Source organism: Streptomyces sp. RPA4-2, assembly GCF_012273515.2.
Lineage (GTDB): Bacteria > Actinomycetota > Actinomycetes > Streptomycetales > Streptomycetaceae > Streptomyces > Streptomyces kaempferi.
In genome coordinates this window covers 4470251-4583230 of sequence record NZ_CP050975.2, presented here as the reverse complement: position 1 = coordinate 4583230, position 112980 = coordinate 4470251, and the positions used below count along the sequence as shown (strand labels likewise).

Here is a 112980-nt window from a genome sequence, read left to right as displayed (position 1 = left end):
ACTGGTAGGGCGATTCCCCTTGATGAGATCCGGCTGGAGCTACGGATCAGAAGCTGCCCGTGCCCCATCCGCGCGACAACACGGCCCCCTGACCGTCTCGTCCGGTCAGGGGGCCGTGTTGTTGCGCGGTGGGTGTGGGATGTGAACCCAGGGTCGCTCGCGCAGGACCGCCTTCAAGACCTGTCTGTCGTTGGCGGGCCGGATCTGGCGTCCGGCTGATCCGGCAGGTTACGACTTCACGAGCGAGCCGCAGGTCCGGGGCCTCTTGCGTTTCCGCGCTGTACAGCAGCGAAGTGCAGCAACGGTGTTGGCCCGTACCGCCCTTGGCGTCAGAGGGTTTGCCGATCGCCGCGCGACATCCTGAACCACGTTCCACGGAGTCTGGGCCGACGGCAGACGGGATGGGACAGGCGTGGGGAGTCGGCGGACGCCGGCATGTCGGTGACCTGGAGCAGCTCCGGTCCAAGCCCTGCACCGAACTCGATCCGCACATCGCGGACTACATTCGCCAGATGACCACCGAGGAGCGAATGAGCTGCGCGTTCTGTATGGAAACCACCGACGTCGGCCTCTCCGGTGATGGCGTCACACTGACGATCACGCGGGCCGGGGAACAGAGCACACAGTTCGTCTGGGCCCACCTGAGCTGCCTGGACGAGCGACTTCACAGACACATCACCCGAGGCCCATGGCTCGACGACTAGAAGCGTGCCCCTCACTTGCCCGATCGATGGGCCGGCTGCGCATCGCCGTGTGCCCGGCCTTTCGCGGCGCAGTCGGCCGTAATGGCGTCGGTCGGGGGACGGGTCCGCCCGGCTGCTGGGTGATGGTCAGCCGGTTGGGTGGTGCGGGGGTCAGGCGCGGGTGCCTGCGGGAAGGTCGCCCATCTTGTTCACGACGGCGCGGGAGAGGACCGCGCTGGTGCCGGTGAGCATGCCTGCCTTGCCCATCGGGGTGTCCTTGATGAGGTAGCTGCGCTCTCCGAGGAACAGGTGGGTGTTGCGGTCGAAGATGTACTCGGTGCGCTCGCCGTTGGAGACGTGGGCGATGGCTTCGCCGTGGCGGCCGGCCGCGTCGGTGGCGTCCTTGACGAGGACGACGCCGGGGATCTTCGCGGCGGCCCGCCAGATGGCGGAAGCCACGTCTCCGGGGACGATCGACTCGGACACCGTCTCGCCGACCCAGTTGAACGCGGCCGCGTCCTTGCCGGGGGCCTCGCCACGGGTGGCGGAGTAGATCTGCTTCAGCAGCGCGTCGGGGTTCGTGGACAGCGAGGCGATCTGGGGGACGGTGCCCGGCCTCGGGGGCTGGGACGCTTCGTCGGGGTTGACCACGCCGGCGCCGCTGTTGTGGATCGTGATGTTCTCGCCGCCCTCGTGGATGAGGCCGTCCTTGGAGGGGTCGGCAGCAAGCCACACCTCGCGCTGGTGGACGGCGTCGAGCTTGGCGGGACCGCCGATGGTGCGCTGTTTGATCTGGTGGGTGAAGCCGACCTTGCTCTTGACGTAGATGAACTGGTGGGCGCCCACGGACGGGGTCTTCTGCTTGCTCGCCGCGTCCGCGACCTGGCTCAGGAAAGCCGTGGCGCCGTGGGCCGAGGCGGGCTGCACCGTGATGACCGATGCCATGGCCACGCTGTCGTCGTCGGGGGTCGAGCCGGCGCCGGTGACGTTGACGGCGACGGCCGCGGCGACGGCCAGGGCCGCGACCGGCGCGGCGATCAGGCTCCAGCGCGGCATACCGCGCTTCGCGGCGGGAGACGGCTGCGCCTGCGCGCCGATCTGGGTGACTTCCTGCATCAGATATTCCTCGAGACGTTGAGACCGGGCGGGAGAGAGACCAGGTGTGCCGGGGCGCGGCAGCAGGTGGGACAGCTCCTGGCGCTCGACCTCTTCACCATTCTTCGGAGCGTTCATCGAGCTTTCTCCTGTATCGACCGGACCGCGGGTGTGCGGTCGCCCTGTATCTGTCGGAAGTCCGCAGGGGGTTCCACTCTTTTTTTCGCGCGTCGTAGTTCTTGCTCCGTCAGTTTGAGCAGACGGGTACGTGCTCGCGACAGCCGGGAGCGCACGGTGCCGACCGGGATGCCGAGTGCTTCGGATGCCGCGGTGTAGCTGAGGTCGGACCAGACGCACAGCATGAAGACGTCGCGGTCACCGCGGCGCAGCTTGGTCACCGCTGCTCTGGCCGCCGCGAGTCTTTCACCGTCGTCGATGCGTTCAGCGACCTCGTCGGAGAAATCCGGCACGGTGTCCGGTGCGGGGAAGCGAGCCAGGGTCAGTTGGTGTTTGCGCGCTGAACGTCCGCGGTTGCGCAGGACGTTGGTGGCGATGCCGTAGACCCAGGGGCGGACACTCTCGTCCCCCTCCTCCAGTCGCTCCCGCAGACGCCACACTTCCAGAAACGTCAGTGACACCGCGTCCTCGGCCGCCGACCAGTCGCCCGTGGCTCTGTAGGCGTGCGCGTAGATCGCCTGGCCCAGTTCCTGGAAAAGCTGGCGGAAGGCTTCTGGATCGCCGGCTCGCAGACGAGCTCGCATGGATTGCTTCACACAGGTACCTGTCAGGTGTACCGGGGCAGTTCCCGTGAGGTAGGTCACTCGGGCGGGGCCGCGGCTGGAGTGGGAGAGGCTGGTGACTACAGGGTGGCGATGCTGTCCTGCACCGACTTGCCGCAAGCCACCCCTTCGGCATGCGTGTTGGCGAAATCCGGGTCCACGTAGACGTGGATCCTCTTGATGAGTTCACCCTCGAACTACTGAACACGACAAGACGGTGGCCGAGCGGGCGCGGGCGGTCGTCGAGGCGCTGCGCGTGCTGCTGGAGGACGACATCGCGGCCTGCCAGCGCAACGGCGACCTCGCCGCGGACGCGGACCCCGGAAAGCTGGCCGCGCTGGTGCTCGCCGTACTGCGCGGCATCGAAGCGCTGGGTAAAGCCGGAGCGGACGAGGAGAGGCTGGCGGACATAGCCCGCACCGCCCTCGCCGTACTGCCCCGCCCCACGGACTGACGGTCCTGCGGATCAGCAGGCTGCGGGTTCGCATCCTGCCGAGTGCACACAGGTGAGAGGCTCCGGAGGGATCCGGGGCCTCTCGCGTTTCCGGGCCGTACGGATATTTCCGGGCCGTACGGACAGGGGTGTCCGAGACGCGGCTCGTCAGATCTCGACGGCCTGGTAGGTCTCGGTGTAGCTGTCGCCGTCGGCTCCGTAGTAGACGCACTGTCGCGCATCGAGGTCGACGTCGTACCGGACGACGCCGGCCTCCCAGCAGCCCTGGACGAACTCGGGAAACGTGCTGTCGCCTGCCTGGTCGACACGGAGTGCGGTGAGGAGCGCCCGGCGGTCGAACGGCGTGACGTCGACCATGCCGGCGACCAGGGGTTCGCTCTGGACGGCGACGGGTCCGGCGTCGGTGAGGTACAGCATGGTGTTCGACGGCACGGCCATCCGGCAGCGGGTGACCCCGGCCTGCCGCAGGGCTTCCGCGAGATACGGGAACCCGCCCTCCTTGGGGCGGATGGCGGCGGCGCGGTCCAAGGCGGCCCGCAGGCGGTCGGTCGCGGTGTTCATGGCGTCTCCGGGGAGGGTGATCGGGCAGGCCTTCGCTTCCTATACTGACAGTAGGTTCACAGAGTGACAACATGTTGTCAATTGAGGAGGGTGTGGCATGCCGGACGAGATCGCGTTGCTGGTGGCGGACGTGTTCGAGGCGGCCGGACTCCTGCGCAGGTCAGGTGAGGCGATCGCCGCGACCGAGGGGCAGACGCAAGCCCGCTGGCAACTGCTGAGCGCTGTTTCCGGGAGTTCGCAGACCGTGGCACAGGCGGCCCGCCGCCTCGGCGTCACCCGGCAAGGGGTCCAGCGCGTCGCGAACGATCTCGTTGCTGAGGGCCTCGCCGCCTTCGGGCCCAATCCCGATCACCGCGGTTCGCCGCTCCTGGCCCTCACGCCCGACGGTCGTCGCGTGCTGAACGGGATCACGGCCCGCGCCGACGAGGTCCACCGCACATTCGCCGCCGACATTCCGCCGGGAGAGATCGCCGGTGCCCGTGCGTCCCTGCGCCGTCTCATCGAGCAGGTGCGCCGACACGAAGCCGGCGGCCGAGCGCCGGGTGCGTGACGCCCGGCCTCGGACCCTTCCCGCCCGGAAGGGGTCTCCGGCCCACCTGACGTGCCGGCCCGGTCCGGCCGGCGGGCCTTTGGGGTGGGGCACTTGCGCCGAATCGATCCTTCTGTCGCCTATTGGGTGAACATCATTGATTTCTACGGGAGTTGCATGCTTCCTCGCCTAATTTCCGGCGTGGAGGTGATGCTCGATGTACGAGCAGGACGCGATCGACATCAACGACTTCGTGTTCGCGGCGACCGGGGCGCGGGTGCGGAGGGTGACGTCGGCGGACGGGGAGCACTGGTTTCCGGCGGCGGACGTGGCCAGGGTCCTCGGGTACACGAACACCCGCCAGGCCCTTCTCCGGCATGTCGCGGCAGAGTGCCGGCAGAGTCTGGAGGACCTTGCGCGAAGCGTCCACGGCGCGGACGCCTTGAGCAGGATCGCAGGTCACAGACTCAAGAAGTCGATGACGATGGTGAATCTGCAGGGGCTCGTCAGGCTCGTCAACGGGTGTGCCAAGCCCGAGTGCGAGCCCTTCAAGGCGTGGGCGGCCGAGGCCGTCGTGAGCATCCAGCGCGACGGCTGCCACGCCCTCGAACCGGCCCCCGTGCAACCCGCCTCCGACGGGGGCGTCGCCTACGCCGTGCCTCAGCAGGTCGCCGATGCCCTCGTACGGCTCGAGGGGCGGAACATCCTGGCGGACGAGGCACTCGCGGCGCGGGCGGCGGTGCGTAACGCCCTGGTGACCGAGCGCGACAGATCGGCGGCCGAGGGCAACCGGCCGGCGGCCCGGTGCGAAAGGCCGGCCGCGGAGCCGAACCGGCCGCTGCGGGAGTCCGGCCGTGGCCGGCGTGCCGTGTCCCGGGGCCAGGACGCGCTCGCGCGAAGCCAGGAGGTGATCGGGCGCAGACAGGAGATGATCGCCCGGAGCCAGGACGCGATGGCGGCCGCCCTGGGACGCATGGCCGAGTCGTTGGACCGGATCGCCGGGCGGATGGGGGCGGGGGCCGGGGCGAGAAGCCGCCGGTGATGACTCCGCGGGAGCGGTGCGTACGTGCAGAGGCGTACGCGCAGAGGAGTTCGAGGGTGGGCGTGGGCGGGCCGGGCGCGTTGTCAGTGGCAGCGCCTACGCTCGTGAGTGATGGCACAGACGTGGAGATGTTCGGGTCTGCGGTGGCTTAGGCGGGCGGTCCCGTGCTGGTGTGGGGTGGCGGGCGGGAGAGCGCGCTGACCACGGGGAAGCGTGTCGCCTTCACCGTGGCGGACGGCGGCGGCCGGGCGTGCGTGGGGGCCCGGGGGAACGCGTGCCCCGTGCGGGCGGCCGTCTCGGGGCGCAGTACGGGGGCCCGGTGCGAGGAGTGCGCGCGCCTGGACCGTGCGCACTCCGTGGCCGCCGACACGATGGCCGACGACCCGCGTCCGTACCGCGTGTATCTCGCCTGGTTCGGACCGGGGATGGTGAAGGTCGGCATCACCGGCTCGGCACGCGGCTCGGCGCGACTGCTGGAGCAGGGAGCCCTCTGTTTCAGCTGGCTGGGGGAGGGGCCGTTGATGGCCGCGCGGCGGACCGAGGAGTTGCTGCGGGCCGCGCTCGGGGTGCCGGACCGGATCCGGTACGCCGACAAGCGAAGGGTGCGGTCGGCGCTGCCGGACGCGGCCGAGCGGCTGGAGGAGATCCGGCAACTGCACGCGCGCGTCGCGGAGCTCGACGGCTGGCCCGACTCCCTGGAGCGGGCGCCGTTCCGGGCCGTCGACCACGTGGAGGTGTTCGGGCTCGACGGAGTCCCGGCAGCCGTGGGCGCCGTGAGCGAGCTGACCGGAGGCGGCGCGGTGAGCGGTGAGCTGGTGGCGGCCGCCGGCCCCGATCTGCATCTGGCGACCGCGAGGGGAGTGGTCGTCCTCGACACCCGGCTCATGACCGGGTGGGACCTGGCCGCGGGGGCGAGCGGATTCACCGTACCCGTACGGGAGTTCCGTGAGGCGGAGGACGCCGTGGTGCAGGACGGGCTGTTCTGAGGGGGCGCTCGGCGGCCGGGAGCGTGAGGTCAGGAGTCGGCCTCCTCGGGGTTCTTTGGGGAAAGGGGGTGGACCGGCGGTGACACCTACGACCATGGTGGGCGACATGAGCGATCAACCCCGGACACCCGTCGACGTCCAGCGCGGCGGGGGGTCCGGTCCGCGCACGGCTGACGGGGAGGACGTACGGCGATTCTGGGAGCGGCTCGGTCTCCCGGGCCTCGTCGACGTCCACACCCATTTCATGCCCGAGCGGGTCCTGCGCAAGGTGTGGGACTACTTCGACGGCCTCGGCCCGCTGACCGGCGGCATCGAATGGCCCATCACCTACCGCGGCGACGAGGACGAACGGCTGGCGTTGATCCGGGAGTTCGGCGTACGGGCCTTCACCGCGATGCTCTATCCGCACAAGCCCGGCATGGCGCGATGGCTCAACTCCTGGGCCGTCGACTTCGCCCGCCGCACGCCCGACTGCCTCCACACCGCCACCCTCTTCCCCGAGCCGGACGTCGAGGCGTATGTGCGGGAGGCGGTGGAACAGGGCGCCCGCGTCTTCAAGGCACACGTCCAGGTGGGCGCGTACGACCCGGCCGACCCGCTCCTCGACTCCAGTTGGGGGCTGCTCGCCGAGGCCGGGATCCCCGTGGTGATGCACTGCGGGTCCGGACCGACGCCCGGCAAGTACACCGGGCCCGAGCCGGCCGGCCGGGTCCTCGCCCGGCACCCCCGGCTGCGGCTGATCGTCGCGCACCTGGGGATGCCCGAGTACGAGGAGTTCCTCCGTCTCGCCGAGCGGTACGCGGAGGTGCGGTTCGACACGACGATGGCGTTCACGGACTTCAGCGAGCGGCTCGCGCCGTTCCCACGGGAGGCGTCGGCCCGGCTCGCCGCCCTCGGCGACCGGATCCTGCTCGGGACCGACTTCCCGAACATCCCGTATCCCTACGCCCATCAACTGCACGCCCTGGAACGGCTCGAGCTGGGCGACGACTGGCTGCGGGCGGTCTGCTATGAGAACGGGGCGCGTCTCTTCGGGATCGCTCCCCCGCGCGCGGACGGCGTCGCACCCCCGCCCGGAGGCGCCCCGGGAACCGCCTGATCCTCCCAGGAGTTCGCTGAGAGGCGCCTGTGCGTTTCTCAGAAAAATCACAGGTCTCCGAAAGGATGCTCTCAGCGGCGCCCAGCAAGGTGTCCGCTATGACCACGACCTCGCCCCAGGGGCGTACCGAACTGCTGAGGCCGGACGGGAGCCCCGTCCGAGTCCTGGTGGTGGACGACGAGCTGTCGATCACCGAACTCCTGTCCATGGCCCTTCGTTACGAAGGGTGGCAGATCCGTAGCGCGGGTGACGGACAGGGAGCGGTGCAGAGCGCGCGCGAGTTCCGCCCCGACGCCGTGGTGCTGGACATGATGCTGCCCGACATGGACGGGCTCGCGGTCCTGGGGCGGCTGCGCCGTGAACTGCCGGACGTGCCCGTCCTCTTCCTCACCGCGAAGGACGCCGTCGAGGACCGCATCGCCGGTCTGACGGCCGGCGGTGACGACTACGTCACCAAGCCGTTCAGCCTGGAAGAGGTCGTGGCGAGGCTGCGCGGGCTGATCCGCCGCTCCGGTGCCGCCGACCGGCGCTCCGACTCGACGCTGGTCGTCGGGGATCTCACCCTCGACGAGGACAGCCACGAGGTGTTCCGCGCCGGGGACAGCATCCACCTCACCGCGACCGAGTTCGAACTGCTCCGCTTCCTCATGCGCAACCCCCGGCGCGTGCTCAGCAAGGCGCAGATACTCGACCGCGTGTGGTCCTACGACTTCGGCGGCCAGGCCAACGTCGTCGAGCTGTACATCTCGTATCTGCGCCGCAAGATAGACGCGGGGCGCGAGCCGATGATCCACACCCGGCGCGGAGCCGGTTACCTGATCAAGCCCGCGGTGTCATGAGCGGACGACGACGGCCGCGTGGGCGGGGGCGGGGACGACAGCCACGCACACTGCGGACGCGGCTCGTCGTCTCCGCGGTGACGCTGATCGCGGTGGTGTGCGCGGTGATCGGTACGGTGACGACCCTCGCGCTGCGCTCGCATCTGTACCAGCAGCTGGACGGCACGCTGGGGGAGGTCGCCAAGCGCGCCGCCGGCCTGTTCAAACCGGGGGGCGGGAACCAGGCCGGTGGCACCGGGATACCCCCGAACGCCCGGTCCGACGGCGCCGGCATCGTGTCGACCGACGTCTTCGACTTCCTCACCAGGGGGCCGAACCAGGAGGACACCATCGGCGCCGCCGTGTCGAACGGCGTGATCACCCGGGCGGTCGTCTCCGAGCAGCAGGACACCACCGCCGTCGGCGACGTCCCGGACATGGGCACCAAGGAGCTCGGCGCCGCCCAGAAGGCCGCGCTCGCCACCGTGCCGAGGACGGGCACGCACACCGTGGACGTCCCGGGCCTCGGCGAGTACCGCGTCAAGTACCAGGAAGGCTTCCGGGGTGCCTACTACGTCGCCATCCCCACCAGGACCGTCACCAACACCGTCGACACCCTGATCCTCGTCGAGGTCAGCGTCACCGCCGCCGGTCTCATCGCCGCCGGTATCGCCGGCAGCGTCCTCGTCGGGCTCGCCCTGCGCCCCCTGCGCAAGGTCGCCTCCACCGCCACCCGTGTCTCCGAACTCCCCCTGCACACCGGCGAGGTCACCCTCTACGAGCGGGTCCCGGAGTCGGAGGCCGACCCGCACACCGAGGTCGGCCAGGTCGGCGCCGCGCTCAACCGCATGCTCGACCACATCCACAGCGCCCTGCACGCACGTCAGCAGAGCGAGACGCGCGTGCGGCAGTTCGTCGCGGACGCGAGTCATGAGCTGCGTACACCGCTGGCGTCGATCCGGGGTTATGCCGAGCTGACCAGACGCGGCCGCGAGGAGACCGGGCCCGACACCCGGCACGCCCTCGGCCGGATCGAGTCCGAGGCCGGCCGGATGACCGGGCTGGTGGAGGACCTGCTGCTGCTCGCACGCCTCGACGCCGGACGCCCGCTCCAGTACGACGGCACCGACCTCGTACCGCTCGTCATCGACGCCGTGAGTGACGCACGGGCGGCCGGCCGCGACCACGACTGGCGGCTCGAACTGCCGGAGGAACCCGCGCTGGTCCTCGCGGACGCCGCCCGTCTGCAACAGGTCATGGTCAACCTGTTCGCGAACGCCAGGACGCACACCCCGCCCGGTACGACCGTCACCGCACGCGTGCACCGGCACGGACCGTGGCTGTGCGTGGACGTCCAGGACGACGGACCCGGCATCCCGCCCGGACTGCTGCCGCGCGTCTTCGAACGCTTCGCGCGCGGCGACTCCTCGCGCTCCCGCGCCTCCGGCTCGACCGGTCTCGGGCTCGCCATCGTGCAGGCCGTCGCCTCCGCGCACGGGGGCGCCGTCACCGTCGACAGCGTGCCGGGCAGGACGGTGTTCACCCTGCACCTGCCCGCGCTCGCCGACGACCCGGTCGTGGAAACGACCCCGCGAACCACCGTGGAAACAAAGGCGCAACGGCACTCACAGCCACAGCACAGTGCCACCACATGGGTGCGACAGGGCGTCTGACCAGAGTCGTTCCCATGCGAACCGACTCTTCTCCCGGCGACCTGCCGGCGCGGGAGCACCTCCCGGCCGGGTCCGCCGGTACGCCTGTCCTGGACGTAGTGATCCCCGTCTACAACGAGGAGAAGGACCTCCAGCGGTGTGTGGTGAGACTCCACGAGCATCTCGAGCGCACCTTCCCGTACCCGTTCCGCATCACGGTCGCGGACAACGCGTCGACGGACACCACTCCCCGGGTGGCCGCACGCCTGGAGTCGCGGATACCGGAGGTCCGGTCCCGCCGGCTCGAACAGAAGGGCCGAGGACGCGCGCTGCACACCGTGTGGTCGGCCTCGGACGCCCCGGTCCTCGCCTACATGGACGTCGACCTGTCCACCGATCTCAACGCCCTGCTGCCGCTGGTGGCTCCGCTGATCTCGGGCCACTCCGACCTCGCCATCGGCTCCCGGCTCGCCCGGAGTTCGCGTGTGGTGCGCGGCGCCAAGCGGGAGTTCATCAGCCGCGGCTACAACCTGATCCTGCGCGGCTCGCTGCAGGCCCGCTTCTCGGACGCGCAGTGCGGTTTCAAGGCGATCCGCCGTGATGTCGCGCAGGTGCTGCTGCCGCTGGTCGAGGACACCGGCTGGTTCTTCGACACCGAGATGCTGGTGCTCGCCGAGCGTGCCGGGCTGCGTATCCACGAGGTGCCGGTCGACTGGGTCGACGACCCGGACTCGACGGTGCACCTCGTGCGGACGGCGACCGACGACCTGAAGGGCGTGTGGCGCGTGGGGCGCGCCCTCGGCACCGGATCGCTGCCGCTGGACCGGCTCGCGCGGCCCTTCGGGGACGACCCGCGCGACCGCGACCTGACCGACGTGCCGGGGGGCCTCGCCCGCCAACTGGTCGGATTCTGCGTGGTGGGCGCCCTGTCCACGCTCTTCTACCTGTTGCTCTACAACGGCTTCCGGTCCTTCTCCGGCTCACAGGCCGCCAACGCGCTCGCCCTGCTGGTCTCGGCGGTCGCCAACACCGCCGCCAACCGGCGGCTGACCTTCGGGGTCCGCGGCCGTGGCGGCGCGGTCCGCCATCAGGCGCAGGGCCTGGTCGTCTTCGGTATCGGCCTCGCGCTCACCAGCGGATCGCTCGCCGCTCTGAACGCGGCCACGAGCAGCCCGGCGCACTCCACCGAGCTGTCGGTTCTGATCGCCGCCAATCTGGCGGCGACCGTGCTGCGGTTCCTGCTCTTCCGCGCCTGGGTCTTCCCGGACCGGCGCGACGGCACGAGCGACGGTACGTCGTCCACGGTGGTGGCGTCGCACACCCCGGCCCCGGCCCAGCCCTCGTACGCGACGGCCCCGGCCCGGCAGGGCCCCCGGCATCCACAAGGGTCCCCTCTCCCGGCGGCGACGCGATCCGCGCACGACAGCGCGTACGACAGCGCGTACGGCAACGCCTACGACAACACCCACGACACCGACGAGTTCCGCGCCCGTGACGCCGCGGACCGCACCTGGGGGGACGCCACCATGCAACTGCAGCCGGTGCGCCCGCACGATCACGATCCGAGGGACGCACGATGACCACTCAGCCCGACACGAGCCGTCAGCCCGACATGAGCCGTCAGCCCGACGCGCATCCCTCCGCGGAGCCGGCGCCCGTGCGACGTCCGCCGACCGGCCAGGGCGATACGCCCCAGCGAGAGCCCTCCGCACCCGGCGCCCTTCCCGGGCCCGGTGAACCCCGGCGGCCCTTCCTCCACCGCGTCCGGCGAGGCCGGCCCGAGGACCCGCGCTGGGTGCGCCCCGCCTTCGCCGGACTGCTCGTCGCCACCGCGCTGCTCTACCTCTACGGCCTGAGCGCCTCCGGCTACGCCAACTCCTTCTATTCGGCGGCCGTCCAGGCCGGCAGCCAGAGCTGGAAGGCCTTCTTCTTCGGCTCGCTCGACTCCGCCAACGCCATCACCGTCGACAAGCCCCCGGCCTCGCTGTGGCCGATGGCCCTGTCGGTGCGGATCTTCGGCCTCAGCTCGTGGGCGATCCTCGTCCCCGAGGTGGTCATGGGCGTCGCCACGGTCGGTGTCCTGTACGCGGCCCTGCGCCGCCGGTTCAGCCCGGCGGCCGGTCTGATCGCGGGCGCGGTCTGTGCGCTGACTCCCGTCGCCGCGCTGATGTTCCGGTTCAACAACCCGGACGCGATGCTCGCGCTGCTGATGACCGTCACGGTCTACTGCGTGATCCGCGCTCTGGAGGACGGCCGGACGAAGTGGCTCGTGTGGGCGGGCGTCGCGGTGGGCTTCGCGTTCCTCGCCAAGACGCTCCAGGCGTTCCTGATCCTGCCGCCGCTGGCCGTGCTGTACGCGGTCTGCGCGCCGGTGAGCGTGCGGAAGCGGTTCGCGCAGATCGGCCTCTCGGCGGGCGCGATGCTCGTCGCCGGCGGCTGGTGGGTCGCGATCGTGGAGCTGTGGCCCGCGTCCTCGCGCCCGTACATCGGCGGCTCGCAGAACAACTCGTTCCTGGAGCTGACCTTCGGCTACAACGGTCTCGGCCGCATCAACGGCGACGAGACAGGCAGCGTCGGCGGTGGCGGTGGCGGTGGCGGTGGTGGCACCGGGATGTGGGGCGAGACCGGCTGGAACCGGATGTTCAACTCCGAGATCGGCGGCCAGATCTCGTGGCTCCTGCCGGCGGCCCTGATCCTGCTGGTGGCCGGCCTCGTCCTCACCCGGAAGGCGGGGCGGACCGACCTGACCCGCGGCTCGTTCCTGGCCTGGGGCGGCTCGCTGCTGATGACCATGGCCGTCTTCAGCTACATGGCCGGCATCTTCCACCAGTACTACACGGTGGCCCTGGCGCCCTACATCGCGGCCGTCGTCGGCATGGGCGCGACGGTGCTGTGGGAGGAGCGGGGGAAGGTGTGGGCGTCGCTCACCCTGGCCGGTGCGGTCACCGCGTCCGCGGCCTGGGGGTACGTCCTCCTCAACCGCACCCCCGACTACCTGCCCTGGCTCAAGTGGCTGGTCCTCGTCGGCGGTCTGACGGGCGCGCTCGGCCTGGTCTTCGTGACCCGGCTCGGCCGCCATCTGGCGCTCGTGGCCGCGGGGTTGGGCTTCGTGGCCGCGCTCGCGGGCCCGACGGCGTACACGCTCTCCACGGTGAACACCGGGCACTCCGGCTCCATCGTGACGGCCGGTCCGTCCGGGGCGAGCACGATGGGCGGTCGCGGCGGTCCCGGCGGCGGTATGCGGGGCGGCTTCCCCGGCGGCGGCCGGAACCAGCCGAACGGCAACGGCACCCAGCAGAACGGCAACGGCACCCAGCAGAACGGGCAACAGGGCGGGCAGCAGGGCGGTGGCACGGGCGGACCCCCGACGGGCGGGACCGGTGGCTTCCCCGGCGGGAGCCAGCAGGGCAACGGGAACACCCAGGGCAAGGGCGGTACCCAGGGCCAGAACCGGCAGGGCGGCATGCCCGGCGGTGGCACGGGTGACGGCCGCATGGGCGCAGGCGGCGCCGGCGGTCTGCTGAACGGCGCGAACGTCGGCTCCGCGGCCAGGACGCTGCTGTCGAAGAACGCCGACGACTACACCTGGGCGGCCGCGGCCATCGGCTCCCAGAACTCGGCGAGCTACCAACTGGCCACCGGGAAGCCGGTGATGGCGATCGGCGGCTTCAACGGCACCGATCCGTCCCCGACTCTGGCCCAGTTCAAGAAGTACGTGGCCGACGGCAGGATCCACTACTTCATCTCGGGCGGCGGCATGGGCGGCGGTATGGGTGGCGGCGGCGCCTCGGGCACCGCCTCCGCCTCCTCCCGGATCAGCTCGTGGGTCACGGCCAACTTCAAGAAGGTGACCGTCGGTTCGGCCACCTTCTACGACCTGACGCGGCCGACGAGCTGACGAACCGACCCCGAGGCACTCACCGGGCGGTGGCCCGGAGCGATCGAGCTCCGGGCCACCGCCCGTTCCGTTCCGCGCCTCACCGGCGGCACGGGGATCGGCGGACCGCCGGGCCGCGGCGTTGCTACGGCGTGCGGAGAGGGCAGACTCCGCGAGGGCGGTTTCCGCGCAAAGCGCGCTTAGCATCAGGGAGGACGGACCGGAGCGTTCCGGCCCGCCGTCGCGAGTGACCGCAGTCCCCCGTTCCGAGGAAGGTACGCCATGGTGAGGGCAGCCGGCCGGGCCGAGCGTCCGGCGCGGACCAGTGTCTGGCTGGAGGGAAAGGCCCCCCGGGGCGGTGCGGCACGCGGCGGTGGTCAGCCCTCGGGGCTCGACCGGGACCGGATCACCGAGGTCACGGTACGGCTGCTGGACGCCGAGGGGATGGCGCGGTTCTCCATGCGACGGCTGGCCGCCGAACTGAACGTCACCGCGATGTCCGTGTACTGGTACGTGGACACCAAGGACGACCTGCTCGAACTCGCCCTCGACGCGGTCTTCGGCGAACTGGGGCTGCCCGACGCCGAGTCGGGCGAGGACTGGCGGGACCAGCTGCGGTCCGTGGCCACCGGCTACCGCGCGCTGCTGGTCCGGCACCCCTGGGTGTCACCGCTCATCGGCACGTTCCTGAACATCGGCCCGCACTCCATGGCCTTCTCGCTCTGCGTCCAGAAGGTGGTCCGCAGCACGGGCCTGCCCCCGCACGGCCAGATGGGCGCGCTCTCGGCGGTCTTCCAGTTCGTGTACGGCTTCGGCACCATCGAGGGCCACTTCGTGCAGCGCTGCGCCTCGGCGGGCATGAGCCAGGAGGAGTACTTCCGCCAGGCCATGAGCACGATCAGTGAACAGCCGCAGTTCTCGGCCAACTTCGAGAGCGCCGCGGACCTGATGGAGGCCCGCGGCGGCGACACGGTCGAGGAGATGCGCGAACGGGACTTCACGTTCGCCCTGGAGACACTGATCGCGGGCATCGAGACCATGGTGGCCCGCGGCGCGGACACGCCCTAGTCGTTCTGTCCGAGGCGGACGTCGCCCGCCGCGCACCGGCGACTCCGGGGTGCTCCCCGGCTACTCCTGCGACGCCAGACGCGCCGGGAAACCGCCCGTCGCGACCGGACCCCACTTCTCGGGGGTGATCCGGATGATCGCCTTCCCCTGCTTGAGCATCGCCGCGCGGTACTCGTCCCAGTCCGGGTGCTCGCCCGCGATGTTCCGGTAGTACTCGACGAGCGGTTCGACGGAGTCCGGCGGGTCGATGACCTCGGCGGTGCCGTCGATCTGGACCCACGGCCCGTTCCACTCGTCGCTCAGCACGATCAGGCTGACCCGCTCGTCCCGCTTGGCGTTGCGGGTCTTGGCGCGCTCGGGGTACGTCGAGACGACGACGCGGCCCGCGTCGTCGACCCCGCAGGTCAACGGCGAGCCCTGGGGGCTGCCGTCGGCCCGGCGGGTGAGCAGGATGGCGCGGTGGCGGGGGCGGACGAAGTCGAGCAGTTCGTCGCGGGATACGGAGGTGTTCGTCGCGATGTTCGGTGCCATGGGGGCAGCCTAAGGGCTGTCCCGCGCCCGGGAACGGGGCGCCGCGGGGGGTGTCACCTCACATCTGGGGCAACGCCGCGCCCTGCACCGCCTGCACGTCCAGCTCCACCTTCAGCGTGGTGCCGATCGCGGAGATGCCCGCCTGGACGACCTGGTTGTAGTTCATCGCGAAGTCCTCGCGGTGGAGTTGTGCCGTCGCCCGGAAGGCCGCGCGGGTGCCGCCCCACGGGTCCGCGCCCGTGCCCAGGTAGGCGAGGTCCAGGTCCACCGGGCGTACGACGCCGTGCAGGGTGAGCTCGCCGTGGACGGTCCAGCGGTCGGAGCCGGCCGGGGTCAGGCCGGTGGACCGGTAGGTGATCAGCGGGTACGTCTCGACGTCCAGGAAGTCGGGGGACCTCAGATGGCCGTCACGCATCGCGTTGCCGGTGTCGATGGAGGCCGCCTGGATCACCGCCTCCACCCGGGACTTGGCCACCTCGTCCGGGGCGATCTCGATGGTGGCCGAGAAGGCGGTGAACCTGCCGTGCACGCTGGAGATGCCCAGGTGCTGGGCGACGGCCCCCACCGAGGAGTGGGCGGGATCGACGGTCCACGGGCCGGGCGGCGGCAGCTCGGTGCCGCCCTGCCGGGCGAGGACCACGGTGCCGACCTCGGCACGGCCGCCCGCCGTGACGATCGCGCTGGAGGCGGCGGGCGCGTACCCGACCGCGGTGACGATCACGGTGTACGCGCCGGGCGTCAGCGCACCGGCGTCCCGGACGGCGCCCTCGGCGTCCGCCTCCGCCCGCAGCACCTGTGTCCCGGTCATGTCGGTCACCGTGACGACCGCGTGCGACACGGCCCATCCGTCCCGCGTACGAATCCGTGCGGTCAGTCCCATCCCGTTTCTCCTGCCTGTCTTGCACATGAACCGGCCCGTGGGAGCACGGCCTCCGCTCGGAGCGCGCGTCCCACGGGCCGGGGTTTCCTGTTACTCGCCGGGGTGGGCGAGTTCGATGTCGTGGTCGTCGACACCGCGACCGCCGACGGTCAGCGCGGTGGCCACCGGCGGGTAGCCCGTCGCGATGACCGTGTACTCGCCGCCGTCCAGGTCGGTGAAGGCGTACGCGCCGTCCGTGCCGGTGCGCGCCGTGCCGATCACGTTGCCGGCCGCGTCGACCAGCGTGACCCGCGCGTCCGGCAGCGGGCCGCCGGGCGCCCTGACGACACCCTGGAGCTCGGCGCCGGCGCGGAGTTCGACCTCGACCCGGGTGACCCCGGCGCCGCCGACCTCGACGGGCAGCGCCTGCGGACGGTGTCCCGCCGCGTTCACGGCGACGGTCACCGGTCCGGGCACCAGCTCGGCGAAGGCGAACTCGCCCTGCTCACCGGTGGTCCCGGTGGCCAGCACGTCGCCGCGCACATCGGTCACGATGACCATGGCGTCCTTGACCGGGGTCCCGGTGATGGCGGCCCGCACGAGCCCGCTCAGCCCGCTCGTGCCGCTCAGCAGGATGTCGTACGCCACCGGCTCGCCGTTCACGACGATCGTCGAGGCCTGCGGCTGGAAGCCGTCGGCGGAGGCGATCAGGACGTACGAACCCGTGCCGGGCGCGTCCACCGCGTAGGAGCCGTCGGCCTGTGCGACCGACCGGCCCAGTTGCCGTCCCGCGAGCGAGATCAGCGTGACCGCGGCCCGCGGCACCGGCGCGCTCTCGGCGCCGCGGACGTGACCGCGGACCGGGATCCCGCCGGCGGGCGCCGGGGCGCTCTCCCTCGTCGCCGTGGCGACGGCGGCGAGTCGCTGGGTGCCCTCCGGCGCGGGCTCGGTGTCCGCCGAGGTGTTCGTCAGGGCGTTCGTCGCGGGGACGGCCCGGCCCGGGGCCTCCTGCTCGGCGGCGACGGCGGGAACCCCCGCGTCGGCCTGCGCGGCCTGGGCCGCCTGTGCCAGCGCGCCCGAGGTCCGCAGCGGGACCTCCTTGATGAACAGCATGACGAAGAAGGCGAGCAGTGCCAGCACGGAGGCGATCATGAAGACGTCCGCGATGCCGTGGCCGTACGCGCTCTCCAGGAGGGTGCGCAGCGGGGCGGGCAGGGCGTCCATGTCCGGGATGGTGCCGGTGCCGGAAGAGGCCGCCGCGGCCGCGTACTTGGGGTCGAGGCCGGCCAGGCCGTCCTTGACGTAGTCGGTGATCCGGGTGGACATGATCGCGCCCAGCGCGGAGACGCCGATCGCGCCGCCGAGGGAGCGGAAGAACGTCACCGTGGAGCTGGCGGAGCCGAGGTCGGACGGCGCCACCTGGTTCTGCGTGGACAGCACCAGGTTCTGCATCGTCATACCGATGCCGAGGCCCAGCAGCGCCATGAAGATCGCGACGTGCCAGTAGGTCGTGTCGTAGCGGATGGTGCCCAGCAGACCCAGGCCCGCGGTGATCAGGGCGCCGCCGCTGACCAGCCAGTACTTCCACCGGCCGGTCTTGGTGATGACCTGGCCGGAGACCGTGGAGGCGACGAACAGGCCGCCGATCATCGGGATGGTCATGACGCCCGACATGGTCGGGGACTTGTCACGGGCCAGCTGGAAGTACTGGCTGAAGAAGACCGTGCCGGTGAACATCGCGACGCCCACGAAGAGCGAGGCGAGGGAGGAGAGGGTGATGGTGCGGTTGCGGAACAGCCGCAGCGGGATGATCGGCTCGCTCGCCTTGGACTCGACGAGCACGAAGACCGCGCCGAGAAGGATCGCGCCGCCGACCATCGCGGCGGTCTGCCACGACATCCAGTCGTACTTGTCACCGGCGAAGGTGACCCAGACCAGCAGCAGCGAGACCGCGGCCGAGATGAAGAACGCGCCGCCCCAGTCCACCTTGACTTCCCGCTTCACGACGGGCAGGTGCAGGGTCTTCTGCAGCACGATGAGCGCGATGACCGCGAACGGCACACCGACGTAGAAGCACCAGCGCCAGCCGAGCCACGAGGTGTCGGTGATGACGCCGCCGAGCAGCGGACCGCCGACGGTTGCGACGGCGAAGGTCGCGCCGAGGTAGCCGGAGTAGCGGCCGCGCTCGCGCGGGGAGATCATCGCCGCCATGACGATCTGGGCGAGGGCGGACAGACCGCCGACGCCGATGCCCTGGACCACGCGGCAGGCGATCAGCATGCCGGCGTTCTGCGACAGACCCGCGGCGGCGGATCCGAGGACGTAGATGATCAGGGCTATCTGTACGAGCGCCTTCTTGCTGTACAGGTCGGAGAGCTTGCCCCACAGGGGCGTGGCCGCGGTCATGGAGAGCAGCGCGGCGGTGACGACCCAGGTGTAGGCGGACTGGCCGCCGCCCAGGTCGCCGACGATCTCGGGCAGGGCGTTGGTGACGATCGTCGACGACAGGATCGCGACGAACATGCCGAGGAGCAGCCCGGAGAGCGCCTCCATGATCTGCCGGTGTGTCATCGGAGCGCCGTCGGAGGACCCACCTCCGTGCTTGGCGTGAGCCCGCACACCGGCTGGTGTGGTCGTTGCCATGGGCTTCCTTCTCTAGTGCTTCGTGTGCTTACGCGGGTGTACGGGTGGTGGTCGGTTCTGTTGCGTGAACTGCCTGTACTTCAGGGGGACAGGGGGGCCGCTGGGTGGCGCGGCAGTCGCCGAAGCTCTCGCGCAGCCGGCCCATCAGGTTGCTGAGCAGCCCGACCTCCTGGTCGGACCAGTCGCTGAGCCGGTCGGCGAAGAGCTGCGAGGAGCGCTGGGAGAGCTCGTCGAGCCGCGCGAGCCCGGCGCCGGTGAGACGCAGGATGCGCGAGCGCTTGTCGGCCGGGTCGGGGAGGCGTTCGATCCAGCCCCGGTCGGCGACGTGCGCGACATGGCGGCTGGTCACGGACATGTCCACGGCGAGCAGCTCGGCGAGCTTGCTCATCCGCATGTCGCCGTGGCGGCCCAGCAGCGTCAGCACGGCGGCGGAACCCGCCGGGCAGTCGTGCGGCAGGATCCGCGCCAGCTCCCTCTTCACGGCGCCGATGGCACTGAGCTGACGAGCCAACTCCTCGTACTGCGCCCGCTCGGCCATCGCCCCTCCATTATTCGTTGCTTGGGGCAACCATAAATGCAGTTGGTTGCCGCAGGCAAACGAAGCGGTCCCCGCCGGGATAAAAACATGGCAAAGGCACGTATTGGCAAACGTAAACTTGCTGGTGAGAGGGGTGTCAGACTGAGAGTCCGCTGTGAGGCCCGGTCGCGTCCCGGAGGGGCCCCGCACTTGGGCGGGCCGCGGCTATTCGCTAGGGTCCTGGGCCATGGCAAACACCCAGGGCCCCGAGGGCAACTACGACCCCGCGGGTAGCACCCAGATGTTCCGCGCTTTCGTCGACGAGGGCCCCCAGGCCCGTCAGCAGCAGCAGGTGGCCGCCCCCGCGGGTCCCCGCATCGGCCTCATCATCGGCATCGTCGTCGCCGTGGCGGTCGTGGCCGCCGTGGCATGGCTCGCCCTGTCGTGAGCACGCCCCGCCGGTAGCGGCGGGTCACTTCCACTGGACGGACACGTCCCGCGTCTCGATGTGCATGCCCCACGGCACACGCCACGCGTCGACGCACACCGTCCAGGACTTCCTGGTGCCCACTCCCGGGGCGATCGGCGCGGGCAGGTCCCGCGTCGACCCGATCGTGGCCCAGTCGATCCCGAGCGCGCCGATGATGTGCGTCCCGAGGGTCACCGTGCCCGAACTCACCGCGGTGCCACCGGTGTTGCGGAAGGAGAGGGTCACCTTCTCGCACCAGCGCTGACCGGTGGCCTCCCGCTCGGGTGCGCCCACCTCGACGGCGGCGGGCGCCGGCGTGGACGGTGCCGAGCGCGTCGGCGGGGCAGGCGTCGGCGTACCGCCGGTACTCGCCCGCGCGTGTCCCGGGTCGCCGCCCGCGGAGGACGGCGGCGGAGGTCCGCCGTTCCCGGCGCCACCGCCCGCCCCCTTTCCCGCGAGGCCCGTGGACGGTCCCGGCGGCCCCGGACTCCCGGCGGCCGGAGCCGTCCCGTCACCGGCCGCCCCGGTGCCCTCGCGGGGGTCCTTCCCGGGGTGCGAAGCCCCCTCCCCGGCCAGGGGGGCCAGGGAGACGTCCCCGGTGGGGGCCACGGCTCTCCCGGACCCCCCGGGCACTCCCGCCGCGACATGGCCGCCGCCCCCGCCGCTCCCGCAGGCGGTCAGCACGGCGCCCAGACACACCAAAGCCGTCGAGGCGCCCACCAGGGCGCCTCGACGGCCAGGATCACAAGTCGCTCGACCCGCTCGACGCATCGCGCCAGTGTGACTGACGGGCCGTCAATTATGAAGGCTCGGGAGGTCGTTCTCCCGTGCCGGCTCCTCAGTCGGAGATGAGTCCTTCGCGCAGCTGGGCGAGGGTCCGGGTGAGCAGCCGGGAGACGTGCATCTGGGAGATGCCGACCTCCTCGCCGATCTGCGACTGGGTCATGTTCGCGAAGAAGCGCAGCATGATGATGCGGCGCTCGCGGGGCGGGAGCTTGGCGAGCAGCGGCTTCAGCGACTCGCGGTACTCGACGCCCTCCAGGGCCGTGTCCTCGTAGCCGAGGCGGTCCGCGAGGGAGCCCTCGCCGCCGTCGTCCTCGGGGGCCGGAGAGTCCAGCGAGGACGCCGTGTACGCGTTGCCCACGGCCAGGCCGTCGACCACGTCCTCCTCGGACACGCCCAGTACGGAGGCGAGTTCGGCGACCGTCGGGGAGCGGTCGAGCTTCTGGGAGAGCTCGTCGCTGGCCTTGGTGAGGGCGAGCCGCAGCTCCTGGAGGCGGCGCGGTACCCGGACCGACCACGACGTGTCGCGGAAGAAGCGCTTGATCTCGCCCACGACGGTGGGCATCGCGAACGTCGGGAACTCCACCCCGCGTTCGCAGTCGAAGCGGTCGATCGCCTTGATCAGGCCGATGGTGCCGACCTGGACGATGTCCTCCATCGGCTCGTTGCGGGAGCGGAAGCGGGCCGCCGCGTACCGGACGAGCGGGAGGTTCAGCTCGATGAGTGTGTCCCGTACGTAGCCGCGCTCCGGGCTGTTCTCACCGAGTGCGGCGAGCCGCAGGAACAGGGAGCGGGACAGGGTGCGGGTGTCGATGGCTTCCGAGGTCGGAGCGGCCTGGACGGCCGGAGCGGCCGGGACGGCGTCCGGGGCCGGAAGGGCCGATACGTCGACCGTATCGACGACGTCGACGACGTCGACGCCGACTGCGTGAAGCGCGTCGGGCTCCGAGTCGCTCTTCGTGAGCGTGAGCACCTTCGAGCTGCCCTGGTCTGCGGACATGCCACCCCCTTTGGGTCGCGGACGGTCGCGGCGGACGCTCCCGTCGGAGGAACGCAGCCTCCACCTGAATACCGGTCGGGAGGCCGCGGCAAACGCGCTTCCGGCAGAATGTCACATGTCGGCAACACGCTGTAGTGACATGTCGACATGGAGAGGGTGAATAGGCCCTGGAAAAAGGGGGTCTGACGGCTTTTCACGGCTGAACCGCCGGAAAAGGAACCTCTGAGCGATTCGCTCTTACCGGTTACGCCTCGATCCTGTTTGCGGATCGAAGTCGGGCGAAGCTGCGGGCGAGGAGCCTTGACACATGCATCTGGGAAACACCCAGCTCGGCGCTGATCTGTGACTGCGTCAGATTGCTGTAGTAGCGCAGCAGAAGGATCCGCTGTTCGCGTTCGGGCAGTTGCACGAGCAGGTGGCGTACGAGGTCGCGGTGTTCCACCCCGTCGAGCGCGGGGTCCTCGTAGCCGAGCCGGTCGAGCAGTCCCGGCAGCCCGTCGCCCTCCTGGGCCGCCTCCAGGGAGGTCGCGTGGTACGAGCGCCCGGCCTCGATGCAGGACAGCACCTCCTCCTCGGTGATGCGCAGCCGCTCGGCGATCTCGGCGGTCGTGGGCGTGCGCCCGAAGGCCGTCGTCAGGTCCTCGGTGGCGCTGTTCACCTGCACCCACAGCTCGTGCAGCCGACGGGGTACGTGGACGGTGCGGACGTTGTCGCGGAAGTACCGCTTGATCTCGCCGACGACCGTCGGCATCGCGAAGGTCGGGAACTGCACACCCCGCTCCGGGTCGAAGCGGTCGATCGCGTTGATGAGGCCGATGGTCCCGACCTGGACCACGTCCTCCATGGGCTCGTTGCGGCTGCGGAAGCGGGCGGCGGCGTAGCGGACGAGCGGCAGGTTCGCCTCGATGAGCGCCCCGCGCACGCGGTCGTGCTCCGCGGTGCCCGGCTCCAGCGTCTTGAGGCGGCCGAAGAGCACCTGGGTGAGGGCCCGGGTGTCGGCACCGCGGCGGCGCTCGGGGGCGGCTGCCGGGAACGGGGCCTGCTCCTCCTCAGGAGCGCGCTCCTGCTCCGGGGCCCGGTCCTCGAGCGGTGACGGCTGTTCCAGGACCTGGGCCCGCTCCTGGGGAGGTGCCGGCTGTTCCTGGAGGGGTGCCCGCTCCTGGGGAGGCGCCTGTTCGTGGAGCGGAGCCCGCTCCAGAGGCGCCGTCGGTTCCTGGGGCGGTGCTTGAGGCGCAGTACTGGCCGGCACGGTCAACTCCACCTCTATCATCCGTCAGATCCGTCAACTCATCCGTCAAAAGCGGTCATAGCATCACAAGACATGTGCACTGTGTGCAAGCACCGCATAAAGCCGTGTTGAGCGGGAATTGTGGAGAGTTGGGGGCCCGTGACGCGAAGAAGCCCCCCGCCGGTCGTGGCGGGGGGCTCCGGGGCGCGTGGCTCAGAACGGGTAGTCGGCGATCACCCAGGTCGCGAACTCGCGCCACAGCGCGACGCCCGCCTGATGCGCCGGATGCTCCAAGTACCGCTGCAGGGCGTCCGCGTCGTCGACCGCGGAGTTGATCGCGAAGTCGTACGCGATGGGCCGGTCGGTGATGTTCCAGTCGCATTCCCAGAACCGCAGATCGGGGATCAGGTCGCCGAGCGCGCGGAAGGCGGCCACGCCCTCGACGACCCGCGGGTCGTCGCGCTCGACGCCCTCGTTGAGCTTGAAGAGGACCAGATGGCGGATCACGGGCACTCCCTGGTGGTGCGGCGCGGGTCTCCGCTCAGTTCTTGGCTCCGTCGGCGATCCACGTCATGAAGTCGCCGACGGACCGAGCGGCGGTCGAAATGCCCTCAAACCCTATCTGGACGTAGTCGGCCGCCTTCGCCGGATCCGTGATGATCACGTACAGCGCGAAGACCACGAGCACATAGACGGCGATCTTCTTCGAATTCACCGCCATCGCGGCCTCCCCTGTGACTGCTGCGCCCGGTGGGCCCCCTGTTGCCGGCGGCGAGTGTAACCTTCACGCCCTTTTTATGGACCAACGGCCTGCTGACCGGGGCCTTTTGCCGGTCCCGTACACGGCCGCCCAGGCGCAGGATGGAGCCGAGTCCGGCGGTCGGGAGCCCGCAGGGCCGGGGACGGACCTCACTGCGGGGTCCACGCCACGGGATTCCTCCGAACCCGCGGCGCGGACTTGAGGCCCGCCCCCGCCGGGGCGGCGGCGTGTCCCGCACGTCGCTTCCCCCGGCCCCCAGTGGCGGGATACGCACAAAGGGCCCCGTCTTTCGACGGGGCCCTCATCAAGCGGTAGCGGAGGGATTTGAACCCTCGGTGACTTGCGCCACACTCGCTTTCGAGGTCTGTTCGCGCTGGTCAGAGCGTGATCCGTGGCCGTTCAGCCTCGTTCATTCCTGTACTCCTGCCCGGTGCGTGCACCGCCGTGGACATCTGCGGACGAGGGTGAATGAGACGGAAACTGAGACGGGGCCGCCTCTCGCTGGCCAGGCATTTCAGCCCCCGTGTGGCCCTTGGGAATCCCGGTCGCGTTGCGGCGCTCACCCGTGTCCGGAGTCACCGAGAGCAGGTCGTGAGGCAGCGCGATATCCCCCGCGGGCCGTTGAGCAAGCCATCCCGAACGTCTGTGAGGGGGTGCTTCCGTGCGTACGTGCTCGAAGCCCAGACGCTCGTAGTAGGAGTGCAGGCCCGTGTTTGTTCGCCACGTGTCGATGCGAACCCACGTTCGACCTTCCAAGGCTGCCAGGCGAGACATCCAGTCGATGATTCGGGTGCCGAGATGCCGGCCTGCCGCCTCGCGGGCAACGATCAACTTGTAGAGGTAGAGGGCCGACTCGGGGCGATCAGCGTTTGTCCAGAAATCCCGATCAACGGCACCCCGACTGACTGTCGCCAGCACTTTGTCGTGCTCGCCGACCACAACCCAGGCACGTCCCTCGTCTATGTTGGCGTGCCATTTGGTAATCGCTCGCTCACCAGTCTCGGGGTCGCTCCACTGGTCGGTGCCTTTCGTGCGCAACCATCCCTCTGCCTCTGACCGCAGAGTCATAAGGATGGGTATGTCCTCCGCAGCTGCGGGGCGGAGGTACTCAGTCCGTGCTGACTTCATAGAGGATCTTGTGCCTGTCTCCGGGGAGGATTGTGACCATGCAGCGGAGTGGGCGACTGTCCGCGTCATAGCCGGTTCTGGTGTGCTCTGCGACGGGCGTTGCCGCAGGTAGGGCAAGAAGTTCCGCCTCCCGTCGCGTTGGCATGCGGACTGAGATTTCGTCCCTGTACTTGACCTGCACGAGTCCGACCGAAGCCAAGATGCCGCCCGGTGCAGAGACGTCGCGAGGCTCCATCAGAGGTGTACCGGTCACGAGATCCTGAGGGAAGTACGAGTCGGCGAGGGCGTAGGGCCGATTGTCTATGTACCGGATTCGCTTCCGAGCCACGGCCAAACCCTCTACGGGGAGTTCGAGGCACTCGCGAACGTGCGGCGGGGGCTCCACGATTGACACCGTGATCTCTTGCCGGGGGGCTTTCCCGTCCTCCGCGACCGCGCTTGCCCATTGGTCGCCTGCGGTCCGTCCTTCCACGGCGGTGGCATGACGACTGCGGCTTTCCAGCGTCGTCCAGTTCCACACGACGGGTGGGTAGTCCTCGCGGACGTACTTCCCCTGGCCCTGGCCTGTGACGACCAAGCCTTCCTCGATCAAGAGGCGGACGCCGGCGCGGACCGTCTCACGGCTGTAGCCGTACTCGGTCATCATCTTTGACTCGCTGGGCAGGGCCTCTCCGCCCCTCAGCCCTCCGGACACGATCTGTTCGCGCAGGTCATAGGCGATTTCCTGTGCCTTGGTCATACCGCGTCGCATCGGTGGCATGTCTCCTCTACTCCAGCTCCTCCGTACAAGTTAGACCAGGGGGCTTGACTCTCCAAGCACCTGTCGTGCAACCTCATGGCACGGCACTCCTCCAGACAAGTCGTACGGGGTGTCACGTACGGCTCTTTCGTACAGGTTCGCCGCGTCCGGAGGAAAGCCCTGCAAGGGGTGAGTACGAAGGGAGCGCTCGTTGGTTGAGAACTCAACAGTGTGCCGATCCAGCCGCCTGCACACGGGCGGTCGATGGGTCGACAGGTAAGCCCGCCCCACCTCGTACAAGAGGGCGGGCACGCATCGGTTCTGTCCCGGTGCGCGGTACAGCGCGACCAGCCTTTCCGCAGCTCAATGGCTGCGGCCGGTTGCCTCCCCCGCCCGTCCGGTCCCGTTCGTCGGGTGTCGTACGGGCGGGGTGGCAGGGAGCCGGAAGAGTCCCGGCACGGACGGGAGAGAGCACATGAAGAGGGACCACAGCTTCACCGCGACCGTCACCGACCTGAGCACCGGCAACCGGGAGCAGGTCAGTGACACCGCGCGCTTCGACCACCCGGTGAGCAAGGCGGACGCGACGACCGCGATCCGCAACGAGCTGGCCAGCCAGAACCGGCCGGCCACCGGCATCACCCTCACCGACTGACCTGACCTCACCCCACAACGGCGCGCGGCTCCGGTGTTCCCGCACCGGAGCCGCTTCGGGCCGTACCACCGACTAGGGAGAACACGACCCAATGAACCCCATCGTCACTGTTCAGGAAGCCGTTACCGCGTTCGCCGACTGGAACGAACCCACGGATGCGGAACTGGACGCCATCGAGCAGGAGATGCCGCTGATCCTGGCGGACGTCGACCTGATCGACGCGCAGATCATCGCCATGGACCACACCCCGAACGAGGTCGACACCCGCCGCGTCCGCCGGGCCCTGGCCCGGGTCCTCACCGAGTACCGCGTCATCGCCAACCGCACCACCGACGCAGTCGGCGGCGCGGCATGAACCGGTGGGGCAAGGGCCTGTTAGTCCTCGCTCTGGTGGTCGTGGTCGCCATGGCGTTCCGGGTGTCCTGGAACGCGCTGCGGGACATTGCCACCGCGATCGGCGCGGATGACACGGCCGCGACGCTCTACCCGTTCGTGGTCGACGGCCTGATGGCCCTGGCCCTGGTCGCGACTCTGGTCCTGACTGACCAGGCAAGGACGTTCGCGTTGCGGGTCCTGGGTACCTACACCGCCGCTTCGCTGGTCCTCAACTACGTCCACGGACTCATCCCCAAGCTGCACGGTGCCACGGTCGACTGGGGACGGCTCGCCGACTGGGACCCCGCCAACTACGCCCTCGTCCTGCTAGCCACCTCGCTTCCGGTCGGGTCGATCTACTTCGGCTCCGATCTGGTCGCCAAGGTCCTCCACCACCGCCCCACCCCGACCACGGAGCCGATTCCGGCCCCGGTCGCGAATGCGGAGAAATCTACCGAGACCGTGAGCAAACGGTCTACGGCTGACCTCGCAGAATCGACCCCCGCCCCGGTCGCTACGGCGCCCCTACGGATGCCCGATCCCGTGACCGTTCCGTTCGAGAAGTCGACGCTCCCCCTCAAGCCCGTCCCGACTCCCACCGCCCCGATTCCCACAACGCCAATCGAGCGGCGGTCGGTGGCTGCTGCGGAGTCGACCCGCCCTCGTCGGGCGACCGGTCGGGTCCCCGCAGTCGCTCGATCGAGCCGGCCGAAGCGCACCCCGGATCAACTGCTCGATGAGGCACGGCGCGTCACCGCCGACTGGCCGGACGCGAAGCTCACCGCCGAAGGAATCCGCCTCGCGGTCCACACCTCACCGGTCAACGCCCGGACGCTGCGGGACACCCTGCGCGGCGAGCGGGCCGCTAAGGCGGCCGTCTGATGTCCGCCGCGTGGGGCAAGTGCTTCGACCCGTCCGGTGCCCGCTACGGGATACCGACCTACCCGTGGCGCCTGGCCCCGGACGGACTGGCCACCCGCCGGCAGTTACGGGCCCGCGGTCTACGTCCGGGCGGGCAGGAGATCGCCGCGCAGGTCATGCGCGTCAACCGCCGCCAAGGCGGGGTCCGCGTCTCCTACCTCTACCGGCTCGACCTGGCCAAGCCCGTCCGGCCGATGACGTCGCGGAAGTGGGGCGCGCTCGCGTTGGCGATGCTCGCCCGCCGCACCTGCCCCCGCTGCCGGATCACTTACAGCTACTGCCTGTCGACCCGGTACGGCATCTGTGGTCTGTGCATCACCGCCGAATCTGCTGCCGCGTGACCTGCGGCTTTCCCCTCTCGGAGACTCGTGTGAAGACGACCGTGAGCACGCACAAGATCCCCGGATACGGCTCGACCACGCGCACCGCGAAACGGCTGACGGAACAGGCCGTGCCAGTGGTGAACCGCGCGGTGCCGGGCCGGATGCCGGACGTCGAGGTGATCCTCACCAACGAACGCGGCATGGCCGAAGCGATGGCCGCCGCCGACATCGCCCTCGCCGGCGCCCTGGATCGGCGCACCCTCAGCCGTGCCGAGCGCGACGCCCGCAAGTTGGCCCGCGAGATCCAGGCCCGCGCGATCCCGCGCCCGGACAAGAGCGCGCTGATCATCATCGACGTCGACAAGCACCCCACCCCCGAAGCGTTCGCCGTGACGCTCGTCCACGAACTCACCCACGCCATGCAGTTCAGCCGCAAGGGCGTGTTCGAGCGGGTCGTGGCCAACACCCGAGCCGGGTTCGGCATCGAGCGGCAATCCCGCCGCGACGCCCGCGAACACAACTGGCTCGTCGACCAGGAAGAGGCCGAAGCCTACGGCTACGAGCACCTCGCCAACCGCATCGTCCCCGGCTCCCACGCCTGAACAGGAGACGCTCCACATGACCGAGAACGTCGTCCACCTGCACAAGGACACCAACGAGCCGGCCACCGTCACCACCCTGACCGTGGTCCCCGAACCCGCCCCGCCGGCGCCCCTGCCGTTGTGGGTCCGCTCCGGACGGGCCGTCAAGCACGTCATCACGCACGACCACACGAAGACGACCGCCCGCGCCGCTGCCCGCCACAGCCTGTACGTGGTCGGGGGCGCGCGGATCGTCGGTCGCCGGGCGTGGGACGGCCGCACAGCCGCCCGCTACGAGCGGTACATGCGCACCGCCGAAGCCGCGGGGAACATGGAACTCGCAGCCGAGTGGGAAGAGCGCGGGCAGCGCTACCGCGACGCCCGGCACCGCCGCCGCATGGACCTGCTCACCTCCCCGATCGACGCGGCGAAGGGCATCGCGGCCGGCACCGGCATGGGCATAGGCGGACTGGTCGCCCTCGGCATCGTCATGGCGATTGCGACCAAGGACGTCAGTGACGTCGTCACTCCGCTGATGGCGGCCGTCGACTTCATCAACCTGCTGATCTGGATCGTTCAGGTCGTGTGGGGGCCCGCGATCACGATCGGCCCGTTCCTCGCCCTGCTCGCCCTGTGGGCGGTCGGGAGCAAGCAGCACGCGGCCCCCGCGTGGGCGCTGCCGGCGAACATCAAGAACGGTGAGGGCGAGCCCATCACCCCGTCGATCGTCATCAAGGCACTCCGGGATCTCGGAGTCGCCCCGCTCCGCAACGCCATCAAGGAGATGGGAGACGCCGGCGCGAGCATGCTCGGGCCGATCAGGATCGCCGGATGCGGCGTGGAAGTCGACGTGACGCTCCCGTCCGGGGTGTCCACGATCGAGGTGCAGAACCGGCGCCGGAAGCTTGCCGAGAACCTGACCCGGCACGAGCACGAAGTGTTCATCATGATCCCCGTCGCTGCCCGGACGGTGCGGCTGTGGATCGCGGACTCCGGGGCGCTCGATGAGCCGATCGGCCCGTCTCCGCTGGTCACCGACGAGACGATGACCGCCGACTACGCCAAGGGCCGCGCCCCGTGGGGGCAGGACCTGCGCGGTGACGCGGCGAGCCTGAGCCTGTTTCAGCGCCACCTCCTGATCACGGGTCTGTCCAACCAGGGCAAGACCGCGGCCCTGCGCTCCCTCGCGCTGTGGCTGGCGCTTGACCGGACGGTGGAGTTCTGGGTCGGGGACCTCAAGGGCGTCGGCGACTGGGCCATGTGCGACGGGCTCGCAACGAGGCTGATCCAGGGACCGACCGACGAGCACGTCATCCAGGTCACGGAGATGCTGGAAGACGCGGTGGAAGAGATGAACCGCCGCATCCAGGCACCGCCCGGCACGCAGTTCCCGGCGCTGATCGTGATCGTGGATGAGGCGCAGGTCGCGTTCATGTGCCCGGCCAAGGATGAGGCCAAGCGCCCCTACGGCGGCTCGAAGGCCAACTCCCGGTACTTCATGGCCGTCCGGAAGATCCACAACCAGGGACGGGCCGTCAACGTCCTGATGTGGCAGGGCACCCAGGACCCGACGAACGAGAACCTGCCCAAGCTGGTCCGCGAGGGTGCCCACACCCGCGCCTCCCTCGCCCTGGGCACCGAGTCCCAAGCGCGCATGGCGCTCGGAGACAAGGCAGTCGACGGTGGGGCCGCGCCGAACCTGCTGCGCCCCGGGCTCGACAAGGGCACGGTCGTCGTCGCGTCGGACGGCATCGCCATCCCGGCCGGCCAGTCGTCCATCACGGTCCGCACGCACTACATCAGCACCGAAGACGCAACCGCCATCGCCGACCGCGCCAAGGCACTGCGCGATGGAGTCACCACCCTGACCCTGATCGAGCGCGGTGAGGACCGCGACCCTCTCGCCGACATCGCGAGCGTCCTCGGGGACAAGTCGCGCGTGCGGACCAAGGACGTGCTGGCCCGCCTCGCGGCGCTGAGCACGGACGCTTACGGCGGTTGGTCGTTCATCGACCTCAAGCGCGTCCTGGACGACGCCGGCGCGGAGCCGCACAAGTCCGACGGGGTCATGGTCGTCAGCCGTGACCGCGTCCTGCGCTCGCTCGCCAACCGCGACGACGAGGGTTCCGCTTCCGCCGAAGGATGACAGGGAGCCGACCCCGCCCCGGGCAGGGAGACAGGGAGAACTCCCTGACCCCCTCCCTGACCCGCCTCCCTGCCCCTGAGCTGCACAAATGATCGCTCAGGGAGTCAGGGAGGACCGCAGGTCAGACCCCCGAAACACCCCTCAACAGCGACCCCGCAAGGGGGTGGTCCCGCCTCCCTGCACCGCATCGCGAAGGGATTCCGCATGTACCCCGAACACGCCCCCCACGGCCGGTACGAGACCGCCGTGGACGTCCACCGGCCCACCCCACTCACGCCCGCCGCCGTGATCCCGGCGCCCCTCGTTCCGGTGCAGCCGGGCAGTGTCCCGAGCGTGGCGAGCGTCGTCCTGCCGGACGGGCGAGTCGTCACCGGATACGCCATCAACCCCATACAGCCCGAACCGGTCGTCGCCAAGCCGGCCGTGTCTCGTGCGGCCGTGAACGTCGCGCTCGGGGGCGTCGGGTTCGCCGCGGTGTGCGGCGGGCTGCTGCTCCTGACGACGTTCATCGCCGCACTCACCGCCCTCATCACCCAACTCATCATCCTCGCCGCCGTGATCTTCGGCGGATGGATCGCCGTACAGATCTTCTCCGCCTCCGACTCGAAGGGCGGGACGACGGTCAACATCCACAAGGCCGTGATCAAGCGCAACCGCTTCTACAGCTAGCTACGCCAAGGGCGGCCCCCTCGTCTCGCCAAAGTCGCGGGGCCGCCCTTGTCTCCAGTCCTCAACAGACCTGCGGAGGTCACCCAGCATGACGCAACCGACCGACAGTCGGCGAGAGGCCTTACTCGCCGCAGCTCTAACCGCCGCGGAACGCGGCTGGCACGTCTTCCCCCTGCGCCCCGCCACGAAGCGCCCCGCCCTGCACGGGGAAGCGTCCTGCCCGCGCACCGGTGTGTGCGCGGCGGGCCACCGCAAGTGGGAGCAGCGCGCCACTACCGACCCGGACCGTATCCGGGCCACCTGGTCCCGCGGGCCGTTCAACATCGGTATCGCCACCGGCCCTTCCGGGCTGCTGGTGGTCGACCTCGACGTGCCCAAGGACAACAGCAACAAGGGCGCGCCTGGCGGCGCGGCGACCTTTGGAGCGCTCTGCGAGCGCACCGGCCATGCCGTCCCCGACACCTACCGGACCCGGACCGCAAGCGGCGGCAGCCACCTGTACTTCACCGCGCCGGCGGGGGCGCGACTGACCAACACGGCAGGAACCATCGCCCTGTTGGTCGACACACGCGCATGGGGCGGCTACGTCGTCGCCGCGGGCAGCATCACCCCCACCGGACCCTACGAAGTCGCCAGCGGCCCCGTGGCGACCCCGGTGCCCGCATGGCTACTGAGCATCCTCAAACCGGCCCCCAAGGCCGCACAGGCGCCCTCAGTGGCCGTAGCGGGGCAATCCAACCGATACGCGGATGTAGCACTCGCCAACGAGACGCGGAACGTCGCCGGGGCCCAACACGGCTCGCGCGAGGCTCGGTTGTTCCGGGCGGCGCGAGCCCTGGGACGGTTCGTCGCGTGGGGCGACCTCCCCCGGAACGTGGTGGAACAGGCTCTTCAGGGGGCGGGCGAGGCGACCGGACTGTCCGCGTCCGAGTGCCGCTCCACCCTTCGCAGCGCACTGGACTGGTCCATCGCCCACAACCAGAACAGTCGGCGGACGGCATGAGCACCCGCCGGCATCCGCCTCTGAAGAGCATCATCACCCTGGACGGCCCGCCCGCCGCTCCACAGCCTGTGGACATCGCGGCTGTGGGCGAACCGAAGGGCGCCGCCGAAGGCGTCCCCATTGCTATTCGCCCTGACCCGCACCCGGTCGGCGCGGGTGGCCCGACACCGGACCGCCCCGGTATCCGGATCTTCGCCCCGCCGGTCTACCGCCACGCCAACGACGGTGCCCGCTGGTCGAAGCGGTACGGCGACACCCCCACGGCCGCCTACGCCTGCTCGTGCGGGCTCACCGACACGGCGCGCGGCGCCGACGACGTCGCCGCCCTGATCGCCGATTACGACTACCACCGGGCCAAGGAGTGCACCGGATCACCTGTCGCGCTGACCGAAGGGAGGGCCGCCGCATGACCGACATCATCGACGGGGCCGCGCTGCTCGACGAGGTGGAAGCCTTCCACCGTCGCTTCAACGTCTTCCCCCTCGAAGCCGCCTACGTCGCCGTGGCCTTGTGGGACGCACACGCCCACATGCTCGACGCATTCGACTCCACCCCCCGCCTCGCTTTCCTCTCACCCGAACCCGGGTCGGGGAAGTCGCGGGCGCTGGACGTCGTCGAAACCCTCGTGCCGCGCTCCATGGCCGCAGCAGACGCATCCGCCGCCGCCCTGTTCCGGGCCGTCGCCGGCATCGACGGCGGCCGGCCCACCATCCTGTTCGACGAGATCGACACCGTCTTCGGCCCCAAAGCCGGCGACAACGAGCAACTCCGGGGATTCATCAACGCAGGCCACGCACGTGGACGCGTCATGTACCGGTGCGTCGGGGACGGTTCCAACCAGCAAGTACAGGGCTTTCCCTCGTACTGCGCCGTTGCCGTCGCCGGACTCGGCTCCCTGCCCGACACGATCCTCACCCGCTCGGTCATCATCCGCATGCGACGACGGGCCAGGAACGAGAAGGCAGAGCCCTTCCGCTCGCGCATCCACGTGCGCGAGGGCAACCAGATCCGCGACCGCCTCGCCAAGTGGGCGGAGTCCGTAGAAAAGCGCGTCTCCGGTGCCTTCCCCGCCCTGCCGGACGGAGTCACCGACCGTCCGGCGGACGTCTGGGAACCCCTGCTCGCGGTCGCGGATGCCGCTGGGGGCGACTGGCCAGAGCGAGCACGAATGGCCTGCGTGGCCCTGGTCACCGCCTCGCGTGCCAACGACAAGGGCAGCATCGGCATCCGTCTCCTGACCGACCTGCGCGACCACGTCCTCATCGGCATCGACCGCCTGCCCACCGTCGCCATCCTCGACCGCCTCAACGCCCTCGACGACGCCCCGTGGGCCGACCTCAACGGCAAGCCTCTCGACAACCGGCGTCTGTCCAAAATGCTCAGCGACTACGTCACCGGCGACGGAGACCCGATCGTCTCCCGCAACATCCGTACTGCCGGCGGAGTCCTCAAAGGCTTCTTCGCCAAAGACCTCGAAGACGCCTGGTCCCGGTACTGCCCGCCCCCTGGGGCCGCTACATCCGCTACACCGCTACACCCCAGCTCAGAGCCCCTGAATCTGTAGCGGCAACTCCCGATGTAGCGGCTACGGCCACGCGCCCCGAAACGGCCGTAGCCGCTACATCCAGCCCCTCCGCTACAAAAATCATGCCGCTGACCTGCGATGTAGCGGCGTAGCGGATGTAGCGGACTTCTGAGAGCCCCGGAGCACCCTCCTGCTTTCTGCCTCAAGGAGATCTCTGCATGGACACGGTCCACCTTGACGACGCATTCGATCCAACGCTCGTGCTGCTGACCGTTGAAGAGGCTGCCCGCCGCCTCCGAATCGGCCGAACTCTCTGCTACCGGTTCGTCAGCTCGGGAGAGCTGGAGTCCATCACAGTCGGCCACCTCCGCAGGGTCCCGGCCGATGCCGTACCTGAGTTCGTCACCCGCCGCCGCAAGACGCAGCGCCGCCCCGCCCCTATGACCGCCGCAGCGGCAGCCTGAGGAGTACCCATGGCAGAAGAGAAGAACGACAAGCGCACCCGGCAGCCCAACGGCCGTTCGTCCATCTACCTGGGCAAGGATGGCAAGTGGCACGGCCGCGTCACCGTCGGAATCCGCGACAACGGCAAGCCGGATCGTCGCCATGTCGAACGCAAGACCCGTGCTGAGGTGACGGCGGCTGTCCGCGAACTGGAGAAGCAGCGGGACGGCGGCACCGTTCGGAAGGTCGGGCGAGCCTGGACGGTAGAGACGTGGCTGACCCATTGGGTTGAAAGCATCGCCCCGTTGGCCGTCAACGAGAACACGATGGTGGGATACGGCGTTGCAGTGCGGAAGCACCTGATCCCCGCTCTTGGAGCACACCGTCTGGACAAGCTCGGACCTGAGCACATCGAGCGGTTCTACGGAAAGATGCAGGCCGCTGGTCGCAGGGCCGGAACGATCCATCAGATCCACCGCACCTTTCGGACTGCACTGAATGAGGCGGTACGGCGCGGTCACCTCACGCGCAATCCGGTGCAGCTCGCCAAGGCTCCTCGTCTGAGCGAAGAGGAGATCGAGCCCTACACCGTCACAGAAGTTCAACGACTGCTTCGGACCGCCGACGATCGTCGGAACTCTGCCCGCTGGGCCGTAGCCCTGGCTCTCGGGCTCCGACAGGGGGAAGCTCTCGGCCTGAAGTGGGCTGATGTGGACCTGCGCAATGGGGTGCTGATGGTGCGTCGGAGCCGTCGCCGCCCGCACTACGCCCACGGGTGCGGCGACACATGCGGCAGAAAGGCCGGCTATTGCCCGCAGCGCGAACGGACCAACCCCGAGACGGCGGACACGAAATCGCGTGCGGGCCGACGGGCGGTGGGTCTGCCGGCGCAACTCGTAGACCTGCTGAAGACGCACAGGGCCAAGCAGGATGCCGAACGCGACGCAGCGGGGCAGGACTGGACGGATGAGGGCTGGCTCTTCGCTACGCCAGTTGGGCGGGGCACGCCTCCCCGTACCGACTACGACGACTGGAAGGATCTACTCACGGACGCCAAGGTGCGAGACGGTCGACTGCATGATGCGCGTCACACCGCTGCAACGGTGCTTCTGATTCTCGGAGTCTCCGAACGGGCCGTTATGGGCCTTATGGGTTGGTCTACCACCGCTATGGCCGCGCGGTACCAACACATGGTCGACTCGGTCAGGAATGACGTCGCCCGACGGGTCGACGGTCTTATCTGGGACGCGGATGGAGACGGGCCCGACGACGGAGCCGCTGGAGCGCTCGTATCGACCAGGTAAGCGGATGGGGGCAGGTCTCACGATCTGACCCCATCCGCTCAAGTCACGACCTGGCACTGATCGATGAGTCGCGCCACCGTGCTGAACGTGGCCAACTGCTCCAAAGCCTCCTGCTCTGGCAGGTCGCCAGTTTCGTGGGCGGCAGGGTTTCGGAGCGCGAAGTAAGCGCCTTGGCCGAGCTGTAGAGCGCCCCGCTGCCGTGTCTGCACCCCTGGATCTTTTGGATCACCCGGTATCCGAAGCCGAGGTTTGCCGGGCTCAGGCGCCTTGTCGCTCAGGGCTTCTTGGACCAGCTTGGCATCCGATAGATCACGTCGACCCAGTTTGTTCTGAAGGTGGGCGTTAATCGACGTGGCGGCAGCGTGGACGGCGGCTCGATAGTGGTCGGACTCCCAGAAGGTGTGCGCGGCGTCCCACACCCACGGGTGGAAGCCATCGGCGGGGAGAGACGGAGCGTCTGGCGCCAATCGAGTCTTCCACTCATCCATGTCGGCCAGGATGCCCAGACCGCGCCGGACCTCGGTTTCGCTGATGGCCAGGCCGCCCCATTCGGTCTCCCCAAGCACCCCTGAGTCTGGAATTCGAGGATCGATGCTCCGCAGGATCTTCACCACTGTGGGCTCGGCCTCGTACATTCGATTCTTCGTCCCTGACGTATCACCGTTGACTTGCCGGACACGCCAGTACTCGGTGATGAGGTCAGCGAACGCTTCGAGCCGTTGCTGCATCCAGTCGCGATCCACACGTGGAGCGTAGGGGGCAAAGCGTCCGGACCGTAGGGGTTTTTGGTCGCTCGACCGGCCAACTGAGACGGAAACTGAGACGGAGGATGCACGAAGGGTCCGGCTCAAAGAACCGGACCCTTCGTCTACCTGCGGTAGCGGAGGGATTTGAACCCTCGGTGACTTGCGCCACACTCGCTTTCGAGGCGAGCTCCTTCGGCCGCTCGGACACGCTACCGAGAGAGACCTTACCCCAAGGTGGGCCGTGGTCCGAAATCCGTTTCCCGCACCCACGGGGGTTCAGCGGGAGCGGAAGAATCCGGTGAGGAGACGGCCGCACTCCTCGTCGAGCACACCGCCGATCACCTCGGGCCGGTGGTTGAGCCGGCGGTCGCGTACGAGGTCCCAGACGGAGCCGGCGGCGCCCGCCTTCTCGTCCCGGGCACCGAAGACCACCCGGTCCACCCGGGACTGCACCAGCGCCCCCGCGCACATCGCGCAGGGCTCCAGGGTGACGACGAGCGTGCAGCCGGACAGCCGCCACTCGCCGAGCCGCTGGGCGGCCCCGCGGATCGCGAGCACCTCGGCGTGCGCCGTCGGATCACCCGTGGCCTCACGCTCGTTGTGTCCGGCGGCGAGCACCGTCGTACCGTCCGTGGACAGCACGACGGCGCCGACGGGGACGTCCCCGCCCCGGACGGCCCGGTCGGCCTCGTCCAGGGCGAGCCGCATCGCGGCCCGCCAGCGGTCGCGTACCGGATCTCGTGGAAGGGTCTCTGTTGTGCCGCTCACCCGGGAAACCTAACCCGGGGAACTAGCGGACGGTCTCCAGGACCTCCGCCGCCCCCAGGGCGTCGGCGATCGTGCTGAGCGCGTCGCCTTCGTCCAGGGCGAGCAGTTCCTTCTCGCTCACCCCGAGGTCGGCGAGGATCTCGCGGTCCCCGACGGGGCTGTGCGAGACGGCCTCGTCGGTCACGGTCTCGTCCTCGTCGTCGGAGTCGTGTGCGTCGTCGGGCTCACCGTCCTCGGTGCCGTCCAGGTCGAGGGAGTCCAGGTCGGCGTCGTCGTCGCCCGGATCCCGTCCTAGTAGTTCGTCCGTGAGCAGGATCTCGCCGTACGAGCTGCGGGCGGCGGCTGCCGCATCCGAGACGTAGATACGAGGGTCCTCCTCGCCGTCCACGCGGACGACGCCGAACCACGCGTCCTCCTGCTCGATGAGTACCAGCACCGTGTCCTCCTCCGAGGCTTCACGGGCCAGGTCGGTCAGATCCGACAGGGTCTCCACATCGTCGAGCTCTGTGTCGCTCGCTTCCCACCCGTCTTCGGTGCGCGCGAGCAGTGCGGCGAAGTACACCGTGACTCTCCCACTGGTCATAGGCGTGCCGGTTGGGGGTCCCCCCGGCGGAGGTTGATGGGCGGGGAGTGCTGCTCCGAGACCCCGCCCACTCGGAATCGTGGCAGAAACAGAGCGCTCAGGGGATGTCTTCGGCCTGCTGTGTCTGCCTCTTTTGATCGCTACCAGCGGATCGTACGCGGCCCTTGGCGTCGCGCGTGCATGTCTACGCCCTCACGGCGTGGGCGATCCCCGCGAGCTACCAGCGGAAGGTGCGCATGCGCATGGCGTGGCGCAGGCGGGCGACCTTGGCGCGGCGTGGCTGGACACGGTCGCGCAGTTCGCGCGCCTCGGTGAGTTCACGGAGGAACTGGGCCCGGCGCCGCCTTCGCTGGGCGTCCGTCTCCTGCTCCGGCCGCTGGACCGGCCGCTCCGGCCACCGCGCCGGCGGCTCGGATCGCTCGGGTCGCTCGGGTCGCGCCGGGCGTTTCGGCTGCTTCGGCTGCATGGACTGCTCCGGGGACTTCTCTTCCCGGTCCGGCATACGCACACCACCCCAGGTTCGTCCCTCCCGCCTTCCCTCGGACGGCCGGTTTGATGCCAGCGCGAGCGACACGGGGGCCCGGCTACTGTTGTGGGCATGCGTCTCCACGTCGTCGACCACCCCCTGGTCGCCCATAAGCTCACCACCCTGCGCGACCGGCGCACCGACTCCGCGACCTTCCGGCGGCTCGCCGACGAGCTGGTCACCCTGCTCGCCTACGAGGCCACCAGGGACGTGCGCACCGAGCAGGTCGACATCGTGACCCCGGTGGCCTCCACGACGGGCGTCAAGCTGTCCTATCCGCGCCCGCTGGTCGTGCCGATCCTGCGCGCGGGCCTCGGCATGCTCGACGGCATGGTGCGGCTGCTGCCGACCGCCGAGGTGGGCTTCCTGGGCATGGTGCGCGACGAGGAGACCCTCCAGGCGTCCACGTACGCGACCCGGATGCCGGACGACCTCTCCGGGCGCCAGGTCTACGTCCTGGACCCGATGCTGGCCACCGGCGGCACGCTCGTCGCGGCGATCCAGGAACTGATCAAGCGCGGCGCCGACGACGTCACCGCCGTCGTGCTGCTGGCCGCCCCGGAGGGCGTCGAGGTCCTGGAGCGCGAGCTCGCGGGGACGCCCGTCACCGTCGTCACGGCGTCGGTCGACGAACGTCTGAACGAGAGCGGCTACATCGTGCCCGGCCTGGGCGACGCCGGCGACCGGATGTACGGGGCCGCCGAGTAGGACCGGCCGGTCGGCCGGGCCGCCGCGGCCGCGGTCTGCCGCCGTCCGCCGGTCCGTCCGCCGCCCCGCGCCGGTGCGACGGTGCCCCATGACGCTGCCTCCGCCCGGCACCGGCGGCAAGGGCCCAGGGGCGACCTGGGCCTGCGCACCGCCGCCCGGCCCGTGAAGCCGTCGAAGGTCCCGCGTCCGACGCGGGACCTTCGGTTCGTTTCGGGGTGTGCGGTGTGCGGTGTGCGGTGTGTTCGGGGTGTGCGGTGCCGTCGGCGGCGCGTGTCGCGCCGTCCGGCGGTCAGCAGTTCTTCGGCTCGGTGGAGGAGTCCGGTCTCGGCTCGGCCAGGAGGGCCAGCGCCTTGTCGGCGTCCTCCTTCTTCGTGAGCGACGTGAAGCCGGTGCCGATGATGAGGTCGACCCGGTCCGCCCGCGTCCGGCCGTCGGCCTTCAGCTGGGCGCCGGAGAGCTGGGTGCCGAGGACCGGCAGCGCGGCCTTGACGGCGGCCGTGGAGCCGAGGAGCAGCCCGGGGCCGGCGACCTTCTTGTCGTACGCCTTCGGCGCGTTGCCCACGTCACCGATGCGGAACCCGCGCTTCTTCAGCTCGTCGGCGGTGTCCTTGGCGAGCCCGCTGCGGGGCGTGGCGTTCAGGACGTTGACCGTGATCTTGCCGGGCTGGGGCAGGGCGCCGGCGGCGGTGGACACCGCGGCCGTGGACGCCTTGGCCGACGGACCGGGCGCGCAGTGCGCCTTGGTGCCGGCCGCCGTGGCCTTGTCACCGCCGCCCGTGAAGACGTCGATGAGCTGCAGGGTTCCCCACCCGATCAGCCCGAGCGCGGTGACGGAGACGACGACCAGGAACACGAGCCTGCGGCGCCCTCGGGGCCGGCGCATCCGTGGGTACTTGTCCCCCGTGATCCGGTACTGGCCGCCCATGCCAGGGGGAGTGAGCATGCTCATGGGCGCAGCGTAGTGTGCCGCGGCGGCGATGCCTACTAAATGATCATTGACCCGCACGCAGTCCAACCCAAAAGGGTCAACCTTCGCCCGCTCGAGCGGGCGAGACCCCGGTCGGGCGGGTGCTAGCCCAGCTCGAGGACGCGGGCGTGGAGCACCTGGCGCTGCTGCAGCGCGGCGCGGACGGCGCGGTGCAGACCGTCCTCGAGGTACAGATCGCCCTGCCACTTCACGACGTGCGCGAAGAGGTCGCCGTAGAAGGTGGAGTCCTCCGCGAGGAGGGTCTCCAGATCCAGCTGGCCCTTGGTCGTCACGAGCTGATCGAGGCGGACCGGGCGCGGTGCGACGTCCGCCCACTGCCGGGTGCTTTCCCGGCCGTGGTCGGGGTATGGCCGGCCGTTGCCGATGCGCTTGAAGATCACACGGAAAGCCTACCGGCCCAGACCTTCCGGGCGCAGCCATGGCGACGGAGTGCGACGCTGGAAAAGACGTTGTAAATCCGGGCGAACCGGTAACTCTCCCTGTCTGCCCGGAACCTGCCGGGCACACCCGGACCGGCGAGCAACGGGGAACAGGGGCCTGACATGAGTGACAGTGACACCGGGTCGGGGACGCCTCCGACAGCTGCACCTGAACGGGTGAGCGGCGAAGCGGCCACCGGGCCGGAAGCGGTGAGCGGGGGAGCCGCGCTGCCCGCCGAGGCCCTGAGGATCGCCGCCGGATACGCCTTCGCCGGACCCGCTCTCGACCTGGGCGCCCTGCTCTGGGACGGGCGGTGTCTGCCGGACGCGCAGATCCGCATCCCGCTGCCCATGCTCAACCGGCACGGCCTGGTCGCGGGTGCCACCGGTACCGGCAAGACCAAGACGCTGCAGCTGATCGCCGAACAGCTGTCGGCCCAGGGCGTGCCCGTGTTCCTGGCCGACGTCAAGGGCGACATGTCCGGGATCTCGGAGCCGGGCGCGGAGCGGGAGAAGGTGCGGGCGCGGGCCGAGGAGGTCCAGCAGACGTGGACGCCGGCCGGCTGCCCTGCCGAGTTCCTCGCGCTGGGGGGTCTGGGTCACGGCATCCCCGTACGGGCCACGGTCACCAGCTTCGGCCCAGTGCTGCTGTCGAAGGTGCTCCAGCTCAACCAGACCCAGGAGCAGTCCCTCGGCCTGATCTTCCACTACGCCGACCAGAAGGGCCTCGAACTGGTCGACCTCAAGGACCTGCGCGCGGTCGTCGCGTTCCTGAGCTCGGACGAGGGCAAGCAGGAGCTGAAGGGGATCGGCGGGCTGTCGACGGCGACGGCCGGGGTGATCCTGCGCTCCCTCACCGCGTTCGAGGCGCAGGGCATGAGCCCGTTCTTCGGGGAACCGGAGTTCGACACCGGCGAGCTGCTGCGGACGGCGCCGGACGGGCGCGGCCTGGTCTCCGTCCTCGAACTCCCCGAGGTCCAGGACCGACCACAGCTCTTCTCGACCTTCCTGATGTGGATGCTCGCGGACCTCTTCCACGACCTCCCGGAGGTCGGCGACGCCGACAAGCCGAAGCTGGTCTTCTTCTTCGACGAGGCGCATCTGCTCTTCACCGGCGCGTCGAAGGCCTTCCTGGAGTCCATCACGCAGACGGTCCGTCTCATTCGCTCGAAAGGGGTCGGCGTCTTCTTCGTGACCCAGACCCCGAAGGACGTGCCGGCCGACGTCCTCGCGCAGCTCGGCAACCGTGTCCAGCACGCGCTGCGCGCCTTCACACCGGACGACCAGAAGGCGCTGAAGGCGACGGTGAGGACCTTCCCGGACTCCCGGTACGACCTGGAGGAGGTCCTCACCGCGCTCGGCATCGGCGAGGCCGTGGTGACCGTGCTGAGCGAGAAGGGCGCGCCGACACCGGTCGCGGCGACCCGGCTGCGGGCCCCGGGGTCCCTGATGGGCCCGGTCGACGCGGACGCGCTGGACCGGGCGGTGCGGGAGTCCTCGCTGTACGGGCGGTACGCGCAGGTGGTCGATCGCGAGTCCGCCTACGAGAGGCTCACCGCTCAGGAGGCCGCACGCGCGAGGGCTGCCGGGGAAGCCGCGCCTTCGCCGGGGAGGACGCCCGCGAAGGGCCGCCCCAAGGAGGAGACGTCGGTCGTCCAGCAGGTCGTCGCCAGCGGTGTGTTCAAGTCCCTGGCGCGGTCGGTGGGGACGCAGATCGGGCGGGAGATCACCCGCTCCCTCTTCGGGACGGCCCGCCGCAGAAGGTAGGACGTGCCCGCCCCTTCGCGCCGCCCGGCCGCGAGGGCGGACAGGGCTGGAAGGACGGCCGTCCCGGTGCGGGACGGCCGTTCCGGTCTCCGTGGGCGCCTAGCCGCGCCCGCGCTTCCTCGGTGCGGCCGCCGGGGATGCCAGAGCCGAGGGGGACGCGGTGTCCCGGCCCTCGTCCGGTCCGGGCGGCCGGACGGCGTCCGGGTTCGGCTTGGGCGCGTTGCGTGCGGCTTCCGCGCGCAGCAGGGCGCGCAGGACCGCGTACGGGTCGTTGGGCATGACTGTGTCCTTGCGTTCGCTGGTACCTGATCCGCTGATCGACCGGATCTGTCAGCAGCGCAGGACCACCGAGCGCGGGGTGTGCGGGGCGGGGGTGGGCGAAGCGGCGACGGGGCCGGGCCGGGACGCGTGGTCCGGGTCTCCGGGGGCGGTACCGGGCGTGGGGCGCGGCGGGGCGACGCGGCCGTGCTCGGGCCGGGCGGGCGGGCGGAGCGGCGTGTCGAGTACGTCGGGTTCGGCGCCGTGGCCCGATGCGTCGGCGACCGCCACGGGGGCCGCCGCGGAGAGCGCCTCGGCCTGCGCGCCCGCGGCGAGGAACGCGACGACGAGCAGGGCCAGTACCCGCATCCACGCGTGCCGGCTCGCGGGTGCGGTGCGCGGTGCGGTGGGGCGGGACTCATGTCAGGTCATGTCCCCTCAGCGGGAGGGTGTTCATCGGGGGCGCGGAGATCCGCCCTCATGGCGTACGGATGGGGCGTGTGGTTGACGGTGGGGGCGGTGGGGGTGCCGCGGCCCTGTTTCATGCTTCGGCCGTAGGGGCCACCCCGCCAGCCGGGTGGCCCACCCGGCGGACCCGCCCCGGGGCTCCGCCCCGGACCCCGCCAAGGGGCTGCGCCCCCTGGACCCCCGCATCGCCCGAAGGGCTCGTCCTCAATCGCCGGACGGGCTGGATATGCGGGCCTGCGCCGGAAGGTTGCGGACGGGCTGGAGGTGTGGGACCGCGGCGGCCGGTTCTGGATGGTTCCGGGCGGGGGTGTGTCTTTCAGCCCGTCCGGCGTTTGAGGACGAGGCCGTTCAGGCCGAAAGCGGGGGTCTGGGGGCGGCAGCCCCCAGGGAGGCGGCGCGGGCCGACCGGAGCGTACCGGTCACTTGCCGGAGGCCTTGGCGGCCTTGAGTTCCTGTTTGTGGGCCCGGACCTTCGCCAGGGACTCGGGGCCGGTGATGTCGGCGACCGAGCGGAACGCCTTCGGTTCGCCGTAGGCGCCCGCCGCCTCGCGCCAGCCCTTGGGCTGTACGCCGAACTGCTTGCCGAGGAGGGCGAGGAAGATCTGCGCCTTCTGGGCGCCGAAACCGGGCAGCTCGTTGAGGCGCCGCAGGAGCTCCGCGCCCGTGCCGGCGTCCTTCCAGACGGCGGCGGCGTCTCCGTCGTAGTGCTCCACGAGGTACTGGCACAGCTGCTGGATCCGCTTGGCCATCGAGCCGGGGTAACGGTGCACGGCCGGTTTCGCCGAGAGCAGCGCGGTGAACCTCTCCGGGTCGTACGCCGCGATCTCGTGCGCGTCCAGGTCGTCCGTGCCGAGGCGCTCGGCGATCGTGCGGGGTCCCTTGAACGCCCATTCCATCGGTACCTGCTGGTCGAGCAGCATCCCGACCAGGGCGGCGAGCGGGCTGCGGCCGAGCAGTTCGTCGGCGTCGGGATCCTGGGCGATGTGAAGGCTGATGTCCATGCGTAGATGATCCGGCGCGGACGGCCCCGCCGCCTCCTCGCACGGGGCACCGTCCTCGCAGGGGACACCCTTCAGGTCGTACGCCAGTAGCCCATGGCGTTGACCCGCTGCTTCGGGAGGGCGAGCTCCTTGCGGACGTACGCCGTCAGGGAGCGGGTCGTGGCGGTGTCGCAGGCGATCCAGACGTACGGGTCCGACTCGCCCTCCAGCAGGCCGGGGAGGTCCGCCTTGACCTCGGTGACGAGGTGGGCGCCCTGGTCGCGGCGGGGCACCGGGCGCACGGTGTGGCGGGCGGAAGCGGTGCGGAAGGGGAGTCCGTCCACGCCGTGTTCCGTCTCGAACCAGATCGTCGCCGGAGCCTGCCCCATCGCGTCCAGGAGGGAATTGAGGGCGGGGAGCGAGGCCGGGTCGGCGACGGCGAAGACATGGGAGGGGGCCGGGTCCGGATCCGTGAACGCGGTGCCGTGGACCGTGGCCTCGATGGTGTCCCCGGGACCGGCCGCCCGTGCCCAGTCCGAGGCGCGGCCCTCGTGCAGCGCGAACTCCAGGCCGAAGGTGCCGGCCGCCGGATCGGGGTCGACCAGCGTGTACGCCCGCTGGTGCGGCTTGCCCGCGTCGTCGAACCACAGCCGGACCCACAGCGTCGGGTGCACCCCGGTCGCCGCGAGCATGCCGCCGTCGGTGAACCGCAGCCGCCGGTAGTGCGGGGTCACGTCCTCGGCCCGGGTCACGGTGAACGTGAAGTCCTTGCCGCGCAGCAGCTTGAGTACCGCGCCCTCCCAGCCGTGCCCCTGACCCATCCTGTCCCCACCCCTCGCGTACGATTTCGCCCAACTGAAGTTAGGTTAGCCTAACCTGAGGAAAGTGGGGATGACCGTGACTGCCGAGCTCTACCGTGACCCCTGGGGGATCCCCCATCTGCGTGCCGGGAGCGCGCATGAACTCGCCCACGCCCAGGGCCGTACCACCGCCGTCGACCGCGCGTGGCAGCTGGAGGTCGAACGGCACCGCTCGCAGGGCACCTCCGCCGCGTTCCTCGGCGCCGGGGAGGCCGCCTGGGACGTGTTCGCCCGCCGGGCCCGGCTCGACGACACCGCGAGACGATGCTTCGCCGCCCTGGAGGGCGGGGACCCGGAGACCGCCGAGTGGGTCGTCTCGTACGTCGAGGGAGTCAACGAAGGGCTCGCCGAAGGCGCCCGCCGCACACCGGAGTTCGCCCGCTCCGGACTCGTACCGGGCCGCTGGGAGCCCTGGACCCCGCTCGGTGTCTGGCTGGCCACCCACATCCTGTTCGCGGGTTTCCCCGCCAAACTCTGGCGCGAGGAGGTCGTCCGGCGGCTCGGCGCCGACGCCGTGGGGCTCTTCGCCACCGACGGACCGGGCACCTCCGGCAGCAACGGCTGGCTCGTCACCGGCGAACGGACCGTCACCGGGCAGCCGGTCATCGCGGGCGACCCCCACCGCTTCATCGAGGACCCCGGCGTCTACCAGCAGATCCACCTCTCTTGCCCCGAGTTCGACGTCGTCGGCCTCGCCGTCCCCGGCGTCCCGGGCATCGCCCACTTCGCCCACACCGGCACCGTCGCCTGGGCCATCACCAACGCGATGGCCGACTACCAGGACCTGTACCGGGAGCGGCTGCGCCGGACCGGGGAGGGAGGAGAGGCCCTGGAGGCACTGGACCCGGACGGCCGGTGGCGCGCGGCGACCCGGCACGTGGAGACGGTCGAGGTCGCGGGCGGCACCCCGGTCGAGGTCGAGGTGATCGAGACCGCGCGGGGACCGGTCGTCATAGGCGGGAGCGACACGGATCACGGCACGGCGGAAGGGCGCGACGCGGGAGCCGGGGGGAGCGAAAAGGACGCGGACGGCCACGGCGCCGTCGGCCCCATCAGCCTCCGCTACCCGCCCCGCGTCACCGGGGACCTCGGCTTCAGCGCCCTGCTCCCGCTTCTGCGCGCCCGCGAAGTCGCCGACGTGGACCGGGCGTTCGACCTCTGGGCCGAACCCGTCAACGTGGTCCAGGCCGCCGACACCGTGGGCGGGCTGCTGCACCGGGTCGCGGGCCGGGTTCCGGTCCGCGGCGAGGACAACCGCACCCGGATCGTCGCCGCCTGGGAGCCCGGACACGAGTGGCGGGGCTGGCACGAGATGCCGTACGGGACGGTCGAGGACGGCATCGCCGTGATGGCCAACCAGCGCGGCCCCGCGGCCCCGCTCGGCGTCGAGTTCGCCCCGCCGCACCGCGCCGCGCGCATCCGCGACCTGCTCGTCTCCAGGACGGCCTGGCCGGCCGCGGACATGGCGGCCGTCCACATGGACACCCATCTCGCCTCGGCCGCACCCCTGTTGGACCACCTCGCCACCCTCGACGGACTGACCCCGCGGGCGGCGGCCCTGCGCGACCGGCTGCTGCTCTGGGACCGCCGTATGGAGGCCGACAGCACGGAGGCGGCGGCCTACGCGGCGGTCCGCGGCGGTCGCACGACGGCTCGCCGCCCACCCCGTCTTCGCCGTACTGGCCGACCCGCCCGAGTACCCCGAGATCCTCCGCCCCTGGCTCGCCCTCCTCCCCCGCATCGGCCTCGCCCTCGAAAACCTGCTCAAGGCCGAGGAGTTGTACGGCGTCGACCGCACCGGGCTCGTGCGCGCGGCCGTCGAGGAGGCGGCCGCGCGGACGCCCGGCGTCTGGGGCGACAGCCACCGCCTCGCCCCCTGGCGGGCGCTGGCCGGCGACGCGTACGACGAACCGGGGCTCGCCGGCGACCACGACTGCGTGCTGTGCACCTCGGCCGTCCCCGGCCTCACCGACCTGAGCGCGCGCGGTCCGGCCGCCCGCTACGTCTGGGACCTCGCCGACCGCGACAACAGCCTCTGGGTGGTGCCGTTCGGCGCCTCCGGGGTTCCCGGCTCGGCCCATCACCGTGACCAACTCCCCCTGTGGCTCGAGGGATCGCTGGTCCCCGTCCGCACCGACTGGAACCGGCTGACCGAGGAGCGGGAACCGGCTCCGCACGACACCCCGGAATCCGTCCGGGACGACCGGAACGGCCGGAACGACCGGAACGACCGGGGTAACCGGGACAACCGGAACAACCGGAACAAGGAGGAGAACCATGGCCACTGAGCCGTACGCCCCCGACCGCGAGGCCGTGCACGAACAGGAGATCGCCGGCTTCGGCACCGTCCGCGTCCTGCCCGTCGACCCTCGCGCCGACCTGGACGTCATCCACCGGTGGGTGACACAGGAGCGCGCCGGCTTCTGGGGCATGACCGGGTTCACCAGGCAACAGGTCCTGGAGACCTACCTCCATCTCGACTCGCTCGACACCCACCACGCCTTCCTCGTGGTCAAGGACGGCGAGCCCGCCGCGCTGTTCCAGACGTACGAGCCCGAGGCCGACCGGGTCAGCGAGTGCTACGAGGTCGAGCCCGGCGACATCGGGGTCCATCTGCTGATCGGTCCCGCGGGAGCCGAGGGCCTCCGGCCCGGCTGGTCCTCGAAGCTGCTGACCGCCTTCACCACCTACGTGCTGATCGGCCTCGACCGGCGGCGGGTGGTGGTCGAACCCGACGCACGCAACGCGAAGGCGATCTCCCGCCTGGTCCGGCAGGGCTTCGAACCGGGCCCGGAGATCGTGCTTCCCGAAATCGACCTTCCCGGGGTCTACTTGCCCGAGAAGCGCGCCCGGCTCGCCTTCCTGAGCCGGGAAGCGGTGTTCGGGACCGGTTCGCCCGGCACCCCGGGCGCCCCGGCCGCACCGCGCGTTTCACCGGTGGAGTGAGTACGGCGCCGGATTCGTCCGTACGTATCCGTGACTCTGGAAACACGGAACTCTGGAAACACGGAGACGGAGACGGCGTGTGAGCGGACGAGGACAGCGGGAGCGACGGCGCGTGGCCCGGGGCCTGGCCCTGCTGGGCACGGTGCTGGTTCTGGTCCTCTTCGGCGGTGTGGGCGGCGCGTCCGCCCACGCGGCGCTGACGGGTGCCGATCCCCAGGACGGCAGCGTGCTGAAGACGGCTCCCCGCCAGGTGACCCTGACGTTCACCGAGTCGATCGGGCTCCTCGACGACTCCTTCCGCGTGCTCGACCCGGGCAACCGGCGCGTCCACACCGGCGATCCGGGGCACGCGGACGGACGGTCCGACACCGCCCGCGTGACCCTGCCCAAGGGCCTCGGCACCGGCACCTTCACCGTGGCCTGGCGGGTCGTCTCGGCGGACAGCCACCCGGTCTCCGGCGCCTTCACCTTCTCCATCGGCAAACCCTCCGCGTCCGTCGCGCCGGTCCCGGTCGACCCCGCGGGGGACACCGTCTCCGCCACGCTCTACGACATCGCGCGCTACGTCGCGTACGGCGGTCTCGCCCTGCTCATCGGGACCGCCGCCTTCGTCCTGGTCTGCGGATTCCCGGGCCCGGTACGGCGGCTGCTCCTCGCGGGCTGGTGGACGCTGTTCCTGTCGACCTTCGCGCTGCTGCTGCTGCGGGGACCCTACGAACGCGGCAGCGGCCCCGCGGACGCCCTCGACCCGTCCGTCCTGAACGACACACTGGCCGGCCGGCCGGGCCTCACCCTGCTGGCCCGGCTGGTGCTGCTGGCGGCGGTGGCCTTCTACCCGGTGCGCGCGGACCGCCGGGAGCGCGCCGTCCTCGCGCTCGGCGCGCTGCTCACCGTCTCCCTCGCCGTCACCTGGGCCGCCGCCGAGCACGCCTCCGCCGGTATCCAGGTACCCGTCGCGATGGCCTCCTCCGTCCTGCACCTGCTGTCCATGGCGGTGTGGCTGGGCGGACTGACGGCGCTGCTGACCGCGCTGTACCGGTCGGCCGAACCGCTCCCCGCGGCCACCGTCAACCGTTTCTCCCGGCTCGCCCTCGCCTCCGTCGCCGTCCTGGTGGTCACCGGCGTCTACCAGTCCTGGCGCGGCCTCGGCTCCTGGGACGCCCTCACCTCGACCTCGTACGGACGCCTCCTCCTCGTCAAGCTGATCGCGGTGCTGTGCCTGCTGGCGGGGGCGGCGTACTCGCGTCGCTGGGCGGGGCGGCTGATGGTGGCGGCGCAGGAGCGTGCCGCGTGGCGGTGGCCGAGCGCGTGCCGGAGACCGTCGGGGCAGCGGCGGTCGTGGGCGGGGGCGGGACACCGGCCGTCGTGGACGGGAGCGGGGCCGTGTCCGGTGCCGTGTCCGGTGCTTCGACGACGGGCGACCCGTCGGCCGATGACGCTGATGACGTCGATGACGCCGATTCCGCCGGTGCGTCCGCCTCGGCCTCCGACCTCTCCGGCGGCGGTTCGGACCCGGACTCGCCTCCTTCCGACGAGATCGCCCGCTACCGGCGGGCCCTGCGGGGCTCGGTGCTGGCCGAGGTCACCGTCGGCATCGTCGTGCTGGTGATCACCACCCTGCTCACCGGGACCCAGCCGGGCCGTGCGGCCACCGAGGCCGCCGCGGCCGCCGCGCCCGCGGGGCAGCAGACGGGGGCCGCGACGATCATCCCGTTCGACGTGGGCACCCCGGGCGGTCACGGCAAGGTGCAGATCGAACTGGCGCCGGGCCGGGTGGGCGAGAACTCCGTGCAGGCCGTGATCTTCGGCCCCGACGGAGGGATCGCGACCGTGCCCGAACTACGCCTCACCTTCACCCTGGAGTCCCAGCGGATCGGCCCGATCGACGCGGAGCTGGCGAACCGGGGCGGCTACTGGGGGGCCGACGGCGTCACCCTCCCGGTGGCCGGCACCTGGACGATGAAGGCGACGGTCCGCACCACCGACATCGACCAGGTCACGGTCTCGAAGACCGTGAAGATCGGCTGATCCGCGGCACCGGGGGCGGCACGAGGTACGGTCCCGGCCAGGTACGTTCCCGGCAGGCAGGTACGAGGCCAGGTACGGCCCCGGCCAGGTACGGCCCCGGCCCTAAACGGTGGCCCGTCGTACTCCCGCACCGGTGGACCCGCCGTCGTGCGCGGCGGTCAGGGGGCCGCGCGGGCGGGCGATCCGTACCGGGGTGTGCGCGGCCGGCGCGGAGCCCGGGATGACCCCCTCGGCGCGGCCCACGTGCTCGAACGCGGCCAGGACCCGCTCCAGTTGGGCATCGGTGTGCGCGGCGGTGAGAGTGACCCGCAGCACCTCGCGGCCGGTCCTGACGACCGGGTGGACCATGGGCGCGGCGAACACTCCCGCCTCGAACAGCTCCCGCCACATGCGCATGCACCGCTCGCGTCCCGCGACCAGCACCGGCACCACCGGCGTGACGGACGCCCCGGTGTCGAAGCCGAGCGCGCGCAGGCCGTTGTGCAGCCGCTCGGCGAGATCCAGGACCCGTACGCGCCGTTCGGGTTCGGCGCGCAGGATCCGCAGCGCGGCCAGTGCGGCGGCGACGTTGGCCGGTGAGGCGGCCGCGGTGAACAGTGACGTCCGCGCGTGGAACCGCAGATAGCGGATCACCTCGGCGGGGCCCGCGATCACCCCGCCCACCGAGGCCAGACTCTTGGACAGGGCGCTGGTGACGAGGTCGGGACGCAGCCCGAAGTGCTCGCCGGCGCCCGCTCCGGTCGGGCCGAGCACCCCGAGGTCGTGCGAACTGTCGACGACGACCCGCGCCCCGTGCGCGCCCGCCAGCTCCATGAGGCCGGGAAGGTCGCAGACGTCCCCGTCCACCGAGAAGACCCCGTCCGTGAGGATCAGCTTTCCGCCGGTGCGGGTCCCGTCGTCTCCGGTTCCGGGTCCTTCGTTTCCGATTGCGTTTCCGTCGGCGGTGCGGAGCAATTCCTCGAGGTGATCAAGGTTGCCGTGCAGGAATTTGCGTTCCTTCGCCCTGCCGAGACGGACGGCCTCTTCCAGCGAAACATGATTGGAAAAGTCGCTGAATACCATGTCCCCGTCCCCGAGGAGCGGGGCGAGCATCAAATTCGCCTGATATCCGGAGGGAAGAACGGCGGCCGCCTCGTGGCCCAGGAACGCCGCCAGCCCGTTCTCCAGCTCCTCGTGCAGTTCCAGCGAGCCGCTCACCGCCCGGGACCCTCCCAGCGAGGTGCCGAAGCGCCGTACCGCGGCGACGGCGGCCTCACGCACCCGTGGCTCGGCGGAGAGGCCCAGGTAGTCGTGCGAGGCGGCGACCACCACCCGACGGCCCTCGAAATCGGCCTCCGTGCCGTCGAACGTATCGCCGATCGCCCGGAAGTAGCAGTCCCGTCCCGTCGCCCGCAGATGCTCCGCGGTCCACGGCCGGCACTTTTCCAGAATATCCATGCCCGCGTTCGCCCATCGCTCGCCTGTCGCATTAATTCTCTCGGAGAATTCGGTTCCCTTGGAGATGGTACTTTGAGGTGTCTGCCCTGCTATCCACGCGACGGAGAAAAAGTGTCATACGAAGAACTCAAAAACGTTCTTGTTTCTCTTGGGCTTTCCGAGGATGACATCAGCCCGGACGCCACGCGCGAGGAAGCCGGCCTGGATTCCATCGCCGTCGTCGAACTGGCCCTGGTCCTGCGCCGCGAGAAAGGGGTGGCGGTGACGGAGGAGGAGATCGGCGCCACCCTCACCGTCGCGGACGTGGCCGCCCTCGTCGGAGCCAGGTGACCTCCGTATGACCGGCCGACAGGACGTCTGCGTCACGGGCCTCGGACTGGTGACCCCGGCCGGTGACGGCTGGGCCCCCGGCTGGGAGCGCGTCTGCAAGGGGCTGCCGACCGCCGTACTGGCGTGGGAGCAGGAGACGGTCCCGGCGCACCTGGCCTGCCGGGTGGGCGGCTTCGACCCGGCCCGGCTCGGCGGGGCCCGGGCGCGCAGACCCGACCGCAGTGCGCAACTGGCGCTGCTCGCCGCGCGGGAGGCGCTGGCCGACGCGCGCCTGGACCCGGCACGGTGGGACGGCGCGCGCGTCGCGGTGATCGTGGGTTCCGGCACCGGCGGCGCCCAGACCCTGGAGTCCGAGCACCGCGCGCTGCTGACGGCCGGCCCGCAGGACATGTCGCCGTACGCGGTGCCCGCCGCGCTGGGCAACTCGCTGGCCGCCCAGCTGACCATCGAGTTCGGTGCCTCGGGCGCCAGTTGCACGGTCAACACCGCCTGTGCGTCGGGCGCGACCGCCCTCGGTATGGCACGGGACCTGCTGGCCCTGGACCGGTGCGACATCGCGCTGGCCGGTGGCGCCGACGCCGCCATCACACCGTTCTACGTCGCCGGGTTCGACCGGATCGGCGCGCTGTCGCACCGCTTCGACGATCCCACCGGAGCGCCGCGCGCCTTCGACCGGCGACGGGACGGCTTCGTCATCGGCGAGGGGGCCGGGATGCTGGTCCTGGAGCGCAGCGCCGACGCCCGTGCCCGCGGCGCCCGGACCCGGGCCCGGATCAGTGGCTTCGGAGCCTCCTCGGACGCGCACCATGTGGTGCGCCCCCACCCGGACGGCACCGGGCTCGGCACGGCCGTCCGCGAGGCCCTCGCGCAGGCCGGCGCGAGCGCGCGCGACGTGACCCACGTCAACGCCCACGGCACCGGGACCCCGGCCGGCGACCGGGCGGAGGCCGCGGTGCTGGCCGGGCTCTTCCCGCACCGCCCGCCGGTGACGTCCACCAAGCCGGTGACCGGGCACCTGCTGGGAGCGGCGGGCGCGGTGGAGGCGGCGTTCACCGTCCTCGCCGTCGAGCAGGGGCTCGTTCCGCCCACCGCCAACCTCGAGGAACCCGATCCGGCGATCGACCTCGACATCCCGGCCGAGAGCCGCCAGGGAAGGCTAGGGCTGGCGCTCTCGCTGTCCATGGGCTTCGGCGGGCAGAACGCCGTCCTGGCCGTCACTCCCGGCTGACTCCCGCCCACCGGTCCGCGGCTCCCCGGCCCCGTACGGCGGCCGTGGCGCCTCGTACGAGGTGACGGTGAAGTCGTCGGCGAGGAGGGGCAGGGCGACGACCCGGCGCGGGAGATGACGCAGCAGCCCGGCCAGCATTTTGTAGCGGACGCTCGGCACACAGACGACGGGCGGGCGGCGCCGGAGGATGGCCCGCACCGCCCGCTCGGCGACGTACGGCGACGCGAGGGTGAGCGACGGAGGGGACGGCGCGATACCGGCCCGCTCGTGGAATTCCGAGACGGTGTGTCCCAGTACGAGGGCGGTCAGCGCGACCGGCGAGGTGCGGATACGGCGCGTGTGGGCCAGCGACTCGGTCAGCGCCAGGGCGTACGCCTTCGAGGCGCCGTACGTGGTGCCCTGCCAGACCGGCGCGGTGGCGGCCACCGAGGAGACGTTCAGGATGCGCCCGCGGCCCCGGCGGAGCATTCCGGGCAGTGCCGCGTGGACGAGCCGGGAGGGAGCGACGACGTTGAGGGCGAGCATCCGCCGCTCCTCCTCCCACGCCGTGCGCTCGAAGGACAGACCGAGTCCCGCACCGGCGTTGTTGACGAGGATGTCGGCGTCGCCCGCGCGCGCGGCGGCCGCATCCATGCCGGCCTCGGTGCTCAGGTCGGCGGCCAGTGGACGGGCACTGATCCCGAACTCGGCTTCCAGGGCGGCCGCGAGCCGGTCCAGGGGCTCGGCGCTACGGGCCACCAGGACGAGGTGGTGGCCGCGGGCGGCGAGGGCGCGGGCGATGTCGGCGCCGATGCCGTAACTGGCGCCCGTGATCAGGGCGGTGGACCCTTCTGGGCCGGTCGTGCTCATGAGTTCTCCCTGGAACGGGACGCGTGCGAATCTCTGGTACTGGCGTTACTGGCGTTACTGGCGTTACTGGCGTTACTGGCGTTACCGGCGGGGCCGAGGGGGGTGACGTCGTGCCACAGCCGCTCGACGGCATCGGCCCACAAGGCGGCGAGATCACCGACGTCGTCCAGCGCCCGGTCGACGGTGAAGCTCACCCGCACCTGTCCCTGGTAGGAGAGGAACGACACCGCGAAGAGGTGGTCGCCGTGCAGGAACAGCGTGGGCACCACCCCGTCGACCGGATCCGCCCCGACCGCCAGCCGGCGGGGGACACGCAGCAGTCCGGAGGTGTCCACCGCGCTGCTCGCGGCGCAGGACTGCCGGACGAAGCGGTAGACGAGCCACTCCGGAAGGCACTCCAGCTGTGCCCGCAGCACCCGGCGCATCCCCTCGGTCCTGACCCGGCGGGTCGCGCGGGCGACGGCCGCCACCCGCTCGGCCGGGGACTTTGCCCAGTAGGACAGCGGAACGCGCACGGCCGAGACCCTGTTGCCCACCGCGAACCGCTCCTCCGGCAGACGGAGACTGACCGGCAGTCCCACGTGCAGCTCCCGGCCGCGTCCGGGGCGGGCCCGCCACTCCGCGGGCACCCAGTCCCGTACCGCCTCCGCCAGCGCGGCCAGGCAGACGTCGTTGGGCGTGGCCCCGAGGGCCTTCGCGACATCCCGGGGCCAGGCCACCGGCACGGCCGCCGACAGCAGCCGCGTCCGGCCGGTGAGGGGGCGGTGCGGTGCCCAGGTCAGGGTGGACCGCAGGCCGCGTACGGTGTCGGCCGCGTTCTGCGCGATCGCCCGCGCCGGGATGTTCCTCACCCACGTGAGCGGATCCCGGTCCCCGCCGGTGTCACGGGCGCCGGGTGCCTCGTCCACGGCCTGCCGGGGAGGTACGGCGGGACCCACCCCGAACAGCGCCGTGAGCGCGTCCAGCACCGCCTGCCCGTCCTGGGCGGCGTGGTGGGCGCGGTAGAACAGCGCGTATCCGTCGGGGGAGTAGCCGTGGATGAGCCAGATCCCCCAGCGGGGCGCGCCGGCGCTGATCGGCTCACCGAGCAGCGCGTCCACGGCCCGGCCGAGCGCGGGCCGGCCGTCCTCCACGGGGATCTCGTGGACGTGATGGCGCGGGTCGAAGGCGGGATCGAGCTCCCAGACCGTCCGGCGGCCCTGCCGGGTCACCTTGCAGGCGAGGCTCGGCATGCGGGCCACACGGTCGGCGATCTGCTCCCGCACCGGACCCGGACCCGGACAGGAGCCGGTCACCTCCAGGACCGCTCCGACATAGGGCCGGAACCGGGGCTCGTCCCTCTCGTAGCTGAGGAAGCAGCCGTCGACCGCGTTGGGGCTCGGAACCGTCGTGGTCACGGGTGCACCGCCGGACGCGGCCTGGTCATCGTCATGAGGGCTTCCCTGGCGCAGGTGGGCGGCGGGCAGAGTCGCTAACAGGGCACGCGGCGGAAAGGTCACGCGTGCACTGCGCGTACCCGACGGTGCCGGTCCCGCGCGGGGGCGGTCCTTACAGGGCCTTACGGGTTCTCACGAGTTCTTACGGGTCCTTATGAGGCAGGTCCCTCACAGGAGACGGGGGCGGGTACGGGGCGGGGACGGCCGGTGCCGGGTGTGAACCTGTCCGCGCAGTCGGGAAGGCCGGCGTCCTCCCGGCGGGCGAGGGGCAGGAAGAGGACGGGGCGGGCGGTCCAGGTGAGCCGGGTGGTCTTGTTGTCGACCGACACCGAACACGGTTCCGAGCGCAGCAGGGCCTGTCGCATCTCGATGCGGCCGTCGTACAGCCAGTCCCAGGCCTCGTCCGCCGCGGCGGGGCCGAGCGCCGGTGTGATGGTGCGCAGGGCGACCGCTATCCACCGGTCGGCCTGCGCGGCCGAGTACGTGTCCATCGACGCGAGCAGCGCCGGCGGACCGCCCCCGGCGAGGTCCTCGGTCCGGCACTCGCACCAGTAGCCGCGGACGATTTCCTTCATCGAGGAGCCCCCGGCGGCCAGGTCACGGACAGTTGGCGCGTGTTCTCGTCGTACATGGCTGAGTGAGCGGGCCGTTCTCGTGGTCGGGACGGGCGCGAGCACATACGTACTCGGGCTCATTCGCCGCCGAGGGGCACCGTGGATGCGCTCGCGGGGCACGAGTTGACGGGTCAGGTGATCTGGCCGGACGCCCACTCGGCCCACTCGCGGTGCATGGTGTGGAGCCGCAGGCCGTACTCCAGAGCGATCCGGCCGTAGACCGAGAGGTTGTCGTCGGTCCAGTCGATGGACTCCTTCAGCTGACGCAGGCCCTGGTGGCCCTCGTCGGCCCGCTCGATGAGCTCGGTGAGGTAGCCGCGCGCCTGATCCGGTGTCAGCACCCCGAGGAAGAACACCCGCAGGAGGGTGTCGCTGCGGGTGGTCCGCTGCGGCTTGGTCTCGGTCAGCCAGTGCCGCAGTTCGGCCAGTCCCTCGGCGGTGAGGGCGTATTCCTTGCGGCCCCGCGGGCCCTCGGCCGCCACCGCGATCAGACCGGCGTCCGCCAGTTTGGTCAGCTCGGTGTAGATCTGGCTCTGGGTCGCGGGCCAGGCGTTGGCCAGCGACGTCTCGAAGAGTTTCAGCAGGTCGTAGCCGCTGGCGGGGTGCTCGGAGAGGAGCCCGAGCAGTGCGTGTCGAAGGCTCATGCGCTCAGTCTACCTTCCAGTATTGACATGTCATCAGCAGACCTTCTACTTTCGACATGTCAGAAGAGAGATGCCGAGCAAGCGGAGACCTCATGTCGTACCTGCGCACCTTCCTTCCGTGGATCGTCTTCGCCGTGCTGCCCTCGGGGAACTGGCAGTGGGCGGCGCTGATCGCGCTGGTGGTCGCGGTGGCGGTGATCGCCCAGCAGGTACGGGCCGGTGCCGAACCCGACGCTCTGATCATCGAGTTCGGCTCCGCGGCCTTCTTCGCGGCCTTGGCCGCCATCGCCTTCGCCGACCCTGACTCGGGCGTGCACGACTACGCGTCGGCCCTGTCGTCGGCCACGCTGGCGGTCATCGCCGGTGTCTCGCTGGCGATCGGCAGGCCGTTCACGCTGGGCATCGCCAAGCGCACCACCCCGCGCGAGGTCTGGGGGCTCGCTCCGTTCATCCGGATCAACGTCGTGATCACCGCCGTCTGGACCGCGGCCTTCGCCGTGACCGCCGTCGTACTCGCCTTCGTGGCGCACGCCGGGAACGCGCACTCGATCACCGCGACGCTGATCCAGATCGCCGGCTTCGCCGTCCCGATGCTGTTCACCGTCCGCTACGTCGCCCACGTCCAGGCCAAGGCCGCCGCCCGGTGACTTCGGGGCGAGGGACTGGACGCCCGGCACGGCACTGGTCGGTCAGGTCAACGGTCCGGCAGGTCAACGGTCCCGCAGGTCAACGGTCCGGACGGCCGGCAGAAGGTGGCCCGTCGGCCCGTCGGCCCGTCGGCCCGTCGGTCTGGAACTGACCGTGCGTGAAGCACCGCTTCGAGGTGCCCGCGGGAGCCGGCGCCGTAACACCCGCACTCGGGGGTGCCGCACGGTCGACCAGCCGGGAGCCGGCGCCGCACCACGGCTGCGAGCATCGCGACGCGGGGCTATCGTGCCGCCGTGACCCACGCGGTGGAGCGCCCCATCCTCTTCCTCGACGTCGACGGACCGCTCATCCCGTTCGGGGCGTCGCCCGGTCGGCTTCAAGCCCCTGCTCCCGGCCCCGGAGTGTTCCCCGATGACGGGAACCCGTTGCTCGGACGGCTCGACCGCGCGGTCGGACCGCGGCTGATGGCACTCGGGTGCGATCTGGTGTGGGCCTCGACGTGGATGGAGGAGGCCAACGAGTGCGTCGCCCCACGGATCGGGCTGCCCAGGCTGCCAGTGGTGGAGTGGCCCGAAGCCTCCGTCGCCGACGGCCCGCGGGGTCTGCACTGGAAGACGCGCCCCCTCGTGGAGTGGGCCGGCCACCGCCCCTTCATCTGGGTCGACGACGAGATCAGCGCCGCGGATCGGCTGTGGGTCGCCGCGCAGCACCAGGAACCCGCACTGCTCCACCGTGTCGACCCGGCCGAGGGCCTCACCGAGGACGATTTCTCCGTGCTTGGGCGGTGGCTGCGTACTGAAGTGCCTGACCGGTGACCGCCGCGGGGTGTCGATCGACGACTGGCACCGCGTACGTCGAAGGGCCCCACCGCGAACGGTGGGGCCCTTCGAGTCGTGCCCGGTGAGGCACTGGCGGAGGATACGAGATTCGAACTCGTGAGGGGTTGCCCCCAACACGCTTTCCAACTGTGTTGGTGGGCTGCGAAGCGGTGTGCATGGGCGTTCACCTGCATTCATGGGCGGCTGAACGCCGGGACGTCTTCTGCTGATGGACGCGCCTGAACGACTGTGAACGTCGCTGAATGAGACGGAAACCGAGACGGCCTGCCAGACCGTCTCCATCTAGTGCAACCTTCTGATCCGTAGGCGGGTGCGCACACGGATCACGTGAAGCCCCCAGCCACCAGGGCCTGTTGGCCAGGATTCACCTGTACGTCGGGGTGTGCCTGTGTGCGCCGACGTAGATGTCAGAGAGCGGCGCCCGCCGTGTGGTGACTGGCAGCGGGGAGTGCGGTGTCGACGACTCTTTCCATTCGAGGGAGTGGTGATGGCCGGAAATGCGAATAGAAATATTTCCGTAATACTGTACGCCGGTCGAATGGTCTGCATCCTTCCCCCTCTCATCTGAGTCGGCACTGGACTATTTCTGCGTAATATTCGGCGGCAGCAAACCTAAGGCTTCCCGGGTGATTGGTAGGGCCCGGTATGCCGCGGCCCCCCCCCACAGGAATGGCCTCGATGAAACTGAAGATCCCCCAAGCAGATCACCGTCGTACCTTGTCCGGCTTGCTGGCCTCGGCCCTCGCCGTGACAGTTTCCGCTGCGATGGTTTTCCTGACGCCGACTGCGGCGTCGGCGATCGCCTTGCCCGTGCCTCTGGGCACAACCGCCAGCTACTCCGTTCTGGCGGGTCAGGGAGTTACCAACACTGGCAACTCGGTGCTCGCCCATGACCTCGGGACACACCCGAATCCGGCCATCACTGGATTCCCGCCCGGACAGGTGGGAGGTGCCGTGCACGCGGCGGACGCCAACGCCCTCCAGGCCAAGTCCGACCTACTCGTGGCGTACAACAACGCGGCCGGTCAGGCGCAGGACTTCGCGCTACCGGCGGGAATCGGCGGAGGCCCGGCGCTGCTTCCCGGCGTCTACCACGCCTCCGCCGGTGTCGGCATCACCGGTGACCTGATCCTGGACGGCCAGGGCAGCTCCGACGCGGTCTGGGTCTTCCAGATTCCGGAATCCCTGACGACCGCGACCTCCAGCCGCATTCTCCTCACCAACGGCGCTTCGGCGTGCAACGTGTTCTGGCAGATCGGCCAAGATGCGTCGCTCGGCGTCACCACCAGCTTCGTGGGCACCCTCATGGCCGGGAACTCGATCACCGCGAACCAGGGAACGAACGTCGAGGGCCGGCTGCTGGCCCAGGTAGGTTCTGTGACCCTCAACAACAACAGGATCTTCCTCGGTGGGTGTGCGGCTCCCACCACTGGTGGAACGACGGCGGGAACCACCACCGGCACGACGACCGGAACCACCACGGGCATGACCACCGGTGGGGGGCTCCTCGGTGGCGGCCTCGTCAGTGGTGGCATCACCACCGGCGGCCTCCTGGGCGGACCCCTCGTCACGTCCGGCGGCACCTCGGGCAACATCGCGGGCAACACGGCCGGGAACACCGAGGGCAACACGGCCGGAAACACCACCGGCGGGAACACTGAGGGCAACACGGCCGGGAACACCACCGGCGGCCCCGGCGGCGGGCACGGCCATGCGCCGGGAGGGCCGGACCACGGTGGTCACGGAAAGCCGGATCACGGCGGTCATGGAAAGCCGGATCACGGCGGTCATGGAAAGCCGGACCAGGGTGGTCACGGAAAGCCGGACCACGGCGGCAAGGTCGACGACGAGCAGTACGTCCACCACGGCAAGCCGGACCACGGCAAGCAGCCTGACGAGAATTACGGCTACGACGACGTGCCCAAGGGCTACGAGGGCGACCACCACTCCAAGAGCTACGAGGGCTAGGCAGCGCACTGCGCTCAGCCCGCTCACCGGATCACGGCGCGCGGCGGGATTCTCTTCGAATCCGCCGCGCGCCGTCGGTAGCAGTAGGCGCGGACCGCGGAGCGAACAGCTGAAATGAGAAAGACAGGGTGCGCGGTGTCGAGCAGAATTGACTCAGCGGATGTGAAGGAAGTTCAGCACGCCGAATCAGGTCCGGTCGCGCGGGAATGTCCTGACGCCACGGCCGCGACGCCCACATTCTCGAAAAGTGCCCTTGCGCTGAGGGCCGGGCTGCACACTGCCATCGTCCTGTGCCTGGCGGCGAGCGTCGTCCACGTGGTTCTAGTGTTCCTTCATGTAGCGCCGGCGAACACCCTGTCCAAGCGATACACCCCGGAGATCAATGCATGGGTGTTCCCCTTCTTCGAACAGAATTGGCGGCTTTTCGCCCCGGACCCCGAATCCGTCAACCGGCAGATTCTGGTGAGAACCGCACACACCGAACGCGACGGACCGGTCCAGGTGAGCCCCTGGTTCGACCTGACCGCCGTGGACAGCTCCGCAGTCGAGCACCAAGCGTTCCCGAGCCACACCGCGCAGAACATGTTGCGCCGTGCCTGGGCCGGCTACGTCGACTCGCACGGAGGCGACGACAAGGCGCGCACGGAACGCGCCCTGATGATGCAGAAGTACCTGAGTAACATCGCCGCGGACCGCGTCGCCGACCGCAGAGGCGGAACCTTCGACTTCATTCAGCTCCGCGTCGTCACACTGCCGATCGCCGCACCCGGCGCCGCGGTCGGCGATCGCCCGCCTAAACCGGTCGAGAACCGGCTGCTGCCCTGGTGGAAGGTGACCCACCATGCAAAGTGAGACGCACAAGGCCGCGCCCTTCGGCGCCGAGCGGTGGCTCGCCGACCGGATCACCACCGCGTGGCACCTCCTGACCGGCCGGCCGGTGTCCCTGTACGCCGCGTCGGTGCTGCGCATCGGCTATGGGCTGCTCTACCTGATCTTTCTGCTGCGTGAGTTCCCGCACCGTGCCGAGATCTGGGGCCCGGACTCACCGTGGACGCCGGCCTTGGCACGCGAGCTCTTCGAGCAGACGGGGTGGAGGAGCATCCTGGCCCTGTCCGACAGCCGCGCCTACTTCGAGTTCTGCTACGTGCTCGCCCTTGTCACGTCCGCGCTGTTCCTGTTGGGCTGGCGAACCCGGGTCATGTCCGTCCTCTTCGCCGTCGTGGTGTGCTCGTTCCATGCCCGCGCGATCTTCATGACGGACGGGGGCGACAATCTGGTCCTGCTGATGGCCATCTACCTCGTCCTCACCGCGTGCGGCCGGCGCTGGTCCCTGGACGCGCGCAGAGCCCGACTGAAGGCGCCTCGTGCGGACAGCGCGCCGGAACCAGCAGGGAGCCGCCTCGCGCGGCAACTCCGCGAATCCCGCACCACCTTGATCACCGTGGTGCACAACTGCGGCATGCTCGTCATCGCAGCGCAGGTATGCCTTCTCTATGGATCAGCCGGCCTGTACAAGGTCCAGGGCCCTTCCTGGGGCGGTGGCACCGCTCTCCACTACGTCCTGAACCTCGAACTCTTCCGGCCCTGGCCCGCGCTCTCCCACTTCGTGGACGAACACACGCTTCTGATCGCGATCGCGGGCTATATGACCGTGCTCCTGCAGGTGGCCTTCCCGTTCGTGCTCTTCGGCAGGCTCAAGTACCCCGTTCTCGTCATGCTGCTGGGCATGCACATCGGCATCGCGGTGGTCATGGGGCTGCCCCTCTTCTCCGGCGCGATGATCGTTGCGGACGCCGTATTCCTTCCCGACCGCTTCTACACCCTGCTGCCACACCTCTGGCGGCGCGCCGCGCAGCGGATGAACAGCCGGCGGTCGGTACCCGAACGAGCTGCGGGATCCGGAACGGTACCCACGCAGGGCGGACCCGGCACACTCGGCTCGAAGCATCGAGCCGTACTCCCGGCGGACCGGAAAGACGCCACGCTCGCCGCCGGGCCCGCGTCCCCTCAAGTCCCCTCAGAAAGCAGCTGAGTCAGAAATTGAGCTGGACAGTCCCCGAAGGACCCTACGACAAAGGGCTGCTTCACGGTGATTCAAGGAGCGTGCTGTCGCTACCTCAGCCCACCACTCTCCCCAGCTCCCATCCCGTCCGCCGTCTGCTCGGCTCTGCCTGGGTCGATGGTGGACGGGATGGGAGCCCACGACGCTCGCCACGATGTGCCCGCGGCTGGGAACGGCGCCCCCTCCATCCCGGTGTCGGCCGATCTCCCGCCGGAGGCATGTCCTTGACCGGTGGCCGCGTACGTCGGGTGCTCGACTCATGACCTCCGGGCCTATCCACAGTGGGCGGGCGTCGGCGCAGCCGGGTGCTTGATCCTTGGCGTCCCGGACGTCGTGGTCGACGCGATCATGGGATGGGAGCCAGGGGGAGCGGCCCGGATGCGCGCTCGGTACATGCATGTCACGGGGCCGATGCTCCGGAAAGTCGCGCAGGAGGTCGGACAAGCGCTCTGGGAGCTGCCCGGAGCCAAGAAAAATCCAACTGAGACGGACAACGTCGAAGGGCCCCGCTGCAAGCAGCGGGGCCCTTCGAGTCGTGCCCGGTGAGGCACTGGCGGAGGATACGAGATTCGAACTCGTGAGGGGTTGCCCCCAACACGCTTTCCAACTGTGCGCAGAACCGTCCGGAAGCATTCGCGGGGGTTCACCGGGCAGATCAGAGGCGGGGTGTGTACGGCGGTGAACGCCGATGTCCGCGGGCGCACTGGACAAAAAGCAGGACAAGGACAGACGTCTACGAGTGCGGATGCGACTAGATCCTCACGAGTCTCAAGATCCACACCTTGGTCATGTATGGGGCCCCGCTGCCTGAACTCATGGCGACCTTGTCGCCACCTACAGCACTCCGAGCTTCTCTGCAACCATCTTCACAAAGCTCGCGACGCCGAGGAAGGATGCACCCGCGTATCCCGTCGTCTCGAGTCGACCCGCGCCGAGGTGCTGATGGAGGATGATTGTAATCAGGCTCGCTACCATGCCGCACAACATCGCAATTGCGATGGACATCACCTTCTCCTTTGTGCTCGGCTGGTTCAGTGATGGATTTTGTCCGTTGTTATTCACTAGTCACTCCCGTTCAAATCAGGCCCTGTGGCGTCTGTCGCGACCGGCGGCTACATGACTCAAGGCTCTCGGAAGTGATCCTTCACATCCAGCGCACGGCCAGGCCAGAGTCTCATCAGCTCGTCATTCAGGCCGTTGTTGCTGGTGGCGGGCAAGTTTGAACGGGACGCTGAAGGATAATGATTTCGAGGTGTAGAAAGTTACGTCAGGTTGAAGGACGTTGTGATCGTTTTCGGGGGTAGCAATGACTGGTGCGTGGCGGGAATTTCTCGGTTCTGAGGATGAGTGGAACTGGAACTCATATCGAAGGGCCATTCGCGATTTTCGTAGAAACTGTCCTGCGTTTGAAAAATTGCCGAAGGCGGGAGAGAGGTTTATTAAAAAAATCCCGGGGCTTCATGTTTCGCCGAGTGTCGGAACCTGGAGTAATTTGGTTGCCAATAAGGATACTAAGCCAAAGTGGGAGTACGTAGAACTTCTCGTGCTGATCTGGGGCGAACATCACGGGCTCTCGCGTGACGAAGTATCGGCGATGGTAATCGAATGGGCTCGTGCTTACAAAACGTGCGGAGGTGACCCCGGGCCGCGTTTCGCCGATGTCCTCTTGATGGAAACGGCGGTTGGTGATGCGAACCGATTGGATTCGAGTCAAGAAGGTTCGGACGGTGACTCCCCGGCTACGCTGGATTCCGACTTTTCGATGCAAGATCTAGTCAGATCGCAGCAGAAAACCATTGGCGTTTATGAAGAAATGCGAAAAGCGTGGCACGCGTACGAAATGAGTGAGCGAGGTCGCGTGCAAGCGGTACAGATTTACACCGTAGCCTTTTCTTTGCTTAGTGCCAGTACGGCCAAGGTGGCCGAACTGAACCGCAGAATAGATGTGCTGACGGAATTCTCGAATATCGAGGATCGTGGCGATATGCGGCAACTCCGGCAAAAGTTGGAGCGCGCGACAATCCAACGACAGGAGCTGGAGAAAAGGCTTGAGCGGGCGGAGCGGGAGCGGGATGAGGCTCAGGCTGTTGCAGATTTCGCGGCTCGCAAAGCGATGGAGTTGGAGCTATCGCTGAAGCGAGCCTTTAAGGGGCACTCCGATCCTGCGGCGGCTTCACCTTCCGGCCTGCCGGCGAACCCTGGCGACCTACTCGATACTGAGACAAACGAGCTGGATAGCATTGATCGCACCATCGAGAAGATGGATATGTACCTGGATAGAGGGAACGAAGACGTACATGACGCTTCCGAAACAATGGGGCTACCGGGGTATGGCTCCGAACTGAATTTCGGCGGCGATGCCTTTGGCTCCATGGGCATGGGCGGTCCTACGGGGGGAGTCGCGAAGAGCCCGCGCCCGCACGTCTCAGATCCATATGCGTCAGGTGGCTACTGGGGCCCTGAGGATAGCTACGTGCCTGGCCACGTGAAAATTCCTATGGGTGGCCCTATGGGTGGCCCTATAGTTTACCCTCCGGGTTCAGCCGATAGGGTTCTCACCTTGGCGCAGCAGACTGCCGACCAAGCCATCGCAGAAGCTAGGCGGGAGGCGAATAAAATCGTCGGAACCGCGAAGGAGGAATTCGAGCTTCTTGAAGTCAAAATTCAACAAGCCCGGACTACCCTTCAATCCCTAGAGCCTGAGGAGCTTCCTGATGAGGGCAGTGGAGCCGATGCGGGAGACGCTTGAACCTAGGCACCGTAAGGTGCCAACTATCTCCTTTGAGTTCCTCAGGATGGAAGGAATCCCGGCTTTGTCCTACCTAGGTCTTGAAGATGGCCTAGGTAGTCTTGGGCAGCCGGTTCAGTGCTGTAGCGCTGCCTCATGATGGCCGCGAGTTCTCGACTGGTCATGATCAGGGACGGGACAGACTGACGCTCGCCCCGCAGGGCGTGTTCACCGTGGATGACGGCTTGTTCAAGGTCGCCCTCCCGGGCGGCGGTGACACCCAGAGTTACCCGTGCTTCGGCATTGCGCATGGGGGATCGCTCCGTGCCGTCGAAGTCTGTTCCCGCACGAAGAACCTCTTCAGCGAGCGTTCGCGCAAGTCGGTCTTCCCCAACGAGGCGGTAGCAGTCCATCGCGTAGAAGTCGAACTTGGCGGGGTCGACAACAAAGTGGTTGTCCAGGTTCTCGGGATACGGCATCCCTTCGAGCAGCCGGCGCCCCTTGTCGAGGGCCACTTCAACCTGTCGCCGGTCCCCAAGTCGCGCCCAGGCTTTGGCCTCCTGGCCAGCGAGCTGCACGGCGACGCTATGGTGCGCTGCGGTCTCGGTCCCAGCTTGGGCTGCGGCGATGACCCCCCGATAGTCGCCGGTCGTGAGGGCGAACCATGCCCGCATCTCGTGTGCCCATCCCGCCACCTCGGGATGGTCGGACTCGGTCGCGAGCGAGAGGGCTGCACGCCGCGTTGACTCGGCCGCGTGGCGGTCTCCCGTGTCGTACTCCACGCATCCGACGAGCAGGGCGAGCCAACCCGAAAGTGCGAGCACTTCGCGATGCTGCGCAAGAGTGAGGCTCTTGGTGTGCAGGTCAACCACGCGGCGAAGCCACTGACGCCCCTCGATGAGGAGCTGACCGCTGGGCATGAACGGGTACTCAGAGCAAAGCCGGTCTGTGGTGATCCGGAGGGCGTCGAGCGTCGCGCTGTCGACGTCGGACCGGTTCAGGCGACTCACGATCTCCAGGGTTTCCATGCCGCTGGCCGCCAGGATCTCCTTGTCGCCGTCACGACGAGACGGCGCAGGGAAGAGGGCATGCGTGACCGTGCCGAATACGGCGGCGATGATCGGTTGGTAGAAGTCGTTCGGTGCCTGGCCGGACTCCCAGCGCTTCCACTGGCGAATCATGCTGTCCTCAGCCGGCAGCTCCGTGGACGCGTGAGCACGCAGGGCCCTGACCGCGTCACGCTGTGACCAGTCCCGCGCCTGTCGTTCGGCAGCGATGCGCCGCGCCCATGCAGGCCTGTCGTCAGTCATGCGCCCTCCCTCTGAGTGCCTCTACTCCGAGTCTCGCGCGCGGGGCAGGGGGGACAGGGAAGGGGACAGGGGGTGTCACCGGGCATGTCCCCACCCTCCCCTCGCCGTCCCCAGCCTGTCACTTACCTCACACGCTCCGTTACTCCCATGCTGGTTGCAGATCAAGCGCCACCCGGTACGGAGCGGCTTTCCAGCGCTTCGAGTCGTTCGGTCAACGTCTTGAGTTGGGAGCGGATTTCTTTGATGTCATCACGCACGTCGCCGGGGGCGGAGCCGTCGCTGACGAAGTTGCCCAGGTTCCCTGCCGACACGATCAGCCCCTCGGCCCGGAGTGCAGCTAGCCCGTTCTGGATGGTCTGGCTCGCATACCCGAACCGGTCGATCAACTCTCGCTGAGACGGGAGTTTTTCCCCCGGGTTCATCTTCTTGATGTCGCCGCGCAGAGCATCCGCGACCTGCACCGCCTTCGGCTTAGGCCCTCCAGTGACAGTCATGTCTTGAGGGTACCCACTACAGCGAACTAGTGCGCATCATCCCGCGAGGGTTGTGCACCACAGCAGACTAGTGCAAGCTAGTCTGCAAGAGGTCGCCCCAACTAAACGGGGAAACCGCTTGACCTGCACGAACAGCGCCCGGAGGGAAGCCCTGCGAGGGGTGAGTACGAAGTGAGCGCGCCTTGGTTGAGAACTCAACAGTGTGCCGATCCAGCCGCCTGCACACGGGCGGTCGATGGGTCGACAGGTAGGCCCGTCCCACCTCGCACAAGAGGGCGGGCGCGCACCGGTTCTGTCCCGGTGTGTGGTACAGCGCGGCTGACCTTTCCGCAGCTCAAAGGCTGTGGCCGGTTGCCTCCTCCGCCCGTCCGGTCCCGTTCGTCGGGTGCTGTACGGGCGGGGTGGCAGGGAGCCGGAAGAGACCCGGCACGGACGGGAGAAAGCACATGAAGAGGGACCACAGCTTCACCGCCACCGTCACCGACCTGAGCACCGGCAACCGGGAGCAGGTCAGTGACACCGCGCGCTTCGACCACCCGGTGAGCAAGGCGGACGCGACGACCGCGATCCGCAACGAGCTGGCCCGCCAGGACCGGCCGGCCACCGGTATCACCCTCACCGACTGACCTGACCTCACCTCACAGCGGCGCGCGGCTCCGGTGTTCGAGCACCGGAGCCGCTTCGGGCCGTACCACCGACTAGGGAGAACACGACCCAATGAGTCCCATCGTCACTGTTCAGGAAGCCGTTACCGCGTTCGCCGACTGGAACGAGCCGACGGATGCGGAACTGGACGCGATCGAGTCGGAGATGCCGCTGATCCTGGCGGACGTCGACCTGATCGACGCGCAGATCACCGCCATGGACCGCACCCCGAACGAGGTCGACACCCGCCGCGTGCGGCGTGCCCTCGCCCGGGTCCTGACCGAGTATCGCGTCCTCGCCAACCGCACCACCGACGCGGTGGGCGGTGCGGCATGAGCGACGTTCTCACGCTGGAGGGCCTGTCGGCGCCGTTGCGGGCGTTGCGACTGTTGGCGCTCGACTTCCCGGACTTGCCGGCCCCGGTGGTCGACGTTTCCTCGATCTTCCCGGACCGACTGGCTTTGTCGTTCCACCTGTCGCAGGGCGGGTTCACCGGGTTCGAGGCGTGGCGGGCGGCGCTTGGTATCGCCCCGGACGCGGTCGACTTCCACGTGCAGTGCGACCACCGCACCGGCGTGCTGAGCGCACGGACCGAGTACGGCGGCGCGGACATCGAGCTGATGGGCTTCACGGAGGTTTCCGCCGACGCGCGGATGTCCGGGGCGGGTGCGGCATGAGCGCCACGGTCTCCCGCCGGCCGTTGAGCCGGGCGCAGAAGGTCGTGCTGACGGCCGCGTTCGTCCCGATGGTCGCCACTGGTGTTGCCGGTGGTGCGGGGACGTTCAGCAACATCAGCGCCGCTTACGGGCGGGGGACCGCGCTCGGCGCGGTCGCCGCCGGTGAGGGCGCCACGGCCGTCCTCGCCCTGGTCCTGCTCGGTCTGACGATGCTGGGACAGTCCTCGCCCCACACGATCCGCCTCGGGCTGTGGGCCCTGCCGGCCGCCGCGTCGGTGATGGCCGCGACCGCGGGCACGGACGCCGGTCACACCGTCATCTACGCCGTGACCCCGATGGGCATGTGCGCGTCCGCCGAAGGTGCCGCGTTCCTCGCCCGCCGCATCGTCGTCCACACCAGCGGACACGACGCGGAAGCCGAACGCCGATCGGCGGCCGTCGTGCGGTCCCTCGCCTACCACCGGGCCCGCGCCGCCAACCACCCCAGCAAGGGCGCCCGCAAGCGGTCGGACCGCACGTCATGGCGACTTGCCCGACAGGTCGGGACCGGCGACGCGACGCTCGGATCGAGGCTGCTGGACGTTCAGCGTCAGCGCGTCACGACCGGCGCGGACGCCGCGCTCGCCGCGATGTTCACCCCCGCCGCACTCGATCCCACCCCGATCGAAAATGCTGAGGAATCAGCCGGAAGTAGTCGAGAACGGTCTACCCCTGACCTGCCTGTATCGAGCGAGCCCACGATCGTGCTGACACGGCTTGCCGTGCCCGATCCGGCCCCGGTCGACCTGGGAAAGTCGGGAGCCAGCGTGAAGCCGATGCGCGCCGTTGCCCCGGCGGTAAAGCCGGTCCCGATCGCACCGGCGGCCCGATCGGTCCCGGCGGAATCGGCCCGGCCGAATCGGGCGACCGGGCGAGTACCGGACGCCGCGAAGTCGGCCCGTCCCCGGCGCACCTTCGAGCAACTGATGACCGAGGCGCGCAAGGCGACCGCCGGTCTGACCGATCAGGAGGTAACCGGCGAGGGCATCCGCCGGGCCCTGCGCACCTCCCCGGCGAACGCCCGCAAGCTGCGGGACGCCCTGCTCGCCGAACGTGCCGCCGGGGCGGTGGCGCCGTGAGCACTCTCGCCGCGCTTTTATCGGCCGGTGCCACGCTCGGGTGGGCGGTCCACGCCCGGTGGCTGCACCGCCGGCTGACCACCGCCCGCCACGACCCGCTCACCGGGCTGTGGACACGGGACGCGTTCACGCGCCGGGCCCGCCACCTGCTGCGCGACCCCCGCGCGGTCGTGGTGCTGGCGGACGTCGACCACTTCAAGCAGATCAACGACACCCACGGCCACGCGGCTGGTGACGTGCTGCTGGCCACGGTCGCCGCCCGCCTCGCCCACGGCACCGGCCCCGGCGGTGTCGTGGGACGGCTGGGCGGGGACGAATTCGCCGCGGTCCTGGTTGACCGCGACGGCACGGCCGCGGACCGGCTGCACACCCTCGCCCGCGTCCTCGCCCGGCCCGTCGACACCGCCCCCGACGTCCACACCACCGTCTCGCTCGGGTGGGTGCGGACCGTCGACCACCCGGGCGAGGATCTGTCCACGCTGCTGCGCCGCGCCGATGAGGCCATGTACGCGGCGAAACGCTCTGGCCGGTCCGGTCCTCGACGTGCCCGTATCGGGCGGCTGCTCGGGTCGGTCGCGGGACGGCGCCCTGGTCGGCGTGGGGCGGCGTGAGCACGCTGCCTGTTTTCCGGTGGCACCTCGCCCCGGACGGCTACGCCACCCGCCGCCAACTCCGGGCCCGGAACCTGCGGCCCGGTGGGCAGGACGTTGCCGCTCAGCTCGAACGCCCGCGGCGGCGGGGCCGTCCGCCGTTGGTCGCCTACCTGTACCGCGTCGACCTCGCCAAGCCGGTCCGGCCGATGACGCCGGGCCGGTGGCGGGCTCACGCCGCGATGATGCGCGCCCGCCGCACCTGCCCCGAGTGCCGTAGGGATGCCGGATACGTCATCCCCACCTCGCTCGGATCGTGCGTGACCTGCGCCTATCCCGAAGAACAGCGCGCCGCCTGAACCACCCGTGAATCCCGGGTCCGGCCGCCCGACCTTCCACAGCAAGCCGGCCGGACCCGTCGACTCCCGAAGGAGTACGTACATCGTGACCGAGACCACCACCTTCACGTCCGCCGGGGACCCGGAGGGCATCGAGCGGCCGGCGGCCGACGTGCTGCCGTTCCCGCTGAAGAAGAAGACCGACCCCGACCCGATCGCCCCGAGCGAGGGTGTGGTGAAGCCGGGGGAGTGGGAGGCCGAACTCCCCGACACCGACGACCCGGAGGCCGACGGCCTGACCGACGGCGCCCCGGTCGACCCGCCCCGCGAGGCCTACCCGCCCTCGGCCGCGGAATGGATGCAGGAGCGCGACAAGAACCGTCTCCCGGTGCTGCCCGACTGGGTCAAACTCCCTGACCAGCGCACCGCGGTACGCAAGTGGGCGGTACGGCACTACTCGGCTGTCGTCGGGTATCACGCGGTGCGGCTGCCGCTGGTCTACACGCCGAAGATCTGCCTGTACGCGCCCCGCGGCGCCTGGCGGTGGTCGACCGCGACCGGCCGGTGGGTGTTCGACGCAGAGGGAAAGACGCTCAGGCTTGCGGCCGTGGCCGCGGAGGACGCGGCTGAGTACCTGAAGTTGTCGCGGCAGCGCAACGACCGCGTCCGGTTGCGCGGGATCGTCGCCGCCATCGCGTCCATGGTCGGCCTCGCCGCCGCCCTGACCCTGTACGTCATGGCGCCGTCGTGGCTGCTCCTGCTGGCCATAGCTACGCTGACCACCACATTCGGTGTGGTCGGGGCGCCCGCGGACCGGCCGCTGATCGACATGGCGAAGGTGACGTTCCGCAAGCGCCGGCTGTCCTCGGACATCGTGATCCGCGCGCACGAGGTCGCTGGGCTGACCAGCAAGGATCAGACGGTTGCCTTCCCGCGGCCGATCGGCCGGGACGGCGACGGATGGCGGGTCGTGGTGGATCTGCCCTACGGCAAGACGTTCGAGGACGCGATGAAGGCGCACGGCCGCCTCGCCTCCGGCATGGACATCGCCCCGACGCAACTGTTCCTGGACAAGGACGAGACGAGCGGCCGGCGGGTGTCGTACTGGATCGCCGACCGTGACCCGCTCGCCGTGCCGTCGGGCAAGTCGCCGCTGCTCGGGGCGACTCGGGTGGACTTCTGGAAGCCGTTCCCCTGGGGTGTCGACGAGCGCGGCAACCCGGTCATGGCGTCGATGCTGTGGCTGTCCCTGCTGGTCGGCGCCGTCCCGCGGCAGGGCAAGACGTTCTCCGCCCGCACGATCGCCCTCGCCGCGGCGTTGGACCCGTACGTCCGGTTGTATGTGTTCGATGGGAAGGCGTCGCCGGACTGGCGCACGTTCGCCAAGGTCGCCCACCGCATCGGGTTCGGCATCGTGCCCAAGAACGGCATGGACCCGGTGCAGCACCTGCTCACCTCGCTGCGGGAGTTGAAGGCGGACGTCGAGGACCGCTACCACCGGCTGTCCGAACTGCCGTTGCACGTCTGCCCGGAGGGCAAGCTCACCCCGGAGATCAGCCGGGACAAGAAGCTGAACATGCCCCTGACGCTGTTCGTGGTGGATGAGGTGCAGGAGTACCTGACCCACCCCGAGCACGGCAAGGAGATCCTGTCCCTGATGGTCTACCTCGCCCGCGTCGCGCCGGCCGTGGGTGTCTCGGTGATGACGGCGACGCAGAAGCCGGACGACAAGGCCTGCCCGTCCGAGCTGCGTGACCAGCATCAGGCACGGTTCGCGCTGCGGGTCGGCGCCTACCAGGTGTCCGACACGATCCTCGGCGCCGGCTCGTACTCGGAGGGTCTGGACGCGTCCAAGCTGCTGAAGTCCCACAAGGGCGTCGGTCTGCTCAAGGGCATGTCGGATGACTCCGGGATCGTCCGCACCTACCTCGCCGACGGCCGTGATGCCGACCGCATCCTCACCCGCGCCGCCGCCCTGCGCGAGGCCGAAGGCACCCTGTCCGGGGACGCGGCCGGCGAGGCACCGGCACCGGAGGTGTCAGCGACGATCCTGGACGACGTCGCCGCCGTCCTCGGCAAGGGCGAGGCCAAGGTGTGGTCCGAGACCATCGTGGACCGGCTCGCCGACCTGCGCCCCGAGACCTACGGGCCGTGGGCGGAGCTGGAGGCCAAGCCGAAGGCGGAAGCCCTCACGGCCGCGCTCAAGCCGTTCGGGATCGGCACCGGGCAGATCAGCCGGCGCATCGACGGCGAACAGGTCAACAAGCGCGGCATCAAGCGCGACGACATCGCCACCGCGATTACGCAGCGCAACCAGAACAGGGACGCCGGATAGGGGTCGGAGGGTGCTACCGGTAGCGGCGGACGTCGCTACCGGTAGCAACCCTGCTAGCAACCCAAACCACACCTGATCAGGCCGCTAGCAGATAGCGGCCCACCTGCGGAAACCCTCGAAAACCCCTCCGAGAGGCCCCTGATGAGCCTTCCCCTCCTTGCTATCGCATGCCTACTCGTCGTCACGCTTGGTTACGTCGGTCGGTGCTGGCTGAGCCCGTTCGGCGACTGCCGCAAGTGCCACGGCATGGGCCACGCCTTCAAGAACGACCGCAAGGGACGCCTCAAGCGCGGTCGTGACTGCCGCCGCTGCGACGCGACCGGCAAGCGCATACGCGTCGGCCGCTGGATCTACAACCGCGCCGCGCGCACCTACCGCGCCGGCACCCGCTGACCCCGCCGGGAGACACCCGTGACCCTCACCATCCCCGTCGTCCTGCTCCTCGCCGTCGTCGCCGTGATGCTGCTGCGCTTCCGGGCGGTCGGTGCCGGTGCGGCCGTCGTCGTCGCGCTCTTCGGCTTCTACCTCGCCGACACCGGCGCGGCCGGAACCGTCAACCAACTCGTCACGGCCGTGACCGGCGCCCTCGCCGACACCGGCCGCTAGAACGGAGACCACGCCGTGAACGAACCCACCACCTACCGCTCGGCCGGATACGACACGGCGGCCGTGGTCCACCACCCCGCCCCGCTCGCACCCGCACACGCGATGCCGCTCCTGCCCATGCAGCCCGGCAGCATCCCGAGCGTGGCGAGCGTCGTCCTGCCCGACGGGCGGGTCGTCACCGGCTACGCCATCAACCCCATGCAGCCGGAACCGGCCGTGGCCAAGCCGGCCGTCTCCCGCGCCGCCGTGAACGTCGCCCTCGGGGGCGTGGGATTCCTCGCGGTGTGCGGCGGACTGCTGCTCCTGACGACGTTCATCGCCGCCCTCACCGCCCTCATCACCCAACTCATCATCCTGGCCGCCGTCATCTTCGGCGGATGGATCGCCGTACAGATCTTCAGCGCGGGCGGCGATCGCCGCGGCGGGACCACCGTCAACATCCGCAAGGCCGTGATCAAGCGCAATCGCTTCTACAGCTAGCTACGCCAAGGGCGGCCCCCGTCTCACGCCAATGAATCCGGGGCCGCCCTTGCCCACCACCCGTCCAACTGAACAGTGGAGAGACCAGGATGCCCCAAACCGTCCCCCATGCCCTCCCCTCCGAGGAAGGCAACGTGAGTCTGTGCACCGGCTCCAGTGCGCTGGACCAGGCCGTGGAAGCCGTCACCGGCCTGACCACGGTCGTGGTCGGCGAGAAGGACCCGGCCGCCTCCCGGCTGCTGGCCGCCCGCCTGCCCCACGCCCGCAACGTGGGCGACATCACCGCCGTCGACTGGCCCGCTCTGGCCGCGACGATGCCCCGACCGGCTGCGCTGACCGCCGGCTTCCCCTGCCAGGACATCTCCAACGCCGGACCTCGGGGAGGAATCGCCGGTGACCGCTCAGGACTCTGGAAAACCGTCGCCCACGCCATTCGCCACCTTCGACCCCGACTCGTGTTCCTGGAAAACGTCGCCGCCATCCGTTCCCGGGGCCTCGACGTCGTCGCCGCCGACCTGGCCGCGATCGGGTACGACGCACGATGGATGTGCCTACGCGCTGGAGATCCCGAAGTCGGAGCCTGCCACCGGCGCGACCGCTGGTTCGCCGTCGCCTATCCCGCTGCTGAAGACCCCCACCTCCCAGCTCGGACGCAACGGCGGACCGCAGCACCCGGACAAGCGCAAGGCGGGCGGGCACGGGCCCACGCTGGAGGACGAAGTGGTGTTCTTACTGCCCCCGACGGGCACTTGAGGCTGTTGCCGACTCCGGCCGCCGCCGACGGCACAGGCGGCCCTGGCACCTCGCCCAAACGGCGGGGTGGGATGAACCTGCGCACCGCCGTCACGCTGCTGCCCACCCCCGCCGCCCGGGACTGGAAGTCCGGCGCCTCCAACCTGCTCGGCACCAACTCCCGCCCGCTGAACGAGGTGGTCGTCAACCTGCTGCCCACCCCCAAAGCATCGGACGGGCCACACGGCGGACCCAACCAGCGCGACACGGCCGGCAACTACTACCTGCCCGGCCAGGCCGTCCGCCTCGACGACCGGTGGATCGCCACCAACGGCACCGACTACGGACCCGCCATCCACCGCTGGGAAACCGTCCTGGGCCGCCCCGCACCCGAACCGACCGAACCAGGCACCAAGGGCAACCATCGTCTGTCTCCCGCGTTCGTCGAATGGATGATGGGCGCCGATCCCGGCTGGGTCACTGGGCCCGACCTGGGCCTGTCCCGCTCCGATCAGCTCAAGATCCTCGGCAACGGCGTCGTCATCCACCAAGCCGCCCACGCCTACAGCCAGCTCCTGAACACCCTCACGGCCAGCCTCCCGGAGGCCGCCGCATGAGCGCGCACCCGGAACCGCTTCGGACCGCGCTCGCACTGGCCGCGAGCGGGGTGCCAGTGCTGCCGCTGCGGGCAGGGAAGCTGCCGTTCGGCAACTGCCACCGGTGCGCGCGCAACGCGTGCGGCGGCCGGCCGAACATGAAAACCCCGGGCCCCTGCGTCTGCCCGCAGCCGTGCCACGGCTGGGCCGCCGCCACCACCGACCCACATGTACTCAACTCCGCGACGTGGGCGCCCGTGTGGCGGCATGCGGCGACGGTTGCCTACCACCCCAGCGGCGCCGGCGTGACCGTGGTCGACCTGGACGACCCCACCGCCATCGCGTGGGCCCGCGAGACCCTGCCCGTCACCCGGACCGTGACCACGACCCGGGGCGAGCACTGGATCTACCGGGGCACCATGCAGTCCGCCAACGCCGTACGCCCCGGTGTGGACGTCAAGTCCCTTATGGCGTACGCCCGTTGGCTCGGTCCCGGCGTCGGCGTCACGGCCGCTCTCCCGGACGCTGTGCACGCTCTGGCAGTAATGGAGCCGCCTGCGGCCCGTAGGGCGCCACAGGCGCTCTCAGTGCCCCTCAGCGGGCAACGGGGTCGGTGTCCGCACCGCACACCCACGTATCTCGATCGCGGGATCGCCATGGCCGAGCAGCGCATCACCGCGGCCTCCAGCGCGGTGCACGCCACCGTCTACCGGACGTTCCTCGCCGTGCTGTCCACGCACGGCCGGTGCGGCTGCCTCACCGATGCTCATGCTGCGCGACTGTTCACAGCGGCGCAGGCCAAGGGCGAATCGCCGCGGCACTGCACCGCCGCGTGGACCAACGCCCTGACCACGTTGGGACTGTGACCATGTCCGAGGATGACAAGAACCCTGCCCGCGAGGTCATCACCGACTACGCACAGAGCCACTTCCGGTACTTCCGCACCGCGGACGGGACCGTGTACGCGCAGAAGAACGGCCACCCCGTCGCCCGCCCGATCCGCTCGCAGGGCACCACCGGAAGCCACCGTCAGGAACTCATGGTCGGCCTGTTCAAGGACGGGATCGGCGTCTTCAACGGGACCGCGCTCAAGGAGGCGTTGGACTTGATCGAAGCACTCGCACTGACCGAGGACGTCCAGGCCGTGCACATCCGCGTCGCCCCCGGGTTCGACGGGGCGACGTGGCTCGACCTGGGCCGCGACGACGGGAAGTCCGTCCGCATCCACCCCACCGGATGGGACGTGCTCACCCCGGACCCGCGGGAGGTGTGCTGGCGCCGCACCCAGCTCACCGGGGAACTTCCCCTGCCGGCGAAGGACACCGACGGCAAGGGCATCGACCTGCTGATGCGGCTGTGCAACTTCGCCACCGCGGAAACCGAATGCTTGGCCATCGCGTGGCTGATCGGCTGTCTCGGGCCGTCCGTGCCGGTACCGGCGCCGTTCCTCACCGGACCGCAGGGCGCGGGGAAGTCGACCGGGGGCCGGATGCTGGTGCGGATCATCGAGGGCATGACCGGTGATCTGCGCCGGGCGCCGAAGGATGAGGAGAACCTGATCACGGCGGTCGCGGCCGGATGGGTCACGGCCCTGGACAACCTCTCCCACATGACCCCGGATCTGTCCGACGCGATGTGCTGCATCGTGACCGGCATCGAGAGCGTCAAGCGTGCCCTGTTCACCGATGGGGACGTGTTCCGCCTCGGCTACCGGCGTCCCCTGCTGCTGACCGGTATCGATGTGGGAGTCATCCGGCCCGACCTCGCCGAACGCCTCCTGCCGCTGCGACTGGAGCGGCCCCGCGTCCGCCGCACCGAAGCTGAACTGTGGGCGGAGTACGCGGAGGTTCTGCCTGTCGTTCTCGGCTCGCTCCTGGACCTGACGGCGAAGGTCCGCGCAGTGAAGGCGGAGACCCCCACCGATCTGCGGATGGCGGACTTCGCCCGCCTGTGCGCACAGCTCGACGCGGCCACCGGGCTCGGGGCGCTCACCGCGTACCGGGCCAGCCTGGACGACCTGAACGACGACGTGATCGAGGGAGACCTCCTCGCGCAGACCGCTCTCCGGTACGCCGGCACCCTCGAGCCGGGCACGGGACAGCGGATGACGTCCACAGAGTGGCTGCACTGCCTCAGCCGCCTCTACGCGGGGGAGGACTTCCGTCCCCTGCCCAAGGGGTGGCCGGCCACCGGCAAAGTCCTCTCCGACCGGCTCAAGCGCCTCCAGCCCACCCTTGCCGCGCGCGGGGTCCTCATCGAATCGGGCCGCACCAACGGCGGCCGGTACATCGAGATGACCCGCTCGTCGGCTCTGCCCTTGCACGAGCAACAGGCGTTCTGACGCACCGCACCTGACCGCACAAGCAAGAGGAGCACCAGGACCACGGGCGAGGGTGTGCTCCTCTTGCTGTTCGGCGGCAGCGCCGCCCTGCGATGGTCGCGCCGCGCAGCGGCTCCTTCTTCACGTTCTGAGCCGCGCTCGCACCACCACAGAACGCCTCCTCTTTTTCCTAAGTAGGAAGCGCTGCGTCACCTGCGTCACCACGGGTCGGAAAACGGCACGTGACCTGCACAGACAGCGGTGACGCAGAGCGGCAAAGTCTGCGTCACCCCGCGTCACCTGCGTCACCGATGACGGACAGCCTGCGTCACCGGTGACGCACGCCCGCCGCGCTGCGTCACTCAGAAACCGCAGGTCAGAAGCCCAAATGACGCAGGTGTCGCAGGTGACGCAGAAATCCGCACCTCGGACAGGCGCGGGCTTCCGGTGAGGCCCGTGACACCCCTCGCAGCTCATCTCGGAGTTAGACAAAGGAGTGCCCCATCCATGGACACGCCTCAGCTTCGTGAGGTCGATGACCCCACGTTGGTGTTGTTGACCGTCGAAGAGGCCGCACGTCGCCTCCGCATCGGCCGGACCACCTGCTACCAGCTCATTCGCAATGGCGAGCTGGAATCCATCCCGATAGGGAGTCTGCGCCGGATTCCTGCCGACGCCCCCGCCGCCTACGTCGCTCGCCTGCGGGCCCAGCGGCGAGCTGCCTGAACCCCTGTCTCGGAGCGCCACTCGATGAGGGGTGGCGCTCCGAGCTGCATCCATGCACTTCCAAAGGAGTCCGCACGTGGCGGAGAACAAGAAGCGCACTCGCCGGGCCAATGGCGAATCGGCCATCTACTTGGGAGCAGACGGCCGTTGGCACGCGCGAGTCCCGATGGGCTACAAGGACAACGGCGAGCCCTACCGTCGCCACCTCACGCGCAAGACGCGCGATGACCTGGTCGAAGAAGTCAAAAAGCTGGAGAAGCAGCGCGACGGCGGTTCGGCACAGCAGCCGGGCAAGGCATGGACGGTTGAGAAGTGGCTTCAGCATTGGGTTGAGAACATCGCCAAGCCGACCGTCAGCGAGAACACGTACGACGGCTACGAGGTCGCCGTGCGTGTTCACCTCGTGCCCGGTGTCGGCAAGCACCGGCTTGACCGCTTGCAGCCCGAACACCTGGAGAGCCTTTATCGCCGTATGCAGGCGAACGGCGAGCGCAAGGCTGGCACGGCCCACCAGGCACACCGCACCGCCCGAACCGCGCTGGGGGAAGCGATGCGGCGCGGCTACGTGGCGAAGAACGCCGCTGCGTTGGCGAAGCCGCCGCGGATGGAGGAGGACGAATCCGAGGTAGAGCCCTACTCCGTGGAAGAGGTCCAGCGCCTGCTGCTCGAAGCGAACAAGCGCCGGAACAGCGCGCGCTGGATGCTGGCACTGGCGCTCGGATTGCGGCAGGGCGAGACGCTCGGACTGCGCTGGTCTGACGTCGACCTGGAGAACGAGTACCTGAAACTGCGCCGGAACCGTCTGCGCCCCCGGTACGAGCACGGGTGCCCGGAAGCCTCGCCGTGCGGTCGGAAGGCGGGTTACTGCCCTGACAAGGTGCAGGTCCGGCGCGAGACCAAGAACACCAAGTCCCGGGCGGGCCGGCGAGCCGTGCCCCTGCCGGGCCCGGTGGTCGCCATGCTTCGTGCGCATCGCGAGACGCAAGAGCGCGAGCGCAAGGCGGCCGGCAACCTGTGGGCAGAGTCGGACTACGTGTTCACCAAGCTGCTGGGTGGCCCGCTGAGTCCGAACACGGACTATCACGACTGGAAGCGGCTGCTGGAGGACGCGGGGGTTCGGGACGGGCGGCTGCATGACGCACGTCACACGGCCGCCACCGTGCTCATGCTGCTCGGTGTCCCGGCTCGCGTCATTGATCAGATCATGGGGTGGGAGCCAGGAACGTCCGCGAGCATGCGGGCGCGGTACCTGCATGTGCCGGACGCCATGCTCAAGGACGTGGCCCGGAAGATCGCTGACGCCATCTGGGGATAGCTGTAGTAGAGGGCGTCGGCTCGGGCGAAGGAGGGGCTCGGCCGACGCCCACCGCCACCGTCCAGACTGTGTGCTCAAGGCAGGCCAAGATTGCCGAGATCGCCTATGACGTGGCCAGTAGGCGACTAGCGTGTGCCTTCGGTCCCCGTTACAGGCACGGACGCGCGAGCTGCCGATGTCCAGCCATGGTTCGGACCACGCTGTTGAGGGAAGCTGCTGCTGTGCCGGTTGCGACGGCATGGCGGGGGATGCCAAGGGGGCATGATGACGATCGTGGTCGAGGCTGCGGTGGCATGTGTATTCGCATGGGCTGTGCGCAAGGCCCGCCGAGTCGGTGGGCAGGCCGATGCCGAGGTCGACTACGCGCTGGACGCGGCGATGGACAAGGTCCATGGTCTGGTGGTGCGCCGTCTCGGCTCCGGCGGTGAAGTCGAACGGCTGGAGCAGGAGGCCGCAGCCGGGCAGAGCGAGCCCAGCGCGCTCACCCGCCGCAACGTCGTGACCGGGCTTGTGGAAGCCGTCACGGAGGATGCCGTGTTCGCACAAGAACTTCAGGACGCGGTTAAGGCCCTGGAAGACGCCAAGCGCGCGGCTGATCCCAAGACCCTAGGGGCCTACAGCCTGACAGTCGGCGGCAACGTGGACATCAGGGCAGACAACGCTTCCATGGCTGGCGGTAGTGTCCATGTCGAGGGCGATCTCTCGCTCGGAAACCCTCCCAAGCCCGGGGCGGCCACCTCCTGACCGGTCCGGGCGCCACACCCACCCGATCTCCCGCACCCGTTCCGGACGCCGAATCCGTGTCACACGTGTCGGCGGAGTACGGGGCGATGGCCGCGCACTACCTCACCGCCCGCGACGTATACATCGGCGACCGACCCCTCGCTGAATCGTCCGCGCAAGCAGTGGAGCTTCCGCCACTTCCCGAGGTGGCGCCCGGCTTCACGGGACGCACAGGGGAGCTGGAGGATCTCCTCGCGGTGCTCAGCTCCCGTGAAGGAGCGGGAGAAGAGGAGCCAGGCGCTGCCACTTCAGTGGTCGTGTCGGCAGCGGTGCGGGGCATGGGCGGGATCGGCAAGACCACCCTCGCCCTTTCCGCCGGCTGGCGTGCCCTAGAAGCCGGAGCCTTCACCGGCGCACTGTTCCTGGATCTTCGCGGCTATGACGACGTTCCGGTCGACGCTGCTCGCGCTCTGGACGACGTCTTGCGTCAGCTCGGCGTCGATGCTGCCCAGATTCCGCCGGAACTGGCCCAGCGTGCCGCCGTTTACCGCGCTCAGCTCGGCGCCCGAGCCCGCCGCGGCGAGCGGCTCCTGGTCATTGCGGACAACGCTTCCGCCGGTGAGCAGGTCGAATGGTTGATTCCCAGTGGACCTCACCGCCTCCTGATCACCTCTCGCGACGATCTGTCCCACATCGGCGCCCAGCTCGTTGACCTGGACACCCTCCTGCTTGGGGAAGCCATCGACCTCCTCGACGCCGCCGTACGCACCGCTCTCCCAAAGGACGGCAGGGTGGCTGCCGACACCGACGGTGCCCGGCGCGTTGCTGAGTTGTGCGGATGCCTGCCTCTCGCCCTGCGTATCGCCGCCGCCCAGATGGTTGCCGACCGCTCCCTAAAACCTGCCGACCTCGCCGCAGACCTGGAAGATCCCGCAGGGCGGCTAGACGTGCTGGACGATGGCTCCCGAGCGGTGCGCGGCGTTGTGCAGCGGTCGGTTCGTCGGCTGTCCCTACCCCAGGCGGAACTGTTCTGGCTGCTGACGGTCAACCCTGGGCCGGACTTCTCACTGGACACCGCTGTGGCAATCAGCGGAGTGGGCAAGGCCAAGGACGTCCGTCTACGGCTGGCCGCCCTGGGCAAGGCGAGCCTGCTGCGCCAGGACCCCGTCAGCGGCAGGTGGAGCATGCACGACCTCGTCCGCGCCTACGCCAATGAGCAGGCAGCCCGCTACACCACCGCCACAGGGCATGCCTTTAGGCGACTTCTGGAGCACTACACCCGCTTCGCGGCAAATGCGGCCGTGCATGTTGACCGCTCTGCCAGGGGTGAATTCTCCAAGGTTGACTCCTCGCGTTTCCGCGACCGCTTCCACGCGATGGCATGGTTCGAAGCCGAGCGCGCCAACCTCGTCGCTGCCATCCAGGCAGCCTATGTCGGCGGCCACTTCCGAATCGCAGCCAGACTGCCCAGCCTTCTCACCCGCTATCTCCATATGCGCCGACTCCTCAACGATGCGTTGACTGTCGACAGCATCTCTCTCGGCGCCACCAGAGCACTGAGCGACCGCACGAGCCAAGCCAGGGCGTGGATGAACCTCAGCAACACCCTTGGGGAGCTGCGGCGCTTTGAGGAAGCCCTCAGCGCCAACCGGCGCGCTCTCGAGGGTTTTGGCGATCTCGGTGACGCTCACGGCCAAGCTTCGGCGTGGATGAACCTAGCCGGCACCCTTGGGGAGCTGCGGCGCTTTGAGGAAGCTCTCGGCGCCCATCAGCGCGCTGTCGACGGTTTTGGTGACCTCGGCGACGCTCACGGCCAAGCCACGGCGCGGATGAACCTCGGCACCACCCTGGCCGGAGTTCGGCGCTTTGAGGAAGCTCTCGGCGCCCATCAGCGCGCTGTCGACGGTTTTGGTGACCTCGGCGACGCTCACGCCCTAGCCACGGCGCGGATGAACCTCGGCACCACCCTGGCCGGAGTTCGGCGCTTCGAGGAAGCTCTCGGCGCCAGCCAGCGGGCTCTCGAGGGTTTTGGTGACCTCGGTGACGCTCACGGCCAAGCCACGGCGTGGATGAACATCGGCTACATCCATGGGGAGCGGGGGTGCTTTGAGGAAGCTCTTGGCGCCAGCCAGCGGGCTCTCGAGGGTTTTGGTGACCTCGGTGACGCTCACGGCCAAGCCACGGCGTGGATGAACATCGGCTACATGCTTGGGGAGCTGCGGCGCTTTGAGGAAGCTCTTGGCGCCAGCCAGCGGGCTCTCGAGGGTTTGGGTGACCTTGGCGACGCTCACGGCCAAGCCACGGCGTGGACCAACCTCGGTATGGCGCTGCGGGGCCGTGGTGAGTTCGGGTTGGCCGAAGAAGCAGGGAAACGGTCGGCAGCGCTGTTCGAAGAGCTAGGGGACAGTTTCCGGCGAGGTAAGGCGCTCAGCGAGTTGGCGTTGACCTTGTCGCAGGCGGATCGCGGGGATGGTGAGGTGCAGGCGATGCGTGAGACAGCTGCGGAGTTGTTGCGCGCGGTCGGTGCCAACGACGAAGCGGAGCGCGTGCTTAGGGGGATCAAGGTCTAGTACCCCAGCCGTCGTCCGGGCCCCGAGGCCGCCTGCTGTGGACAAAAACCAGGACAACGACGACTGAGACAACGTCGAAGGGCCCCACCGCGAACGGTGGGGCCCTTCGAGTCGTGCCCGGTGAGGCACTGGCGGAGGATACGAGATTCGAACTCGTGAGGGGTTGCCCCCAACACGCTTTCCAAGCGTGCGCCCTAGGCCACTAGGCGAATCCTCCGGGGCAAACAATACAAGACGTTGAGGAGTGCTCGCGAACTCGTTCCCCCCGCCCGGATCGGGTACTGTGAGCGCAGCCCCTCACGTGGCGCTATCTGACTGAACTCCCCCAGGGCCGGAAGGCAGCAAGGGTAGGTTGGCTCTGGCGGGTGCGTGGGGGGCGCTTGCGTCTGCCGGGGATGTGAGGGCGAACCGTCCCCGTCGCCGTCCGTCGTCATCGCACTGTCATCGCGGGCGGTCCTTGTTGTCAGTGGGCGCCTATAACCTCGTATGTGTGTCGTCTCTCGCGCTGTACCGCCGCTATCGCCCGGAGTCGTTCGCCGAGGTCATCGGGCAGGAGCATGTCACCGACCCGTTGCAGCAGGCGCTGCGGAACAACCGGGTCAATCACGCGTACCTGTTCAGCGGTCCGCGCGGGTGCGGCAAGACCACCAGCGCGCGCATCCTGGCCAGGTGTCTCAACTGCGAGCAGGGACCCACGCCGACGCCCTGCGGGGAGTGCCAGTCCTGCCGGGACCTCGCACGCAACGGCCCGGGATCCATCGACGTCATCGAGATCGACGCCGCTTCGCACGGTGGCGTCGACGACGCCCGTGACCTGCGAGAGAAGGCGTTCTTCGGCCCGGCGAGCAGTCGGTACAAGATCTACATCATCGACGAGGCCCACATGGTCACGTCGGCGGGATTCAACGCGCTGCTGAAGGTCGTCGAGGAGCCGCCGGAGCACCTCAAGTTCATCTTCGCCACCACCGAACCCGAGAAGGTCATCGGGACGATCCGGTCCCGTACGCACCACTACCCGTTCCGGCTGGTACCCCCGGGGACCCTGCGCGAGTACCTCGGAGAGGTCTGCGGGCGCGAGGGCATCCCCATCGAGGACGGCGTGCTGCCGCTGGTCGTGCGCTCCGGCGCGGGCTCCGTGCGTGACTCCATGTCCGTCATGGACCAGCTCCTCGCGGGAGCGGCCGACGCCGGTGTGACATACGCCATGGCCACCTCGCTCCTGGGGTACACGGACGGGTCGCTGCTCGACTCGGTCGTCGAGGCCTTCGCCTCGGGGGACGGCGCCGCGGCCTTCGAGGTCGTGGACCGCGTGATCGAAGGGGGCAACGATCCGCGGCGGTTCGTCGCCGACCTGCTGGAGCGCCTGCGCGACCTGGTGATCCTGGCGGCCGTGCCCGACGCCGCCGAGAAGGGACTCATCGACGCCCCGTCCGATGTGGTGGAGCGCATGCAGGCCCAGGCCGGAGTCTTCGGCGCCGCCGAGCTCAGCCGCGCCGCCGATCTCGTCAACGAAGGACTGACGGAGATGCGCGGCGCCACCTCGCCGCGGCTCCAGCTCGAACTCATCTGCGCGCGCGTGCTCCTGCCCGCCGCCTACGGGGACGAGCGGGCCCTCATGGCCCGGCTGGACCGTATCGAGCGCGGCGTGAACTTCTCCGGCGGTGGCGGCGCCCCCGCCATGGGATACGTGCCCGGTCCCGAAGTGCATGGAGCGGCCGCGGCGGCTCCGGCCCCCGGTGGCCCCGGCGTCCCGCCGGGCGGCGGACCCGCCGCGGCCCGGGCCGCCGTACGGGCGCCGGGTCCCGGTGGCGCCGGTGCCGAGGAGCACGGGGGATACGACACTGCTGGTGCTGGTGCTGGTGCTCCGGTGCAGGGTGTGGGGGCTCCCGCCCCGGCCGCACCCGCACCCGCCGCCGCGTCCCCGGCGCCCCCGGCCCCCGCACCTACGGCCCCCGCCCAGGCGGGCGAGCCTGCTCCGGCCGCCGCGGCAGCTCCCCCGTCGGAGCCCGCGCCCGGCGCCTGGCCCGCCGCGACGGCCGCCGGCAGCGGCAGGCGGCCCGGCGGCTGGCCGACGCCGGCTTCCGCGGGCGGCGGGCAGGCCCCGGCCGCGCCCGCGGCACCCCGGACGCCTTCGGCTCCCGCCACCCCCGGCACCCCGGCGGCGCCCGCCGCCGCACCGATGCAGGCGCCCGCCCCGACCCGCGCGTGCTGTGGCCGAACATCCTGGAGGCGGTCAAGAACCGCCGCCGCTTCACCTGGATCCTGCTCAGCCAGAACGCCCAGGTGACCGGGTACGACGGCACGACGCTGCAGATCGGCTTCGTCAACGCGGGCGCGCGGGACAACTTCGCGAGCAGCGGCAGCGAGGACGTGCTCAAGCAGGCGCTGGCCGAGCAGTTCAACATCCAGTGGAAGATCGAGGCGATCGTCGACACCTCGGGCGGCTCGGCACCGCCGCCGATGACGGCACCCGGCCCCGGGTTCGGCGGCGGTGGTGGCGCAGGCGGCGGATACGGCGGCGGTGGCGGGTACGGCGGTGGCGGTGCCGGATACGGCGGAGCAGCACCGCGTCCCGCGGCCCCGCAGTCGCGGCCCCGGCTTCGCGCCCCGCCGCGTCGCAGGGGCCGTCCACGGGCCAGGGGCCGTCCGCGCCCGCGTCGAGACCCGGCGGACCGCCCGCCCCCGAGCCGCCGCCCCCGTGGCCCCCGAGGACGACATTCCCGAGGACGACGACCCCGACCTCGACGAGTCCGCCCTCTCGGGCCACGACCTGATCGTCCGCGAACTGGGCGCGACGGTGGTCGAGGAGTTCTCGAACGAGTAGTCCGGGCCTCGGGCGCCCAAGGAACCGGAACCCGAAGGAACCGGAACCCGAAGGAACCGGAACCCGAAGGAACCGGAACTCCAAGGAACCGGAACTCCAAGGAACCGGAACTCCAAGGCGGCTTGGAGGATCCCACCAACTCCGCCGGCCCCCCGCTTCGGAAGCCCCCACAAAGGCACTCGCCCCCGGCGGTTAGGCTGACCCCGTGAAGGTCCTTGTCATCGGCGGCGGCGCCCGCGAACACGCCCTGTGCCGTTCCCTGTCCCTCGATCCCGCCGTCACCGCCCTGCACTGCGCCCCCGGGAACGCAGGCATCGCGGACGTGGCCGAGCTGCGCGCGGTCGACGCGCTCGACGGCGCCGCGGTGGCCGCGCTGGCCACGGAGCTCGGTGCCGAGCTGGTCGTCGTGGGCCCGGAGGCACCGCTCGTCGCCGGGGTCGCCGACGCCGTGCGCGCCGCGGGCATCCCCTGCTTCGGCCCCTCCGAGGAGGCCGCGCAGCTGGAGGGCTCCAAGGCCTTCGCCAAGGACGTGATGGCCAGGGCGGGCGTTCCGACCGCCCGCTCCTACGTCTGCACGGCCCCCGAAGAGGTCGAAGAGGCGCTGGACGCCTTCGGCGCCCCCTACGTGGTGAAGGACGACGGCCTCGCGGCCGGCAAGGGCGTCGTGGTGACCGACGACCTCGCGAAGGCCCGGGAGCACGCCAACGCCTGCGAACGCGTCGTCATCGAGGAGTTCCTCGACGGCCCCGAGGTCTCCCTCTTCGCGATCACCGACGGCGTGACGGTCGTCCCGCTGCAGCCCGCCCAGGACTTCAAGCGCGCGCTCGACGGCGACCAGGGCCCGAACACCGGCGGCATGGGCGCGTACTCGCCCCTCCCGTGGGCGGACCCGAAGCTGGTGGAGGAGGTCATGGAGACCGTTCTCCAGCCCACCGTCGACGAACTGCGCCGCCGCGGCACCCCGTTCTCCGGGCTTCTCTACGCGGGCCTGGCGATCACCGGCCGCGGCGTACGGGTGATCGAGTTCAACGCGCGATTCGGCGACCCCGAGACACAGGTGGTCCTCGCCCGTCTGAAGACCCCGCTGGCCGGCGTCCTGCTCGCCGCCGCCGAGGGCACCCTCATCGACCTTCCGCCGCTGCGCTGGAGCGACGACGCGGCGGTCACCGTGGTCGTGGCCTCGCACAACTACCCGGACACCCCGCGCACCGGCGATCGCATCACCGGGCTCGACGAGGTGGCGGCCCAGGACGCCCCGCACGCGTACGTCCTGCACGCCGGGACGAAGCACGACGGTGACGCGGTCGTGAGCGCCGGGGGCCGCGTGCTGTCCGTCACGGCGACCGGCACCGGCCTCACCGAGGCGCGCGCCCGCGCGTACACGGCGGTCGCCCGGATCGGCCTCGACGGCTCCCAGCACCGTACGGACATCGCCGCGAAGGCCGCGGCGGACTCCTCGGCGGGAGCCGCGGCGACGGCGTAGGACCCGGTCCACGACCTGCCCCCGGGCCCCGGATTCTGTACGGAATCCGGGGCCTGATCATTGCCCACGGTCATCCACCTTTCCCCAAAGCCATTCCATCGAGTGAGCGATGCCCCAACCGCCTGACGGGGACCGAGGCCCCAACTAGGGTGCGGCGAAAGCATTCCGGCACTTGGCCCACCGGCATTGCGATGTCGGTGGCGGGTGCCACAGTGGGGGAGTGAGCAAAGCCAGGGCATCCGCCGGCGCGGGCTGTCGAACAGCCCCGTACGAGCGGACAGTAGGGGGTGACCTCCGGTCGTGACCGGTATGGGTGTGGAGGTGGGCGCGCAGACCGCGCGCTCCCGGGCTCTCGCCGTGCTGCGGATCCGCAGCCGGGCGCTGGCCGTAGCCCTGCTGCCCGCGGCTGTCGCCGTCGTGCTGCTCGTCGGCGGCTCGACCGGTCACCTCACCGGCGGGCCCTGGCCCGTCACACGCTGGGTCGTGACGGTCCTCGCCTGCCTCGTCCTCCTCGCGGCCGCGGGCATCGCGCTCGTGGTCGCCCGCGCCCGGCCCGCCGTGAGCCCCACGGTCCCGATCGCGGAGGAGTCCGCCCCCGACCTGTACCGCATGGTCCGGGACCTGGCCGACCGCCTCGACGTCCCGCCCCCCTCCGCGATAGCGCTCACCCCGGACTGCGACAGCTGGCTGGAGGACCGCACCCACCCCGCGCACGGTCCGCCGCCGACCGAGGCCAGGGACGAGATAACGGGCGTCCGAGGGTCCTCGGCGTACGTCCGCCGGACCTCCGCCGCTCCCGTCCTCGTCATCGGCTCGCCCTTCCTGTGGTGGATGCGCGTCGGCGAGCTGCGCGCGGTCCTCGCCCCGGTCGTCGCCGGTACGGGTCCCTCCGCGCACCCCGACATAGCCGCCGCCCGCCGTTTCGTACGGGGGCTGGACGCGGCCGTGGCCGTGACCTCGGCGCCCGCCCACGGCCCGGTGGTCCGCACGGTGCTGGCCGGTGTCGGCTGGGTGACCCGCCTGCTGCTGCGCAGCTGCCGGGGGCACGCGGCCGAGATGGAGCGGGGAGTGGCGGCCGCCGCGGCCGAGCGCGCACAGGCTGTGGACTACGGCCTGCGGATCGTCGCCCAGGAACAGGTGGGCCTGGCCTACGCGGGCTGGGACCGGCTGCTGAACCGCGTCGCGCTGCCCGCCTGGCGGATGGGCCGCTGGCCGTCCCGGCTGGACGTGGGGGTCGTCGCGGCCCTCACCGAGCTCTCCCGCCGCGACCGGCTGGCCGAGGGCTTCACCTCACGCCTCGGCGAGCGCCCCGCCTGCGACCTGCTCGAAGAGCCCGGCACGGTGGACGAGGCGGCCTCGCTGCTCGCCGCCCGGCTCTTCCACGGCGGGCCCGCGGAGACCGGGCCCGACTGGGCTCCGGTGGACTGGCAGGAGTATCCGGACGAGGTCGTCGACCGGACCTGGCGGGCCGACGCGGCCCGCCTGCACCGGGTCCTGGACGCGCTGGGCGTCCGGCACTCCCCGGACCCGACGGTGCCCGACCGTGGCGGCCCGACACTGGCTCGCGTCCTGGACCATCTGACCGCGCCACCGACCGAAGCCGAAACCGGCGCAGACGCAGACACCGGCGCCGGCGCTGACGCGGGCGGCGGTACACGCGCCGCCTCCGGGACGGCCCCGGAGCCGGATTCCGTCCCCTTCGTCGCCAAGCGGCGCGGAGCGTACGAGCGGATGGGCGCCGACGAGGACGACGGCGGTCTCGGCCTCGGCAGCGAACGGACGGCGGCGCTCGCGGCCGGGCTCAGCGCGGAGCTGGCCCGGGACGAGGCCTCGGTGCCGGTCTCCGTACCGAGTGGCGGCGCGGAGCAGCCGGGTCCCGACCTGGCGTTCTGGGAGGACGGGATGCTGCCGCTCTTCCCGCTCCAGCCGCCGCGCACCGGACGCGAGCTGCTGGCGGACCACGTCACCGCGATGGTCTGCTGCGCCGCGATGGACACCGCGGGCGCGGCGCCGGGGCTCGACTGGCTCGACGGACCGTCCCTCCTGGTCGGCGGCGAGCGCGCCGCCGATCTCGGCCCGCGCGTCCTGACGCTGGTCGAGGACGGGGACCCGGCTCCTCTCCGGGACTGGCTCCGCCGCCTCGGGGTCCGCCCGGAGAAGCCGGTCCGGCTGGTCTGAGCACGACGGCGACGCGCCGGTGCCGAGCCGAGTACCGGGCCCGGCGCCGGGTGAGTGGGACCCTTCCCACTCACCCCGGTCCGGATTCTCCCGCCCGGGTCCGGATTCCCCCGTTCCGTTCACGTCAATTCGCGACGAACGGTGACGGAGTGCGTGCGTAATGTGATGTGCTGGGACCGATCGCGCGCAGGGCAGAGGCTCGCGCGCAGAACAGGGACTTACAGAACCGACGGGGGCACCGAGGGAGGGGAGCAGGCATGGGATCGGAGCAGATCCGCCGCTGGGAGTCGGGAGCTCTCGCGCACGCCGTGACGGACCCCTTCGGACAGGGACCCGTTCCCTGGCTCCGCGGCGACGAGCAGTACTTCGACGACACCGGGCACGTCGTCCCCTGGTACATCGACCACGCTCCGGGCGCCACCCTCCTGCGGGACGCCTCGAAGCCGGTGAAGGGTGCCATTCCGCAGCCCAGGATCGGGGGTCCCCGCTCCGCGGACGACGTGCACCGCCAGATCAAGGGCTTCGCCTCCAACGGCGCGGCCGCCCCGGGTGAGGCCATCGACTTCCACGTCACCGTCGACCCGCCCCAGGAATTCAGCGTCGACATCTACCGCATCGGGCACTACGGAGGCGACGGCGCCAGCAAGATCACCACCAGCCCCCGTCTCTCCGGGATCGTCCAGCCCCCGCCGCTCACCGCCGACAGAACCGTTTCCTGCCACCACTGGTGGCTGTCCTGGCGCCTGCAGATCCCGAGCTACTGGAACATCGGCGCGTACGTGGCCGTACTGACCACCGCCGACGGCTACCGCTCCCACGTCCCCTTCACGGTCCGCGACAACCACCCCGCCGACCTGCTGCTCCTGCTCCCGGACGTCACCTGGCAGGCGTACAACCTCTACCCGGAGGACGGCCGTACGGGCGCCAGCCTCTATCACGCGTGGGACGAGGGCGGCCGGCTCCTCGGCGAGGCGGACGCGGCGACGACGGTCTCCTTCGACCGCCCGTACGCCGGCGCGGGTCTCCCCCTGCACGTCGGTCACGCCTACGACTTCATCCGCTGGGCCGAGCGCTACGGCTACGACCTCGCCTACGCCGACGCCCGCGACCTGCACGCCGGCCGCGTCGACCCCACCCGATACCGCGGCCTGGTCTTCCCGGGCCACGACGAGTACTGGTCTCCGGCCATGCGCCGCACCGCGGAACTCGCCAGCGCACACGGCACCTCGCTGGTCTTCCTCTCCGCCAACACCATGTACTGGCAGGTGGAGTTGGGCCCCTCACCGTCCGGTGTCGCGGACCGCCTGCTGACCTGCCGCAAACGCAGGGGCCCCGGAAAGCCGTCGCTGTGGCGGGAGATCGACCGGCCCGAGCAGCAGCTCATCGGCATCCAGTACGCGGGCCGGGTCCCCGACCCCCACCCCCTGGTCGTGCGCAACTCCGACCACTGGCTGTGGGACGCCACCGGCGCGCACGAGGGCGACGAACTCGAGGGCATGGTCGCGGGCGAGGCCGACCGCTACTTCCCCCGGGCCCCGCTGCCGGAGCACCACGGCCGCATCCTCCTCGCCCACTCCCCGTACCGGGACAGCGAGGGCGCCGTCCGCCACCAGGAGACCTCCCTCTACCGGGCCCCCTCCGGCGCGCTGGTCTTCGCGTCCGGGACGTTCGCCTGGTCCCCGGCCCTGGACCGGCCGGGCCACGTCGACACCCGTGTCCAGCGGGCCACGGCCAACCTGCTCGACCGCATCTGCAAACGCGACTGAGCAGGCGGCGCGGCGCGCACCCGCCGCACACCCCGTGCCGCACCTCCCCGTCCCCGTCCGGGCACCCCGTGGCCGGAGCCGCTCCCCGCATACGGGAGAATCGAGCCACTTGGACAGAAATACGGGGAGGAACCGTGTCCGGATTCGTCGAAAAGCCCGAGCCCCTCCAGGTCCCGGGTCTGGTGCATCTGCACACCGGCAAGGTGCGCGACCTGTACCGGAACGAGGCGGGCGACCTCGTGATGATCGCCAGTGACCGACTTTCCGCCTACGACTGGGTGCTGCCCACCGAGATCCCCGACAAGGGCCGGGTCCTCACCCAGCTCTCCCTGTGGTGGTTCGACAAGCTCGCCGACCTGGTCCCTCATCACGTACTGAGCACCGAACTCCCGCCCGGTGCCCCCGCCGACTGGGCCGGCCGCACCCTGATCTGCAAGTCGCTGCGGATGGTCCCGGTCGAGTGCGTCGCCCGCGGTTACCTCACCGGCTCCGGCCTCGTGGAGTACGACGCCTCCCGCACGGTCTGCGGTCTCGCCCTCCCGGAGGGGCTCGTCGACGGCTCGGAACTCCCCGCGCCGATCTTCACCCCCGCCGCCAAGGCCGAGGTCGGTGAGCACGACGAGAACGTCTCCTACGAGGAGGTCGCCCGCCAGGTCGGCGCCGAGGCCGCGGCCCAACTGCGCCAGACGACCCTCGCCGTCTACGGCCGCGCCCGCGACATCGCGCGTGAACGCGGGATCATCCTCGCCGACACCAAGTTCGAGTTCGGCTACGAGGACGGGACCCTCGTCCTGGCCGACGAGGTGCTGACCCCGGACTCGTCCCGTTTCTGGCCGGCCGACGCGTGGGAGCCGGGCCGTGCCCAGCCGTCTTTCGACAAGCAGTTCGTCCGCGACTGGCTGACGTCCGGCGAGTCGGGCTGGGACCGCGGGAGCGAGCAGCCGCCGCCCGCGCTCCCGGCGCATGTCGTGGAGGCGACCAGCGCCAAGTACATCGAGGCGTTCGAGCGGCTGACCGGCACCAGCTGGAGCTGAGGGCGCCGGCGAGCACACGAAGAAGCCCCCGGCCTGAGGCCGGGGGCTTCTTCACTGGAGCGGACGACCAGGTTCGAACTGGCGACCTCAACCTTGGCAAGGTTGCGCTCTACCAACTGAGCTACGTCCGCATGCGCTGTGGTGCGAGAGCAACTATACCCAACCTCGCTGCCGTGCGAGACGCACCGCCGCGTGGCGGTTCTCCGCACCGAGTTTGGAGACGGCGGACGACAGATAGTTCCGTACCGTCCCCTGCGACAGCGCGGCCCGCTCCGCGATCTCCGCGACGGGCGCCCCGTCGGCGGCGAACTCGAGCACCTCGGCCTCCCGCGCGGTCAGCGGGGAGTCCCCGGCGGAGATCGCGTCGGCGGCCAACTCCGGGTCCACATAACGGTTTCCCGCGTGCACGGTGCGGATGATCTCGGCGAGCCGTCGTGCGCTGACGGTCTTCGGGACGAAGCCGCGTACACCTGCCGCGAGCGCCCGCTTCAGATGGCCGGGCCGCCCGTGACTCGTCACGATCAGCACCCGGCAGCCGGGCAGTTCGGCCCGCAGCGATGTGGCCACGCTCACACCGTCGGCCCCTGGCATCTGGAGATCGAGCACGGCGACGTCCGGAGCGTGCGCCCGTGCCATCGCCAGCGCCTCGGGCCCGGTCGCCGCCTCGGCGACCACCACGAGATCGTCCTCCAGCCCCAGCAGCGCGGCGAGCGCTCCCCGGATCAGATGTTCGTCGTCGGCGAGCAGCAGACGGACGGGCGGTACGTGCGGTACGGGTGAGGGGGAAGGTACGTGCGTCATGGTCTGACCTCGTTCGCTCGACGCGGCACGGGCACCGCCGACGGATACGGCTCGGACGGATCCGCCTCCAAGGGATCGGCCTCCAAGGGATGCGTCTCCGACGGATGCGGCTCCGGCTGCTCCGCCATCGGCTGCTCCGGCATCGGAATCTCGGCCGTCAGACGGAACGTGCCGCCGTCGGCCGGTCCGGCCCGCAAGGTGCCGTCCAGTTCGGCCAGCCGCTCCCGCAGGCCCACGAGCCCGGAGCCCCCGCCCGGCCCGGATCCCCCACGTGGCCCGGTGCCCCCGCCCGGCCCGGAGGCTTCTCCCGCTCCGGGGCCTTCTCCCGCTCCAGGGCCGGCGGCGACCGCGTCCGGTACCCCGTCGTTCTCCACCGTGAGGGTGACCTTCCCGTCCGCCACCCGCAGGGAGACCCCGCACCGCCGCGCGTCCCCGTGCCGCAGCACGTTCGTGGTCGCTTCCCGTACGACCCAGCCGAGCGCCGACTGGACCTGCGTGGGAAGTCCCGGCGCGGAACCGGTCACCTCGCAGGCGATGCCGGCGGCCGTCAGCACGCCCCGGGCGCCCGCGAGTTCGACGGTGAGGTCGGCCTCGCGGTAGCCGCGCACGACCTCGCGTACCTCGCGCTGGGACTCCCGGGCCATCCGCTGCACCTCGGTCATCTGGTCCACGGCCTCGGGCCGCCCGCGCCGGGCCAGCTGGACGGCGAGTTCGCTCTTCAGCGCGATCACCGCGAGGTTCCGGCCCATCACGTCGTGCAGATCGCGCCCGAAGCGCAGCCGTTCCTCGGCGACCGCGAGGCGGGCCCGGGTCTCGCGGGCCGCGTCGAGTTCGTACACGGCGTTGAGCAGCCAGACGGAGAAGGCGGCCGTGAAGGCGAGGAATCCGGCGGTGAGCAGGACCGTGCCGGTGATGATCAGCGTGGCGGGGCCGGGGAAGCCCAGCGGGAACGACGCCGCTCCGGCACCCACCGTCGCGCCGACCACCACATGCGCCATCCGGCGTCGGTCCCGTGTGCCGAGGGCGAGAGTCCCGGTGCCGAAGGCGATGACGCCGACGAACATCGAGGCGCCCAGGCGCACCTCGTCGTCGGTCGCCGGACGCCAGTCCGTGCCCGAGAGGGTGAGCGCGACCACGGCCACCAGAGCGGTGGTCACCGCCAGCGCGGTCAGCATCCGCCGCGGGCGGTCACGGGTGCCGCGTGTCCAGTCCAGCGTCCTCGAGGCGGTCACCGCGCAGAGCACGGAGTGCCCGCACACCAGCGGGAACAGGCACCAGGACAGCGTGCCGGGCACGTTCGCGAACAGGGGCAGTCCGATCGTGGTGATCTCGATCAGGGCGAAGAAGTGGAACGACCAGCGCGTGTAGGTCTCGACCTTCGCCGGCGTGCTCTTGTCCTGCCACCAGCCACCCGGCCTGCTCATGCCGACCTCCGCGTGTCCGTGGTCACCGCCGCGGCTCCCAGCGGAACCACCGCCGTACAGCAAACACCGCGAACACGATCCAGGCCACCGCCGTCCCGACGGCGCCCAGGGTGTCGTGCGCGGACAGGCCGCCGGTCCAGCCGCCGCGGACCAGGGTGATCACCGGGGTCAGGGGCAGCAGTTCACAGGCCGAGGCCAGCGCGCCGGGCATCACCTGGAGGGGCACGAAGGTGCCCGAACCGAGCAGGGACAGCAGCATCAGGGGCATGGCGGCCACCTGGGCGCCTTCCACACTCCTGCTGAGGCTCGCGGTGACGGCCGCGAGCGGAGGCCACATGGCCAGGCCCAGGAGCAGTCCGAGGACGGCGAGATGGGGGGCTTCGGGTGCCCCGACGTCCAGCAGTGCGGCACACGCGACGGTCAGGGCCAGGCACTGTACGAGACCGATCGCGACCGAGGGCAGGGCCGCGCCCGCGAGGATCTCCGCGTCCCGCGGCTCCCCGGTGCGCAGCCGCTTGAGGACGAGCTCCTCGCGGCGGGCCGCGTACACGCTCACCAGCGAGCTGTAGACCGCGAAGAGGAGGGAGAATCCGACGGAGGACGGCAGGACGACCGAGCCGGCCGAGAGTCCGGTGCCCTTCAGATCCATCTGGCCGACGGTCGAGCGCAGGCTGAACGGCAGGGCCAGCGGCACGAACACGGCGGCGGCGAGCGTCGCCTTCGTACGGCTCAGGAGGGTCAGCTCGGCGCGCGCCAGCGCCGCCATCCGTCCCGTCGTGGTGGTGCCCGTACGGGGGCCGGTCACTGTCGCCGCGCTCATGCCACGGCCTCCTTCTCCGTCGTCGCCCCGGTGGCACGGTCACCGGAACCGGCCCCGGCGTCTGCATCGGTACCGGCGGCGTCCCGCGCGATCCGCAGGAACGCCTCCTCCAGTGAGGCCGACCGCACGTCGAGTCCCCGCAGTTCGACCTGTTCGTCCCGGGCCCACAGCAGCAGCCCGGTCGCGGTCCGCTGGAGTTCGGCGGTACGCAGCCGCACGGTGCGGCCCGCGGTCTCGTGGCCGGTCACGCCGAGCGCGGCGAGCGGTGGCAGGTCCCCGGGGAAGTAACCGGCGGGCAGTTCGAAGGAGATCCGGGACGGCTGGGACGCGGTCACCTCGGCGGGGGTGCCGGAGGCCGCGATGCGCCCTTCGTGGAGGACCGCGAGCCGGTCGGCCAGTTGCTCCGCCTCCTCGAGGTAGTGCGTGGTCAGCAGTACGGTCGTGCCCGTGTCGCGCAGTTCCCGCACCAACTCCCAGGTCTCCCGGCGCCCTTCGGCGTCCAGCCCGGTCGTCGGCTCGTCGAGGAAGAGGACCTCGGGGCGGCCGAGGAGGGCGAGCGCCAGGTCCAGGCGCCGCTTCTCGCCTCCGGACAGCTGCTTCACCCGTACGCGGGACCGTCGTGTGAGCCCCACCAGGTCCAGTGCCTCGGCCGTGGGCCGTGCTCCGCTCGTGCAGCCCGCCCACATCCGTACGGTCTCCGCGACCGTCAGTTCGGAGGGGAAGCCGCCTTCCTGCAGCATCACGCCGATCCGGGGCCGGACGGCGGCGCGCTCCTGGTAGGGATCGTGCCCGAGGACCCGGACGCGTCCGCCGGCCGGCGGGGCGAGGCCTTCGAGCAGCTCGACCGTGGAGGTCTTGCCCGCGCCGTTCGTTCCCAGCAGGGCGAAGAGCTCACCGTGGCCCACGGAGAAGGTGACCCCGCGCACGGCTTCGAAATCTCCCCCGTACACGCGCCGCAGATCGGTGACCTCAATCACGTCATCGTGTTCGTTCGTGTTCATGAAATCAGCGTCCCCGGGGAACGGACGCGGCAGCAGTGCGCGGTGTCATGACTCCGCATGACAAATGTCAGACGCCGGCGTGCCGGTGCCTTCTCGCTGTCCCTTCTCGCCGGGATCCACCGACACACGCCTTCGGCACAAGGGCGGGACACACGCCCCGGACACACGCCTTGGAGACGCGACTTCGACACACGCCTTCGGCACGTGCGCCAGTGGTGCGACCACGCGCAGGGTGGACAGGCGAGCGTGACGGGATACAAGCGTGGGCGTACGAGAAAGACCCCGGTCGACTGACCGGGGCCTTTGCTTGCTGGAGCGGACGACGAGGCTCGAACTCGCGACCTCAACCTTGGCAAGGTTGCGCTCTACCAACTGAGCTACGTCCGCATTTGCCCCCGACCGGCTTTCACCGATCGGTGCGAGCACCACCCTACCTGATCGGTAAGGGTTGCAGAGCGGGTGACAGGAATTGCACACTGCGCCTTCCCCCTGGAAGGGGGATGTTCTGCTACTGAACTACACCCGCGTGACTCCTCGGGGTTCGGGCCTTTCGGCCTTGCCCCTCGGCGTGTTCCAGACTCTAGCTGATCTCCTGGGGGTCTGCGCAAGTCGGTTGCCGCCAAGGCCCGCTGACGGGCCCTCGCGGGCGCCCCCGGCGGTGGGGGCGCCCCGGAGTGGAGGGGAGCGCGGGCCTCAGTGCGCTTCGGCGAAGGCCTCGTAGACCTTCTTCGGGATGCGGCCGCGCGGCGGCACGTCCAGCTTGTTGGAGCGGGCCCAGGCGCGGACGGCGGCCGGGTCGGGCGTCAACGCCGTGTGCGTGTAGGCCTTCCCGGACTTCGACTGCTTGCGGCCGGCCTCGACGTAGGGGGCGAGGGCCTTACGCAGTTTCTTGGCATTGGTTGGATTGAGGTCGATCTCGTACGACTTGCCGTCGAGTCCGAAGGCGATCGTTTCCGCCGCTTCCGAGCCGTCGATGTCGTCGAAGAGAGTGACCACGACACGCTGCGCCACGAATATCGGTCCCTTCGCGCGGCACCTCCGCGATCACACCCCATGACGTGCGTGGACGTCACGGAGTTGTCGGAGAGATGCCGACTGTCCGGCTGTTATTGGGCAAAGTATCGGCTATTGCCAATTCCTTTGTACAGTGCCGGGCATTGCATTGTGAAGCCCGACTAAATCCTTCCGCGTGTCAGGAGGCAATGGGGTCCCACCGCTCTTCTGCGGTTTTTCCCAGGATTTTCCGTGCAGGCCCCCGCGTCGATGCGGGATCGTGATCGGGCTCACGTAGGATTCTACGAATCTACGCGGGTAGAAATTTTGTACGGGTAGTCTGAAGGGACCTGCTCAGCACCACACACCGGGAGTGCCAGTGGCACGCGTCGTAGTCGACGTCATGCTCAAGCCGGAGATCCTCGACCCCCAGGGCCAGGCGGTGCAGCGTGCACTGCCGCGTCTCGGTTTCGAAGGCGTCTCCGACGTACGTCAGGGAAAGCGATTCGAACTGGAAGTGGACGGACCGGTCGACGACGCCGCGCTCGCCCGCATCCACGAACTGGCGGAATCCTTCCTCGCCAACACCGTGATCGAGGACTTCACCGTGAAGGTGGAGGACGAGAAGGTGGAGGCAGGAAAGTGACCGCTCGTATTGGAGTCGTCACTTTTCCGGGCAGCCTCGACGACCGTGACACCCAGCGCGCCATCCGGCTCGCGGGCGCCGAACCCGTCGCCCTCTGGCACAAGGACAAGGACCTCAAGCAGGTCGACGCCGTGGTGCTGCCCGGCGGTTTCTCGTACGGCGACTATCTGCGGGCGGGCGCCATCTCGCGCTTCTCGCCCGTGATGGAGACCGTGATCGGGCAGGCGAAGGCTGGAATGCCGGTTCTCGGCATCTGCAACGGCTTCCAGGTCCTCACCGAGGCGCATCTCCTCCCCGGCGCGATGCTGGGCAACAACCACCTCCACTTCATCTGCCGCGACCAGAAGCTGCGGGTGGAGAACGCGGAGACCTCCTGGACCACCGACTACGCGTCCGGCCAGGAGATCCACATCCCGCTGAAGAACATGGACGGGCGGTACGTCGCCGACGAGCGCACGCTCGACATGCTGGAGGCGGAGGGCCGGGTCGCGTTCCGCTACGTGGACGTCAACCCGAACGGCTCGCTGCGCGACATCGCCGGCATCACGAACGAGGCGGGCAACGTCGTCGGTCTGATGCCCCACCCGGAGCACGCCGTCGAGCCCCTCGTCGGCTCCGGCCGCACCGACGGCCTCCCCTTCTTCACCTCGATCCTCAAGAAGCTGGTCACCGCATGAGCCGCACGCCTCTGGACACGGTCGAGAACGCGGCCGCGACCCCCGACGTCGAGCTGCCCTGGGCCGAACTGGGCCTGAAGAAGGACGAGTACGAGCGGGTCGTCGAGATCCTCGGCCGCCGCCCGACCGGCGCCGAGCTCGCCATGTACTCCGTGATGTGGTCCGAGCACTGCTCGTACAAGTCCTCGAAGGTGCACCTGCGCCAGTTCGGCGAGAAGGCCCCGCAGTCCGACGCGCTCCTCGTGGGCATCGGCGAGAACGCCGGTGTCGTCGACGTCGGCCAGGGCTACGCCGTCACCTTCAAGGTCGAGTCGCACAACCACCCGTCGTACGTCGAGCCCTACCAGGGCGCGGCCACCGGCGTCGGCGGCATCGTGCGCGACATCATCGCGATGGGCGCCCGTCCGGTCGCGGTCGTCGACCCGCTGCGGTTCGGCGCGGCCGACCACCCCGACACCAAGCGCGTCCTGCCGGGTGTCGTCGCCGGCATCGGCGGCTACGGCAACTGCCTGGGACTGCCCAACATCGGCGGCGAGGTCGTCTTCGACTCCTGCTACCAGGGCAACCCCCTCGTCAACGCCGGTGCCATCGGCGTCATGCGGCACGAGGACATCCACCTCGCCAAGGCGTCCGGCGCGGGCAACAAGGTCATCCTCTACGGGGCCCGCACCGGCGGCGACGGCATCGGCGGCGCCTCCATCCTGGCCTCCGAGACCTTCGACGACGCCAAGCCGTCGAAGCGTCCCGCCGTCCAGGTCGGCGACCCCTTCCAGGAGAAGCTCCTCATCGAGTGCACCCTGGAGGCCTTCGCCGAGAAGCTGGTCGTCGGCATCCAGGACCTCGGCGCGGCCGGACTGTCCTGCGCCACCTCCGAGCTCGCCTCGAACGGCTCCGGCGGTATGCGCGTGACCCTGGACGACGTACCCCTGCGGGACTCGACGCTCTCTCCCGAGGAAATCCTCATGAGCGAGTCGCAGGAGCGCATGTGCGCGGTCGTCGAGCCGGAGAAGGTCGCCCGGTTCCTGGAGATCTGCGACAAGTGGGACGTCATCGCCACCGTCATCGGTGAGGTCACCGACGGCGACCGGCTGGAGATCTACTGGCACGGCGGCAAGATCGTCGACGTCGACCCGCGGACGGTCGCGCACGACGGCCCGGTCTACGAGCGCCCCTACGCCCGCCCCGAGTGGCAGGACGCCCTCCAGGCCGACGACGCGAACAAACTGCCGCGTCCGGCGACCGGCGAGGAGCTCAAGGACCAGGTCCTCAAGCTCGTGAGCTCCCCCAATCAGGCCTCCAAGTCCTGGATCACCTCCCAGTACGACCACTTCGTGCAGGGCAACACGGTGCTGGCGCAGCCCGAGGACTCGGGCATGATCCGCGTCGACGAGGAGACCGGACTCGGCGTCGCCATCGCCACGGACGGCAACGGCCGGTACGCGAAGCTCGACCCGTACACGGGTGCGCAGCTCGCGCTCGCCGAGGCCTACCGCAACGTCGCGACGACCGGTGCGAAGCCGCTCGCCGTCTCCGACTGCCTGAACTTCGGCTCGCCCGAGGACCCGGCCGTCATGTGGCAGTTCGCCGAGGCCGTCCGCGGTCTCGCCGACGGCTGCCTGCAGCTGGGCACCCCGGTGACCGGCGGCAACGTCTCGCTCTACAACCAGACGGGCGAGGCCGCCATCCACCCGACCCCGGTCGTGGCCGTGCTGGGCGTCATCGACGACGTCGCCCGCCGCACGCCGGTCGCCTTCCAGGAAGAGGGACAGCTCCTCTACCTGCTCGGCGACACCCGTGAGGAGTTCGGCGGTTCGGCCTGGTCGCAGGTCGTCCACGACCACCTCGGCGGGCTGCCTCCGCGGGTCGACCTGGAGCGTGAGCGGCTGCTCGGCGAGATCCTCATCTCCGCCTCCCGCGACGGCATGATCGACTCCGCGCACGACCTGTCCGACGGCGGTCTGATCCAGGCCGTGGTCGAATCGGCGCTGCTCGGCGGGAAGGGCGCGCGGCTGGTCGTGCCCGACGGTCTGGACGCCTTCACCTTCCTCTTCTCGGAGTCGGCGGGCCGCGCGGTCGTCGCCGTCCCGCGCTCGGAGGAGCTCCGCTTCAACGACATGTGCGGTGCGCGGGGCCTGCCCGTCACCCGTATCGGTGTCGTGGACGGGACCGAGTCCGACGCGACCGCGGTGGTCGAGGTGCAGGGCGAATTCGCGCTCCCGCTGACGGAGCTGCGCACCGCGCACGAGGAGACGATCCCGGCGCTCCTCGCGTAGCACCGCGAGCCGTACGCGCGTCAAGGCCCCGCCCGGGGAAGGGAATTCCGGGCGGGGCCTTCGCACGCGCCCGGATCCGTCCACCGCCTACCCTGGAGATCATGCCCCCGGCCAGGAAACGCACCCGCACCTACGACCCCGTCAAGACGCGCGCGGCGGTGCTCGCGCAGTTCGCGCACGTACGCGACGGCGTACGCGACCTCGACGAGGAGCGGCTGGCGCGGGCCTCGGGCCTCGGGGACTGGAGTGTGCGGGAACTGGCCGCGCACATCACGACGGCCCTGGAGAACGTCAGCCGCAACCTCGACCTTCCGGAACCCGCGATCAGGGAAGTCGTCCTGCTCGACTGGCCGTTCGCCACCGCCGGGCGGGCGGCCGACATCGCCGACGGCACGCGCCGCCTGGCCGCGGACCACCCCGACCTCGACGCGCTCTACGCCCGCACCGGGGAGCGGTACGCCGAGCGACTGGCCACCGCACCCGACGGCCGGCTGCTCGCCACGCTTCCCCGGACCCCCGGCTCCGACCGGGCGGCCGGAGCCCCCACCGGCGCCATGACCCTCGCCGACTACCTCGTCACCCGCACGGTGGAGCTCGTCGTGCACACCGACGACCTGAACCGTGCCGCCGGGACGGACATCCCCTTCGACCGCCAGGCCCTGGCCACCTGCACCCGGCTGCTGGCCGACGCGCTCGCCGTGAAGGCGCCCGGCGCGTCGACGGAGGTGCGGATCCCGCCGTACGCCGTCGTGCAGTGCGTGGAGGGCCCCCGGCACACCCGGGGCACGCCGCCGAACGTCGTCGAGACGGACCCGCTGACCTGGATCCGGCTCGCGACGGGACGCGTGGACTGGCGGACGGCGCTGGACGAGGCCAAGGTCGGCGCGAGCGGGGAGCGGGCGGATCTCGCCTCGCTCCTGCCGCTCATGGGCTGACCCGCCCCTCGCCACCGGAGCGGCCCGGGACCCATGAGCCCGCTGCTGGGGGCCTTGCGTATCCGTCGTCGCAGGTCCCGTGCGCCGCGTGCCCCGTGCGCCGCTCCGGTGGCTCGCGTATGCGCGGCGACGAGGCCCGCGCGGCCGCCACAGTGGGCCTCGCCGGTCCCTCGCGGCGCGAGCCGCCCATACCTCGCGGCATGACCCGCCCGTCCCCTCGCGGCGCGGGCCGCCGGCCCCTCGCGGCGCCGGCCGTACGCCCGCGGAGCGCCCCGCGCGAACGCTTAAGCGAGGCGATCCGCGCGCGACACCGACGGGCCCGCGCGGCTTACCGGAGGGAACCGACCACCCCACCCGCCCCGTCCCATCGCCATGGACAAGCAGCGACTGACCCTCAGCGTCCTGACCCTGCTTCCGCTCGCCGTGGCCTGCGGCACCGAGACGGCGGGCGGTGACCCCGCCGGGACGGGCTCGTCGTCCGTCACCGCGGCGCACGCCACCGGCGTCACCGGCGTCCACTGGAACGTCGACAGCCTCACCGTCGACGGGAGGACCACCCGCTCGCCCGGCGGCGCCTACCTGCGGATCGACCGGGACGGCCGCGTCAGCGGCAACCTCGGCTGCAACGGCTTCGGCTCGACCGCCACCCTCAAGGACGACCGCGTCGACTTCGGCGACGTCCGGATGACGGAGATGGCCTGCGGGAAGACCCCGATGGCCTTCGAGAGGAGCCTGGTCCGCGTCTTCGGCCGGGACACGTTCACCACCGCGGTCAAGGGCGACAAACTCACCCTCACCACCCGCGCCGGCGACCGGATCGGCCTCACCAAGGAGGCGGACGTCCCGCTCCACGGCACCAAGTGGACCATCACGTCCGTCGGCGTCGGCGACGCGGCCCGGCCCGTGCCCGCGGGAGCCGCGGCGTACTTCGTCCTGGACCAGCGCCAGGGGACACTTTCCGGCCGTCTCGGCTGCAACGACGTCTCCGCGAAAGCCACCGTCCGCGACGGACATATCACCCTCGGCGCGGCCAGGACCACCCGGATGGTGTGCGACGCCTCACTCATGAGCACCGAGCGCGCCCTGTTGGGCCTCTTCGACAGCACGGTCGCCTACGTGCTGGATCACCGTAGTATCGCTCTGACCAGCACAAACGGCACGCACGTGACGGCGTCCGCCGACAAGTGAGCCGCCGCGGCCCCGTATCCCCAATTCGGACCAGTGGTCGATCTCGCCTACACTCGGAACCGTGCCACGTGGTGACGGTCGACTCAATCATGATCTGCTCCCCGGCGAGAAAGGCCCCCAGGACGCTTGCGGCGTCTTCGGAGTCTGGGCCCCCGGTGAAGAGGTCGCCAAGCTCACTTACTTCGGGCTCTACGCCCTCCAGCATCGAGGCCAGGAATCCGCGGGTATCGCGGTCAGCAACGGCTCCCAGATCCTCGTCTTCAAGGACATGGGCCTCGTGTCCCAGGTCTTCGACGAGACCTCGCTCGGTTCGCTCCAAGGTCATATCGCGGTCGGTCACGCCCGCTACTCGACCACCGGTGCCTCCGTCTGGGAGAACGCCCAGCCGACGTTCCGTGCCACCGCGCACGGCTCCATCGCGCTCGGCCACAACGGCAACCTGGTCAACACGGCGCAGCTCGCCGAGATGGTCGCCGACCTTCCCAAGCAGGACGGCCGCACCACCCGGGTGGCCGCCACCAACGACACCGACCTGCTCACCGCGCTGCTCGCGGCCCAGGTCGACGACGACGGCAAGCCGCTGACCGTGGAGGAGGCCTCCGCGAAGGTCCTCCCGCAGGTCAAGGGCGCCTTCAGCCTCGTCTTCATGAACGAGCACACCCTGTACGCGGCTCGTGACCCGCAGGGCATCCGCCCGCTGGTCCTCGGCCGGCTGGAGCGCGGCTGGGTGGTCGCCTCCGAGTCCGCCGCCCTCGACATCTGCGGTGCCGCGTACGTCCGCGAGATCGAACCGGGCGAGTTCGTCGCCATCGACGAGAACGGCCTGCGCACCTCGCGATTCGCGGAAGCGAAGCCCAAGGGCTGTGTCTTCGAGTACGTGTACCTGGCCCGCCCCGACACGGACATCGCCGGCCGGAACGTGTATCTGTCCCGTGTCGAGATGGGCCGCAAGCTCGCCAAGGAAGCCCCTGCGGAGGCTGATCTGGTGATAGCGACTCCGGAGTCCGGGACGCCCGCCGCGATCGGTTACGCGGAGGCCAGCGGAATCCCGTTCGGCGCGGGTCTGGTCAAGAACGCGTACGTCGGCCGGACCTTCATCCAGCCCTCGCAGACCATCCGGCAGCTGGGCATCCGCCTGAAGCTGAATCCCCTGAAGGAAGTCATCAAGGGGAAGCGGCTGGTCGTCGTCGACGACTCGATCGTCCGCGGCAACACCCAGCGCGCGCTGGTGCGCATGCTCCGCGAGGCCGGCGCGGCCGAGGTCCACATCCGGATCTCCTCCCCGCCCGTGAAGTGGCCCTGCTTCTTCGGCATCGACTTCGCGACCCGCGCCGAGCTGATCGCCAACGGCATGACCATCGAGGAGATCGGCACCTCCCTCGGCGCCGACTCCCTCTCGTACATCTCTCTCGACGGCATGATCGAGGCCACCACCATCGACAAGCCGAACCTGTGCCGGGCCTGCTTCGACGGTGAGTACCCGATGGAGCTTCCCGACCCCGAGCTGCTCGGCAAGCAGCTCCTGGAGACCGAGCTGGCCGCGGGTCCCGCAGCCACGGCCGCGGCTGACGCCATCCGTCGCCCGTAAGTGCCGCAGAGCCCCGTTTCACCAACCCGAAAGATCCCAGGCAATGTCTTCTGTCTCTGATCAGTCACCTCCGGCGACGGGCAGCCCTTCCGGTGCTTCCTACGCGGCCGCCGGCGTCGACATCGAAGCGGGCGACCGCGCCGTGGAGCTGATGAAGGAGTGGGTGAAGAAGACGCAGCGCCCCGAGGTCCTCGGCGGCCTCGGCGGTTTCGCCGGCCTCTTCGACGCCTCCGCCCTCAAGCGGTACGAGCGGCCGCTGCTCGCCTCCGCCACGGACGGCGTGGGCACCAAGGTCGACCTGGCCCGGCAGCTCGGCGTGTACGACTCCATCGGTCACGACCTGGTCGCGATGGTCATGGACGACATCGTGGTGTGCGGCGCCGAGCCGCTCTTCATGACTGACTACATCTGCGTCGGCAAGGTCCATCCCGAGCGTGTCGCGGCCATCGTGAAGGGCATCGCCGAGGGCTGCGTCCTCGCGGGCTGCGCCCTGGTGGGCGGCGAGACGGCCGAACACCCGGGTCTGCTGGGTCCGGACGACTTCGACGTCGCGGGCGCCGGTACGGGCGTGGTCGAGGCCGACCGGCTGCTCGGGGCGGATCGTATCCGCACGGGTGACGCGGTGATCGCCATGGCGGCCTCCGGGCTTCACTCGAACGGGTACTCCCTCGTCCGGCACGTCCTCTTCGAGCGGGCGAACCTCAGCCTCGACCAGCACGTCGAGGAGTTCGGCCGTACCCTCGGCGAGGAGCTGCTGGAGCCCACCAAGATCTACTCGCTGGACTGTCTGGCGCTCACCCGGACCACCGAGGTGCACGCCTTCAGTCACATCACCGGCGGCGGCCTCGCGGCGAACCTCGCCCGCGTGATCCCGGACGGCCTGCACGCGATCGTCGACCGCGAGACCTGGACCCCGGCCCCGGTCTTCGACCTGGTCGGTCGGACCGGCGAGGTCGAGCGGCTGGAGCTGGAGAAGACGCTGAACATGGGCGTGGGCATGATCGCGATCGTCCCGGAGGAATCGGCGGACGCGGCGCTCGCCACCCTCGGGGACCGCGGTGTGGACGCCTGGATCGCCGGTGAGATCACCGAGCGCGGCGAGCACACGACGGGCGCGGCCCTGATCGGCGACTACGCGAGCTGATGCCCTCGGGCAGCACAGAACCCGGTCCGGCGCTGACGCTCCGGACCGGGTGAAGTGCGACTGTTGTGCGAATTCTGCTCGTCATGAGAATTCTGCCGACAGAACCCGCCGACGGAGAACCGCCGGCGAAGATCTGTCGGCAGAAGTCCGCCAACAGGAATCTGCTACGAGAGATCGCGGAAACCGCGAGGGACGCTGTTGCGTCAAGCGCCGCGACGTTGGGACTGGGGACCGGACTGGTCGTCCTCGTCCTCATCGTCGTCGTTGTAGAGATCCGCGTACTGGGCGTACGGGTCGTCTTCCTCGTCGTCGTCCTCGAACGGCTCGCCATTCGGCGGCTGGCTCGAAGTCGAAGCGCCCAGCTCATTGGCCAGGCGCGAGAGGTCAGTCCCGCCGCTGCTGTACTTCAGCTGGCGGGCGACCTTCGTCTGCTTGGCCTTTGCCCGGCCGCGCCCCATGGCTCGACCCCCTCGGATACGGGGCTCGGTGGCCCCAGAGTCTTGACACGCGTTCATGATCTGGAACGGGCTCTCCATGGAGAGACCGGTCCGTAGGGCTTCCACGGTACCTGAGCCCGCGCCCATACGGTACGTCGCCCGCAGGACGCGCCTAGGCCCAGAACCCGCGAGGTGCCCTGTCCCCGCTGGTCAACCGCGATTTTAACCTCTTCTTGGCGCCCGACCCGCCGACAGGAGTGAGAGTTCTCTCCAAGTCTTCCCTCGGCGGGTCCCTGACAAGCGTGAAACGAGCCGGAACGAGGGGTTCCGAATGGCCGGTTCCGTCAGCCGCGGCGACGCGCCTCCGCCATCCGCTGCTCGGCGATCCGGTCGGCCGCGGCGGCCGGCGGAATCCCGTCCTCCTTCGCACGTGCGAATATGGCCAGCGTGGTGTCGAAGATCTTCGCGGCCTTCGCCTTGCACCGGTCGAAGTCGAAACCGTGGAGCTCGTCGGCGACCTGGATGACACCGCCCGCGTTCACGACGTAGTCGGGCGCGTACAGGATCCCGCGGTCCGCGAGGTCCTTCTCGACGCCCGGGTGCGCGAGCTGGTTGTTGGCGGCGCCGCACACGATCCTCGCCGTGAGGACGGGCACGGAGGCGTCGTTCAGTGCCCCGCCGAGCGCGCAGGGGGCGTAGATGTCCAGTCCCTCCACACGGATCAGCGCCTCGGTGTCGGCGACGGCGGTGACCCCGGTCGGGTGCTTGTCCAGGATCCGCCGCACGGAGTCCGCCCGCACGTCCGTGATGACGACCTCGGCGCCGTCCTGGCGCAGATGGTCCACGAGGTGGTGGCCCACCTTGCCGACGCCCGCGATGCCCACCCTGCGGCCCCGCAGCGTCGGGTCGCCCCACAGGTGCTGGGCGCTCGCCCGCATGCCCTGGAAGACGCCGTAGGCGGTCAGGACCGACGAGTCGCCCGCGCCGCCGTTCTCCGGCGAACGGCCGGTCGTCCAGCGGCACTCCCGGGCCACGACGTCCATGTCGGCGACGTAGGTGCCGACGTCGCAGGCCGTGACGTAGCGGCCGCCGAGCGAGGCCACGAACCGGCCGTAGGCCAGCAGCAGCTCCTCGCTCTTGATCTGCTCGGGGTCGCCGATGATGACGGCCTTGCCGCCGCCGTGGTCGAGACCGGCCATGGCGTTCTTGTAGGACATCCCGCGCGAGAGGTTCAGCGCGTCGGCGACGGCCTCCTCCTCGCTCGCGTACGGGTAGAAACGCGTCCCGCCGAGGGCGGGGCCCAGAGCGGTGGAGTGGATGGCGATGACGGCCTTGAGGCCGCTGGCCCGGTCCTGGCACAGCACGACTTGCTCATGACCCCCCTGGTCCGAGTGGAACAGGGTGTGCAGGACGCCGTCGGTTACGTCGGTCACTGTGGTGACTCCCAGGTAAGTAGCGGCGGTTGACGACGGTGCCCGTGCGGATGGCGGGCCCCCGTGGGCACGAGGGTAGAGCCTGCGCCCGGTCACCATCCGCGCAGTGTTCAGGATCACCTTCTCCCGGAGTACGTTTCCGCACGGCCGTGGGACGATTTGCAGTGGTTTCCCGGTCGCTCGTGTGCCGGTTGAACACGTTCCCGCCCGGGTTTCGTGTTCGGCCCGATGGGGAGGGAGCAGAGGTGCCCAAGGTGTCCTCGGTGGTCGTCCCGTACGCGTCGTATCTGCGCGTCTACGAACCGCTGGCCGCCTTCGCGGAGCCGGAGCGCGGCCACTGGGCGCGCTACGCCCGGCGCGCGGAGCGTCCGTCGTACCAGGACGAACTGCGCCGGTCCCTGGCCGACCTGCTCCCGACGCCGCCGATCCCCGTGCCGGTGCACGAGAGCGCCGACGCGTTCGTGCTGGACGTCGACGGGGTGCTCTGCGTCTGCCCCTGGCGCACCCGGCTGCGGGGCTGGCAGGCGCTCGGTGAACTGGGCGAGGAGCTGCCGGTGTCGGTCCTGGACGCGGTGCTGCCCCCGCTCGTCCGCCGCCAGGCCGCCCTGGACTACGAGCGCTGGCTGGCCCGCAACCCCGACGCCCGCCCGTGGATCCGCAGCTCGACCTGGCAGGTGCCGCTGAACTGGTTCGTGCTCGTCTCCGACGAGGAGCGGGAGTACGAGAAGGGCGCGGGCGGCGACGGAGCGGCGCCGGTGCTGCGCTACCGGACGCCGATGGTGCAGGCGCGCCGGCGGACCGCGCGGGCGCTGAAGACGCTCCGGGACACCCTCGACGAAGGGCCGCTCATCGACGGCCTGGTGGACGTGGGGCGCTGGCTGGAGGAGTTCCACCCGCGCTCGCTGGTCGAGCTGGACTACGGCGGGCTGGTGCACGCCCTGCCGGCCGGGCACCTGGAGGACGATCACTCGGCGGCGGACGTCGCCGAGGGCATCGAGGCGCTGCGCGACGGGGACGGACCCGCCGCGGGCGAGGCGTACGGGCGGCTCGTGGAGCGCTGGCGCTCGGTCAGGGACCGACAGTCCTCGAACTGAGGTCCGCCGGGTGGAACGGGTGGATCACGTGGGACGGGCGTGTCCTGAGGTGTGGGCGGGGACGGGCGGGGCGGGTGCGTCCCGTGGTCCTGTCCGGGACATGTGACGCGTATCTCAGCCGACAGCAACCGAACTGACGTATGGTCCTCGCACGCCGAAGAGGTGCCACTGTAGGACGTAGGTCACGACTACGGGACGTAGGTCCCGATCCGGTCTTTTGCGTCAACGGTGCGTCAAGCGTGACGGATGGCACTTACCTGGCTCTTGCATCGCTTACCCCTCCCCGTGCCAAAATAGGACAAGGAGTCCGGGGAGGGCTCCTTCTACCCGTGTTTGGGTGGAATCTCCGCATTGCACGCTATGGGGGGTCTGGTGACTCCTGATCGTCCTGTGACTGATCGTCACAGTGTCGTGACTGTCCGCTATGGCATGGTCCATCGGCTTCCGTCGCTGATGAACACCTGGGAGGGCAATTCCATCGGTTTGGCCGACGCGGCTGGACGGATGGTGTAGTTGTAGTGCCGAGGACAAGCCGTTCGTCCTATAACCGACTCGACTCGCGTCCGCCATTTCGGGCAACGCGGGTCAAGGTGCAGAATTTAGAGGAAAGAACCGAGAAGGTTCGGTTCTCCCGAGGAGGCCGCTCATGACCGCTCGCACCCCTGATGCCGAGCCGCTGCTGACCCCGGCTGAGGTCGCCACCATGTTCCGCGTCGACCCCAAGACGGTCACACGGTGGGCGAAGGCCGGCAAGCTTACGTCCATCCGCACGCTCGGCGGGCACCGCCGCTACCGCGAAGCGGAGGTCCGTGCACTGCTCGCGGGCATCCCGCAGCAGCGCAGCGAGGCCTGAACAATTACATAAACGGACAATTCGGCAGCTCCCCCAATCCGCCGGAACGTCCGAACCACAGCTTCAAGCGACGCGGGTCCTGCCCCAACAGGGCTCACGCCCGACCCAGTTCCACTCATGACAAGGGTGCGTCGTCGATCGCGCTGGACTCCGCCGGGTCCAGCGCGATTTTTTTGTGCCCCGCCGGGTCCTGGCGCGGCTCCGTCCGCGCTCCGCCGGCGGCCTGGGCGCGCCCTCTTGACGCTTCGCCCGTGCGTCGGGCGGTCGCGGGAGCGGTCGGCGCGGAGGGTCCGTGAGCGGCCTTGTGGGAGTCTGGGGAGGGCTGTCGGATCTCCGGTGGGAGTCCTCGGTGGGTGGTGCAATTGCACATATTAAATTGACTAGTTGTAGGTGGGGTGTAAGTTTCGCTGTTCTGAAAACTTATGCGGTGACACCCGTCACATGCCAGAGTCCTTGTCGCTCACGACTCCCCTGCGCTAAAGGAGAAAGGAGTTGGGAGCGAGGTGTATTCCCGGCGTCCCCGCTCACGCCTTGGAAGGACTCTCCTCCTCGGCCGCCGTCTCCGCCGCGGTCTCGTCCTCCTCGCCGTGCGGAGCGGGTTCCATGGCCAGCCTCAGGAGTTGGTGGCAGATCGGGCAGTGCCGCGTCAGATGGCGGTACCCGGAAGCGGCCGCCAAGTGGGCGCGGAGCAGGGCACGCGTCTCGTGCCGGGCCGATGCCGCCATGGGCCACCTCCAAGGGGTCGAGAGCCCTGGTTTCCGGGGTACCCGGGGAATGAGGTGCCGTCAAGACGCGGGAGCCCCAGGGGTGGGGCCGGAGCGGGGTGGGGTCGGACGCGCGAGAGGGCGGGAGTGCGGGAGTGCCGGACGCACGAGGGTGCCGGGCGCGTGAAGGTGCCGGACGCACGAGGGTGTCGGACACGCACGAGGGTGCCGGCGTGTGAGGGTGCCGGACGCACGAGAGCCCGGGTCCGAAGACCCGGGCTCTCGTATCTACTGCGGTCCTGACGGGATTTGAACCCGCGGCCTCCACCTTGACAGGGTGGCGAGCACTCCAAACTGCTCCACAGGACCAGGTTTCGCAGTCACTTTCGTGCGCTGTGCTGCGAGAAGAGACTGTACAGGAGGGTGAGCCCGGGGTCGAACTCACCCACCGTACGGGCGTCGTTACGGTGCCACGGCGTCGATCGCCTTCACGATGCGCTTGTCGGAGACGGGGTACGCCGTACCGAGCGCGTGGGCGAAATAGCTGACCCGGAGCTCCTCGATCATCCAGCGGATGTCCAGGACCTGCTGCGGGACCGGACGGCCCTGCGGCATCTGCTCCAGGAGCCAGGCGTACTCGTCCTGCATCTCGTGGACCTTCTCCATCCGGGTGGTGTCCCGTTGGACGCTGGTCGGCATCTGCTGCAGCCGGCGGTCCGCGGCCACCAGATAGCGCATGAGGTCGGCCAGCCGCCGCAGACCCGTCGCCGTCACGAAGCCGGGCTTCACGAGGGCGTCCAACTGCTTGCGCACGTCCGCGAGGTTCGCCAGCAGCACGGGGCTCCTGGCGTCCTTCAGGCGGCGCTCACAGGCCTGCCAGGCGGCCAGCACCTGCTGCACCTGTCCGACCGTACGCACCGTCGTGTCGACGATCTCGGCGCGCACCCGGTCGTACAGCTTGCGGTACGACTCCTCGTCCCACGCCGGGCCCCCGAAGTCGCCGATCAGCTTGTCCGCCGCGGCCGTCGCGCAGTCGTCGAAGAGGGCCTGCACGGTGCCGTGCGGATTGGCGGACAGGGCGAGCTTCTGGGCGTTCGTCAGCTTGTCCGAGGCGAACTTGCCCGGGTTCACCGGGATGTTCCGCAGGATCAGCCGCCGGGTGCCCTTCCACATGGCCTGCGCCTGCTCGGCCTCGGTGTCGAAGAGGCGCACGGAGACCGTGTCGCCGTCGTCCACCAGGGCCGGGTAGGCCTTGACCGGCTGGCCCGCCCGGCGCGTCTCGAAGACGCGCGCCAGCGAGCCGATCGTCCAGTCCGTGAGGCCCGTGCGCTCCAGGGACTCGCCGCCCTCGCGCTCCGCCGTCGCCGCCGCGGCCTGCGAGATCGCCTTGCGGGCCTTCGGCTTCAGCTGGAGCTGCAGCGCCTGGAGGTCCTTGTCCTCGGCGAGCTTGCGGCGCCGCTCGTCGACGATCCGGAAGGTGATCTTCAGGTGGTCGGGGACCCGGGACCAGTCGAAGTCGTCGGCGGTGAGCGTGACACCGACCATGCGCTTCAGCTCGCGCGCCATCGTCGTCGTCAGCGGCTCCTGGAGGGGGACCGCACGGTCGAGGAAGGCCCGTGCGACGTTCGGGGCCGGCACGTAGTTGCGGCGGATCGGCTTGGGGAGGGAGCGGATCAGCTCCGTCACGACGTCCTCCCGCAGACCCGGGATCTGCCAGTCGAAGCCCTCGTCCGTCACCTGGTTCAGGACCTGCAGCGGGATGTGGACCGTCACGCCGTCCGCGTCCGCGCCCGGCTCGAACTGGTACGTCACGCGGAACTTGAGACGCCCCTGACGCCACGAGTCGGGGTAGTCGTCCTTGGTGACGGCCCCCGCCTTCTCGTTGATGAGCATCGAACGCTCGAAGTCGAGCAGTTCGGGCTCGTCGTGGCGCTTGTGCTTCCACCAGGAGTCGAAGTGCGCTCCGGACACGACGTGCTCCGGCACCCGCTGGTCGTAGAAGTCGAAGAGCGTCTCGTCGTCGACCAGGATGTCCCGGCGCCGGGCGCGGTGCTCCAGCTCCTCCACCTCGGTCAGCAGCCTGCGGTTGTCGGCGAAGAACTTGTGGTGCGTGCGCCAGTCGCCCTCCACGAGGGCGTTGCGGATGAAGAGTTCGCGGGACGTCTCGGGGTCGATCCGCCCGTAGTTGACCTTCCGCTGGGCGACGATCGGCACGCCGTAGAGCGTGACCTTCTCGTACGCCATCACGGCCGCCTGGTCCTTCTCCCAGTGCGGTTCGCTGTACGTCCGCTTGAGGAGGTGCCCGGCCAGGGGCTCGACCCACTCGGGCTCGATCTTCGCGTTGACCCGCGCCCAGAGGCGGGAGGTCTCCACCAGCTCCGCCGACATCACGAAGCGCGGGGGCTTCTTGAAGAGCGCCGAACCGGGGAAGATCGCGAACTTGGCGCTGCGGGCGCCCAGGTACTCGTTCTTGCCGGTGCCGCGCCCGCTCTCGCCGCCGGTCTCCTTCACGTCCTTCATGCCGACGTGGGAGAGCAGGCCGGCCAGGAGCGAGACATGGACGCTCTGCTCGGCCGCGTCGTCCTCGTTCGGGTGGATGCCCATCTGCTTCGCCACCGTGCGCAGCTGGGTGTAGATGTCCTGCCACTCGCGGATGCGCAGGAAGTTCAGGAACTCCTGCTTGCACATGCGGCGGAAGGCGGAGGAGCCCCGCTCCTTCTGCTGCTCGCGGACGTACCGCCACAGGTTGAGGAACGCGAGGAAGTCGCTGGTCTCGTCCCTGAAGCGGGCGTGGTGCTGGTCGGCCTGCGTCTGCTTGTCGGAGGGGCGCTCGCGCGGGTCCTGGATGGACAGCGCCGCGGCGATCACCATCACCTCACGCGCACAGCCGTTCTTGTCGGCCTCCAGCACCATCCGGGCCAGCCGGGGGTCGACGGGGAGCTGGGCGAGCTTGCGGCCGGTGTCCGTGAGCCGCTTGCGTACGTCCTTCTCCGTGGGGTCCAGCGCGTTCAGCTCCTGGAGGAGCTGGACGCCGTCGCGGATGTTGCGGTGGTCCGGCGGGTCGATGAAGGGGAACTTCTCGATGTCGCCGAGGCCGGCCGCGGTCATCTGGAGGATGACGCTCGCCAGGTTCGTACGGAGGATCTCCGCGTCCGTGAACTCCGGGCGGGAGACGAAGTCGTCCTCGGAGTACAGACGGATGCAGACGCCGTCGGACGTACGGCCGCAGCGGCCCTTGCGCTGGTTGGCGCTGGCCTGCGAGACGGGTTCGATCGGGAGACGCTGGACCTTGGTGCGGTGGCTGTAGCGGGAGATGCGGGCGGTGCCCGGGTCGATGACGTACTTGATGCCCGGGACGGTGAGGGAGGTCTCCGCGACGTTCGTCGCCAGCACGATCCTGCGGCCGGTGTGGGGCTGGAAGACGCGGTGCTGCTCGGCGTGCGAGAGGCGGGCGTAGAGGGGGAGGACCTCGGTGAAGCGGTAGTTCTTCTTCGTGAGCGCGTCCGCCGTGTCGCGGATCTCGCGCTCGCCGGAGAGGAAGACGAGGATGTCGCCCTTGCCCTCGGCCTGCAGTTCCTCCACGGCGTCGGTGATCGCGGTGATCTGGTCGCGGTCCGCGTCGTCGCCGTCCTCCTCCAGGAGCGGGCGGTAGCGGACCTCCACGGGGTAGGTGCGGCCGCTGACCTCGACGATCGGGGCGTCGCCGAAGTGCCGGGAGAAGCGTTCGGGGTCGATGGTCGCGGAGGTGATGACGACCTTGAGGTCCGGGCGCTTGGGGAGCAGCTGGGCGAGGTAGCCCAGCAGGAAGTCGATGTTGAGGGACCGCTCGTGGGCCTCGTCGATGATGATCGTGTCGTAGGCGCGCAGCTCGCGGTCGGTCTGGATCTCGGCGAGCAGGATGCCGTCCGTCATGAGCTTGACGAAGGTGCCGTCCGGGTTGACCTGGTCGGTGAAGCGGACCTTCCAGCCGACGGCCTCGCCCAGCGGGGTGTCCAGTTCGTCGGCGATGCGCTCGGCGACGGTGCGGGCGGCGAT

The 112980-nt window shown here is 70.0% G+C and carries 107 protein-coding genes, 6 tRNA genes, 1 other RNA gene and 4 pseudogenes (1 of these 118 running past the window's edge); 71 read left to right on the top strand and 47 right to left on the bottom strand.

The genetic code is table 11. The features are described 5' to 3' along the window. Nucleotides 1-401 precede the first annotated feature (401 nt). Nucleotides 402-704, top strand: coding sequence for a hypothetical protein (locus HEP85_RS20035; RefSeq protein ID WP_168528950.1), 303 nt, complete (start codon nucleotides 402-404; stop codon nucleotides 702-704). Nucleotides 705-854: 150 nt separating this feature from the next. On the opposite strand, the gene HEP85_RS20030 is transcribed toward HEP85_RS20035, so the two are convergent. Together HEP85_RS20030 and HEP85_RS20025 are read right to left on the bottom strand one after the other, a co-directional pair. After that, complete coding sequence (locus tag HEP85_RS20030; protein WP_168528949.1) at nucleotides 855-1916, bottom strand: CU044_5270 family protein; 1062 nt, start codon at nucleotides 1914-1916, stop codon at nucleotides 855-857. Continuing rightward, on the bottom strand, nucleotides 1913-2551 hold the full coding sequence (locus HEP85_RS20025) for an RNA polymerase sigma factor (RefSeq protein ID WP_248002008.1): 639 nt from the start codon (nucleotides 2549-2551) through the stop codon (nucleotides 1913-1915). Before HEP85_RS20025 ends, HEP85_RS20030 begins: the two co-directional genes overlap by 4 nt. A 223-nt stretch (nucleotides 2552-2774) precedes the next feature. Between HEP85_RS20025 and HEP85_RS20020 the strand changes: the two genes are divergently transcribed. Next, nucleotides 2775-3011, top strand: coding sequence for a hypothetical protein (locus tag HEP85_RS20020; protein WP_211118028.1), 237 nt, complete (start codon nucleotides 2775-2777; stop codon nucleotides 3009-3011). A 147-nt stretch (nucleotides 3012-3158) separates the two neighbouring features. On the opposite strand, the gene HEP85_RS20015 is transcribed toward HEP85_RS20020, so the two are convergent. Next, nucleotides 3159-3572 (bottom strand): DUF1398 family protein, encoded by a 414-nt coding sequence (locus tag HEP85_RS20015; RefSeq protein WP_168528948.1) that lies wholly within the window; start codon nucleotides 3570-3572, stop codon nucleotides 3159-3161. A gap of 97 nt (nucleotides 3573-3669) precedes the next feature. Here HEP85_RS20015 and HEP85_RS20010 point away from each other — a divergent pair, with 97 nt between their 5' ends. From HEP85_RS20010 to HEP85_RS19970, 9 genes and pseudogenes are all read left to right on the top strand, one after another. Beyond that, a complete protein-coding gene (locus HEP85_RS20010; protein ID WP_168528947.1) occupies nucleotides 3670-4122 on the top strand; it encodes a MarR family winged helix-turn-helix transcriptional regulator in 453 nt (150 codons plus the stop codon). 196 nt (nucleotides 4123-4318) lie between these two features. Next, nucleotides 4319-5143 (top strand): Bro-N domain-containing protein, encoded by an 825-nt coding sequence (locus tag HEP85_RS20005; protein ID WP_168528946.1) that lies wholly within the window; start codon nucleotides 4319-4321, stop codon nucleotides 5141-5143. 111 nt (nucleotides 5144-5254) lie between these two features. Continuing rightward, nucleotides 5255-6129: pseudogene (locus HEP85_RS20000) on the top strand (DUF2797 domain-containing protein). A gap of 106 nt (nucleotides 6130-6235) precedes the next feature. Beyond that, nucleotides 6236-7228, top strand: coding sequence for an amidohydrolase family protein (locus tag HEP85_RS19995; protein WP_168528944.1), 993 nt, complete (start codon nucleotides 6236-6238; stop codon nucleotides 7226-7228). Between the two features lie 98 nt (nucleotides 7229-7326). After that, nucleotides 7327-8067, top strand: a complete 741-nt coding sequence (locus HEP85_RS19990; RefSeq protein ID WP_211118027.1) for a response regulator transcription factor — start codon at nucleotides 7327-7329, stop codon at nucleotides 8065-8067. After that, a complete protein-coding gene (locus HEP85_RS19985) occupies nucleotides 8064-9719 on the top strand; it encodes a cell wall metabolism sensor histidine kinase WalK (RefSeq protein WP_168528942.1) in 1656 nt (551 codons plus the stop codon). The genes HEP85_RS19990 and HEP85_RS19985 overlap by 4 nt, the downstream gene beginning before the upstream one ends. A 14-nt stretch (nucleotides 9720-9733) precedes the next feature. Then, nucleotides 9734-11278: a bifunctional glycosyltransferase family 2/GtrA family protein gene (locus tag HEP85_RS19980; protein WP_168528941.1), complete on the top strand. Its 1545-nt coding sequence runs from the start codon at nucleotides 9734-9736 to the stop codon at nucleotides 11276-11278. Further along, a complete protein-coding gene (locus HEP85_RS19975; RefSeq protein WP_248002007.1) occupies nucleotides 11275-13596 on the top strand; it encodes a glycosyltransferase family 39 protein in 2322 nt (773 codons plus the stop codon). Before HEP85_RS19980 ends, HEP85_RS19975 begins: the two co-directional genes overlap by 4 nt. Nucleotides 13597-13857: 261 nt before the next feature. Then, the gene (locus HEP85_RS19970) at nucleotides 13858-14643 is read left to right on the top strand and encodes a TetR/AcrR family transcriptional regulator (protein ID WP_168528940.1); all 786 of its coding nucleotides are present in this window, start codon (nucleotides 13858-13860) and stop codon (nucleotides 14641-14643) included. 60 nt (nucleotides 14644-14703) lie between these two features. On the opposite strand, the gene HEP85_RS19965 is transcribed toward HEP85_RS19970, so the two are convergent. The 4 genes from HEP85_RS19965 to HEP85_RS19950 form a co-directional block, all read right to left on the bottom strand. Further along, entirely contained in the window at nucleotides 14704-15174 is a 471-nt protein-coding gene (locus HEP85_RS19965; RefSeq protein ID WP_168528939.1) for a PPOX class F420-dependent oxidoreductase, read from the bottom strand. Nucleotides 15175-15232: 58 nt separating this feature from the next. Next, complete coding sequence (locus HEP85_RS19960; protein ID WP_168528938.1) at nucleotides 15233-16054, bottom strand: YceI family protein; 822 nt, start codon at nucleotides 16052-16054, stop codon at nucleotides 15233-15235. 90 nt (nucleotides 16055-16144) lie between these two features. Continuing rightward, on the bottom strand, nucleotides 16145-18676 hold the full coding sequence (locus tag HEP85_RS19955; RefSeq protein WP_168528937.1) for an MFS transporter: 2532 nt from the start codon (nucleotides 18674-18676) through the stop codon (nucleotides 16145-16147). Nucleotides 18677-18704: 28 nt separating this feature from the next. After that, on the bottom strand, nucleotides 18705-19214 hold the full coding sequence (locus HEP85_RS19950) for a MarR family winged helix-turn-helix transcriptional regulator (RefSeq protein WP_168528936.1): 510 nt from the start codon (nucleotides 19212-19214) through the stop codon (nucleotides 18705-18707). Nucleotides 19215-19440: 226 nt separating this feature from the next. Between HEP85_RS19950 and HEP85_RS19945 the strand changes: the two genes are divergently transcribed. Beyond that, nucleotides 19441-19641: a hypothetical protein gene (locus HEP85_RS19945; protein WP_153289730.1), complete on the top strand. Its 201-nt coding sequence runs from the start codon at nucleotides 19441-19443 to the stop codon at nucleotides 19639-19641. A 24-nt stretch (nucleotides 19642-19665) separates the two neighbouring features. Here the strand turns inward: HEP85_RS19945 and HEP85_RS19940 are convergent, their stop codons facing one another. The 7 genes from HEP85_RS19940 to HEP85_RS19910 all read right to left on the bottom strand — a co-directional run bounded on the left by HEP85_RS19940 (nucleotide 19666) and on the right by HEP85_RS19910 (nucleotide 25300). Continuing rightward, entirely contained in the window at nucleotides 19666-20271 is a 606-nt protein-coding gene (locus HEP85_RS19940; protein WP_348772405.1) for a hypothetical protein, read from the bottom strand. Nucleotides 20272-20500: 229 nt separating this feature from the next. Continuing rightward, the gene (locus HEP85_RS19935; RefSeq protein WP_168528934.1) at nucleotides 20501-21445 is read right to left on the bottom strand and encodes an RNA polymerase sigma factor SigF; all 945 of its coding nucleotides are present in this window, start codon (nucleotides 21443-21445) and stop codon (nucleotides 20501-20503) included. A 244-nt stretch (nucleotides 21446-21689) separates the two neighbouring features. Then, on the bottom strand, nucleotides 21690-22700 hold the full coding sequence (locus HEP85_RS19930; protein ID WP_168533807.1) for an RNA polymerase sigma factor SigF: 1011 nt from the start codon (nucleotides 22698-22700) through the stop codon (nucleotides 21690-21692). A 186-nt stretch (nucleotides 22701-22886) separates the two neighbouring features. Then, nucleotides 22887-23180 (bottom strand): Dabb family protein, encoded by a 294-nt coding sequence (locus tag HEP85_RS19925; RefSeq protein WP_168528933.1) that lies wholly within the window; start codon nucleotides 23178-23180, stop codon nucleotides 22887-22889. Nucleotides 23181-23214: 34 nt separating this feature from the next. Then, a complete protein-coding gene (locus HEP85_RS19920) occupies nucleotides 23215-23394 on the bottom strand; it encodes a hypothetical protein (RefSeq protein ID WP_153289734.1) in 180 nt (59 codons plus the stop codon). 438 nt (nucleotides 23395-23832) lie between these two features. Further along, nucleotides 23833-24501 carry an N-acetyltransferase gene (locus tag HEP85_RS19915; protein WP_248002006.1) on the bottom strand — a complete coding sequence of 223 codons (669 nt, stop codon included), beginning with the start codon at nucleotides 24499-24501 and terminating at the stop codon, nucleotides 23833-23835. A 40-nt stretch (nucleotides 24502-24541) separates the two neighbouring features. Next, nucleotides 24542-25300, bottom strand: coding sequence for a GntR family transcriptional regulator (locus tag HEP85_RS19910; RefSeq protein ID WP_168528931.1), 759 nt, complete (start codon nucleotides 25298-25300; stop codon nucleotides 24542-24544). A 475-nt stretch (nucleotides 25301-25775) separates the two neighbouring features. On the opposite strand from HEP85_RS19910, the gene HEP85_RS19905 reads away from it, so the two are divergent. The 12 genes from HEP85_RS19905 to HEP85_RS19850 all read left to right on the top strand — a co-directional run bounded on the left by HEP85_RS19905 (nucleotide 25776) and on the right by HEP85_RS19850 (nucleotide 35246). After that, the gene (locus tag HEP85_RS19905) at nucleotides 25776-25955 is read left to right on the top strand and encodes a hypothetical protein (RefSeq protein WP_168528930.1); all 180 of its coding nucleotides are present in this window, start codon (nucleotides 25776-25778) and stop codon (nucleotides 25953-25955) included. Between the two features lie 91 nt (nucleotides 25956-26046). Then, complete coding sequence (locus HEP85_RS19900; protein ID WP_168528929.1) at nucleotides 26047-26310, top strand: DUF6284 family protein; 264 nt, start codon at nucleotides 26047-26049, stop codon at nucleotides 26308-26310. Further along, a complete protein-coding gene (locus HEP85_RS19895) occupies nucleotides 26307-27212 on the top strand; it encodes a DUF2637 domain-containing protein (RefSeq protein WP_168528928.1) in 906 nt (301 codons plus the stop codon). Before HEP85_RS19900 ends, HEP85_RS19895 begins: the two co-directional genes overlap by 4 nt. After that, nucleotides 27212-27592, top strand: coding sequence for an RRQRL motif-containing zinc-binding protein (locus tag HEP85_RS19890; protein WP_168528927.1), 381 nt, complete (start codon nucleotides 27212-27214; stop codon nucleotides 27590-27592). The genes HEP85_RS19895 and HEP85_RS19890 overlap by 1 nt, the downstream gene beginning before the upstream one ends. A 41-nt stretch (nucleotides 27593-27633) precedes the next feature. Next, the gene (locus HEP85_RS19885; protein WP_248002005.1) at nucleotides 27634-28176 is read left to right on the top strand and encodes a hypothetical protein; all 543 of its coding nucleotides are present in this window, start codon (nucleotides 27634-27636) and stop codon (nucleotides 28174-28176) included. Nucleotides 28177-28192: 16 nt separating this feature from the next. After that, nucleotides 28193-30301 (top strand): ATP-binding protein, encoded by a 2109-nt coding sequence (locus HEP85_RS19880; RefSeq protein WP_168528925.1) that lies wholly within the window; start codon nucleotides 28193-28195, stop codon nucleotides 30299-30301. A gap of 204 nt (nucleotides 30302-30505) precedes the next feature. Continuing rightward, nucleotides 30506-30970, top strand: a complete 465-nt coding sequence (locus HEP85_RS19875; protein WP_168528924.1) for a hypothetical protein — start codon at nucleotides 30506-30508, stop codon at nucleotides 30968-30970. 88 nt (nucleotides 30971-31058) lie between these two features. Continuing rightward, nucleotides 31059-31973, top strand: a complete 915-nt coding sequence (locus tag HEP85_RS19870) for a bifunctional DNA primase/polymerase (RefSeq protein WP_168528923.1) — start codon at nucleotides 31059-31061, stop codon at nucleotides 31971-31973. Further along, the gene (locus tag HEP85_RS19865) at nucleotides 31970-32383 is read left to right on the top strand and encodes a hypothetical protein (protein WP_248002004.1); all 414 of its coding nucleotides are present in this window, start codon (nucleotides 31970-31972) and stop codon (nucleotides 32381-32383) included. Before HEP85_RS19870 ends, HEP85_RS19865 begins: the two co-directional genes overlap by 4 nt. Beyond that, nucleotides 32380-33537 carry a DUF3631 domain-containing protein gene (locus HEP85_RS19860; protein ID WP_168528922.1) on the top strand — a complete coding sequence of 386 codons (1158 nt, stop codon included), beginning with the start codon at nucleotides 32380-32382 and terminating at the stop codon, nucleotides 33535-33537. Before HEP85_RS19865 ends, HEP85_RS19860 begins: the two co-directional genes overlap by 4 nt. A 179-nt stretch (nucleotides 33538-33716) precedes the next feature. Continuing rightward, nucleotides 33717-33962 (top strand): helix-turn-helix domain-containing protein, encoded by a 246-nt coding sequence (locus HEP85_RS19855; protein WP_168528921.1) that lies wholly within the window; start codon nucleotides 33717-33719, stop codon nucleotides 33960-33962. 9 nt (nucleotides 33963-33971) lie between these two features. After that, entirely contained in the window at nucleotides 33972-35246 is a 1275-nt protein-coding gene (locus HEP85_RS19850; protein ID WP_168528920.1) for a tyrosine-type recombinase/integrase, read from the top strand. Between the two features lie 38 nt (nucleotides 35247-35284). On the opposite strand, the gene HEP85_RS19845 is transcribed toward HEP85_RS19850, so the two are convergent. The 5 genes from HEP85_RS19845 to HEP85_RS19825 all read right to left on the bottom strand — a co-directional run bounded on the left by HEP85_RS19845 (nucleotide 35285) and on the right by HEP85_RS19825 (nucleotide 37809). Continuing rightward, on the bottom strand, nucleotides 35285-35989 hold the full coding sequence (locus HEP85_RS19845; RefSeq protein WP_168528919.1) for a TIGR02391 family protein: 705 nt from the start codon (nucleotides 35987-35989) through the stop codon (nucleotides 35285-35287). 132 nt (nucleotides 35990-36121) lie between these two features. Then, nucleotides 36122-36206: transfer RNA gene (locus tag HEP85_RS19840), tRNA-Ser, on the bottom strand. Nucleotides 36207-36268: 62 nt separating this feature from the next. Then, the gene (tadA, locus tag HEP85_RS19835) at nucleotides 36269-36700 is read right to left on the bottom strand and encodes a tRNA adenosine(34) deaminase TadA (protein WP_168533803.1); all 432 of its coding nucleotides are present in this window, start codon (nucleotides 36698-36700) and stop codon (nucleotides 36269-36271) included. Between the two features lie 82 nt (nucleotides 36701-36782). Next, on the bottom strand, nucleotides 36783-37322 hold the full coding sequence (locus tag HEP85_RS19830) for a hypothetical protein (protein ID WP_168533801.1): 540 nt from the start codon (nucleotides 37320-37322) through the stop codon (nucleotides 36783-36785). 238 nt (nucleotides 37323-37560) lie between these two features. Further along, entirely contained in the window at nucleotides 37561-37809 is a 249-nt protein-coding gene (locus tag HEP85_RS19825) for a hypothetical protein (RefSeq protein WP_168533799.1), read from the bottom strand. Nucleotides 37810-37941: 132 nt separating this feature from the next. On the opposite strand from HEP85_RS19825, the gene upp reads away from it, so the two are divergent. Then, entirely contained in the window at nucleotides 37942-38577 is a 636-nt protein-coding gene (gene upp / locus HEP85_RS19820) for a uracil phosphoribosyltransferase (protein ID WP_168528918.1), read from the top strand. Nucleotides 38578-38866: 289 nt separating this feature from the next. Here upp and HEP85_RS19815 read toward each other — a convergent pair whose 3' ends face one another. Together HEP85_RS19815 and HEP85_RS19810 are read right to left on the bottom strand one after the other, a co-directional pair. Further along, nucleotides 38867-39526: a LytR C-terminal domain-containing protein gene (locus tag HEP85_RS19815; RefSeq protein WP_168528917.1), complete on the bottom strand. Its 660-nt coding sequence runs from the start codon at nucleotides 39524-39526 to the stop codon at nucleotides 38867-38869. 122 nt (nucleotides 39527-39648) lie between these two features. Next, nucleotides 39649-39945 (bottom strand): type II toxin-antitoxin system VapB family antitoxin, encoded by a 297-nt coding sequence (locus HEP85_RS19810; RefSeq protein WP_003955420.1) that lies wholly within the window; start codon nucleotides 39943-39945, stop codon nucleotides 39649-39651. Between the two features lie 162 nt (nucleotides 39946-40107). Between HEP85_RS19810 and HEP85_RS19805 the strand changes: the two genes are divergently transcribed. Next, a complete protein-coding gene (locus HEP85_RS19805) occupies nucleotides 40108-41751 on the top strand; it encodes a helicase HerA-like domain-containing protein (RefSeq protein ID WP_329288861.1) in 1644 nt (547 codons plus the stop codon). A gap of 99 nt (nucleotides 41752-41850) precedes the next feature. On the opposite strand, the gene HEP85_RS19800 is transcribed toward HEP85_RS19805, so the two are convergent. From HEP85_RS19800 to HEP85_RS19785, 4 genes are all read right to left on the bottom strand, one after another. Next, nucleotides 41851-42030: a hypothetical protein gene (locus HEP85_RS19800; RefSeq protein WP_168524951.1), complete on the bottom strand. Its 180-nt coding sequence runs from the start codon at nucleotides 42028-42030 to the stop codon at nucleotides 41851-41853. Between the two features lie 51 nt (nucleotides 42031-42081). Next, nucleotides 42082-42378 (bottom strand): hypothetical protein, encoded by a 297-nt coding sequence (locus HEP85_RS19795; RefSeq protein WP_211118026.1) that lies wholly within the window; start codon nucleotides 42376-42378, stop codon nucleotides 42082-42084. A 518-nt stretch (nucleotides 42379-42896) separates the two neighbouring features. Then, nucleotides 42897-43478: an HhH-GPD-type base excision DNA repair protein gene (locus tag HEP85_RS19790; protein ID WP_168528915.1), complete on the bottom strand. Its 582-nt coding sequence runs from the start codon at nucleotides 43476-43478 to the stop codon at nucleotides 42897-42899. 71 nt (nucleotides 43479-43549) lie between these two features. Then, nucleotides 43550-44278 carry a siderophore-interacting protein gene (locus tag HEP85_RS19785; RefSeq protein ID WP_168528914.1) on the bottom strand — a complete coding sequence of 243 codons (729 nt, stop codon included), beginning with the start codon at nucleotides 44276-44278 and terminating at the stop codon, nucleotides 43550-43552. Nucleotides 44279-44354: 76 nt separating this feature from the next. Between HEP85_RS19785 and HEP85_RS19780 the strand changes: the two are divergent. The 4 genes and pseudogenes from HEP85_RS19780 to HEP85_RS19765 all read left to right on the top strand — a co-directional run bounded on the left by HEP85_RS19780 (nucleotide 44355) and on the right by HEP85_RS19765 (nucleotide 49291). Then, nucleotides 44355-46605 (top strand): annotated as a pseudogene (locus HEP85_RS19780) (penicillin acylase family protein). Next, nucleotides 46595-47263: a GNAT family N-acetyltransferase gene (locus HEP85_RS19775; protein ID WP_168528913.1), complete on the top strand. Its 669-nt coding sequence runs from the start codon at nucleotides 46595-46597 to the stop codon at nucleotides 47261-47263. The pseudogene HEP85_RS19780 and the gene HEP85_RS19775 overlap by 11 nt, the downstream one beginning before the upstream one ends. Before the next feature lie 79 nt (nucleotides 47264-47342). After that, a complete protein-coding gene (locus HEP85_RS19770) occupies nucleotides 47343-48872 on the top strand; it encodes a copper resistance CopC/CopD family protein (protein ID WP_369657774.1) in 1530 nt (509 codons plus the stop codon). Next, nucleotides 48833-49291, top strand: a complete 459-nt coding sequence (locus tag HEP85_RS19765; protein ID WP_369657773.1) for a hypothetical protein — start codon at nucleotides 48833-48835, stop codon at nucleotides 49289-49291. Before HEP85_RS19770 ends, HEP85_RS19765 begins: the two co-directional genes overlap by 40 nt. Nucleotides 49292-49393: 102 nt before the next feature. On the opposite strand, the gene HEP85_RS19760 is transcribed toward HEP85_RS19765, so the two are convergent. Continuing rightward, nucleotides 49394-50728, bottom strand: a complete 1335-nt coding sequence (locus tag HEP85_RS19760) for an aminotransferase class I/II-fold pyridoxal phosphate-dependent enzyme (protein WP_168528912.1) — start codon at nucleotides 50726-50728, stop codon at nucleotides 49394-49396. A gap of 111 nt (nucleotides 50729-50839) precedes the next feature. Between HEP85_RS19760 and HEP85_RS19755 the strand changes: the two genes are divergently transcribed. Next, nucleotides 50840-51058: an acyl carrier protein gene (locus tag HEP85_RS19755; RefSeq protein ID WP_168528911.1), complete on the top strand. Its 219-nt coding sequence runs from the start codon at nucleotides 50840-50842 to the stop codon at nucleotides 51056-51058. Between the two features lie 7 nt (nucleotides 51059-51065). Continuing rightward, complete coding sequence (locus HEP85_RS19750) at nucleotides 51066-52286, top strand: beta-ketoacyl-[acyl-carrier-protein] synthase family protein (RefSeq protein ID WP_329526844.1); 1221 nt, start codon at nucleotides 51066-51068, stop codon at nucleotides 52284-52286. Here the strand turns inward: HEP85_RS19750 and HEP85_RS19745 are convergent. The 4 genes from HEP85_RS19745 to HEP85_RS19730 all read right to left on the bottom strand — a co-directional run bounded on the left by HEP85_RS19745 (nucleotide 52215) and on the right by HEP85_RS19730 (nucleotide 55829). After that, on the bottom strand, nucleotides 52215-53135 hold the full coding sequence (locus tag HEP85_RS19745) for an SDR family oxidoreductase (RefSeq protein WP_168528910.1): 921 nt from the start codon (nucleotides 53133-53135) through the stop codon (nucleotides 52215-52217). The two genes, HEP85_RS19750 and HEP85_RS19745, sit on opposite strands and share 72 nt — an antisense overlap. Next, a complete protein-coding gene (locus HEP85_RS19740) occupies nucleotides 53132-54532 on the bottom strand; it encodes a wax ester/triacylglycerol synthase domain-containing protein (RefSeq protein ID WP_168528909.1) in 1401 nt (466 codons plus the stop codon). Before HEP85_RS19740 ends, HEP85_RS19745 begins: the two co-directional genes overlap by 4 nt. 191 nt (nucleotides 54533-54723) lie before the next feature. Continuing rightward, nucleotides 54724-55146: a hypothetical protein gene (locus HEP85_RS19735; protein WP_168528908.1), complete on the bottom strand. Its 423-nt coding sequence runs from the start codon at nucleotides 55144-55146 to the stop codon at nucleotides 54724-54726. A gap of 170 nt (nucleotides 55147-55316) precedes the next feature. Then, a complete protein-coding gene (locus HEP85_RS19730) occupies nucleotides 55317-55829 on the bottom strand; it encodes a PadR family transcriptional regulator (protein WP_168528907.1) in 513 nt (170 codons plus the stop codon). Between the two features lie 92 nt (nucleotides 55830-55921). Between HEP85_RS19730 and HEP85_RS19725 the strand changes: the two genes are divergently transcribed. The 6 genes and pseudogenes from HEP85_RS19725 to HEP85_RS19700 form a co-directional block, all read left to right on the top strand. After that, complete coding sequence (locus tag HEP85_RS19725; protein ID WP_168528906.1) at nucleotides 55922-56476, top strand: hypothetical protein; 555 nt, start codon at nucleotides 55922-55924, stop codon at nucleotides 56474-56476. Between the two features lie 294 nt (nucleotides 56477-56770). After that, complete coding sequence (locus tag HEP85_RS19720; RefSeq protein WP_168528905.1) at nucleotides 56771-57292, top strand: HAD domain-containing protein; 522 nt, start codon at nucleotides 56771-56773, stop codon at nucleotides 57290-57292. Between the two features lie 789 nt (nucleotides 57293-58081). Further along, the gene (locus tag HEP85_RS19715) at nucleotides 58082-59284 is read left to right on the top strand and encodes an ice-binding family protein (RefSeq protein WP_248002003.1); all 1203 of its coding nucleotides are present in this window, start codon (nucleotides 58082-58084) and stop codon (nucleotides 59282-59284) included. 162 nt (nucleotides 59285-59446) lie between these two features. After that, on the top strand, nucleotides 59447-60136 hold the full coding sequence (locus tag HEP85_RS19710) for a DUF5819 family protein (protein WP_248002002.1): 690 nt from the start codon (nucleotides 59447-59449) through the stop codon (nucleotides 60134-60136). Further along, nucleotides 60126-61316, top strand: a complete 1191-nt coding sequence (locus HEP85_RS19705; protein ID WP_168528903.1) for an HTTM domain-containing protein — start codon at nucleotides 60126-60128, stop codon at nucleotides 61314-61316. The genes HEP85_RS19710 and HEP85_RS19705 overlap by 11 nt, the downstream gene beginning before the upstream one ends. Nucleotides 61317-61655: 339 nt before the next feature. Then, nucleotides 61656-61892, top strand: a pseudogene (locus HEP85_RS19700) (hypothetical protein); the annotation flags it as partial. A gap of 288 nt (nucleotides 61893-62180) precedes the next feature. Here HEP85_RS19700 and HEP85_RS19695 read toward each other — a convergent pair. Next, nucleotides 62181-62351, bottom strand: coding sequence for a hypothetical protein (locus HEP85_RS19695; protein WP_168528902.1), 171 nt, complete (start codon nucleotides 62349-62351; stop codon nucleotides 62181-62183). A 301-nt stretch (nucleotides 62352-62652) separates the two neighbouring features. Between HEP85_RS19695 and HEP85_RS19690 the strand changes: the two genes are divergently transcribed. Then, nucleotides 62653-64095: a hypothetical protein gene (locus tag HEP85_RS19690; RefSeq protein ID WP_168528901.1), complete on the top strand. Its 1443-nt coding sequence runs from the start codon at nucleotides 62653-62655 to the stop codon at nucleotides 64093-64095. Between the two features lie 41 nt (nucleotides 64096-64136). On the opposite strand, the gene HEP85_RS19685 is transcribed toward HEP85_RS19690, so the two are convergent. Further along, nucleotides 64137-65384 (bottom strand): XRE family transcriptional regulator, encoded by a 1248-nt coding sequence (locus tag HEP85_RS19685; protein ID WP_211118025.1) that lies wholly within the window; start codon nucleotides 65382-65384, stop codon nucleotides 64137-64139. A gap of 161 nt (nucleotides 65385-65545) precedes the next feature. Beyond that, nucleotides 65546-65878 carry a winged helix-turn-helix domain-containing protein gene (locus HEP85_RS19680; RefSeq protein ID WP_248002001.1) on the bottom strand — a complete coding sequence of 111 codons (333 nt, stop codon included), beginning with the start codon at nucleotides 65876-65878 and terminating at the stop codon, nucleotides 65546-65548. A gap of 446 nt (nucleotides 65879-66324) precedes the next feature. Here HEP85_RS19680 and HEP85_RS19675 point away from each other — a divergent pair, with 446 nt between their 5' ends. The 17 genes from HEP85_RS19675 (at nucleotide 66325) to HEP85_RS19595 (ending at nucleotide 81649) form a co-directional block, all read left to right on the top strand. Continuing rightward, nucleotides 66325-66504 carry a hypothetical protein gene (locus HEP85_RS19675; RefSeq protein ID WP_168528900.1) on the top strand — a complete coding sequence of 60 codons (180 nt, stop codon included), beginning with the start codon at nucleotides 66325-66327 and terminating at the stop codon, nucleotides 66502-66504. 91 nt (nucleotides 66505-66595) lie between these two features. Next, nucleotides 66596-66859 (top strand): DUF6284 family protein, encoded by a 264-nt coding sequence (locus HEP85_RS19670; protein ID WP_168528899.1) that lies wholly within the window; start codon nucleotides 66596-66598, stop codon nucleotides 66857-66859. Further along, nucleotides 66856-67200, top strand: a complete 345-nt coding sequence (locus HEP85_RS19665; protein WP_168528898.1) for a hypothetical protein — start codon at nucleotides 66856-66858, stop codon at nucleotides 67198-67200. The genes HEP85_RS19670 and HEP85_RS19665 overlap by 4 nt, the downstream gene beginning before the upstream one ends. Beyond that, complete coding sequence (locus tag HEP85_RS19660; RefSeq protein ID WP_168528897.1) at nucleotides 67197-68318, top strand: conjugal transfer protein; 1122 nt, start codon at nucleotides 67197-67199, stop codon at nucleotides 68316-68318. Before HEP85_RS19665 ends, HEP85_RS19660 begins: the two co-directional genes overlap by 4 nt. Continuing rightward, entirely contained in the window at nucleotides 68315-68929 is a 615-nt protein-coding gene (locus tag HEP85_RS19655) for a GGDEF domain-containing protein (protein WP_168528896.1), read from the top strand. Before HEP85_RS19660 ends, HEP85_RS19655 begins: the two co-directional genes overlap by 4 nt. Next, nucleotides 68926-69267, top strand: a complete 342-nt coding sequence (locus tag HEP85_RS19650) for an RRQRL motif-containing zinc-binding protein (RefSeq protein ID WP_168528895.1) — start codon at nucleotides 68926-68928, stop codon at nucleotides 69265-69267. Before HEP85_RS19655 ends, HEP85_RS19650 begins: the two co-directional genes overlap by 4 nt. Nucleotides 69268-69352: 85 nt before the next feature. After that, nucleotides 69353-71581, top strand: a complete 2229-nt coding sequence (locus HEP85_RS19645; RefSeq protein WP_168528894.1) for a cell division protein FtsK — start codon at nucleotides 69353-69355, stop codon at nucleotides 71579-71581. Nucleotides 71582-71722: 141 nt separating this feature from the next. Continuing rightward, nucleotides 71723-71974 carry a hypothetical protein gene (locus HEP85_RS19640; RefSeq protein WP_168528893.1) on the top strand — a complete coding sequence of 84 codons (252 nt, stop codon included), beginning with the start codon at nucleotides 71723-71725 and terminating at the stop codon, nucleotides 71972-71974. A gap of 18 nt (nucleotides 71975-71992) precedes the next feature. Next, a complete protein-coding gene (locus HEP85_RS19635) occupies nucleotides 71993-72187 on the top strand; it encodes a hypothetical protein (RefSeq protein ID WP_168528892.1) in 195 nt (64 codons plus the stop codon). Between the two features lie 15 nt (nucleotides 72188-72202). Further along, a complete protein-coding gene (locus HEP85_RS19630) occupies nucleotides 72203-72667 on the top strand; it encodes a hypothetical protein (protein ID WP_168528891.1) in 465 nt (154 codons plus the stop codon). Nucleotides 72668-72801: 134 nt separating this feature from the next. Beyond that, nucleotides 72802-74016 carry a DNA cytosine methyltransferase gene (locus tag HEP85_RS19625; RefSeq protein WP_248002000.1) on the top strand — a complete coding sequence of 405 codons (1215 nt, stop codon included), beginning with the start codon at nucleotides 72802-72804 and terminating at the stop codon, nucleotides 74014-74016. Next, nucleotides 74013-74861: a bifunctional DNA primase/polymerase gene (locus HEP85_RS19620; RefSeq protein WP_168528889.1), complete on the top strand. Its 849-nt coding sequence runs from the start codon at nucleotides 74013-74015 to the stop codon at nucleotides 74859-74861. The genes HEP85_RS19625 and HEP85_RS19620 overlap by 4 nt, the downstream gene beginning before the upstream one ends. Nucleotides 74862-74863: 2 nt before the next feature. Beyond that, nucleotides 74864-76336: an ATP-binding protein gene (locus HEP85_RS19615; protein ID WP_168528888.1), complete on the top strand. Its 1473-nt coding sequence runs from the start codon at nucleotides 74864-74866 to the stop codon at nucleotides 76334-76336. 486 nt (nucleotides 76337-76822) lie between these two features. Beyond that, the gene (locus HEP85_RS19610; protein WP_168528887.1) at nucleotides 76823-77041 is read left to right on the top strand and encodes an excisionase family DNA-binding protein; all 219 of its coding nucleotides are present in this window, start codon (nucleotides 76823-76825) and stop codon (nucleotides 77039-77041) included. Nucleotides 77042-77117: 76 nt separating this feature from the next. Further along, nucleotides 77118-78356 carry a site-specific integrase gene (locus tag HEP85_RS19605; RefSeq protein ID WP_168528886.1) on the top strand — a complete coding sequence of 413 codons (1239 nt, stop codon included), beginning with the start codon at nucleotides 77118-77120 and terminating at the stop codon, nucleotides 78354-78356. A 261-nt stretch (nucleotides 78357-78617) separates the two neighbouring features. Beyond that, nucleotides 78618-79100, top strand: coding sequence for a chromosome partitioning protein (locus HEP85_RS19600; RefSeq protein WP_168528885.1), 483 nt, complete (start codon nucleotides 78618-78620; stop codon nucleotides 79098-79100). Nucleotides 79101-79186: 86 nt separating this feature from the next. Further along, nucleotides 79187-81649, top strand: a complete 2463-nt coding sequence (locus HEP85_RS19595) for a tetratricopeptide repeat protein (protein WP_168528884.1) — start codon at nucleotides 79187-79189, stop codon at nucleotides 81647-81649. A gap of 129 nt (nucleotides 81650-81778) precedes the next feature. Here HEP85_RS19595 and HEP85_RS19590 read toward each other — a convergent pair. After that, nucleotides 81779-81866 (bottom strand) — tRNA-Ser (locus HEP85_RS19590). Between the two features lie 71 nt (nucleotides 81867-81937). Here HEP85_RS19590 and ffs point away from each other — a divergent pair. The 6 genes and pseudogenes from ffs (at nucleotide 81938) to HEP85_RS19560 (ending at nucleotide 90934) form a co-directional block, all read left to right on the top strand. Next, nucleotides 81938-82036, top strand: an RNA gene (ffs, locus tag HEP85_RS19585) — signal recognition particle sRNA small type. Nucleotides 82037-82139: 103 nt separating this feature from the next. Continuing rightward, nucleotides 82140-84473 (top strand): annotated as a pseudogene (locus tag HEP85_RS19580) (DNA polymerase III subunit gamma and tau). Between the two features lie 205 nt (nucleotides 84474-84678). Continuing rightward, a complete protein-coding gene (purD, locus tag HEP85_RS19575; RefSeq protein ID WP_168528883.1) occupies nucleotides 84679-85956 on the top strand; it encodes a phosphoribosylamine--glycine ligase in 1278 nt (425 codons plus the stop codon). Between the two features lie 309 nt (nucleotides 85957-86265). Next, nucleotides 86266-88134, top strand: coding sequence for a hypothetical protein (locus HEP85_RS19570; RefSeq protein WP_168533789.1), 1869 nt, complete (start codon nucleotides 86266-86268; stop codon nucleotides 88132-88134). A 257-nt stretch (nucleotides 88135-88391) separates the two neighbouring features. Continuing rightward, nucleotides 88392-89900, top strand: coding sequence for a N,N-dimethylformamidase beta subunit family domain-containing protein (locus HEP85_RS19565; RefSeq protein WP_168528882.1), 1509 nt, complete (start codon nucleotides 88392-88394; stop codon nucleotides 89898-89900). Nucleotides 89901-90034: 134 nt separating this feature from the next. After that, nucleotides 90035-90934: a phosphoribosylaminoimidazolesuccinocarboxamide synthase gene (locus tag HEP85_RS19560; RefSeq protein ID WP_329526832.1), complete on the top strand. Its 900-nt coding sequence runs from the start codon at nucleotides 90035-90037 to the stop codon at nucleotides 90932-90934. 55 nt (nucleotides 90935-90989) lie between these two features. Here HEP85_RS19560 and HEP85_RS19555 read toward each other — a convergent pair. The 8 genes from HEP85_RS19555 to HEP85_RS19520 form a co-directional block, all read right to left on the bottom strand. Then, a tRNA-Gly gene (locus tag HEP85_RS19555) sits at nucleotides 90990-91065 on the bottom strand. 22 nt (nucleotides 91066-91087) lie between these two features. After that, nucleotides 91088-91735: a response regulator transcription factor gene (locus tag HEP85_RS19550; protein ID WP_168528881.1), complete on the bottom strand. Its 648-nt coding sequence runs from the start codon at nucleotides 91733-91735 to the stop codon at nucleotides 91088-91090. Then, entirely contained in the window at nucleotides 91732-93159 is a 1428-nt protein-coding gene (locus HEP85_RS19545) for a sensor histidine kinase (protein WP_168528880.1), read from the bottom strand. The genes HEP85_RS19550 and HEP85_RS19545 overlap by 4 nt, the downstream gene beginning before the upstream one ends. Before the next feature lie 22 nt (nucleotides 93160-93181). After that, entirely contained in the window at nucleotides 93182-93979 is a 798-nt protein-coding gene (locus HEP85_RS19540) for an ABC transporter permease (protein ID WP_168528879.1), read from the bottom strand. After that, on the bottom strand, nucleotides 93976-94980 hold the full coding sequence (locus HEP85_RS19535) for an ABC transporter ATP-binding protein (protein ID WP_329288827.1): 1005 nt from the start codon (nucleotides 94978-94980) through the stop codon (nucleotides 93976-93978). The genes HEP85_RS19540 and HEP85_RS19535 overlap by 4 nt, the downstream gene beginning before the upstream one ends. A gap of 311 nt (nucleotides 94981-95291) precedes the next feature. After that, nucleotides 95292-95367 (bottom strand) — tRNA-Gly (locus HEP85_RS19530). Nucleotides 95368-95434: 67 nt separating this feature from the next. Then, nucleotides 95435-95506 (bottom strand) — tRNA-Gly (locus HEP85_RS19525). A 167-nt stretch (nucleotides 95507-95673) separates the two neighbouring features. Beyond that, the gene (locus HEP85_RS19520) at nucleotides 95674-95991 is read right to left on the bottom strand and encodes an Lsr2 family protein (protein ID WP_168528878.1); all 318 of its coding nucleotides are present in this window, start codon (nucleotides 95989-95991) and stop codon (nucleotides 95674-95676) included. Nucleotides 95992-96352: 361 nt separating this feature from the next. Here HEP85_RS19520 and purS point away from each other — a divergent pair, with 361 nt between their 5' ends. The 7 genes from purS (at nucleotide 96353) to purM (ending at nucleotide 104424) form a co-directional block, all read left to right on the top strand. Continuing rightward, nucleotides 96353-96619 (top strand): phosphoribosylformylglycinamidine synthase subunit PurS, encoded by a 267-nt coding sequence (gene purS, locus HEP85_RS19515; protein ID WP_153289764.1) that lies wholly within the window; start codon nucleotides 96353-96355, stop codon nucleotides 96617-96619. Continuing rightward, nucleotides 96616-97296: a phosphoribosylformylglycinamidine synthase subunit PurQ gene (gene purQ, locus HEP85_RS19510; protein WP_168528877.1), complete on the top strand. Its 681-nt coding sequence runs from the start codon at nucleotides 96616-96618 to the stop codon at nucleotides 97294-97296. Before purS ends, purQ begins: the two co-directional genes overlap by 4 nt. After that, entirely contained in the window at nucleotides 97293-99569 is a 2277-nt protein-coding gene (gene purL, locus HEP85_RS19505; protein WP_168528876.1) for a phosphoribosylformylglycinamidine synthase subunit PurL, read from the top strand. Before purQ ends, purL begins: the two co-directional genes overlap by 4 nt. A 101-nt stretch (nucleotides 99570-99670) precedes the next feature. Continuing rightward, entirely contained in the window at nucleotides 99671-100504 is an 834-nt protein-coding gene (locus tag HEP85_RS19500; protein ID WP_168528875.1) for a maleylpyruvate isomerase family mycothiol-dependent enzyme, read from the top strand. Between the two features lie 372 nt (nucleotides 100505-100876). Then, a complete protein-coding gene (locus tag HEP85_RS19495; RefSeq protein ID WP_168528874.1) occupies nucleotides 100877-101692 on the top strand; it encodes an META domain-containing protein in 816 nt (271 codons plus the stop codon). A gap of 61 nt (nucleotides 101693-101753) precedes the next feature. Continuing rightward, nucleotides 101754-103280: an amidophosphoribosyltransferase gene (purF, locus tag HEP85_RS19490; protein WP_168528873.1), complete on the top strand. Its 1527-nt coding sequence runs from the start codon at nucleotides 101754-101756 to the stop codon at nucleotides 103278-103280. Between the two features lie 43 nt (nucleotides 103281-103323). Beyond that, nucleotides 103324-104424 (top strand): phosphoribosylformylglycinamidine cyclo-ligase, encoded by a 1101-nt coding sequence (gene purM / locus HEP85_RS19485; protein ID WP_168528872.1) that lies wholly within the window; start codon nucleotides 103324-103326, stop codon nucleotides 104422-104424. Between the two features lie 203 nt (nucleotides 104425-104627). Here purM and HEP85_RS19480 read toward each other — a convergent pair whose 3' ends face one another. Both HEP85_RS19480 and HEP85_RS19475 read right to left on the bottom strand, forming a co-directional pair. Beyond that, complete coding sequence (locus HEP85_RS19480; RefSeq protein WP_037615441.1) at nucleotides 104628-104882, bottom strand: DUF3073 domain-containing protein; 255 nt, start codon at nucleotides 104880-104882, stop codon at nucleotides 104628-104630. Between the two features lie 323 nt (nucleotides 104883-105205). Next, entirely contained in the window at nucleotides 105206-106294 is a 1089-nt protein-coding gene (locus tag HEP85_RS19475) for a Glu/Leu/Phe/Val dehydrogenase (RefSeq protein ID WP_168528871.1), read from the bottom strand. A 245-nt stretch (nucleotides 106295-106539) separates the two neighbouring features. Here HEP85_RS19475 and HEP85_RS19470 point away from each other — a divergent pair, with 245 nt between their 5' ends. Both HEP85_RS19470 and bldC read left to right on the top strand, forming a co-directional pair. After that, a complete protein-coding gene (locus HEP85_RS19470) occupies nucleotides 106540-107388 on the top strand; it encodes a hypothetical protein (protein ID WP_168528870.1) in 849 nt (282 codons plus the stop codon). Between the two features lie 646 nt (nucleotides 107389-108034). Continuing rightward, nucleotides 108035-108241, top strand: a complete 207-nt coding sequence (gene bldC / locus HEP85_RS19465) for a developmental transcriptional regulator BldC (protein ID WP_003949541.1) — start codon at nucleotides 108035-108037, stop codon at nucleotides 108239-108241. Between the two features lie 524 nt (nucleotides 108242-108765). On the opposite strand, the gene HEP85_RS19460 is transcribed toward bldC, so the two are convergent. The 3 genes from HEP85_RS19460 to hrpA all read right to left on the bottom strand — a co-directional run. Continuing rightward, nucleotides 108766-108966 (bottom strand): DUF6274 family protein, encoded by a 201-nt coding sequence (locus tag HEP85_RS19460; protein WP_168528869.1) that lies wholly within the window; start codon nucleotides 108964-108966, stop codon nucleotides 108766-108768. Between the two features lie 273 nt (nucleotides 108967-109239). Next, nucleotides 109240-109314 (bottom strand) — tRNA-Asp (locus tag HEP85_RS19455). A 93-nt stretch (nucleotides 109315-109407) separates the two neighbouring features. Next, nucleotides 109408-112980: the 3' portion of an ATP-dependent RNA helicase HrpA gene (gene hrpA / locus HEP85_RS19450; RefSeq protein WP_168528868.1), read on the bottom strand. 396 nt of this gene lie beyond the right edge of the window; the window shows 3573 of its 3969 coding nt (coding positions 397-3969); its start codon lies beyond the right edge, outside the window; its stop codon occupies nucleotides 109408-109410.

Excerpts from the sequence above, each read along its gene's own strand:
- HEP85_RS20035 (WP_168528950.1), top strand. The coding sequence starts at position 402 with ATGGGACAGGCGTGGGGAGTCGGCGGACGCCGGCATGTCGGTGACCTG.
- HEP85_RS20030 (WP_168528949.1), bottom strand. The coding sequence starts at position 1,916 with ATGAACGCTCCGAAGAATGGTGAAGAGGTCGAGCGCCAGGAGCTGTCC.
- HEP85_RS20015 (WP_168528948.1), bottom strand. The coding sequence starts at position 3,572 with ATGAACACCGCGACCGACCGCCTGCGGGCCGCCTTGGACCGCGCCGCC.
- HEP85_RS20010 (WP_168528947.1), top strand. The coding sequence starts at position 3,670 with ATGCCGGACGAGATCGCGTTGCTGGTGGCGGACGTGTTCGAGGCGGCC.
- HEP85_RS20005 (WP_168528946.1), top strand. The coding sequence starts at position 4,319 with ATGTACGAGCAGGACGCGATCGACATCAACGACTTCGTGTTCGCGGCG.
- HEP85_RS19995 (WP_168528944.1), top strand. The coding sequence starts at position 6,236 with ATGAGCGATCAACCCCGGACACCCGTCGACGTCCAGCGCGGCGGGGGG.
- HEP85_RS19990 (WP_211118027.1), top strand. The coding sequence starts at position 7,327 with ATGACCACGACCTCGCCCCAGGGGCGTACCGAACTGCTGAGGCCGGAC.
- HEP85_RS19985 (WP_168528942.1), top strand. The coding sequence starts at position 8,064 with ATGAGCGGACGACGACGGCCGCGTGGGCGGGGGCGGGGACGACAGCCA.
- HEP85_RS19980 (WP_168528941.1), top strand. The coding sequence starts at position 9,734 with ATGCGAACCGACTCTTCTCCCGGCGACCTGCCGGCGCGGGAGCACCTC.
- HEP85_RS19975 (WP_248002007.1), top strand. The coding sequence starts at position 11,275 with ATGACCACTCAGCCCGACACGAGCCGTCAGCCCGACATGAGCCGTCAG.
- HEP85_RS19970 (WP_168528940.1), top strand. The coding sequence starts at position 13,858 with ATGGTGAGGGCAGCCGGCCGGGCCGAGCGTCCGGCGCGGACCAGTGTC.
- HEP85_RS19965 (WP_168528939.1), bottom strand. The coding sequence starts at position 15,174 with ATGGCACCGAACATCGCGACGAACACCTCCGTATCCCGCGACGAACTG.
- HEP85_RS19960 (WP_168528938.1), bottom strand. The coding sequence starts at position 16,054 with ATGGGACTGACCGCACGGATTCGTACGCGGGACGGATGGGCCGTGTCG.
- HEP85_RS19955 (WP_168528937.1), bottom strand. The coding sequence starts at position 18,676 with ATGGCAACGACCACACCAGCCGGTGTGCGGGCTCACGCCAAGCACGGA.
- HEP85_RS19950 (WP_168528936.1), bottom strand. The coding sequence starts at position 19,214 with ATGGCCGAGCGGGCGCAGTACGAGGAGTTGGCTCGTCAGCTCAGTGCC.
- HEP85_RS19945 (WP_153289730.1), top strand. The coding sequence starts at position 19,441 with ATGGCAAACACCCAGGGCCCCGAGGGCAACTACGACCCCGCGGGTAGC.
- HEP85_RS19935 (WP_168528934.1), bottom strand. The coding sequence starts at position 21,445 with ATGTCCGCAGACCAGGGCAGCTCGAAGGTGCTCACGCTCACGAAGAGC.
- HEP85_RS19920 (WP_153289734.1), bottom strand. The coding sequence starts at position 23,394 with ATGGCGGTGAATTCGAAGAAGATCGCCGTCTATGTGCTCGTGGTCTTC.
- HEP85_RS19915 (WP_248002006.1), bottom strand. The coding sequence starts at position 24,501 with ATGACTCTGCGGTCAGAGGCAGAGGGATGGTTGCGCACGAAAGGCACC.
- HEP85_RS19910 (WP_168528931.1), bottom strand. The coding sequence starts at position 25,300 with ATGACCAAGGCACAGGAAATCGCCTATGACCTGCGCGAACAGATCGTG.
- HEP85_RS19905 (WP_168528930.1), top strand. The coding sequence starts at position 25,776 with ATGAAGAGGGACCACAGCTTCACCGCGACCGTCACCGACCTGAGCACC.
- HEP85_RS19900 (WP_168528929.1), top strand. The coding sequence starts at position 26,047 with ATGAACCCCATCGTCACTGTTCAGGAAGCCGTTACCGCGTTCGCCGAC.
- HEP85_RS19895 (WP_168528928.1), top strand. The coding sequence starts at position 26,307 with ATGAACCGGTGGGGCAAGGGCCTGTTAGTCCTCGCTCTGGTGGTCGTG.
- HEP85_RS19890 (WP_168528927.1), top strand. The coding sequence starts at position 27,212 with ATGTCCGCCGCGTGGGGCAAGTGCTTCGACCCGTCCGGTGCCCGCTAC.
- HEP85_RS19880 (WP_168528925.1), top strand. The coding sequence starts at position 28,193 with ATGACCGAGAACGTCGTCCACCTGCACAAGGACACCAACGAGCCGGCC.
- HEP85_RS19875 (WP_168528924.1), top strand. The coding sequence starts at position 30,506 with ATGTACCCCGAACACGCCCCCCACGGCCGGTACGAGACCGCCGTGGAC.
- HEP85_RS19870 (WP_168528923.1), top strand. The coding sequence starts at position 31,059 with ATGACGCAACCGACCGACAGTCGGCGAGAGGCCTTACTCGCCGCAGCT.
- HEP85_RS19865 (WP_248002004.1), top strand. The coding sequence starts at position 31,970 with ATGAGCACCCGCCGGCATCCGCCTCTGAAGAGCATCATCACCCTGGAC.
- HEP85_RS19860 (WP_168528922.1), top strand. The coding sequence starts at position 32,380 with ATGACCGACATCATCGACGGGGCCGCGCTGCTCGACGAGGTGGAAGCC.
- HEP85_RS19855 (WP_168528921.1), top strand. The coding sequence starts at position 33,717 with ATGGACACGGTCCACCTTGACGACGCATTCGATCCAACGCTCGTGCTG.
- HEP85_RS19850 (WP_168528920.1), top strand. The coding sequence starts at position 33,972 with ATGGCAGAAGAGAAGAACGACAAGCGCACCCGGCAGCCCAACGGCCGT.
- tadA (WP_168533803.1), bottom strand. The coding sequence starts at position 36,700 with ATGCGGCTCGCCCTGGACGAGGCCGACCGGGCCGTCCGGGGCGGGGAC.
- HEP85_RS19825 (WP_168533799.1), bottom strand. The coding sequence starts at position 37,809 with ATGCAGCCGAAGCAGCCGAAACGCCCGGCGCGACCCGAGCGACCCGAG.
- upp (WP_168528918.1), top strand. The coding sequence starts at position 37,942 with ATGCGTCTCCACGTCGTCGACCACCCCCTGGTCGCCCATAAGCTCACC.
- HEP85_RS19815 (WP_168528917.1), bottom strand. The coding sequence starts at position 39,526 with ATGAGCATGCTCACTCCCCCTGGCATGGGCGGCCAGTACCGGATCACG.
- HEP85_RS19805 (WP_329288861.1), top strand. The coding sequence starts at position 40,108 with ATGAGTGACAGTGACACCGGGTCGGGGACGCCTCCGACAGCTGCACCT.
- HEP85_RS19800 (WP_168524951.1), bottom strand. The coding sequence starts at position 42,030 with ATGCCCAACGACCCGTACGCGGTCCTGCGCGCCCTGCTGCGCGCGGAA.
- HEP85_RS19795 (WP_211118026.1), bottom strand. The coding sequence starts at position 42,378 with ATGCGGGTACTGGCCCTGCTCGTCGTCGCGTTCCTCGCCGCGGGCGCG.
- HEP85_RS19790 (WP_168528915.1), bottom strand. The coding sequence starts at position 43,478 with ATGGACATCAGCCTTCACATCGCCCAGGATCCCGACGCCGACGAACTG.
- HEP85_RS19785 (WP_168528914.1), bottom strand. The coding sequence starts at position 44,278 with ATGGGTCAGGGGCACGGCTGGGAGGGCGCGGTACTCAAGCTGCTGCGC.
- HEP85_RS19775 (WP_168528913.1), top strand. The coding sequence starts at position 46,595 with ATGGCCACTGAGCCGTACGCCCCCGACCGCGAGGCCGTGCACGAACAG.
- HEP85_RS19760 (WP_168528912.1), bottom strand. The coding sequence starts at position 50,728 with ATGGATATTCTGGAAAAGTGCCGGCCGTGGACCGCGGAGCATCTGCGG.
- HEP85_RS19750 (WP_329526844.1), top strand. The coding sequence starts at position 51,066 with ATGACCGGCCGACAGGACGTCTGCGTCACGGGCCTCGGACTGGTGACC.
- HEP85_RS19745 (WP_168528910.1), bottom strand. The coding sequence starts at position 53,135 with ATGAGCACGACCGGCCCAGAAGGGTCCACCGCCCTGATCACGGGCGCC.
- HEP85_RS19735 (WP_168528908.1), bottom strand. The coding sequence starts at position 55,146 with ATGAAGGAAATCGTCCGCGGCTACTGGTGCGAGTGCCGGACCGAGGAC.
- HEP85_RS19730 (WP_168528907.1), bottom strand. The coding sequence starts at position 55,829 with ATGAGCCTTCGACACGCACTGCTCGGGCTCCTCTCCGAGCACCCCGCC.
- HEP85_RS19725 (WP_168528906.1), top strand. The coding sequence starts at position 55,922 with ATGTCGTACCTGCGCACCTTCCTTCCGTGGATCGTCTTCGCCGTGCTG.
- HEP85_RS19715 (WP_248002003.1), top strand. The coding sequence starts at position 58,082 with ATGGTTTTCCTGACGCCGACTGCGGCGTCGGCGATCGCCTTGCCCGTG.
- HEP85_RS19705 (WP_168528903.1), top strand. The coding sequence starts at position 60,126 with ATGCAAAGTGAGACGCACAAGGCCGCGCCCTTCGGCGCCGAGCGGTGG.
- HEP85_RS19695 (WP_168528902.1), bottom strand. The coding sequence starts at position 62,351 with ATGTCCATCGCAATTGCGATGTTGTGCGGCATGGTAGCGAGCCTGATT.
- HEP85_RS19690 (WP_168528901.1), top strand. The coding sequence starts at position 62,653 with ATGACTGGTGCGTGGCGGGAATTTCTCGGTTCTGAGGATGAGTGGAAC.
- HEP85_RS19685 (WP_211118025.1), bottom strand. The coding sequence starts at position 65,384 with ATGACTGACGACAGGCCTGCATGGGCGCGGCGCATCGCTGCCGAACGA.
- HEP85_RS19680 (WP_248002001.1), bottom strand. The coding sequence starts at position 65,878 with ATGACTGTCACTGGAGGGCCTAAGCCGAAGGCGGTGCAGGTCGCGGAT.
- HEP85_RS19675 (WP_168528900.1), top strand. The coding sequence starts at position 66,325 with ATGAAGAGGGACCACAGCTTCACCGCCACCGTCACCGACCTGAGCACC.
- HEP85_RS19670 (WP_168528899.1), top strand. The coding sequence starts at position 66,596 with ATGAGTCCCATCGTCACTGTTCAGGAAGCCGTTACCGCGTTCGCCGAC.
- HEP85_RS19665 (WP_168528898.1), top strand. The coding sequence starts at position 66,856 with ATGAGCGACGTTCTCACGCTGGAGGGCCTGTCGGCGCCGTTGCGGGCG.
- HEP85_RS19660 (WP_168528897.1), top strand. The coding sequence starts at position 67,197 with ATGAGCGCCACGGTCTCCCGCCGGCCGTTGAGCCGGGCGCAGAAGGTC.
- HEP85_RS19640 (WP_168528893.1), top strand. The coding sequence starts at position 71,723 with ATGAGCCTTCCCCTCCTTGCTATCGCATGCCTACTCGTCGTCACGCTT.
- HEP85_RS19620 (WP_168528889.1), top strand. The coding sequence starts at position 74,013 with ATGAGCGCGCACCCGGAACCGCTTCGGACCGCGCTCGCACTGGCCGCG.
- HEP85_RS19615 (WP_168528888.1), top strand. The coding sequence starts at position 74,864 with ATGTCCGAGGATGACAAGAACCCTGCCCGCGAGGTCATCACCGACTAC.
- HEP85_RS19610 (WP_168528887.1), top strand. The coding sequence starts at position 76,823 with ATGGACACGCCTCAGCTTCGTGAGGTCGATGACCCCACGTTGGTGTTG.
- HEP85_RS19600 (WP_168528885.1), top strand. The coding sequence starts at position 78,618 with ATGATGACGATCGTGGTCGAGGCTGCGGTGGCATGTGTATTCGCATGG.
- HEP85_RS19595 (WP_168528884.1), top strand. The coding sequence starts at position 79,187 with ATGGCCGCGCACTACCTCACCGCCCGCGACGTATACATCGGCGACCGA.
- HEP85_RS19570 (WP_168533789.1), top strand. The coding sequence starts at position 86,266 with ATGGGTGTGGAGGTGGGCGCGCAGACCGCGCGCTCCCGGGCTCTCGCC.
- HEP85_RS19565 (WP_168528882.1), top strand. The coding sequence starts at position 88,392 with ATGGGATCGGAGCAGATCCGCCGCTGGGAGTCGGGAGCTCTCGCGCAC.
- HEP85_RS19550 (WP_168528881.1), bottom strand. The coding sequence starts at position 91,735 with ATGACGCACGTACCTTCCCCCTCACCCGTACCGCACGTACCGCCCGTC.
- HEP85_RS19545 (WP_168528880.1), bottom strand. The coding sequence starts at position 93,159 with ATGAGCAGGCCGGGTGGCTGGTGGCAGGACAAGAGCACGCCGGCGAAG.
- HEP85_RS19540 (WP_168528879.1), bottom strand. The coding sequence starts at position 93,979 with ATGAGCGCGGCGACAGTGACCGGCCCCCGTACGGGCACCACCACGACG.
- HEP85_RS19535 (WP_329288827.1), bottom strand. The coding sequence starts at position 94,980 with ATGAACACGAACGAACACGATGACGTGATTGAGGTCACCGATCTGCGG.
- purL (WP_168528876.1), top strand. The coding sequence starts at position 97,293 with ATGAGCCGCACGCCTCTGGACACGGTCGAGAACGCGGCCGCGACCCCC.
- HEP85_RS19500 (WP_168528875.1), top strand. The coding sequence starts at position 99,671 with ATGCCCCCGGCCAGGAAACGCACCCGCACCTACGACCCCGTCAAGACG.
- HEP85_RS19495 (WP_168528874.1), top strand. The coding sequence starts at position 100,877 with ATGGACAAGCAGCGACTGACCCTCAGCGTCCTGACCCTGCTTCCGCTC.
- purM (WP_168528872.1), top strand. The coding sequence starts at position 103,324 with ATGTCTTCTGTCTCTGATCAGTCACCTCCGGCGACGGGCAGCCCTTCC.
- HEP85_RS19480 (WP_037615441.1), bottom strand. The coding sequence starts at position 104,882 with ATGGGGCGCGGCCGGGCAAAGGCCAAGCAGACGAAGGTCGCCCGCCAG.
- bldC (WP_003949541.1), top strand. The coding sequence starts at position 108,035 with ATGACCGCTCGCACCCCTGATGCCGAGCCGCTGCTGACCCCGGCTGAG.
- HEP85_RS19460 (WP_168528869.1), bottom strand. The coding sequence starts at position 108,966 with ATGGCGGCATCGGCCCGGCACGAGACGCGTGCCCTGCTCCGCGCCCAC.